General features: G+C 67.3%; 109 protein-coding genes and 3 tRNA genes (1 of these 112 only partly in view). 51 read left to right on the top strand and 61 right to left on the bottom strand.

What is annotated here, in order from left to right; genetic code table 11:
* Window positions 1-65 carry the 5' portion of a 50S ribosomal protein L34 gene (gene rpmH / locus GLO27_RS11405; RefSeq protein WP_013584598.1) on the bottom strand. 73 nt of this gene lie to the left of the window's left edge, so only the first 65 of its 138 coding nucleotides appear in the window; the start codon lies at window positions 63-65; its stop codon lies beyond the left edge, outside the window.
* A 316-nt stretch (window positions 66-381) separates the two neighbouring features.
* Here rpmH and dnaA point away from each other — a divergent pair, with 316 nt between their 5' ends.
* The 7 genes from dnaA (at window position 382) to GLO27_RS11370 (ending at window position 10,412) form a co-directional block, all read left to right on the top strand.
* On the top strand, window positions 382-1,773 hold the full coding sequence (dnaA, locus tag GLO27_RS11400) for a chromosomal replication initiator protein DnaA (protein WP_017829913.1): 1,392 nt from the start codon (window positions 382-384) through the stop codon (window positions 1,771-1,773).
* Window positions 1,774-2,270: 497 nt separating this feature from the next.
* On the top strand, window positions 2,271-3,413 hold the full coding sequence (gene dnaN, locus GLO27_RS11395) for a DNA polymerase III subunit beta (RefSeq protein WP_021201384.1): 1,143 nt from the start codon (window positions 2,271-2,273) through the stop codon (window positions 3,411-3,413).
* A gap of 76 nt (window positions 3,414-3,489) precedes the next feature.
* Window positions 3,490-4,683 carry a DNA replication/repair protein RecF gene (recF, locus tag GLO27_RS11390; protein WP_167254967.1) on the top strand — a complete coding sequence of 398 codons (1,194 nt, stop codon included), beginning with the start codon at window positions 3,490-3,492 and terminating at the stop codon, window positions 4,681-4,683.
* Window positions 4,676-5,224: a DciA family protein gene (locus tag GLO27_RS11385; protein WP_200861077.1), complete on the top strand. Its 549-nt coding sequence runs from the start codon at window positions 4,676-4,678 to the stop codon at window positions 5,222-5,224. The genes recF and GLO27_RS11385 overlap by 8 nt, the downstream gene beginning before the upstream one ends.
* 118 nt (window positions 5,225-5,342) lie before the next feature.
* Complete coding sequence (gene gyrB / locus GLO27_RS11380) at window positions 5,343-7,412, top strand: DNA topoisomerase (ATP-hydrolyzing) subunit B (RefSeq protein ID WP_021201381.1); 2,070 nt, start codon at window positions 5,343-5,345, stop codon at window positions 7,410-7,412.
* 43 nt (window positions 7,413-7,455) lie between these two features.
* Entirely contained in the window at window positions 7,456-10,011 is a 2,556-nt protein-coding gene (gyrA, locus tag GLO27_RS11375) for a DNA gyrase subunit A (protein ID WP_021201380.1), read from the top strand.
* On the top strand, window positions 10,008-10,412 hold the full coding sequence (locus tag GLO27_RS11370; protein WP_017829919.1) for a DUF3566 domain-containing protein: 405 nt from the start codon (window positions 10,008-10,010) through the stop codon (window positions 10,410-10,412). Before gyrA ends, GLO27_RS11370 begins: the two co-directional genes overlap by 4 nt.
* A 69-nt stretch (window positions 10,413-10,481) precedes the next feature.
* Here the strand turns inward: GLO27_RS11370 and GLO27_RS11365 are convergent, their stop codons facing one another.
* Window positions 10,482-11,192, bottom strand: a complete 711-nt coding sequence (locus GLO27_RS11365) for a VIT family protein (protein WP_021201379.1) — start codon at window positions 11,190-11,192, stop codon at window positions 10,482-10,484.
* A gap of 125 nt (window positions 11,193-11,317) precedes the next feature.
* Between GLO27_RS11365 and GLO27_RS11360 the strand changes: the two genes are divergently transcribed.
* From GLO27_RS11360 to GLO27_RS11335, 6 genes are all read left to right on the top strand, one after another.
* On the top strand, window positions 11,318-12,586 hold the full coding sequence (locus GLO27_RS11360) for a histidine kinase (protein ID WP_167254965.1): 1,269 nt from the start codon (window positions 11,318-11,320) through the stop codon (window positions 12,584-12,586).
* Complete coding sequence (locus tag GLO27_RS11355; protein ID WP_029259469.1) at window positions 12,574-13,263, top strand: response regulator transcription factor; 690 nt, start codon at window positions 12,574-12,576, stop codon at window positions 13,261-13,263. The genes GLO27_RS11360 and GLO27_RS11355 overlap by 13 nt, the downstream gene beginning before the upstream one ends.
* Window positions 13,260-14,216, top strand: a complete 957-nt coding sequence (locus GLO27_RS11350; RefSeq protein WP_029259470.1) for a hypothetical protein — start codon at window positions 13,260-13,262, stop codon at window positions 14,214-14,216. The genes GLO27_RS11355 and GLO27_RS11350 overlap by 4 nt, the downstream gene beginning before the upstream one ends.
* Before the next feature lie 85 nt (window positions 14,217-14,301).
* Window positions 14,302-14,375: transfer RNA gene (locus tag GLO27_RS11345), tRNA-Ile, on the top strand.
* A 26-nt stretch (window positions 14,376-14,401) separates the two neighbouring features.
* Window positions 14,402-14,474 (top strand) — tRNA-Ala (locus GLO27_RS11340).
* A gap of 252 nt (window positions 14,475-14,726) precedes the next feature.
* A complete protein-coding gene (locus tag GLO27_RS11335; protein WP_167254963.1) occupies window positions 14,727-15,980 on the top strand; it encodes a CDP-alcohol phosphatidyltransferase family protein in 1,254 nt (417 codons plus the stop codon).
* 6 nt (window positions 15,981-15,986) lie between these two features.
* On the opposite strand, the gene GLO27_RS11330 is transcribed toward GLO27_RS11335, so the two are convergent.
* The 4 genes from GLO27_RS11330 to GLO27_RS11315 all read right to left on the bottom strand — a co-directional run bounded on the left by GLO27_RS11330 (window position 15,987) and on the right by GLO27_RS11315 (window position 18,625).
* Complete coding sequence (locus GLO27_RS11330; RefSeq protein WP_167254961.1) at window positions 15,987-16,448, bottom strand: GNAT family N-acetyltransferase; 462 nt, start codon at window positions 16,446-16,448, stop codon at window positions 15,987-15,989.
* Window positions 16,449-16,478: 30 nt separating this feature from the next.
* Window positions 16,479-16,853 carry an HNH endonuclease signature motif containing protein gene (locus GLO27_RS11325; protein ID WP_021201373.1) on the bottom strand — a complete coding sequence of 125 codons (375 nt, stop codon included), beginning with the start codon at window positions 16,851-16,853 and terminating at the stop codon, window positions 16,479-16,481.
* A gap of 35 nt (window positions 16,854-16,888) precedes the next feature.
* Window positions 16,889-18,013: a Xaa-Pro peptidase family protein gene (locus tag GLO27_RS11320; RefSeq protein ID WP_292775886.1), complete on the bottom strand. Its 1,125-nt coding sequence runs from the start codon at window positions 18,011-18,013 to the stop codon at window positions 16,889-16,891.
* Window positions 18,014-18,178: 165 nt separating this feature from the next.
* Complete coding sequence (locus GLO27_RS11315; RefSeq protein ID WP_021201371.1) at window positions 18,179-18,625, bottom strand: hypothetical protein; 447 nt, start codon at window positions 18,623-18,625, stop codon at window positions 18,179-18,181.
* Between the two features lie 137 nt (window positions 18,626-18,762).
* Here GLO27_RS11315 and GLO27_RS11310 point away from each other — a divergent pair, with 137 nt between their 5' ends.
* Window positions 18,763-19,185 (top strand): NUDIX hydrolase, encoded by a 423-nt coding sequence (locus GLO27_RS11310; RefSeq protein WP_021201370.1) that lies wholly within the window; start codon window positions 18,763-18,765, stop codon window positions 19,183-19,185.
* Between the two features lie 24 nt (window positions 19,186-19,209).
* Here GLO27_RS11310 and GLO27_RS11305 read toward each other — a convergent pair whose 3' ends face one another.
* Both GLO27_RS11305 and GLO27_RS11300 read right to left on the bottom strand, forming a co-directional pair.
* Window positions 19,210-19,665, bottom strand: a complete 456-nt coding sequence (locus GLO27_RS11305) for a YbaK/EbsC family protein (RefSeq protein WP_029259474.1) — start codon at window positions 19,663-19,665, stop codon at window positions 19,210-19,212.
* 56 nt (window positions 19,666-19,721) lie between these two features.
* Entirely contained in the window at window positions 19,722-20,222 is a 501-nt protein-coding gene (locus GLO27_RS11300; RefSeq protein ID WP_029259475.1) for a hypothetical protein, read from the bottom strand.
* Between the two features lie 147 nt (window positions 20,223-20,369).
* Between GLO27_RS11300 and GLO27_RS11295 the strand changes: the two genes are divergently transcribed.
* Entirely contained in the window at window positions 20,370-20,927 is a 558-nt protein-coding gene (locus GLO27_RS11295; protein ID WP_021201367.1) for a peptidylprolyl isomerase, read from the top strand.
* A 21-nt stretch (window positions 20,928-20,948) separates the two neighbouring features.
* Entirely contained in the window at window positions 20,949-21,848 is a 900-nt protein-coding gene (locus GLO27_RS11290) for a rhomboid family intramembrane serine protease (RefSeq protein ID WP_167254959.1), read from the top strand.
* Between the two features lie 210 nt (window positions 21,849-22,058).
* Here the strand turns inward: GLO27_RS11290 and GLO27_RS11285 are convergent, their stop codons facing one another.
* Entirely contained in the window at window positions 22,059-22,298 is a 240-nt protein-coding gene (locus tag GLO27_RS11285) for a cell division protein CrgA (RefSeq protein ID WP_021201365.1), read from the bottom strand.
* Between the two features lie 113 nt (window positions 22,299-22,411).
* Here GLO27_RS11285 and GLO27_RS11280 point away from each other — a divergent pair, with 113 nt between their 5' ends.
* Genes GLO27_RS11280 through GLO27_RS11270 form a run of 3 tightly spaced genes read left to right on the top strand, consistent with a single transcriptional unit; the run spans window position 22,412 to window position 24,019 of the window.
* Complete coding sequence (locus tag GLO27_RS11280; protein WP_029259477.1) at window positions 22,412-23,206, top strand: class E sortase; 795 nt, start codon at window positions 22,412-22,414, stop codon at window positions 23,204-23,206.
* A gap of 28 nt (window positions 23,207-23,234) precedes the next feature.
* Window positions 23,235-23,390: a hypothetical protein gene (locus GLO27_RS11275; RefSeq protein WP_021201363.1), complete on the top strand. Its 156-nt coding sequence runs from the start codon at window positions 23,235-23,237 to the stop codon at window positions 23,388-23,390.
* A complete protein-coding gene (locus GLO27_RS11270; RefSeq protein ID WP_167254957.1) occupies window positions 23,387-24,019 on the top strand; it encodes an aminodeoxychorismate/anthranilate synthase component II in 633 nt (210 codons plus the stop codon). Before GLO27_RS11275 ends, GLO27_RS11270 begins: the two co-directional genes overlap by 4 nt.
* Window positions 24,020-24,052: 33 nt before the next feature.
* Here GLO27_RS11270 and pknB read toward each other — a convergent pair whose 3' ends face one another.
* From pknB to GLO27_RS11235, 7 genes are read right to left on the bottom strand one after another with little or no spacing between them, the layout of a single operon-like run.
* Window positions 24,053-25,741: a Stk1 family PASTA domain-containing Ser/Thr kinase gene (pknB, locus tag GLO27_RS11265; RefSeq protein WP_167254955.1), complete on the bottom strand. Its 1,689-nt coding sequence runs from the start codon at window positions 25,739-25,741 to the stop codon at window positions 24,053-24,055.
* Window positions 25,742-25,786: 45 nt separating this feature from the next.
* A complete protein-coding gene (locus tag GLO27_RS11260; RefSeq protein ID WP_031208170.1) occupies window positions 25,787-27,523 on the bottom strand; it encodes a protein kinase in 1,737 nt (578 codons plus the stop codon).
* Entirely contained in the window at window positions 27,520-28,974 is a 1,455-nt protein-coding gene (locus tag GLO27_RS11255) for a penicillin-binding transpeptidase domain-containing protein (protein WP_029268158.1), read from the bottom strand. Before GLO27_RS11255 ends, GLO27_RS11260 begins: the two co-directional genes overlap by 4 nt.
* A 1-nt stretch (window position 28,975) precedes the next feature.
* Window positions 28,976-30,361: an FtsW/RodA/SpoVE family cell cycle protein gene (locus GLO27_RS11250; protein WP_021201358.1), complete on the bottom strand. Its 1,386-nt coding sequence runs from the start codon at window positions 30,359-30,361 to the stop codon at window positions 28,976-28,978.
* Window positions 30,358-31,659, bottom strand: a complete 1,302-nt coding sequence (locus tag GLO27_RS11245) for a PP2C family serine/threonine-protein phosphatase (protein WP_021201357.1) — start codon at window positions 31,657-31,659, stop codon at window positions 30,358-30,360. Before GLO27_RS11245 ends, GLO27_RS11250 begins: the two co-directional genes overlap by 4 nt.
* Window positions 31,660-31,666: 7 nt before the next feature.
* Window positions 31,667-32,188, bottom strand: a complete 522-nt coding sequence (locus GLO27_RS11240; RefSeq protein WP_167254953.1) for an FHA domain-containing protein — start codon at window positions 32,186-32,188, stop codon at window positions 31,667-31,669.
* Window positions 32,185-32,910 carry a DUF3662 and FHA domain-containing protein gene (locus GLO27_RS11235; RefSeq protein ID WP_031208169.1) on the bottom strand — a complete coding sequence of 242 codons (726 nt, stop codon included), beginning with the start codon at window positions 32,908-32,910 and terminating at the stop codon, window positions 32,185-32,187. Before GLO27_RS11235 ends, GLO27_RS11240 begins: the two co-directional genes overlap by 4 nt.
* 144 nt (window positions 32,911-33,054) lie before the next feature.
* Between GLO27_RS11235 and GLO27_RS11230 the strand changes: the two genes are divergently transcribed.
* Window positions 33,055-33,137: transfer RNA gene (locus GLO27_RS11230), tRNA-Leu, on the top strand.
* A gap of 210 nt (window positions 33,138-33,347) precedes the next feature.
* Here the strand turns inward: GLO27_RS11230 and GLO27_RS11225 are convergent.
* On the bottom strand, window positions 33,348-34,163 hold the full coding sequence (locus GLO27_RS11225; RefSeq protein WP_167254951.1) for a hypothetical protein: 816 nt from the start codon (window positions 34,161-34,163) through the stop codon (window positions 33,348-33,350).
* A gap of 205 nt (window positions 34,164-34,368) precedes the next feature.
* Here GLO27_RS11225 and GLO27_RS11220 point away from each other — a divergent pair, with 205 nt between their 5' ends.
* Both GLO27_RS11220 and GLO27_RS11215 read left to right on the top strand, forming a co-directional pair.
* Window positions 34,369-35,400 (top strand): hypothetical protein, encoded by a 1,032-nt coding sequence (locus GLO27_RS11220; protein WP_021201353.1) that lies wholly within the window; start codon window positions 34,369-34,371, stop codon window positions 35,398-35,400.
* Window positions 35,401-36,506: 1,106 nt separating this feature from the next.
* Complete coding sequence (locus tag GLO27_RS11215) at window positions 36,507-36,686, top strand: hypothetical protein (protein ID WP_167254949.1); 180 nt, start codon at window positions 36,507-36,509, stop codon at window positions 36,684-36,686.
* A gap of 229 nt (window positions 36,687-36,915) precedes the next feature.
* Here GLO27_RS11215 and GLO27_RS11210 read toward each other — a convergent pair whose 3' ends face one another.
* The 5 genes from GLO27_RS11210 to GLO27_RS11190 all read right to left on the bottom strand — a co-directional run bounded on the left by GLO27_RS11210 (window position 36,916) and on the right by GLO27_RS11190 (window position 40,252).
* Window positions 36,916-37,071, bottom strand: a complete 156-nt coding sequence (locus GLO27_RS11210) for a hypothetical protein (protein WP_167254947.1) — start codon at window positions 37,069-37,071, stop codon at window positions 36,916-36,918.
* Window positions 37,072-37,084: 13 nt separating this feature from the next.
* Window positions 37,085-38,032 carry a hypothetical protein gene (locus tag GLO27_RS11205; RefSeq protein WP_167254945.1) on the bottom strand — a complete coding sequence of 316 codons (948 nt, stop codon included), beginning with the start codon at window positions 38,030-38,032 and terminating at the stop codon, window positions 37,085-37,087.
* A gap of 865 nt (window positions 38,033-38,897) precedes the next feature.
* Complete coding sequence (locus tag GLO27_RS20065; RefSeq protein ID WP_208323774.1) at window positions 38,898-39,281, bottom strand: anthrone oxygenase family protein; 384 nt, start codon at window positions 39,279-39,281, stop codon at window positions 38,898-38,900.
* Window positions 39,282-39,606: 325 nt separating this feature from the next.
* On the bottom strand, window positions 39,607-39,843 hold the full coding sequence (locus GLO27_RS11195; protein WP_152525980.1) for a hypothetical protein: 237 nt from the start codon (window positions 39,841-39,843) through the stop codon (window positions 39,607-39,609).
* A 46-nt stretch (window positions 39,844-39,889) separates the two neighbouring features.
* Window positions 39,890-40,252 carry a PfkB family carbohydrate kinase gene (locus GLO27_RS11190; protein WP_167254941.1) on the bottom strand — a complete coding sequence of 121 codons (363 nt, stop codon included), beginning with the start codon at window positions 40,250-40,252 and terminating at the stop codon, window positions 39,890-39,892.
* Window positions 40,253-40,365: 113 nt separating this feature from the next.
* Between GLO27_RS11190 and GLO27_RS11185 the strand changes: the two genes are divergently transcribed.
* Window positions 40,366-41,298 carry a nucleoside hydrolase gene (locus GLO27_RS11185; protein WP_167254939.1) on the top strand — a complete coding sequence of 311 codons (933 nt, stop codon included), beginning with the start codon at window positions 40,366-40,368 and terminating at the stop codon, window positions 41,296-41,298.
* A 3-nt stretch (window positions 41,299-41,301) separates the two neighbouring features.
* On the opposite strand, the gene GLO27_RS11180 is transcribed toward GLO27_RS11185, so the two are convergent.
* A complete protein-coding gene (locus GLO27_RS11180; protein ID WP_029259485.1) occupies window positions 41,302-42,318 on the bottom strand; it encodes a LacI family DNA-binding transcriptional regulator in 1,017 nt (338 codons plus the stop codon).
* A 112-nt stretch (window positions 42,319-42,430) separates the two neighbouring features.
* Between GLO27_RS11180 and GLO27_RS11175 the strand changes: the two genes are divergently transcribed.
* From GLO27_RS11175 to GLO27_RS11165, 3 genes are all read left to right on the top strand, one after another.
* Window positions 42,431-43,849, top strand: a complete 1,419-nt coding sequence (locus tag GLO27_RS11175) for an MFS transporter (protein WP_167254937.1) — start codon at window positions 42,431-42,433, stop codon at window positions 43,847-43,849.
* A 360-nt stretch (window positions 43,850-44,209) separates the two neighbouring features.
* Complete coding sequence (locus GLO27_RS11170; RefSeq protein ID WP_021201342.1) at window positions 44,210-44,914, top strand: GntR family transcriptional regulator; 705 nt, start codon at window positions 44,210-44,212, stop codon at window positions 44,912-44,914.
* Window positions 44,907-45,638, top strand: coding sequence for a GntR family transcriptional regulator (locus GLO27_RS11165; RefSeq protein ID WP_167254935.1), 732 nt, complete (start codon window positions 44,907-44,909; stop codon window positions 45,636-45,638). The genes GLO27_RS11170 and GLO27_RS11165 overlap by 8 nt, the downstream gene beginning before the upstream one ends.
* Window positions 45,639-45,895: 257 nt before the next feature.
* On the opposite strand, the gene GLO27_RS11160 is transcribed toward GLO27_RS11165, so the two are convergent.
* Window positions 45,896-46,864: a GNAT family N-acetyltransferase gene (locus GLO27_RS11160; RefSeq protein WP_031208151.1), complete on the bottom strand. Its 969-nt coding sequence runs from the start codon at window positions 46,862-46,864 to the stop codon at window positions 45,896-45,898.
* A 150-nt stretch (window positions 46,865-47,014) separates the two neighbouring features.
* Here GLO27_RS11160 and GLO27_RS11155 point away from each other — a divergent pair, with 150 nt between their 5' ends.
* Window positions 47,015-47,653 carry a hypothetical protein gene (locus GLO27_RS11155; RefSeq protein ID WP_167254933.1) on the top strand — a complete coding sequence of 213 codons (639 nt, stop codon included), beginning with the start codon at window positions 47,015-47,017 and terminating at the stop codon, window positions 47,651-47,653.
* A gap of 55 nt (window positions 47,654-47,708) precedes the next feature.
* On the opposite strand, the gene GLO27_RS11150 is transcribed toward GLO27_RS11155, so the two are convergent.
* From GLO27_RS11150 to GLO27_RS11130, 5 genes are all read right to left on the bottom strand, one after another.
* On the bottom strand, window positions 47,709-48,011 hold the full coding sequence (locus GLO27_RS11150; protein WP_021201338.1) for a hypothetical protein: 303 nt from the start codon (window positions 48,009-48,011) through the stop codon (window positions 47,709-47,711).
* The gene (locus GLO27_RS11145; RefSeq protein WP_021201337.1) at window positions 48,008-48,274 is read right to left on the bottom strand and encodes a hypothetical protein; all 267 of its coding nucleotides are present in this window, start codon (window positions 48,272-48,274) and stop codon (window positions 48,008-48,010) included. The genes GLO27_RS11150 and GLO27_RS11145 overlap by 4 nt, the downstream gene beginning before the upstream one ends.
* Before the next feature lie 302 nt (window positions 48,275-48,576).
* The gene (locus GLO27_RS11140; protein WP_021201336.1) at window positions 48,577-49,380 is read right to left on the bottom strand and encodes an SDR family oxidoreductase; all 804 of its coding nucleotides are present in this window, start codon (window positions 49,378-49,380) and stop codon (window positions 48,577-48,579) included.
* A complete protein-coding gene (locus GLO27_RS11135; RefSeq protein ID WP_021201335.1) occupies window positions 49,377-49,877 on the bottom strand; it encodes a MarR family winged helix-turn-helix transcriptional regulator in 501 nt (166 codons plus the stop codon). Before GLO27_RS11135 ends, GLO27_RS11140 begins: the two co-directional genes overlap by 4 nt.
* Before the next feature lie 55 nt (window positions 49,878-49,932).
* The gene (locus tag GLO27_RS11130) at window positions 49,933-50,526 is read right to left on the bottom strand and encodes an isochorismatase family protein (RefSeq protein ID WP_029259495.1); all 594 of its coding nucleotides are present in this window, start codon (window positions 50,524-50,526) and stop codon (window positions 49,933-49,935) included.
* Window positions 50,527-50,640: 114 nt separating this feature from the next.
* On the opposite strand from GLO27_RS11130, the gene GLO27_RS11125 reads away from it, so the two are divergent.
* Entirely contained in the window at window positions 50,641-51,594 is a 954-nt protein-coding gene (locus tag GLO27_RS11125) for a helix-turn-helix domain-containing protein (RefSeq protein ID WP_167254931.1), read from the top strand.
* 84 nt (window positions 51,595-51,678) lie between these two features.
* Here GLO27_RS11125 and GLO27_RS11120 read toward each other — a convergent pair whose 3' ends face one another.
* The 5 genes from GLO27_RS11120 to GLO27_RS11100 all read right to left on the bottom strand — a co-directional run bounded on the left by GLO27_RS11120 (window position 51,679) and on the right by GLO27_RS11100 (window position 56,552).
* Entirely contained in the window at window positions 51,679-53,106 is a 1,428-nt protein-coding gene (locus tag GLO27_RS11120) for an MFS transporter (RefSeq protein ID WP_167254929.1), read from the bottom strand.
* A gap of 177 nt (window positions 53,107-53,283) precedes the next feature.
* Entirely contained in the window at window positions 53,284-53,838 is a 555-nt protein-coding gene (locus GLO27_RS11115) for a TlpA disulfide reductase family protein (RefSeq protein WP_292777240.1), read from the bottom strand.
* Entirely contained in the window at window positions 53,831-54,862 is a 1,032-nt protein-coding gene (gene gap / locus GLO27_RS11110; protein ID WP_021201330.1) for a type I glyceraldehyde-3-phosphate dehydrogenase, read from the bottom strand. The genes GLO27_RS11115 and gap overlap by 8 nt, the downstream gene beginning before the upstream one ends.
* Window positions 54,863-54,976: 114 nt before the next feature.
* Window positions 54,977-56,128, bottom strand: coding sequence for a calcium:proton antiporter (locus GLO27_RS11105; protein ID WP_167254927.1), 1,152 nt, complete (start codon window positions 56,126-56,128; stop codon window positions 54,977-54,979).
* 139 nt (window positions 56,129-56,267) lie between these two features.
* Window positions 56,268-56,552 (bottom strand): hypothetical protein, encoded by a 285-nt coding sequence (locus GLO27_RS11100; RefSeq protein ID WP_167254926.1) that lies wholly within the window; start codon window positions 56,550-56,552, stop codon window positions 56,268-56,270.
* A gap of 317 nt (window positions 56,553-56,869) precedes the next feature.
* Here GLO27_RS11100 and GLO27_RS20060 point away from each other — a divergent pair, with 317 nt between their 5' ends.
* Window positions 56,870-57,004, top strand: a complete 135-nt coding sequence (locus tag GLO27_RS20060; RefSeq protein WP_279588000.1) for a hypothetical protein — start codon at window positions 56,870-56,872, stop codon at window positions 57,002-57,004.
* Window positions 57,005-57,239: 235 nt separating this feature from the next.
* Here GLO27_RS20060 and GLO27_RS11095 read toward each other — a convergent pair whose 3' ends face one another.
* The gene (locus GLO27_RS11095) at window positions 57,240-58,064 is read right to left on the bottom strand and encodes a shikimate 5-dehydrogenase (protein WP_292777245.1); all 825 of its coding nucleotides are present in this window, start codon (window positions 58,062-58,064) and stop codon (window positions 57,240-57,242) included.
* A gap of 520 nt (window positions 58,065-58,584) precedes the next feature.
* Between GLO27_RS11095 and GLO27_RS11090 the strand changes: the two genes are divergently transcribed.
* Complete coding sequence (locus GLO27_RS11090) at window positions 58,585-58,791, top strand: cold-shock protein (protein ID WP_017203899.1); 207 nt, start codon at window positions 58,585-58,587, stop codon at window positions 58,789-58,791.
* Between the two features lie 92 nt (window positions 58,792-58,883).
* Here GLO27_RS11090 and GLO27_RS11085 read toward each other — a convergent pair whose 3' ends face one another.
* Complete coding sequence (locus GLO27_RS11085; protein WP_029259501.1) at window positions 58,884-59,549, bottom strand: HAD hydrolase-like protein; 666 nt, start codon at window positions 59,547-59,549, stop codon at window positions 58,884-58,886.
* A gap of 144 nt (window positions 59,550-59,693) precedes the next feature.
* On the opposite strand from GLO27_RS11085, the gene GLO27_RS11080 reads away from it, so the two are divergent.
* A complete protein-coding gene (locus tag GLO27_RS11080) occupies window positions 59,694-60,152 on the top strand; it encodes a response regulator (RefSeq protein ID WP_167254924.1) in 459 nt (152 codons plus the stop codon).
* Window positions 60,153-60,163: 11 nt separating this feature from the next.
* Here the strand turns inward: GLO27_RS11080 and nucS are convergent, their stop codons facing one another.
* Together nucS and GLO27_RS11070 are read right to left on the bottom strand one after the other, a co-directional pair.
* Window positions 60,164-60,859 carry an endonuclease NucS gene (gene nucS / locus GLO27_RS11075; RefSeq protein ID WP_021200066.1) on the bottom strand — a complete coding sequence of 232 codons (696 nt, stop codon included), beginning with the start codon at window positions 60,857-60,859 and terminating at the stop codon, window positions 60,164-60,166.
* A gap of 56 nt (window positions 60,860-60,915) precedes the next feature.
* A complete protein-coding gene (locus GLO27_RS11070) occupies window positions 60,916-61,797 on the bottom strand; it encodes a GAP family protein (RefSeq protein WP_167254921.1) in 882 nt (293 codons plus the stop codon).
* 116 nt (window positions 61,798-61,913) lie between these two features.
* Here GLO27_RS11070 and GLO27_RS11065 point away from each other — a divergent pair, with 116 nt between their 5' ends.
* Both GLO27_RS11065 and GLO27_RS11060 read left to right on the top strand, forming a co-directional pair.
* Window positions 61,914-63,110 carry a histidine kinase gene (locus GLO27_RS11065; RefSeq protein WP_167254920.1) on the top strand — a complete coding sequence of 399 codons (1,197 nt, stop codon included), beginning with the start codon at window positions 61,914-61,916 and terminating at the stop codon, window positions 63,108-63,110.
* Entirely contained in the window at window positions 63,107-63,754 is a 648-nt protein-coding gene (locus tag GLO27_RS11060; RefSeq protein ID WP_136024334.1) for a response regulator transcription factor, read from the top strand. Before GLO27_RS11065 ends, GLO27_RS11060 begins: the two co-directional genes overlap by 4 nt.
* A gap of 71 nt (window positions 63,755-63,825) precedes the next feature.
* Here the strand turns inward: GLO27_RS11060 and GLO27_RS11055 are convergent, their stop codons facing one another.
* Window positions 63,826-65,064 carry an MFS transporter gene (locus tag GLO27_RS11055; protein ID WP_021200070.1) on the bottom strand — a complete coding sequence of 413 codons (1,239 nt, stop codon included), beginning with the start codon at window positions 65,062-65,064 and terminating at the stop codon, window positions 63,826-63,828.
* A 60-nt stretch (window positions 65,065-65,124) separates the two neighbouring features.
* Here GLO27_RS11055 and GLO27_RS11050 point away from each other — a divergent pair, with 60 nt between their 5' ends.
* On the top strand, window positions 65,125-66,186 hold the full coding sequence (locus GLO27_RS11050; RefSeq protein WP_167254916.1) for a LacI family DNA-binding transcriptional regulator: 1,062 nt from the start codon (window positions 65,125-65,127) through the stop codon (window positions 66,184-66,186).
* 11 nt (window positions 66,187-66,197) lie between these two features.
* Here GLO27_RS11050 and GLO27_RS11045 read toward each other — a convergent pair whose 3' ends face one another.
* Window positions 66,198-67,697: a hypothetical protein gene (locus GLO27_RS11045; RefSeq protein WP_167254914.1), complete on the bottom strand. Its 1,500-nt coding sequence runs from the start codon at window positions 67,695-67,697 to the stop codon at window positions 66,198-66,200.
* 120 nt (window positions 67,698-67,817) lie between these two features.
* On the opposite strand from GLO27_RS11045, the gene GLO27_RS11040 reads away from it, so the two are divergent.
* The 6 genes from GLO27_RS11040 to mnhG are packed head-to-tail and all read left to right on the top strand — an operon-like array spanning window position 67,818 to window position 74,202.
* Complete coding sequence (locus tag GLO27_RS11040) at window positions 67,818-70,787, top strand: Na+/H+ antiporter subunit A (RefSeq protein ID WP_167254913.1); 2,970 nt, start codon at window positions 67,818-67,820, stop codon at window positions 70,785-70,787.
* On the top strand, window positions 70,787-71,413 hold the full coding sequence (locus GLO27_RS11035; protein ID WP_167254912.1) for a Na(+)/H(+) antiporter subunit C: 627 nt from the start codon (window positions 70,787-70,789) through the stop codon (window positions 71,411-71,413). Before GLO27_RS11040 ends, GLO27_RS11035 begins: the two co-directional genes overlap by 1 nt.
* Window positions 71,410-72,960: a Na+/H+ antiporter subunit D gene (locus tag GLO27_RS11030; protein WP_021200075.1), complete on the top strand. Its 1,551-nt coding sequence runs from the start codon at window positions 71,410-71,412 to the stop codon at window positions 72,958-72,960. The genes GLO27_RS11035 and GLO27_RS11030 overlap by 4 nt, the downstream gene beginning before the upstream one ends.
* Window positions 72,960-73,550 (top strand): Na+/H+ antiporter subunit E, encoded by a 591-nt coding sequence (locus GLO27_RS11025; protein ID WP_021200076.1) that lies wholly within the window; start codon window positions 72,960-72,962, stop codon window positions 73,548-73,550. The genes GLO27_RS11030 and GLO27_RS11025 overlap by 1 nt, the downstream gene beginning before the upstream one ends.
* Window positions 73,547-73,816 (top strand): monovalent cation/H+ antiporter complex subunit F, encoded by a 270-nt coding sequence (locus tag GLO27_RS11020; RefSeq protein WP_021200077.1) that lies wholly within the window; start codon window positions 73,547-73,549, stop codon window positions 73,814-73,816. The genes GLO27_RS11025 and GLO27_RS11020 overlap by 4 nt, the downstream gene beginning before the upstream one ends.
* Entirely contained in the window at window positions 73,813-74,202 is a 390-nt protein-coding gene (gene mnhG / locus GLO27_RS11015; protein ID WP_021200078.1) for a monovalent cation/H(+) antiporter subunit G, read from the top strand. The genes GLO27_RS11020 and mnhG overlap by 4 nt, the downstream gene beginning before the upstream one ends.
* An 88-nt stretch (window positions 74,203-74,290) precedes the next feature.
* On the opposite strand, the gene GLO27_RS11010 is transcribed toward mnhG, so the two are convergent.
* The 5 genes from GLO27_RS11010 to GLO27_RS10990 all read right to left on the bottom strand — a co-directional run bounded on the left by GLO27_RS11010 (window position 74,291) and on the right by GLO27_RS10990 (window position 81,092).
* On the bottom strand, window positions 74,291-75,052 hold the full coding sequence (locus GLO27_RS11010) for an alpha/beta hydrolase (RefSeq protein ID WP_021200079.1): 762 nt from the start codon (window positions 75,050-75,052) through the stop codon (window positions 74,291-74,293).
* 58 nt (window positions 75,053-75,110) lie between these two features.
* Window positions 75,111-77,768: a penicillin acylase family protein gene (locus GLO27_RS11005; RefSeq protein WP_208323824.1), complete on the bottom strand. Its 2,658-nt coding sequence runs from the start codon at window positions 77,766-77,768 to the stop codon at window positions 75,111-75,113.
* A gap of 137 nt (window positions 77,769-77,905) precedes the next feature.
* Window positions 77,906-79,741: a YhgE/Pip family protein gene (locus tag GLO27_RS11000; protein WP_167254911.1), complete on the bottom strand. Its 1,836-nt coding sequence runs from the start codon at window positions 79,739-79,741 to the stop codon at window positions 77,906-77,908.
* A complete protein-coding gene (locus GLO27_RS10995; RefSeq protein WP_208323773.1) occupies window positions 79,738-80,442 on the bottom strand; it encodes a hypothetical protein in 705 nt (234 codons plus the stop codon). Before GLO27_RS10995 ends, GLO27_RS11000 begins: the two co-directional genes overlap by 4 nt.
* Window positions 80,439-81,092 carry a TetR/AcrR family transcriptional regulator gene (locus GLO27_RS10990; RefSeq protein WP_167254910.1) on the bottom strand — a complete coding sequence of 218 codons (654 nt, stop codon included), beginning with the start codon at window positions 81,090-81,092 and terminating at the stop codon, window positions 80,439-80,441. The genes GLO27_RS10995 and GLO27_RS10990 overlap by 4 nt, the downstream gene beginning before the upstream one ends.
* Before the next feature lie 231 nt (window positions 81,093-81,323).
* Between GLO27_RS10990 and GLO27_RS10985 the strand changes: the two genes are divergently transcribed.
* Complete coding sequence (locus GLO27_RS10985) at window positions 81,324-81,992, top strand: GntR family transcriptional regulator (RefSeq protein WP_021200084.1); 669 nt, start codon at window positions 81,324-81,326, stop codon at window positions 81,990-81,992.
* A 71-nt stretch (window positions 81,993-82,063) separates the two neighbouring features.
* Here the strand turns inward: GLO27_RS10985 and argG are convergent, their stop codons facing one another.
* The 3 genes from argG to GLO27_RS10970 are packed head-to-tail and all read right to left on the bottom strand — an operon-like array spanning window position 82,064 to window position 84,186.
* Window positions 82,064-83,509, bottom strand: coding sequence for an argininosuccinate synthase (gene argG, locus GLO27_RS10980; protein WP_021200085.1), 1,446 nt, complete (start codon window positions 83,507-83,509; stop codon window positions 82,064-82,066).
* Window positions 83,510-83,552: 43 nt separating this feature from the next.
* Window positions 83,553-83,969 carry a PIN domain-containing protein gene (locus GLO27_RS10975; RefSeq protein ID WP_021200086.1) on the bottom strand — a complete coding sequence of 139 codons (417 nt, stop codon included), beginning with the start codon at window positions 83,967-83,969 and terminating at the stop codon, window positions 83,553-83,555.
* Window positions 83,953-84,186 (bottom strand): hypothetical protein, encoded by a 234-nt coding sequence (locus GLO27_RS10970; protein ID WP_029260826.1) that lies wholly within the window; start codon window positions 84,184-84,186, stop codon window positions 83,953-83,955. The genes GLO27_RS10975 and GLO27_RS10970 overlap by 17 nt, the downstream gene beginning before the upstream one ends.
* A gap of 95 nt (window positions 84,187-84,281) precedes the next feature.
* Between GLO27_RS10970 and GLO27_RS10965 the strand changes: the two genes are divergently transcribed.
* Window positions 84,282-84,776, top strand: coding sequence for a hypothetical protein (locus GLO27_RS10965; protein WP_152525896.1), 495 nt, complete (start codon window positions 84,282-84,284; stop codon window positions 84,774-84,776).
* A gap of 312 nt (window positions 84,777-85,088) precedes the next feature.
* The gene (locus GLO27_RS10960) at window positions 85,089-85,796 is read left to right on the top strand and encodes a hypothetical protein (protein ID WP_167254908.1); all 708 of its coding nucleotides are present in this window, start codon (window positions 85,089-85,091) and stop codon (window positions 85,794-85,796) included.
* A 30-nt stretch (window positions 85,797-85,826) separates the two neighbouring features.
* Here GLO27_RS10960 and GLO27_RS10955 read toward each other — a convergent pair whose 3' ends face one another.
* Window positions 85,827-86,234 carry a pyridoxamine 5'-phosphate oxidase family protein gene (locus GLO27_RS10955; protein ID WP_021200091.1) on the bottom strand — a complete coding sequence of 136 codons (408 nt, stop codon included), beginning with the start codon at window positions 86,232-86,234 and terminating at the stop codon, window positions 85,827-85,829.
* 204 nt (window positions 86,235-86,438) lie between these two features.
* On the opposite strand from GLO27_RS10955, the gene GLO27_RS10950 reads away from it, so the two are divergent.
* Window positions 86,439-87,410, top strand: a complete 972-nt coding sequence (locus GLO27_RS10950; protein ID WP_021200092.1) for an alpha/beta hydrolase — start codon at window positions 86,439-86,441, stop codon at window positions 87,408-87,410.
* 69 nt (window positions 87,411-87,479) lie between these two features.
* Entirely contained in the window at window positions 87,480-88,475 is a 996-nt protein-coding gene (locus GLO27_RS10945) for a hypothetical protein (protein ID WP_167254906.1), read from the top strand.
* 38 nt (window positions 88,476-88,513) lie between these two features.
* Here the strand turns inward: GLO27_RS10945 and GLO27_RS10940 are convergent, their stop codons facing one another.
* The 10 genes from GLO27_RS10940 to GLO27_RS10895 form a co-directional block, all read right to left on the bottom strand.
* Window positions 88,514-89,617 (bottom strand): DUF4064 domain-containing protein, encoded by a 1,104-nt coding sequence (locus GLO27_RS10940; protein WP_243844826.1) that lies wholly within the window; start codon window positions 89,615-89,617, stop codon window positions 88,514-88,516.
* Window positions 89,614-90,405 (bottom strand): hypothetical protein, encoded by a 792-nt coding sequence (locus GLO27_RS10935; RefSeq protein ID WP_167254903.1) that lies wholly within the window; start codon window positions 90,403-90,405, stop codon window positions 89,614-89,616. Before GLO27_RS10935 ends, GLO27_RS10940 begins: the two co-directional genes overlap by 4 nt.
* Window positions 90,406-90,576: 171 nt before the next feature.
* Window positions 90,577-94,080: a PKD domain-containing protein gene (locus GLO27_RS10930; RefSeq protein WP_167254901.1), complete on the bottom strand. Its 3,504-nt coding sequence runs from the start codon at window positions 94,078-94,080 to the stop codon at window positions 90,577-90,579.
* 183 nt (window positions 94,081-94,263) lie between these two features.
* Complete coding sequence (locus GLO27_RS10925; protein WP_167254899.1) at window positions 94,264-95,313, bottom strand: VWA domain-containing protein; 1,050 nt, start codon at window positions 95,311-95,313, stop codon at window positions 94,264-94,266.
* Entirely contained in the window at window positions 95,310-96,296 is a 987-nt protein-coding gene (locus GLO27_RS10920; RefSeq protein WP_231479933.1) for a VWA domain-containing protein, read from the bottom strand. Before GLO27_RS10920 ends, GLO27_RS10925 begins: the two co-directional genes overlap by 4 nt.
* The gene (locus GLO27_RS10915; protein WP_021200099.1) at window positions 96,287-96,778 is read right to left on the bottom strand and encodes a hypothetical protein; all 492 of its coding nucleotides are present in this window, start codon (window positions 96,776-96,778) and stop codon (window positions 96,287-96,289) included. Before GLO27_RS10915 ends, GLO27_RS10920 begins: the two co-directional genes overlap by 10 nt.
* Window positions 96,765-97,652 carry a DUF58 domain-containing protein gene (locus tag GLO27_RS10910; RefSeq protein WP_021200100.1) on the bottom strand — a complete coding sequence of 296 codons (888 nt, stop codon included), beginning with the start codon at window positions 97,650-97,652 and terminating at the stop codon, window positions 96,765-96,767. The genes GLO27_RS10915 and GLO27_RS10910 overlap by 14 nt, the downstream gene beginning before the upstream one ends.
* Window positions 97,653-97,659: 7 nt before the next feature.
* Window positions 97,660-98,625 carry a MoxR family ATPase gene (locus GLO27_RS10905; protein WP_046398963.1) on the bottom strand — a complete coding sequence of 322 codons (966 nt, stop codon included), beginning with the start codon at window positions 98,623-98,625 and terminating at the stop codon, window positions 97,660-97,662.
* A gap of 202 nt (window positions 98,626-98,827) precedes the next feature.
* Window positions 98,828-99,136, bottom strand: coding sequence for a DUF4190 domain-containing protein (locus GLO27_RS10900; protein ID WP_036272007.1), 309 nt, complete (start codon window positions 99,134-99,136; stop codon window positions 98,828-98,830).
* Between the two features lie 126 nt (window positions 99,137-99,262).
* Window positions 99,263-99,574, bottom strand: a complete 312-nt coding sequence (locus tag GLO27_RS10895; protein WP_029268225.1) for a putative quinol monooxygenase — start codon at window positions 99,572-99,574, stop codon at window positions 99,263-99,265.
* 115 nt (window positions 99,575-99,689) lie between these two features.
* Here GLO27_RS10895 and GLO27_RS10890 point away from each other — a divergent pair, with 115 nt between their 5' ends.
* Together GLO27_RS10890 and GLO27_RS10885 are read left to right on the top strand one after the other, a co-directional pair.
* Window positions 99,690-100,052 (top strand): helix-turn-helix domain-containing protein, encoded by a 363-nt coding sequence (locus GLO27_RS10890; protein ID WP_167254891.1) that lies wholly within the window; start codon window positions 99,690-99,692, stop codon window positions 100,050-100,052.
* A gap of 80 nt (window positions 100,053-100,132) precedes the next feature.
* Window positions 100,133-100,681, top strand: a complete 549-nt coding sequence (locus GLO27_RS10885) for a YbhB/YbcL family Raf kinase inhibitor-like protein (protein WP_136024318.1) — start codon at window positions 100,133-100,135, stop codon at window positions 100,679-100,681.
* A gap of 195 nt (window positions 100,682-100,876) precedes the next feature.
* On the opposite strand, the gene GLO27_RS10880 is transcribed toward GLO27_RS10885, so the two are convergent.
* On the bottom strand, window positions 100,877-101,596 hold the full coding sequence (locus tag GLO27_RS10880; protein ID WP_167254889.1) for a Pr6Pr family membrane protein: 720 nt from the start codon (window positions 101,594-101,596) through the stop codon (window positions 100,877-100,879).
* A 105-nt stretch (window positions 101,597-101,701) separates the two neighbouring features.
* Between GLO27_RS10880 and GLO27_RS10875 the strand changes: the two genes are divergently transcribed.
* A complete protein-coding gene (locus tag GLO27_RS10875) occupies window positions 101,702-103,876 on the top strand; it encodes an adenylate/guanylate cyclase domain-containing protein (RefSeq protein ID WP_167254887.1) in 2,175 nt (724 codons plus the stop codon).
* Window positions 103,877-103,878: 2 nt separating this feature from the next.
* Entirely contained in the window at window positions 103,879-105,303 is a 1,425-nt protein-coding gene (locus tag GLO27_RS10870) for a mechanosensitive ion channel family protein (RefSeq protein WP_167254885.1), read from the top strand.
* A gap of 6 nt (window positions 105,304-105,309) precedes the next feature.
* Here GLO27_RS10870 and GLO27_RS10865 read toward each other — a convergent pair whose 3' ends face one another.
* The gene (locus GLO27_RS10865; RefSeq protein ID WP_167254883.1) at window positions 105,310-106,260 is read right to left on the bottom strand and encodes a DMT family transporter; all 951 of its coding nucleotides are present in this window, start codon (window positions 106,258-106,260) and stop codon (window positions 105,310-105,312) included.
* Between the two features lie 470 nt (window positions 106,261-106,730).
* On the opposite strand from GLO27_RS10865, the gene GLO27_RS10860 reads away from it, so the two are divergent.
* A complete protein-coding gene (locus GLO27_RS10860; protein ID WP_167254881.1) occupies window positions 106,731-110,507 on the top strand; it encodes a putative toxin in 3,777 nt (1,258 codons plus the stop codon).
* Between the two features lie 6 nt (window positions 110,508-110,513).
* Window positions 110,514-111,722, top strand: a complete 1,209-nt coding sequence (locus GLO27_RS10855) for a hypothetical protein (RefSeq protein ID WP_167254879.1) — start codon at window positions 110,514-110,516, stop codon at window positions 111,720-111,722.
* Window positions 111,723-111,831: the final 109 nt, after the last annotated feature.

Below are 111,831 nucleotides of genomic sequence, written 5' to 3'. Positions count from 1 at the left end.
CGGGCACGGAAGCCGTGCTTCTTGGCGCGACGACGGTTGTTGGGCTGGAAGGTGCGCTTGCTCATGGAATCACTCCGGGAATGCTGCCACCGGGTTCACTTCGACCGGAGACATGGGGTACTGCCAAAAATGGCATAAGTCAACCAAGTAAGGGTACGTCTTACCGGCGCGCAGAGCAAATCTGCGCGCTCCTCTGGGGGTCATCCGGTACGAACCGCACAGCCATTATCCACAACCCCGGGTCGGCCGGCAGCTGCAACACGCACGCGTGTTTTCAAGGGCAGGTTGCCGTTCACAGCCGGGATGACTACCGTGGCATCCTAAGTTATCCACAGGGGACACGGCACGTCGACCCCGCCTCGATCACTCGTCCGGAGCGTCATGTCATCACCTGCCCAGCCCGACGTCCCCATCTGGACCACGGTGCAGGAGCTTCTGGTCGACGACGATCGGGTCACACCTCAGCTGCAGGGCTTCCTCAGTCTCGCCGTCCCGGCAGGAGTGATGTCGGCGACGCTGTATCTGGAAGTGCCGAACGATCTCACCGCGGCGCAGATCAACAAGCGCCTGCGCCTGCCGATCATGGAGGCCCTCTCGCACATCGGCGAAGAGGTCACGTCCTACCGCGTCGTCGTCAACCACGAGCTGGCAGAGCAGCAGACGGCGCCGATCGCGGTCGGCGACTTCGGGCGCCACGAGCAGGTGCGTGTCGAATCCCCGATGGAACAGCCGACCCAGCTGCGCCACGAATCGCGGCTGAATCCGAAGTACACCTTCGACAACTTCGTGATCGGACAGTCCAACCGCTTCGCCCACGCCGCCGCCGTCGCGGTCGCCGAAGCGCCGGCCAAGGCCTACAACCCCCTCTTCATCTACGGAGACTCCGGTCTCGGGAAGACCCACCTCCTTCACGCCATCGGCGACTACGCGCAATCCCTCTACGCAGGGGTCAAGGTCCGCTACGTCTCGAGCGAGGAGTTCACGAACGACTTCATCAACTCGATCGCGAACAACCGCGGCGCCGCGTTCCAGGCGCGCTACCGCGACGTCGACATCCTCCTGATCGACGACATCCAGTTCCTGCAGGGACGCGCCGAGACGCAGGAAGCCTTCTTCCACACCTTCAACACGCTGCACGATCACAACAAGCAGGTCGTGATCACCAGCGACGTGGCCCCGAAGCACCTGACCGGGTTCGAGGACCGTATGCGCAGCCGCTTCGAGTGGGGTCTGATCACCGATGTGCAGGCGCCCGACCTCGAGACGCGTATCGCGATCCTCCGGAAGAAGGCGCAGAGCGAGGCCCTCCATATTCCCGACGAGGTACTCGAGTACATCGCGACCGTGGTGTCATCGAACATCCGGGAACTGGAGGGCGCACTCATCCGGGTGTCGGCCTTCGCGAGCCTGAACCGCTCCGCTCTCGACATCTCCCTGGCGCAGACCGTGCTCCGCGACATCATCGACACGGCCGAGGACAACATCATCTCGCCGACCGACATCATCACGGCGACTGCACAGTACTTCAAGCTCACGGTCGACGACCTCTACGGCTCCAGCCGGTCGCAGCAGATCGCGACCGCCCGCCAGATCGCGATGTACCTGTGTCGCGAGCGGACCAGTCTCTCCCTGCCGAAGATCGGACAGCTGTTCGGCAACCGCGACCACACCACGGTCATGTACGCGTACAAGAAGATCAGCGAGCTCATGAAGGAGCGCCGCTCCATCTACAACCAGGTCACCGAGATCACCACGCAGCTCGGACGACGCTGACACGCCGCGTCTCCGAGAAAAGGGGAGGACAGCACCTGAACCGGTGCCGTCCTCCCCTTTTTTGTGAGCCCGACAGGGATTCTGATCGTCCGATAGATGCCTCTATGCACATGTGGATAACTTGTGGATGACCGTGGATTCGATCGGGACGAATGTGGGCTGATCACCCAAACCTGTGGATAACTCGGGGAGGGCCATCACCGACCGGAAAGCCCGGAACCCGCGGATTCCTCAGGGTTTCCACAACTGACAACTGTGTAGTTCCCTACTCGCCACTGCTATCCACCGAGTTATCCACAGTATCCACAGCTGTTAACACCGTTAAGGAGTTAAGTCATTCAAGGCGCGATCCGATCACCAGACGGTGGGGACAACCGGTCGACCGAATGACAGGAACCTCGGCGTAGGGATACGCCGGACTGTGGGGCTAGCATGGGAAGCCCTGCACCGGCAGGGCCGACGACAACGCGTCACAGTTCGACGACAAGGGAGCACCCGTGAGGTTTCAGGTCAACCGCGATGTCTTCAGCGAGGCTGTCTCGTTCGTCGTCAAGCTTCTGCCGCAGCGCAATCCTCAGCCGATCCTCGCCGGCGTCCTGATCGAAGCCGATGGTTCCGGTCTGACGCTCTCGGCATTCGACTACGAGGCTTCCGCCCGCACCACCATCGAGGCGACGGTCGAGACCCCGGGAACGATCCTGGTGCACGGCCGGCTCCTCTCGGACATCGCCAGCCGACTTCCGAACGCTCCGATCGAGATCGCCGTCGAGGAAGACGGGGGCATCGCGGTCACCTGCGGCTCCGCACGATTCACCCTCGCAGCCATGCCCGTCGAGGAATACCCCTCGATCCCCGAGGTGACCGGTTCGTCCGGTGTGGTCCCGGCCGACGACTTCGGCACGGCGATCGCCCAGGTCGGATTCGCCGCGTCGCGTGACGACGTGACTCCTGTGCTCACGGGTGTGCAGCTCGAGGTCTCGGGACACACGCTGAGCCTCGTCGCGACCGACCGTTACCGCGTCTCGCTGCGGGATGTGCCGTGGGACGGCGAGGCCGTCGAAGCCACCGCCCTGGTCCCTGCCCGCACTCTGCTCGAGGTCGGCAAGACCTTCGGACACGCCGGCACGATCCAGGTGGCGTTCTCCGGAGCGGGCGACCGAGAGATCATCGCCTTCACCGCGGGCAACAAGACCGTCACTTCTCTCCTGATCAAGGGCAACTTCCCGCCTGTACGCCGACTGTTCCCCGAGCAGACCGACCACTACGCGGTCGTGAACACCGCAGACCTCGTCGAGGCTGTTCGCCGAGTCTCACTCGTGCTCGATCGTGCTGCTCCCCTGCGTTTCACGTTCTCGAACGACAGCGTGACGATGGACGCCTCCGGCGGAGACCACGCACGTGCATCCGAGTCGGTCGACGCGATCCTCTCCGGCGGCGATGAGGTCACGCTGGGCCTGAACCCGCAGTACCTGATCGAGGCTCTCGGCGCCGTCAAGAGCGAGTTCGTGCGCGTCACGTTCACGTCGAGCGACAACGCCAACAAGCTGAGCCCCGTGCTCATCACGAGCCAGACCTCGGTCGACCAGGCGGGTCTCGACTCGTTCAAGTACCTGCTTCAGCCGAACCTCCTCCTGCGCTGATCTTCTCCGCTTCCTCCATACCCGGAACGTTCCCCGGGAAATACGGACTGTCAGACCCCGAAGGTAGGCTGACTCCGTGATTGTGGAGCACCTGAGTCTGGTCGATTTCCGCAATTACGCGACCGCTGAACTCACCCTCCACCGCGGACCCAACGTGCTTGTCGGGCGCAACGGTCAGGGAAAGACGAATCTGGCCGAAGCCGTGGTGTTCCTCGCCACGCTCGGTTCGCACCGGGTGTCATCTGATGCGCCGATGGTCCGCGATGGCCAGGAGTTCGCGGTGATCCGTGCCCGACTGTCGCACGGAGAGCGTCGCGTGCTCGCCGAGATCCAGGTGAACAGGCAGGGATCGAACAAGGCTCGCATCAACGGATCGCCGTCGAAGCCGAACGAACTCCCCCGCTACGCGCACGTCGTGCTGTTCGCTCCGGAAGACCTGCAGATCGTGAGGGGGGACCCCTCAGCTCGGCGCCGCTTCACGGATCAGCTCCTCATCCAGCGCACGCCGAGGCTCGCAGCTGTGCTCGCCGACTACGACCGCGTCCTGAAGCAGCGCAATGCGCTGCTGAAGTCGGCGCGTGCTCGCGGCGTTCGCGGCGAAGGTCTGAGCACTCTGGACGTCTGGGACGACAAGCTGGTCTCCCTCGGATCGGAGATCATCACCGCCCGTCAGCGCCTGGCGGCGGATCTGCAGCAGCCCGTGGCCGATGCCTACGAGGCGATCGCCGGTGCAGATCATCGTCCCCAGCTGGAATGGGCGCTCTCGGTGGGCGGCGGAGACCCCGAAGAGGGGGAAGAGGGATCGGAAGGTGCCGAGACGGGGCCGTCCGCAGACAGACTCACCGATCCGATTCGTATCGCCGAGGTGTTCCGCGCATCCCTTGCGGCGAAGCGATCGAAAGAACTCGATCGCGGACTGACCCTCACCGGGCCGCACCGAGACGACCTGGTGCTGCGGGTCCGCGACCTCCCGGTCAAGGGATACGCCTCCCACGGGGAATCGTGGTCGGTGGCTCTCGCCCTGCGGCTCGCGTCGGCCGAGCTGCTCCGCAGCGAATCTCCCGCCGGCGATCCGGTGCTCATCCTCGACGACGTCTTCGCAGAACTCGACGCCGATCGGCGTCAGCGGTTGGCGGCCTTGACCGCCGGTTATGAGCAAGTGGTGGTCACGGCAGCGGTGGAGGAGGATATCCCCGAGGTGCTGCATGCCCACGTGGTACGGATCAGCGCCGGAACCATCAGCGACGAGCGGGAGGCGACGGATGACTGACGCGGCACGCCATCCGTCCGCTTCGAGCCCCTCGGCACCGACTCCGGACACTCCCCCTCCGGTGGCCGATGTTCCCGAGACGATCGGCACCTATCTGCGGCTGCGCGGGCTGCAGCCGAGTTCCAAGAGCTGGAAACGCAAGCGACGCATCGCGACCGACGACGACAACGCACCCTTCACGCCCGGGCGAGACCCCGGCGCGCTCGGTGCGGTGCTCGACAAGCTGAGTCGTGACTCCGGCTGGCAGATCACCCTCGCCCGAGAAGATCTCGTGCGCCAATGGGCTGATCTCGCAGGCGCAGACACCGCGAAGCACTCCGAACCCGTCTCCCTGGAGCGCGGCCTGCTCACCGTGAAGTGCGACTCGACCGCGTGGGCGAAGAACCTGCAGTTCATGCGGGCGACGATTCTCACCGAGATCGGCCGACGGTATCCCGATGCGGGCGTCGAGAACCTCCGCTTCATCGGACCGGACGTTCCCTCGTGGAAATGGGGTCCCAGAGCCGTTCCAGGACGGGGCCCGCGCGATACCTACGGGTAGGGCACCACGCGAGGGGGTCGAAAGGCTCAGAGGCCCACACACGGCCGTTGAGCGGCATTTCCCGATGAAACTCCGCTAGAATGGGAGTTCGTGATATCGATGTGGAGAATGCCCTCTGATGACGCCTGAATCCCCTGCTGACGAGACGGAATCGAACACCGGGGGAACCCCCGCAACCGAGGGCACCATCGCACCCAAGGCGAAGCAGCCGGGTGAGTACGGTGCGGATTCGATCCAGATCCTCGAAGGCCTCGAAGCCGTGCGCAAGCGCCCCGGCATGTACATCGGGTCCACCGGGCCTCGAGGACTCCACCACCTGGTCTACGAGATCGTCGACAACTCCGTCGATGAGGCACTGGCCGGTTACGCCGACACGATCTTCGTGACGATGCTCGCGGATGGCGGTGTGCGCGTCGTCGACAACGGTCGCGGCATCCCGGTCGACCCGCACTCGTCGGACCCCAACAAGTCGACGGTCGAGGTCGTGCTCACCATCCTGCACGCCGGTGGAAAGTTCGGCGGTGGTGCCTACGCCGTCTCCGGTGGTCTGCACGGTGTCGGCTCCTCCGTCGTGAACGCGCTGTCGACGCGCTTCGACGTCGAGGTCAAGCAGAAGGGCTTCGTCTGGCGGCACAGCTTCGCCGACGGCGGTATCCCCCAGCAGAAGCTCGAGAAGGGCGAAGCGACCGAAGAGACCGGAACGAGCATCACGTTCTGGCCGGACGCCTCGATCTTCACCGAGACGATCGAGTTCGAGTACGACACCCTCCGCACGCGGTTCCAGCAGATGGCATTCCTCAACAAGGGCCTTCGCATCGAGCTGCGCGACGAGCGGGAGTCCTCCGCCTACGAGGTGGAGGAAGACGGGGCCACCGTCACCAAGCAGCCCGGCGACGTGTTCTTCTACGAACGGGGTCTCGTCGACTACGTCGAATACCTCAACAAGGTGCGTCACGCCGAAGTCGTCAACGACGAGATCATCGCGTTCGAATCGGAGGACACCGAGCGCAAGATCTCGCTCGAGGTCGCGATGCAGTGGACCACGTCGTACACCGAGAACGTCTTCACCTATGCGAACACGATCAACACCCACGAGGGTGGAACGCATGAGGAGGGCTTCCGCGCGGCGCTGACCACCCTGGTCAACAAGTACGCCCGCGCGAACAACCTGCTCAAGGAGAAGGACGACAACCTCTCCGGCGACGACGTGCGCGAGGGCCTGACGGCGGTCATCTCGATCAAGCTCGGCGAACCGCAGTTCGAGGGCCAGACGAAGACCAAGCTCGGCAACACCGAGGCGAAGGCTTTCGTTCAGAAGGTCGTCGGCGATCAGCTCGGGGACTGGTTCGAGCGCAACCCGAACCAGGCGAAGAACGTCATCCGCAAGGCGATCGACGCCGCGACCGCTCGCCTCGCCGCCCGCAAGGCGCGCGAGACCGCCCGCCGCAAGAGCGTCTTCGAGTCGGCCGCCATGCCGGACAAGCTCAAGGACTGCACGAGCAAGGACCCGTCCATCAGCGAGATCTTCCTGGTGGAGGGTGACTCGGCCGGTGGCTCCGCGGTGCAGGGTCGCGACCCGCACACGCAGGCGATCCTGGCGCTGCGAGGGAAGATCCTCAACGTCGAGCGTGCGCGTCTCGACAAGGCCCTGGGCAACAAGGAAGTCCAGGCGATGATCCAGGCCTTCGGCACGGGCATCGGCGAAGAGTTCGACATCGAGAAGGCGCGCTATCACAAGATCGTGCTGATGGCCGATGCCGACGTCGATGGCCAGCACATCACGACGCTGCTGCTGACGCTGCTCTTCCGCTACATGCGCGGTCTGATCGAGGCCGGCTTTGTGTACCTCGCGATGCCGCCGCTGTACCGCCTGAAGTGGTCCAACTCCGCGCACGAGTACGTGTTCAGCGACGCCGAGCGCGATGCCCTGCTCAAGCACGGCATCGACAACGGCAAGCGGATCCCGAAGGACGCCGGCATCCAGCGGTACAAGGGTCTCGGTGAGATGAACCCGAAGGAGCTGTGGGAGACGACGATGGATCACACCACGCGCACCCTGCAGCAGATCACCATCGAGGATGCGGCCGCGGCCGACGAGATCTTCAGCGTGCTGATGGGCGAGGACGTCGAGTCCCGACGCAGCTTCATCCAGCGCAACGCCAAGGACGTCCGCTTCCTCGACATCTGATGCTCGCGGGCTCAGACCAGATGTGTGACAGAGAGATTGATTCATGACTGACGAAGAACGCACCGAGCCGGAACACGATCACGGCAAGATCGATCAGGTCGACCTGCAGTCGGAGATGCAGCGCAGCTACCTCGACTACGCGATGGCCGTCATCGTGGGGCGCGCGCTCCCCGACGTGCGCGACGGGCTCAAGCCCGTGCACCGCCGCGTGATCTACGGCATGTACGACGGCGGCTTCCGCCCCGACAAGTCGTTCTCGAAGTGCGCCCGTGTGGTGGGCGAGGTCATGGGCCAGTACCACCCGCACGGCGACTCGGCGATCTACGACGCCCTCGTGCGACTGGTGCAGCCGTGGTCGCTGCGGTATCCGCTGGCTCTCGGCCAGGGCAACTTCGGGTCCCCGGGCAACATGGGCGCGGCAGCCCCGCGATACACCGAGACCAAGATGGCCCCGCTCGCGCTCGAGATGGTGCGCGACATCGAAGAAGACACCGTCGACTTCACCGACAACTACGACGGCCAGACGCAGGAGCCGACGGTCCTCCCGGCCCGCTTCCCGAACCTGCTCGTCAACGGCTCGGTCGGTATCGCGGTCGGCATGGCCACGAACATCCCCCCGCACAACCTGCGCGAGGTGTCCGATGCGGCGCTCTGGGCACTCGACAACCCCGGCATCTCCCGTGAGGAGCTGCTCGAAGGTCTTATCCAGCGCGTTCCCGGTCCCGACTTCCCGACCGGTGCGCAGATCCTCGGCACCAAGGGCATCCACGAGGCGTACCGCACGGGTCGCGGCTCGATCACGATGCGCGCGGTCGTCAACGTCGAGGAGATCCAGGGCCGCACCTGCCTCGTCATCACCGAGCTGCCGTACCAGGTGAACCCCGACAACGTGGCGGTGAAGATCGGCGACCTCGCCCGTGACGGCAAGATCACCGGTATCGCCGACATCCGCGATGAGTCCTCGGACCGCACGGGTCAGCGTCTGGTCGTCGTGCTCAAGCGCGACGCGGTCGCGAAGGTCGTGCTGAACAACCTCTACAAGCACACGCAGCTGCAGGAGAACTTCGGCGCGAACATGCTCGCGATCGTCGACGGCGTGCCGCGCACCCTCGCGATCGACGGTTTCATCACGCACTGGATCTCCCACCAGATCGACGTGATCGTCCGCCGCACCGAGTTCCGTCTGCGCGAGGCCGAGAAGCGCATGCACATCCTGCGCGGATATCTGAAGGCGCTCGACGCCCTCGACGAGGTCATCGCGCTCATCCGCCGCTCGCAGACCACGGCGGATGCGAACGAGGGACTCCAGAAGCTCCTCGACATCGACGAGATCCAGGCCGACGCGATCCTGCAGATGCAGCTGCGCCGTCTTGCGGCTCTCGAGCGTCAGAAGATCATCGATCAGGCGAACGAGCTCGAAGCGCAGATCACCGATTACAAGGCGATCCTGGCCGACGAGGGTCGTCAGCGCACGATCATCCGCGAAGAACTGACGGGCATCGTCGACCGCTTCGGCGACGAGCGTCGCACGCACATCCTGCACGGCTTCGACGGTGATGTCTCGATGGAAGACCTCATCGCCGAAGAGGAGATGGTCGTCACCGTCACGCGCGAGGGGTACATCAAGCGCACGCGCAGCGACAACTACCGTTCTCAGCACCGTGGCGGCAAGGGCGTCAAGGGTGCGCAGTTGCGCGCGAACGACATCGTCGAGCACTTCTTCGTGACGACCACGCACCACTGGCTGCTGTTCTTCACCGACAAGGGGCGCGTCTACCGCGCGAAGACCTACGAGGTGCCCGAGGCCGGACGCGACGCGAAGGGCATGCACGTCGCGAACCTGCTCGCCCTGCAGCCGGACGAGAACATCGCCCAGGTGCTCGACATCCGCGACTACCAGGTGGCCGACTACCTGGTGCTGGCGACCCGTGAGGGCCTCGTCAAGAAGACGCGACTCGAGGCGTATGACACCAACCGCCAGGGCGGCGTCATCGCGATCCGTCTGAACGACGAGGACGAGCTCGTCAGCGCATTGCTCGTGAACGCCGAGGACGACATCCTCCTCATCAGCCGCCGCGGCATGTCGGTGCGCTTCGAGGCGACCGATGAGGCCCTGCGGCCGATGGGTCGGGCGACGGCCGGTGTCCGCGGCATGAAGTTCAAGATCGACGAGGACTGCCTGCTCTCGGCATCCGTCGCAGCGCCGGGCAAGTTCGTCTTCGTCGTGACCGACGGAGGCTACGCGAAGCGCACCGCGGTGGAGGAGTATCGGGTGCAGGGACGCGGCGGAACAGGCATCAAGGTCGCCAAGCTCAACGACGATCGGGGCACTCTCGCGGGTGGTCTGATCGTCTCCGAGGACGACGAGGTCTTGGTGGTTCTCTCCAGCGGCAAGGTGGTACGCTCTGCCGTGGCCGAGGTCCCCGCCAAGGGTCGAGACACCATGGGAGTGGTGTTCGCCCGTACGACGGAGGCCGATCGCATCCTCGCCATCGCCCGTAACGGTGAGCGTGGCCTCGCCGAAGACGAGGCGGATGCGGAGGATGCCGAGACCCAGGCCCCCGAGACGACACCGACCCCCGAGGATACAGACGCATGAGCACAGTGGCCGACAAGCTGGCGAAGAAGTCGACCCGCAAGACGAGCGGCAAGCAGGTACGCCTCCGACTGGTCTACGTGGACTTCTGGTCGGCCGTGAAGCTCTCGTTCCTCGGAGCGGTGGCCCTCGCGGTCGTCACGATGGTCTCGTTCTTCCTCATCTTCCTGGTCTTCCAGGCGACGGGGATCATGACCACGGCGGAGAGCTTCCTGCTCGGCATCACCGACAACACGTTCGTGCTCTCCGAGGTCGTCGGACTTCCGCAGGTGATGGCGTTCGCGGCGGTTGTCGCGATCCTGAACCTCATCGTCTTCACGGTGCTCGGCGCCGTCGTCGCGGGAATCTACAACCTCGCAGTGAAGGTCACGGGCGGACTGCTCGTCGGCTTCATGTCGAACTGATCCTCGGAACGTTTCACGAAGGGCGGGTGCTTCGGCATCCGCCCTTCGCTGTTTCTCTTCGCGCTTTCTCTAGACGACGCCCGTCGTGCCGAGAAGCGTGCCGATGAGCCAGGTCGCCGCCAGGGCGAGCCCACCACCGATCACCAGTCGGACCGATGCTCGCACGGGCGCCGAACCTCCGATCTTCGCGGACAGTGTTCCCGTGACGGCCAGGGCGAGGAGGACGGCGACGAAGGTCACCGGAACCCGCCACTCCGGCGGCGGAAGGAGGATGGCGAGCAAGGGCAATAGCGCGCCGAGGGTGAAAGCGATCGCCGACGACATCGCCGCATGCCAGGGATTGACGAGGTCGTCCTGGTCGATGCCGAGTTCGACCTCCAGGTGCGCGGCGAGGGCATCGTGCGCGGTGAGCTCTTCGGCCACCTGTCGCGCCGTCTCGTCCGAGAGCCCCCTCTCGCGATAGAGCTGCGTGAGTTCGTCGAGCTCCACAGCGGGCATCGTGCGCAGTTCCTCGCGCTCTTTCGCGATGAGGGCGCGTTCGCTGTCTCGCTGACTGCTCACCGAGACGTACTCCCCGAGGGCCATGGAGATCGCTCCGCCGACCAGGCCGGCGATACCCGCCGTGAGGAGCGCCGCGTTGTCGGTCGTGGCACCGGCGACCCCGACCACGAGGGAGGCGACCGAGACGATGCCGTCGTTCGCTCCGAGAACTCCCGCACGCAGCCAGTTCAGTCGCTGACCGAGACCGGCACCGTGTGGTTCACCTTCATGCGCTGTCATGCCCCCAGTGAAGCAGACGGTGGCCGGAGAAGGAGGAAGTCCGCGACGGGCATTACGGAAAACCCGAAGTCGAGTGTCCGGTTGACTCGGTATCGAGCCCATCCGGCCCGCCGTACCTTGGAACCATGACCACTCAGACTGCGACTCCGACTCCCGCAACGGCGGTGAAGCCGCCGTTGCGCATCTTCCTCACGATCCTGCATCTGGCAGGTGTCGGCATCCTCGGTGGTGCCATCTTCGGCATGCTCGGCGGGCTCCTCGGCACGGGCCTCGGACTTCTCTTCGCCGCCGGTATCGGGCTCATCATGCTGGTGGGACTGGTCTACGCGCTCTACGGTGTGGGCTGGTTCGAGGTCGCTCGTGTCGGTGCGCTGTACCGCACGCCGATCGCACCGCTGCGTCTGCAGCCGCGCGACCGTCCCGGCTTCGTCGGTTGGTTGCGAGCTCTCGGGCGCCAGGCCATCGACGGGCGCATGTGGCGCGCGGTCGCGAACTTCGCCATCTCTGCGCTTCTCGGCTGGCTGGTGCTCCGCCTGTTCTGGGGTCTGGTGTGGTCGATCATCATCTCGTTCGCTCCCCTCACCGCGGCGGATTCGGTCATAGGACCGTTCGGTGGCGGAGGCATCCCCGTCGCATGGGCGCCGCTGATCGGCATCTTGGGAATCGCGGCCTGCGTCGTCGGGACGATCGGCTTGGCGCTGCTGCACCGCACGCTCTCGCTCGCGATCGTGATCCGCAGCAAGGAGACCGAGCTCACCGAGCGCGTGCGCACCTCGACCGCGCAGCGGGAGGGCGCCGTGCGCGCCGCCGACGTGGAGCGCACCCGCATCGAGCGCGACCTGCACGACGGTGTCCAGCCCCGACTCGTGTCGGTCGGCATGACGCTCGGCCTCGCGCAGCAGAAGATCGACAACGATCCCGAGGCCGCGAAGGAGCTCATCAACGAGGCGCACACCTCGACCAAGGCGGCCATCACCGAGCTGCGTCAGCTGGCTCGGGGCATCCACGCCTCGGTGCTCGATGACAGAGGCCTCGACGCTGCACTGTCGGCACTCGCTGGACGCTCGCACATCCCCGTGCACCTGGATGTGCGCATGGACGGGCGGTGCAGTCGCGAGGCCGAGGCTGCCGTGTACTTCTCGATCGCCGAGTCGCTGACCAACGCGGCGAAGCACTCGAGAGCCAGCGAAGCCCGCGTGATCGTGCGGCTTCGAGAGGGCAACACGCTCTGGGCACGCGTCGAGGACAACGGCATCGGCGGCGCTCAGGTGCAGCCCGGCGGCGGGCTCGACGGCATCGCGAATCGCATCCTGGCCGCAGGGGGAACCTTCCGCCTCGACAGTCCCCAGGGCGGGCCGACGAGCCTGGAGGTGAACGTACCGTGCGCATCCTGATCTGCGAGGACTCGGTCCTCCTGCGCGAGGGCCTGGTCCGTCTGCTCGAAGACGCCGGCCATGAGGTGGTCGCCGCCCTCCCCGACATCGAGGGTCTCGACCAGGCCGTCGCCACCACGACCCCCGACCTGTGCATCCTGGACGTGCGTCTCCCCCCGACGTTCACCGATGAAGGCATCCGGGCCGCTCTCGGTCTGCGCTCGACGCATCCGTCTCTCGCGATCCTGGTGCTCTCGCAGTACGTCGAAGAGCGGTATGCGTCGGATCTGATCGCGGCGCAGGGTGGGCCCCTCGGCTACCTGCTCAAGGATCGGGTCGCCGACGTCTCCGAGTTCCTCGCCTCGGTGCAGCGGATCTCCGAGGGCGCCACCGTGCTCGACCCCGAGGTCGTCGCCCAGCTGCTGACCCGCCGCAACCGCGACGATCGAATGCTGCGGCTCACGGAACGCGAGCGCACCGTGCTCGCACTGATCGCCGAGGGCAAGTCGAACCAGGCGATCGCGGGGCTGCTGTTCCTCTCCGAGGCGAGTGTCGAGAAACACATCACCTCCATCTTCCAGAAGCTGGGCTTCGAGCAGGACGAGGCGGGAAACCGTCGTGTGCTCGCCGCCCTCGCGCACATCGAGAACACCGGCGGCCCGACGCCGCCGACCGGCCAGACAGGAGTGGCACGATGACCACCGACAACAACGGCACCCCGGGCGAGCACGCCCCACTCACCCCGCCGCCGCCCTCCCCGCCCCAAGGAACGGCCCCGCAGGCGGGTCCGTCCTCTCCTGCCGCGCCTTCTACAGGCGCGTCCACTCCTTCCGCGCCGACCAACGGGCGCACCCCAGGGGCGACCGCGGTCATGGTGGTGACCGCGGTGGTCGGGGGGATCGCGCTTCTCGGGGCCGGCGGCACGGCTGCTGCCGCGGCGGCCGGGACCATCGTGTCGTCGAGTCGTCCGGACTCCGTGCAGAGCGTGGACGTCGACGGGCTGGACAGCATCGACCTCGCCGCTGATGCCAGCAGCATGCGGGTCGAGTTCGGCGACGTCGACGAGGCCACACTCGCCATCACGAACGGGCGCGGTACACCGTGGACGTTCGAGCGCGATGGCGACGAGCTGGTCGTCCGGAGTCCACAAGGAGTCTTCGGGTGGTGGCTCGGCGGCTGGTTCGGTGATGAGGAGATCGCCGTGCTCACGCTCCCGGAAAGTCTTCGCGACGCAGGACTCGACGCCGACCTGAACCTCGATGCGGGCAGCCTCGACGTGAACGGCGACTTCGGTGTGCTCGACGTCAGCGTCAACGCCGGAGCGCTCGACGTCGAAGGGGCCGCGAAGGAACTCGATGTGCAGATGAGCGCCGGCCGCGCCGACATCCTCCTCGACGGCGTCTCCCAGGCGGACCTCGGCGTCTCCGCCGGCGATCTCACGGTCGAGCTCACGGGTACTCCCCCGACCCGGACGGCGATCGACGTGAGCGCCGGCACCCTCGATCTGACCGTTCCCGACGTGGAGTACGCGATCTCTCAGGAGATCAGCGCGGGCACGCTGAATGCCGAGGTCGACGAGGCTTCGAGCGCGCGGAGGACGATCGAGGTCTCGCTGTCGGCCGGCACCGCGACCATCCGACCGGGCCGCTGAACACGCTCGAGGGGGAGGACACTCCCGGGTGCTCCCCCTCGATTCGGATTTTCCGTATTTCTCCGGTAAAGTCTTGGAGGTTGACGGGGCTATAGCTCAGGCGGTTAGAGCGCTTCACTGATAATGAAGAGGTCCCAGGTTCAAGTCCTGGTAGCCCCACTCCTTAACTCAAGAAAATCCCTCACGGGGCCTTAGCTCAGTTGGTAGAGCGCCTGCTTTGCAAGCAGGATGTCAGGAGTTCGAATCTCCTAGGCTCCACAGGATCGAGAAGCCCCCGGCCCCCGGCCGGGGGCTTCTTCTGTTGAGGCGGGTGTCGACCCATCGCGTCTGCCTGGTTGTGCATCTCCGCCCACGGGGGGACGCGAATCGTCCCGGTGGACGACGCGAGGGAGTGAATACTTCACGTAGCGTGTTACCCATGTAGAGCTTGCCTCGTGCTGAGCTGCTTCAGATCAATGTCGCCCCCGCACATGGCAGGGCCGGCTCCAGCTCGCAAGACTCAGGAGACACATGGACATCCTCGAATGGGTGAGGACGACCGCATCAGCCCTTCCCGACCCTCTGGTCTGGGCCCTCGGCGGATTGTTCGCCTTCCTCGAGAACGGCTTGGGCCTCGGCTTCTTCCTGCCCGGTGAGACGATCGTCGTCTTCCTCTCCGCTTCGCTCTCCGACGTCTGGGCGGTGGTGGTGATGTTCCTCGTGGTCGTCGTCGCGGGAAGCGCGGGAGACCACGTCGGCTATCTCCTCGGGCGACACTTCGGCGTCGGGATGCGTGACCTCAAACTGGTCAAGCGACTCGGGATCGATCGATGGGATCGGGCCGTCGAGATCCTCCACCGGCGCGGTGCGATCGCCGTCTTCCTCACACGACTCGTCCCTGTCGTTCGCACGTTGACCCCGGCTGCTGCGGGCGTTGCGAAGGTGAGGTACCCGTCGTTCCTGCTCGCCTCGCTCGCCGGAGCAGCGACCTGGGCTGCGATCTACGTCAGCGTCGGGTTCCTGTTGAGGGCATCCCTCGACGCCGTCACCAAGGCGCTGGGACCGATCAGCAACGTGCTGCTCCTCGTCGTGGTCGCCGGCGTCGTCGTCTTCTTCGCGGTGCGATTCATCCGCACCCGGTCGCTCGCACGCGCCGTCGATGCGACCGATGATGCTGCGCCCATCCAGCCCACCGTCGTCGACCGTCTCTTCCGTGAAGACGAATGGCGCACGTGGCCCAACCTCATCACCGGGATCCGCCTGCTCCTGCTGCCGGTGTTCCTCTGGCTGATCACCGCCAGGATGCTGTGGGCCGCGCTGGTCGTCATCGGCCTGGTCTTCCTGACGGATTGGCTCGACGGTTGGCTCGCGCGGCGGACGAACAGCGTCTCCGCCCTCGGCACCTGGCTCGATCCGGTCGCCGACCGGATCACGGTGGTCGTCACGGCCGTCGCCTTCACGCTCGGGCATCTCATCCCGTGGGAGACGCTCGTGCTGCTGCTCATCCCCGACGTCCTGCTCGGATCGGCCGCCCTGCTCTTCTTCCGAGGAAACCCGGCAGTCCCGGTCACGATGGTCGGGAAGGTCCGGACGGCTCTGATCTTCGTCGGACTCCTCGGCGTCCTCCTCGGCAGTGCGCTGAGTGAGTCGGGTCTGGAGTCGCTGAGCTGGATCGTCGGGATGTCGTTCCTGCTGTTCCTGATCGGGATCGTCGGTCACTACATCGCGGCGTCCCAGTACGCCCGTGCCATGATCACGCAGAAACTGAGTGTGCGCGAAGGCTGAGGCTCCTCAGACCTCGGTGCGCGTCTCGAGGTCGATCTCGTAGTGGATCATCCCCGAGCGGGTGGCGAGGCGGTCGTACAGTCCGCGCGCGGTGGTGTTCGTCTCGGCCGTGAGCCAGTAGACCTTCGCCGCGCCCTGCTGCTCAGCCCATGCGCGGACGTGCGCGATCAGAGCCCGGCCGACCCCGCCACCGCGCACGCCGGGTGCGACGAACAGGTCTTCGAGGTAGCAGTAGTCCGTCGTCGCCCACGTCGAGGGGTGCGTCAACCAGTGGACGATCCCCACTGCGGTGCCGCTCTCGTCGCGGGCGAGCGCGCCATGGACGCCGGAATCGGCGTCGATGAGGCGTTCGAAGGTGGCATCGGTGGTCGAGGGGTCGAGGGCTTCCTCATAGAAGGACAGATAGCCGCTCCACAGGTCGTCCCACTCGGCACGGTCCTGGGTCGTGATCGGTGCGATCGTCGTCATGACTTGAGAGTAACGAAGTGGTGCGGAGGTTCACTCGACGGGTCGAAGGCTCCGCAGGATCGTGGCGTGACGAACCAGGAAGGTGCGTTCGTCGAGCTTCTTGCGCCGCAGCCAGCCGGTGACCTCGTCGTTGTGCTTGCTCGCGTTGCACGAGGCGCACGCCGGGACGACGTTCTCGAGCGTGTAGCGGCCGCCGCGCGACACGGGTTGGATGCAGTCGCGTTGCAGGGCGGCACCGTCCCCACCGCAGTACGCGCACCCGCCCCAGGCATCCATCAAGTCGTACCACTGCTCGTCGGTGAGGTCGTTGTCGACGCGGGCGAGCCGGTTCTGTCGGCGCTTGGCATAGCGGGCACGGGTCGCCGGCGACGCGGTGGCGGAAGAGACCTTGCGGCGGCGGCGCATGGGCCGATGCTATCGCGGTGAGCGCTCGACGCGCCTCAGCCCTGGGCCACCGAGGTCAGCTCATGTGGCGCGAGATTCAACCGCTCGCCGCCGACCGCGGTCACGACCACGATGTCCTCGATGCGGGCACCCCAGGAGCCGGCGAAATAGATACCCGGCTCGATGCTGAATGCCATGCCCTCGCGAAGCACCAGGTCGTTGCCCGGAGCGATGTACGGCTCCTCGTGCACCGAGACGCCGATGCCATGGCCGGTGCGGTGCAGGAACGCCTCACCCAGCCCGGCGTCGGCGAGAATGTTTCGCGCCGCAGCATCCACCTCCGCCGCCGTGGCGCCAGGACGCACGGCGTCCACTGCTGCCTGCTGAGCGCGTACGAGCACCGCGATGCGCTCGGCGGCAGCGGGGTCGGGAGTGCCGACGACGTAGGTCCTGGTGCTGTCGGAGTTGTAGCCGCTCGGCACTGCCCCTCCGATGTCGACCACCACGATGTCGCCGTCCTCGATCACGCGGTCCGAGACCTCGTGGTGCGGATCGGCGCCGTTCGGGCCGGATCCTACGATGACGAACTCCACCGTGCGGTGTCCTTCGGCGACGATGGCATCGGCGATGTCGGCGGCGACCGCGCGCTCGGTGCGTCCGGCCCGAAGCCACTCGTGCACGCGGCGGTGCACCGCATCGATCGCCTCTCCGGCGCGGCGAAGCTCGGTGATCTCCTCGGCGTCCTTGACCATGCGGCCCTCGCGGAGCACGGGCGTCGCGAGTTCGAGACGCACACCCAGTCGCTCACCGATCGGGATCACGTGCAGGGCGGGGAGGGCATCGGAGACGCCGACGCGCGATACGGTGCCGACGGATGCGGTGACCAGTGCGTACGGGTCTTCGCCGTCGACCCAGTCCGCGACGGCGAGTGCGAGCTCTCCGACCGCCGTGGTGCGCACCTTCGCGAGCTCCATCCGCGGGACGACGATCGTCGGCGCGACGTCGGGGCCGATGACCAGCGCAGTGAGTCGTTCGATGGTGTCGCCTTCGACGCCCACCAGATACTGCAGATCGGGACCCGGGCCCACGATGATGGCGTCGAGCCCGGCCTCGGCGGCGAGGGATGCGGCACGGCTGAGGCGGGCGGCGTACACGGAAGCGGGGAAGGGCAATGTGCTCACGGGCTCCACGCTACTGCGCGGGTGCTCGCAGGGCATCCGATTCGCGATTCGATCCATTTCGCGCGCACGGTCGGGGCTGTGCGACTCGCCCCGGTCGCAATGCCGCAGATCATCGACGGCTGAACGGAGGGGCGCGGTCGTTCAGCCGCTCCCCCTCCGCGGTGGTCAGCTGATGGCGACGCGGATGCGCTCGGCGAGGAACTCCAGATCGGCCTTCGTGAGGTCGGTCACCGCGTAGGCAGTAGGCCAGACGGTGCCGTCGTCGAGGTTCGAGATGGGCTCGAACCCGAACGTGCCGTAGCGCACCTTGAATTTACTGGCCGGCTGGAAGAAGCAGAGCACCTTGCCGTCGCGGCCCCATGCCGGCATTCCGTAGTAGGTGCGCGGTACGAGCTCCGGGGCGACCTCCGAGACCAGGGCGTGCAGCTTCTTCGACAGCGCCTGGTCTTCGGGAGTGAGCTTCTCGATCGCCTCCTTGATGTCGGCCTCTCCCGCCGCTCGAAGCTCTTCCGGGGACTTCTTCGCGCGGGAGCGCCGGGTGCGGGCCTCCTTCGCGGCGGCCTGCATGGCCTCGCGTTCCTCAGCGCTGAAGTTCTTCTCTTTCTCGGCCATGATCGGTCCTCTCGACGTGCGTCCGGTGTGCAGATCACACTACGGACGCCGTGTGGCGATGCGCTTCTCGATTCATGATCGATCTCGGCAGGACGCACGGTCATCGACTGTCGTCGCCGACGGATAGTGTGTGATCCATGGACCTGCGTGTGGCGGCGTACGCGGTCGTCACCGATGACGACGGGCGGTTGCTGCTGGCGCGCTGGACCGAGGGTCGCCGGGTGGCATGGACGATGCCGGGCGGCGGACTCGAAGCGGGAGAGTCTCCGGAGGATGCCGTGCGTCGTGAGCTGCGCGAGGAGACCGGTTACACGGTCAAGGTCGGTGAACTCCTCGGCATCCACTCGCGGGTGATCCCCGCCGGTCGACGCGTGCAGAAGGCTGCAGATCCGCTGCATACCCTGCGGATCCTGTATCGGGCCGAGGTTACGGGCGGCAAACTGCGCTTCGAGACCGGCGGCTCGACCGACATGGCGGAGTGGTTCCCCCTGAAGGCGGTTGCCGAGCTGCAGCGCGTCAAGCTGGTCGACATCGCCTTGCGGATGGCTGGCATCCTCTGACAGGAGCTGCGCCGCCGCCCGGGATCAGCGCTCTTCGGGGACGGAGATGTCGGCGACGGTGGCGCCGTAGGCCGCGAGCAGGTCGTCGGCGTCGACGAACAGGCTGTATCCGTGGGCTCCTGCGCCCATGGCGATGCGCTGACCGACGATCGACTCGTCGGCGTAGATCGGCCAGTCCGTGGTGCTGCCGATCGGCACGATGGTTCCGCGTTCGTAACCGGTGGCCGCGAGCGCCAATTCGGGCTCCGGCAATCGCAACTTGTTCACCCCGACCAGCGCGCGCAGCTTCGGCCAGGAGATCGAGCGGCCGCCGGGTACCAGGGCGAACAGGAAGGTGTCATCGGACCGCTTCACCACGAGGGTCTTCACGATGCCCGACGGAGGGATGCCGAGGAGCTCGGCCGCCTCGAACAGGCTGCCGGCGGCGGGACGTTCACGGATCTCGATGTCGAGCCCTCGAGCGGCCGCCGCGTCCCGCACCCGTGCATGCTGATCGCCTCCGTCACCGGAGGCGACGGAGGCGGGATCAGACGGGGTCACGCGTCGGGTGCGGCGAGCGGGTCGTCCGCGACCCAGAGCTCATCGTCGGCGCGCAGAGTCTGCCACGCGGCGTAGAGCACACCGACGGCCGCAGCAGCGCCGAGGATGATCGCGATGACGGAGCCGAGGCCCGGTCCCGACTTCTGCGGCTTGGTCGCCTTGCGCACCTGCACGGCGACGCCGTGGCGCTTGGCGTTGGCGACGTCCCACGCGCTGAGTGCCGAACCGACAACTCCGCCCACGATCGGGACGAACTTGTCGTCGACGACGTGCTTGCCGATCTTCACGCCACGGTCGACGACCGGGGCGACACGGCGGTTGTACGTGTCCTGGATGACCGGCACGACCTGCTCACGATTGAGGTTGCCGAGCTGACGGCCGGCCTCACGGGCGACATCGGCGGCGTGACCGACGAGCACCTGCTGGTTCTCCCAGAGCTGGTTCGCGTCGTTCTGAAGACGACGCAGTTCCTTCTTCCGCTTGCGGCTGAGGCTCACGATGCTCTCCTGTCCATTGGAGTACGGGTTCCCCATCTTGCCACGAGAGGCTGGAAGCCGGGCGGGAATCGCCCGGCCCTTGCTTCTTCGCCTCATCAGGGGTAGACACCACGGCCAACTCACCGGAAGCTCTGCGAGAATGAGGACATGGCTCACGCTTCTCATGTCGCAACCCTGCACACCAACCACGGTGACATCGTCATCAACCTCTTCGGTGACCACGCCCCGAAGACGGTCAAGAACTTCGTCGGCCTCGCCGACGGCACCCAGGAGTGGACCGATCCCGCCACCGGCAAGCCCGGCGAGGGACCCCTCTACAAGGACGTCATCTTCCACCGCATCATCCCGAACTTCATGATCCAGGGCGGCGACCCGCTCGGACAGGGTGTCGGAGGCCCCGGCTACAACTTCGACGACGAGATCAACATGGAGCTCAACTTCAACGAGCCCTACATCCTCGCCATGGCCAACGCCGGTCTCCGCCGCAACGCCATCACCGGCAAGCCCGAGGGCACCAACGGTTCGCAGTTCTTCATCACCACCGACCCGACGCCGTGGCTGCAGGGCAAGCACACGATCTTCGGCGAGGTCGCCGATGACGCTTCCAAGGCCGTCGTCGACGCGATCGGCGCCGTGCAGACCGGTGCGGGCGACCGTCCCGTCGAGCCGGTCGTGCTGCAGTCGATCGACATCGTCGCGGCCTGACGACAGCTGCGGCCGATCCGGATGACCACGCCTGAGTTCACGAGCAATCGCGACAACTTCTGCTACCGGCATCCGGATCGGCAGAGCTTCGTGCTCTGCCAACGGTGCATGCGCACCATCTGCCCCGAGTGCCAGACGCAGGCGCCCGTCGGCGTCATCTGCCCGGAGTGCATGAACGCCGACCGCAAGAACCGCACCCCGGCCCAGAAGAAGGCGGCCCGTCGTTGGGGCGGCAGCGGTGGAGCGAGCATGGCGATGGCTCGCAGCGGCAAGCCGGTGGTGACCTACGCGCTGCTCGCGGTCACGTCGTTCATCGGACTGCTGCAGCTGATCCCTGGTATCGGCGAGCAGATCACCGGCCAACTGCTCTTCGCGGCGCCGTATCTGTATCCGAACCTGTCGCCGCTGCCCTTCGAGCCCTGGCGATTGCTGACCGCGATCTTCGCCCATGGCGGCTTCATCCACCTCGCGCTCAACATGCTGGCCCTGTGGATGCTCGGACAGAGCCTCGAGCCCATGCTCGGTCGCGTTCGCTTCCTCGCTCTCTACCTCATCAGTGGTCTCGGCGGCTCGGTCATGGTGGCGGTGCTCGCGCCGCTGACCTCGACCGTCGGTGCCTCCGGCGCGATCTTCGGCATGATGGCCGCTCTACTCATCGTCGGTCGACACCTCGGTGCCAACGTCACGGGTCTTCTCGTGATCCTCGGCATCAACTTCGTCTACGGCCTGGTATTCGGCGGCGGACGGATCTCCTGGCAGGCACATCTCGGCGGCCTGCTCATCGGAGCCCTGGTGGCGTTCATCTACGTCAAGACGAAGCGACGAGACCAGCGCACCCTGCAGATCGTGCTGCTCTCCGCTCTGGTCGTCTTGTTGGTCGTCGTGGTGGCGTTCGTGCCGCCGCTCATCCTTTTGTCCTGATCCAGAGTTGTTAACAGGGTTGTTAACCCCTGTGAATAACAACGGTGTAATTCTCCCCAGGCTGTGGAGAGGGCTGTGGATAACTTTCGCTCTGGGTGGCTTGTGGGGCGGGAACGGGGCCGTTCCCTTACGTGAGTCGTACTTCGCTGCTGACATGAGAAAGGCCCTCTCGCATGGCGAGAGGGCCTTTCTGGAAGAAGGAGTGAGGCGTCAGCGCCAGCGGGTGGTCATCAGGAATCCGATCAGCGCGATACCGAGTCCGATCGCCAGGTTCCAATTGGAGAGACCCGGGATCGGGTACTGCATGCCGGAGATGTAGAACACCAGGATCCAGGCGAGACCCAGGAGCATGAACCCGATCATCACCGGCTTGAACCACACGGCGTTGGGAGCGGCGTCGCCTTCAGCGCGCTCGACGGCGGGTTCTTCAGTCTTGCGGTCACGTGCCATTCCGTCATTGTACCCATGAGACCTGTCTCGGACGAGGTCGAGCAGGCCCTGGGACAGAGGGCGAGACGGTGACGCCACGGCATCCGCCCAGCGTTCCCGGATATGATCACCGCATGACTGCATCCGTCGCGCCTGGGGGGCGACGTCCGCGCCGGCAGCGACCACGCTCCCGTGCGACGTTCGCGAGCGTACTCGGCGAGCTCCTTCTGACGGCAGGCGTGGTCGTTCTCCTCTTCGTGGCCTGGCAGATGTGGATCGGCGACATCATCATCAGTGCACAGAAGAACGACGAGGGTGCCGCCGTCTCCCAAGCCCTCGCGCAGGCGGAGGCACCCGCGCTCCCCCCGGTCGTCGAGGGCGAAGACGGCACCTCCACCTACATACCACCCGTGCCCGCAGCCCCGGCCGACGCGCAGTGGTTCGGCCAGATGCACATCCCCCGTTTCGGAGCCGAGTACAACTTCGGGATCTTCGGGGGTACGAGCCGTGCGCGCACGCTCGATCAGCAGGGCATCGGAATCTACACGAACTCCAAGATGCCCGGCGAGGTCGGAAACTTCTCCCTGGCCGGGCACCGCACGACGTGGGGCAAGCCGTTCAACCAACTCGACAAGCTGCAGCTGAACGACGCGATCGTCGTCGAGACGCCCGACGGCTGGTACACCTACCGCTTCCGTACGCTCGAGTACGTGAAGCCCTCGCAGACCGATGTGCTCGCCGATGTGCCGCAGATGCCGGAGCAGCAGACCGGCGAGCAGTACATCACCCTCACCGCCTGCTCGCCTCTGTACTCGCTGGCGGAGCGCATCGTCGCCTACGGGGTGTTCGAGAGCTTCCAGCCGCGGGCCGAGGGACCGCCGACCGCGCTGACCGACCCGCCGCCCCCGCCGGCCGCACCATCCGTGTGATCGTGGACAGTCATAAGGGAGAAGACTGATGTACGCCGCACTCTGGCGCCTGCTGCCCGGACCGTGGTGGTTGCGTGTGCTCATCCTCGTGGTCGTCATCGCCGCCGTGCTCTATGGCCTTTTCTGGTACGTGTTCCCCTGGGTGAGCCCGATCATCGCCCCCGGTGAGGTCGACGTCGAATGACGCGAGTTCTCGTGGTCGACAACCACGACAGCTTCGTGCACACACTGGTCGGATACCTGAGCGAGCTCGGCGCGCACACGGTGATGATCGAATCCGATGCCACGGATGCGGCTCAGCTGGAGCGGATCCTTCCCGAGTACGACGCGTTGATGCTCTCTCCGGGCCCCGGTGCACCCGTCGACGCGGGGGCATCGCTCGACGCGGTGCGCATCGCCGCTCGCCTGCGGGTACCGACGCTCGGGGTGTGCCTCGGGCATCAGACGATCGGCGAGGCGTTCGGGGCTCCGGTCGCCGCAGCGCCCGAGCTCATGCACGGCATGGTCTCGGCGGTGACGCACGACGGCTCCGCGTTGTTCGCCGGGATCCCTTCGCCGTTCGACGCCGGGCGCTACCACTCCCTCGCGCTGGCGGCCTCCGATCTGCCCTCCGAAGTCGTCGTGACCGCCTGGACCGAGAACGGAACCGTGATGGCTCTGGCTCACCGCGATCAGCCCCTCTGGGGCGTGCAGTTCCATCCGGAGAGCGTGCTGACCGAGGGAGGCTACCGGCTCCTGGCGAACTGGCTGGAGCTGTGCGGCGACGAGAACGCCGTCGGGCGCGCTGAGGAACTTCACCCGCTGGCTCGCTGAACAGCGTCGGGCGGGGGCATACGCCCGAAGGTGCTATCCGGTGCAGAAGAAGATCTGGACCGAGGAGCCCACCGGAACGTCACCCGGTGCCACCGACATCGAGTGGACCGTGGTCGGCTCCGTCGCGGGGCACTCCGCGGTCTCCGTCGGCACAGCGACCAGACCGAGGTCCGTGAGGTTTGTCGTGGCGGCATCGACGGTCCAGCCGACGAGGTCGGTCAGCGTGACCTTGCCGCTGGCCACGACGAGATTGACGACGGTTCCCGGATCCAACTCCGCATCGGCCTTCTCGCTGGCGGAGATGACCGTGTTCGTCGCCAGGGCCTTGTCGTTGCGCTGGATGACGGTCCCGAGTTCGAGGCCGGTCGCCGTGAGGGCCTTCGTGGCATCGTCGAGGGCCATCCCCTCGATCTTCGGCATCACCACGGTCTCCTCGCCCTTGGAGACGTACAGGGTGATCGTGGAACCCTCTTCCACCGACACTCCCGCTTCGGGGTCGGTGCGGATCACGTTCCCCTCCGTCACCTCGGAGCTCGTCTCGATCACGATCTTCGATGAGAGGTCGAGTGCGGCGAGGTCGTCCTGTGCCCGTTCCGAAGACACGTTGACGAGGTTGGGGATGGTGCGCGACGTGCTCGACACCTCAGTGGGCCGCATGCTGATCGTGACGACCCAGAACAGCACGGAGGCCAACAACACGGCGAGCAGCGCCACGCCCGCCCAGATCCAGGCGACCGGAGGACCGGACTGGGTTCTGGTCATGGTCGTGTCCGTGCTCAACTGGCGAAGCGATCGCGCGGTCTCCTGCGCCTGCCGCGGGCTCGCCCCGTACAGCTCGCTGGTCAGCGCACCGAGCTCCTTGCGAGTCGGAGCGTTTCCCGTCATCGCGGAATCGAGCGCCGCGCGGAAGTGCGCGGCATCCGGATAGCGCTGGTACGGGTCCTTGGCGAGCGCGCGGAGCACGATCGGGTCGAGATTCCGCGGGGCGTCCTCGTTGACCTCGGTGGGAGGAACGGGAGTCTCGCTGACGTGCTGATAGGCGACCGCTACCGGCGACTCGCCACGGAACGGCTGCCGCCCCGTGAGCAGCTCGTACAGCACGACACCGGTGGAGTAGAGGTCGGCACGAGCATCGACGGGTTCGCCCTTCGCCTGCTCCGGTGAGAAGTAGGCGGCGGTCCCGATGATCTGGGTGGTCTCGGCGACGGTCGACGACGAGTCGGAGACGGCTCGGGCGATGCCGAAGTCCATCACCTTGACCTGACCCTTGTCGGTGACCATCACGTTGCCGGGCTTGATGTCGCGATGCACGACACCGGCGCGGTGCGAGTAGTCGAGCGCCTCGAGGATTCCGTCGACGTAGCGGACCGCATCGGTGGCCGGCACCGGGCCGGCGGCGATGATGTCCTTGAGGAGGGTGCCCTTGACGAGCTCCATCACGATGTACGGCGGCTCCGTGGAGCCGATCTCGCTCGTCGAAGGGTCGCCGGCGTCGAACACGCGGACGATCGACGGATGCGACATGCGCGACGCGGCCTGGGCCTCGAGGCGGAACCGGTTACGGAAGGTGGTGTCGCGCGCAAGGTCGGCATCGAGGATCTTGATCGCGACCTCGCGCCCGAGCGTCAGGTCGTACCCGCGGTACACCTTCGCCATTCCGCCATGCCCGATGAGCTCGTCGACGCGGTACCGACCCGCGATGACTTGTGGCTCTGTGGACACGGAAGACCCCCCTGGAAACTACGCTTGCTGAACTGGAACTACAGATTACCCGTCGGTGCCGCTGTTCCCATCGCCCGGGTCGGTGGCCGCCGTGATCGTCACCGAGAGCGGCGGAGACGCGGCGGAGGTGCGCTGGTCGCCGCCGGAGCACATGCCCTGGTAGCTGACGATGAGCTGCTGTCCTGCGGCGTCGGCGATCTTCACCTGCGTGTTGCGCTGCGTCGGCTGGAAGTTCGGGCCGCCCGACACGAAGGTGCCGTTCTGGACCGACACGACGTAGCCGGAGAGAGTGGTTCCGCTGGGGCAGGTGAATCCGGTGCCCCAGGAGATGGTCACCGTCGAGCCGGCGACAGGGTTGCCCGTGATGGTCGGGGCGTCGGTCGGGGTCGGCAGACCGGCACGAGCGGCGTAGACCGTGAGTGTCATCGCCTGGGTGGTCTCCACGTTGCCGGTGGGAGCCACGCGGTAGACCTTTCCGACCTCTTCATCGCTGGGTGCCGGGTCTCCGTCGACACAGGTGATCTCGCTGTTGAAGCCGGCGCCCTTGAGCGTGGAGGTGGCCGCGCCGCAGTCCATGCCGTTCAGGTTCAGGGCGGTCACATCCACTCGCGTCACCTCCGGCGTCGGGGTGTTCGGCGGTGGAGTCGTCTGCGTCTGGGTCGGCTTGCTGCTCGGCGACCCCGTGGGGTCGGCGTCGCCGCCCTGGTTCGCGAGCATCGCCCACACCGTGCCGCCGAGCACGATCACCAGCAGCGCGATCAGAGCGATCAGCGGCCAGGTCCAGGGGCTGCGCTTCTTCTTCTTCTCCTCTTCCACGGCTTCCTCCGTGGGAAGCTGAGCGGTGGTGGGAAGGATGCGCGTGGTGCCGTCGTCGCCGGAGGCATTCAGGAGTCGGGTCGCGTCGTCGCCGCCGGCGATACCACCGGTCGCGATCGCCGGCACAGCGATGGCCGCGGAGTTCAGATCGCCCCGGCGAAGGGCCTGGGCCGCTCGTGCCACCGTCGCGGACGACGAGGGACGATCGCTGGGCTTCTTGGCGATCATCGCCATGACCAGGTTCTGCACCGGGATCGGGACGGTCGGAGGCAGGGGCGGCGGCTGCTCGTTGATCTGCGCCATCGCGATGGCCACCTGCGACTCGCCCGTGAAAGGACGCTTGCCCGCCAGGCACTCGTACGCGACGATGCCGAGCGAGTAGGTGTCGGTCGCCGGCGATGCCGGGTGACCTGACGCCTGCTCGGGCGAGAGGTACTGCACCGTGCCCATGACCTGGCCGGTCGCGGTGAGAGGCACCTGGTCGGCGATGCGGGCGATGCCGAAGTCGGTGATCTTGACGCGGCCGTCGGGCGTGATCAGCAGGTTTCCCGGCTTGATGTCGCGGTGCACGAGACCGGCCGCGTGGGCTGCCTGCAGCGCGGAAGCCGTCTGGGCGACGATGTCGAGAGTCTTGTCGGCGCTCAGCGCACCATCGCGCTCGAGCACGGTCGAGAGTGCCTCGCCCGGCACCAGTTCCATGACGAGGTAGGCGCTGCCGTTCTCCTCGCCGTAGTCGAACACGCTGGCGATGCCCTCATGGTTGACGAGAGCAGCGTGCCGCGCCTCGGCACGGAAACGCTCGAGGAACCCGGGGTCCCCCATGTACTCGTCCTTGAGGATCTTGATGGCGACGGTACGTCCGATGACGTGATCCGTCGCCTCCCATACCTCGCCCATGCCACCGATCGCGATACGCGACTGCAGCTCGTAACGACCACCGAACGACACACCCTGCGTCGGCCTCATCTGCCCAGCACCGCCTCTATGACCTTCTTCGCAATCGGAGCCGCGATGGTGTCGCCGCTCCCTGATTGTCCCTGTCCGCCGCCGTCTTCGACGACGACCGCTACTGCGACCGCGGGGTCGTTCGCCGGCGCGAAGCCGGTGAACCACAACGTGTGCGGCCTGTTTCCGTTCTCTGCGGTGCCCGTCTTACCGGCCACGTCGATCCCGTCTATTCTTGCACCCTGGGCCGCGCCCGTTGCGACGCTCGCGACCATCGCCGCGGTCACGTTGTTCGCCACATCGGCCTCCATCGCACGTCCGAACTCACTGTCCTGGAAAGCCTTGATGACCGAGAGGTCGTTGCCGATGACGGCGTCGACCATCCGCGGGTTCATCACGATGCCGTCGTTCGCCAATCCGGACGAGACCATGGCCATCTGCAGCGGGGTCGCCGTGACCTTTCCCTGACCGAATCCGGTCAGCGCGGTCTGGGCGTCGTCGAGGCCGCGCGGGTAGCTCGACGGCGTCGACGTGAGCGGCGTGTCGAACGACTGGTTGAAGCCCAGCTTGTCCGCCATCTCGCGGATGGTGTCGTCACCGAGCTCGACGGCCAGCTCGGCCATCGGGATGTTGCAGCTCAGACGGATCGCCTCGGCGATCGTGACGGTCTCACCCGGACCGCACGTGCCCCCCCAGGCGTTGGAGACGCGGTTGCTCGAACCGGGAAGGGTATACGCGATCGGGTTGGGCAGCGTGGAATCCGGAGTCCATTTGCCGGTCGCATAGGCGGCAGCCGCGACCACGACCTTGAACGTCGAGCCGGGAGGGTTCAGGTCACCGGCGATCGCCCGGTTGGACAACGGCTTGTTCGCGTCGGCGACCAGCTGATCGTAGGTCGCGTTCGCAGCGTTCGCATCATGCGTCGCCATCAGGTTGGTGTCGAAGCCGGGAGTCGAGACCATCGCGAGGATGCGTCCGGTTTTCGGGTCCATGGCCACGACCGCGCCCTTGAGGTCGCCGAGGGCTTCGTAGGCAGCCCGCTGCGCCGCGGTGTTCAGAGAGAGCTCGACGCTGTATCCGCGCTGCGGCTGGCCGGAGAGGATGCGCTCGACCTCGCCGAGGAACGCGTTCGACCCCGTGCCGGAGAGCTCGGCGTTCATGGCCTTCTCGATGCCGGTGCTCGAGCCCAAGGCGGGGTTGAAGTAGCCGGTGACCGGTTCCCACAGCGCCGCATCCGTGTAGACGCGCTGGAACTGGTACCGGTCGTCGCTCGGCACCGAGTTGGCGATCGCGACCCCGTCGACGATTATTGATCCGCGTTGGATCTCGTAGCTGTCGAGGCGCGTGCGCTTGTTGTTGCTGTTCTGGGCCAGCGCATCCGCCTCGACGACCTGGATCCAGCTGGTCGCGGCGAACAGTGCGATGAACATGAACAGCATGATGATGCTGAGGCGACGGAGTTCCTTGGTCATGTCAGCCGATCACCACCCGGGGCTGACGGCGCACACCGTCGGAGATGCGCAGCAACAGCGCCACGATGAGCCAGTTGGCCACGAGGGAGGAGCCACCCGCGGCGAGGAAAGGAGTGGTCAGACCCGTCAGCGGGATGAGGCGGGTCACGCCGCCGACCATGATGAACACCTGCAGAGCGATCGTGAACGAGAGTCCGGTGGCGAGCAGCTTTCCGAAATCGTCCTGACCCGCGAGGCCGATGCGCATGCCGCGGCTGACGAACACCATGTAGAGGCAGAGGATCGCGAACAGCCCGATCAGGCCGAGCTCTTCGCCGAGGCTGGTGATGATGTAGTCGCTGTGGGCCAGCGGGGTGACCTCGGGACGGCCCTGACCCCACCCGGTGCCCATGAGTCCGCCGCGTGCGAGGCCGAAGAGTCCCTGCATGGGCTGGTAGCCGGCGCCGTCGGGATCGACCTGGTCGGCGTCGAAGAGGAAGAGCCAGTTGATGAAGCGTCCCTGCACGTAGCTGAGGATCTGCGTCGCGAGTGCCACGCCGGCGACCACGAGGGCCAGGCCGATGAGCACCCAGCTGGTCTTCCCCGTCGCGACGTAGAGCATCGCGACGAACATCCCGAAGATCAGGGTTCCGGTTCCGAGGTCGCGCTGGAACACGATGATCCCCAGCGAGATGAGCCAGACGACGAGCACAGGTCCGAGCTCGCGCATACGGGGCCAGGTGATGCCCAGCACCCGCTTGCCGACCGATGTCAGACTCTCGCGGGTGCGCACCAGATAGCCGGCGAAGAAGATGGCCAGGCAGATCTTGGCGAGCTCGCCCGGCTGGAAGGCGAAGGCACCGCCGAGCGACACCCAGACCGCCGCATTCGCATCGGGGATGCGCAGCCCGGGGACGAACGGCAGCAGCAGGAGCAGGATTCCGGCGAGGCCGAAGATGTAGGTGTAGCGGAACAGCACGCGGTAGTTGCGCAACAGGATGACGACCGCGATCGCACCCGCGAGCGAGATCGCGGTCCACGCGAGCTGCTTGGTCGAGTAGGCGTTCCAGCCGGTGTTCTCGAAGGCGATGTCGATCCGATAGATCATCGCGATGCCGAGGCCGGTGAGGAGGGTCGCGATGGGCACGACGAACGGGTCGGCGTCGGACGCGACGAAGCGGAGCACGATATGCAGGGCGAATGCGAGGGCGGCGAGACCGCCGCCGATCGCCAGGATCATCGGGTCGATCACGCCGAGTGCGCCCAGCTGCACGAGCGTGAGGGCGGCTCCGCTGATCGCGCAGGCGAACAGCAGCAGCCAGAATTCGCGATTGCGCTGGTTCTGCGGCATCCGGATGCGCTTGAGCGCCTTGATGACGCTGGTGTCGGCGGCGACGTCGGTGCTCATCCCTCACCCCCGGCCGGCGTGTCGACAGGAGTCGGCATGGGGGTGGGCAGCGGGGTCTCGATCGTGTTCGCGTCGGCCCCGGCGCGGAGCCGGTCGACGATCGCCATCGCATCGGACAGAGATCGTGCGGTGATCGTGCGCTCGACCGAGGCGCGCTGATACGGCGGCAGATTCGCGAGGAGGATATCGGTGTCTTCGACCGGAGTCGACAACGTGATCGGCCCGATGTTCTGCTGCACGCCTTGGAAGATCACGACGCTGTCCTCGTCGGCGCCGATGAAGTAGCGCGTCTGGGTCCAGCTGTAGGCGGCGAAGGCGGCGACGCCGAGCATCACGATCACCACGAGGGCACCGGCGATCCAGCCGAGACGACGGCGCTTGGCGCGACGGCGATCCTCCTCGATCAGCTCCTCGAGGTACTCGGGAGCCGGCTCGAAGTGGCTCGGCTCGTTCGCGGCCTGGCGCACCGGGTGCAGCCAGTTGCCGCGCGGAGGTCGGACCGGAGGCACGTAGACGCCGTCGGGGTTCGATGCCGAGCCGACGATCGTGGGCGTGCCCGAGTGGATCGGATGCTGCCCGCCCACGTCGACGAGGACGATCGTGACGTTGTCGGGCGCGCCGCCGTCGAGAGCCTGCTTGAGGAGGTTGTCGGCAGTGCGGCCGGGCGCGAGGCCGAGCTGCATGGCCTTGAGGATGTGCGGTTCGTCGACCACGCCCGAGAGGCCGTCGGAGCAGAGCAGCCACCGGTCGCCTGGTTGCGTGTGCATCACGAACATGTCGAGCTCGGGATCGGAGTCCATGTCGCTGAGCACGCGCATGAGCACGGAACGGCGGGGGTGGTAGCGCGCCTCCTCCGGCGTAATGCGGCCCGAATCGACCAGACGCTGCACGAAGGTGTGGTCGGCGGTGATCTGCGTCAGTGCGTCGTCGCGGTACAGGTAGATGCGCGAGTCGCCGATGTGGCCGATCACCGCGTATTCGTCGACCATGATGATCGCGCTGACCGTGGTGCCGAGGCCGGCGAGTTCCGGGCGGTCCTTCGCGGCGCGGATCAGGTCGCCCGCTGCGGTGGTCGCGGCGGCCTGCAGCGAGGCCTGCGCGTCTTCGGTCGACGCATAGGGCTGGTCGAGGGGCTCCAGACGCTGGATCGCGATGCTGGAGGCGACGTCTCCGCCGGCGTGCCCGCCCATCCCGTCGGCGACGACGAAGAGATTCGCCCCGGAGTATCCGGAATCCTGGTTGTTGGAGCGGACCTTCCCGGTGTGGGAGATCGCGACGCTCGAGCCCTCGAAGACCATGCCGGCGTCAGGCTCGCAGCTCGAAGGTCGTGGCGCCCACCTTGATCGGGGTGCCGAGCGAGAGGGCGACGGGCGAGCCGGAGACGCGCTGGCCCGCGACGAAGGTGCCGTTGGTGGAGTCGAGATCCTGGATCGCCCAGCTGTCGCCGCGCAGCATCAGGCGCGCGTGGTGACTGGACGTGTAGTCGTCGCGAATCACGAGAGCGGACTCGCTGGAGCGGCCGATCGTGAGGGAGTCGGCGCTGAGCGGCAGCTCGAGGCCCGCTTTGGGGCCGGAGGTGATCACGAGCCGCTTGGCTGTCGCGACCGTGGCCGGACCGGTGGAAGGGCGAGCGGATGCCGGTTTCGCCACCGGTGCCGCGGGGGCTGCGACCGGCGCGGCGGCCGCTCCTGCCGCCGCCTCTGCGGGGAGCTTGCGCACCCGCACGCCGAACAGGTCGGCACGCAACGAATACACGACCCCGAACACGAAGAACCACATCAGGATGAGGAACCCGATGCGGAGCAGAAGGAGGATCAGTTCACTCACCCGAGGGCTCCGAACGCTCGGGTGGCGTCGTCGCCGCGGGGTGCAGGACGCGAGGGTGACGCGACCGGGACGACGCGGAACACCAGATCGGTGCGTCCGATCGTGATGGTGGTGTCGCTCGGGAGCGCGGCTTCGCGCAGCTTCTGGCCGTTGACCTTCGTGCCGTTGGTGGAGCCGAGGTCGCGCATCATGGCGCGCTCGCCATCCCACAGGATCTCGGCGTGCTTCCGACTCGAACCGGCGTCGGCGATCGTGATGTCGGCATCCGAGCCGCGGCCGATCACGGTGCGGGCACGGGAGATCGAATGACGACGGCCGTCGACGTCGACCACGGCCTGCCAGGTCACACGACCTTCGACCGTTCCCGAGCTCACACGCACCGTGCCGGTGGCGACCTTCTCATCGGCCTCGAGAGTGATGGCGAGCGGTCCGGAGAAGCTGTATCCCTGGGACTTGGCGTGTGTGGTGAGAAGAGCATGCAGCTCGTCGGTGAGGGCGCCGCCGAGTCCGCGCATCCGCTCCGCATCGTCGGCACTCAGCCGCACGACGAAGCTGTTGGGCGCGATGATGCGGTCGCGGCTCACGACCGCAGCCTTCGTATCGGCTTCACGCCGCAGCGCCGAAGCGATCTCCACTGGCTGGATGCCGCTGCGGAAGGTCTTGGCGAACGCGCTGTTAACTGCGCGTTCGAGACCCTTCTCAAAGCTGTCAAGTAGTCCCACTGGGCTCCTCTGGCATGCCGACTGGTAGACACATCGTAGCCAGGTGTCCTGGGGGAACGCCGCCGATGACCCTCCAAGCATGTGCAACGAGGCCGAAAACGCATGATATCTTTGGGAAGTTGAGTTCTTCGGAACGAGACACTCGCGCGAGTGGCGGAATGGTAGACGCGCTGGCTTCAGGTGCCAGTGTCCGTAAGGACGTGGGGGTTCAAGTCCCCCCTCGCGCACAGGGCGGGTTCATGAAAAGTCCATGAATCAGTTCATGAAATGCGAGTTCGGCGGTTGCCTCGGTGAAGATCGAGGCAACCGCCGCCTCATTTTCCGGCCTCCGCGGCCGATTTGTAGCCTGATCCGCGCTCGTCGCAGTTCCTTCCCACGACGAGTGGCCCCTTGAGGGGCTGCCGGTCTTGCTATTCGGTTCGGGTGAGTCTTTCCGACTACGCGGGTGGGGCGAGTGCCCCTACGGTCTCCGGTCGGACGTTCGGAAGGTCGGCGACAGTGAACTTCTTCCGGGACTTGCGGCGCTTCTTCTCTGCGGGCGTGCATTCCTCGCGGATTGCTCGCACCAGCACCCGCAGGTTGTAGGCGACAGCCATGAGCGCGGTGGCGATGGAGTGGTACGCCTCGCCTCGTCCGGGGCGCTTGGCGGCGGACTCCATGTCGGTGAATCGGGTGTGCTTGATGGACTTGTTGACGGACTCGACCTGGTTGCGCTGCCCGTAAACCGACTTCCACTGTGTTGTGCCCCACGGGTGCCGCTGTAGGTGCCGTACGACCTCCGGGTACGGGTGGATGGTCACGGAACCGCGGAGGCGGTTCTTCGAGGGTTGGATGCGCTTGCCGGTGGCGGGGTCGTAGGCCATGTAGGTTTTCGGGTCGGGATAGGTGAACCGCTGGTCACCTCGGTTGTGCTTCTTGTGAGAGATGTCGCCGTGACGCTTCATGGCATAGGGCTTGCGCGCCTCGATGGCCCACTCGACGTCCGCCTCAGTGACGGGCTTCCCGGTCTCGTCGTTCAGCTCACCCTCGTGGAACCACTTGGTCATGTACCTCAGTTCCGTAGGCATGTACTCCACGTAGAGCGCTCCATCGACGACAACGATGGGGAGACCTGGGACGGTGGCCTGAACACCGAACTGCCTCTTGCCGTAGTCGTACGCGAACTCCCATCTGTCGACGCGGCATGCCTGTGAGAAGTTCTCCGACAGCATGCCGTTGAAGGCGCGGTCCGCGGCCGCGATACCGCGCTGCACGTTGTTCCCGGAGCGTGGCGGATGGCACAGGAGACGACCTTCAAACCCTGTTGGACGCCCAGCGCGGGCGGGCTACCAACCTCGATTCGTGAGGGCCTAGGCGATGATGCTGACCGCGCCCGCGCGCCCGCGCGCTCGTGTGCGGCCCCATAGTCGACGAAGACTGTGGTCGAGGTTTCCCCCAGACCGCTGAGACAATACGTCCATGCCCGCTGATATCAACTGGTTGCTGAGCTCCATCGCTCAGGCGTCCGCAGCCATGATCGCCATCGTCGGCGGTCTCCTCGTGTCCCGGTACGTGGGCTTGCATGCTGAGCAGCAGGCGACTGGTCGGCGCTTGAAGGACTTGACGGCACGGGCGACGGGTGCGCGCAAGCGGGCGGCGCGGTACCTGCGGGAGATGCAGGAGCTAAGTGCAGCCGATCTCGTTGATAATCCTGCTGTGTTCGAGGCAATCGTCCGCTCGGAGTATGACCTGCCCACGAGCGAGGTGTTCCGCATCACCGGAGATTCCGCTCGCGACTACGAGGACGATCTAGTGCTGGGTCAGCTCCGCGCGGTGACCGTCGAGTTGCAGAAAGCGGGCGCGGCCCTTAGCAGCCTTGTGCCCAGTGGCGAGTATCACGAGGACTGGGAGACGTTTCGGATCGCGCATCCTTCTCTAACGTTCCAACACAGGAACGCGTGGGAGTGGATGTACAACACCCTCTGCGACGCGCAGCAGGAGGCGGCGGAGAATAAGCTCGAACCTCTGATGAGGGCCTTGAGGAACGTAAATGCCGTGACGTGGGGGCGTGACGATGCTCCCACGGTCCGGCTTGACACCGTCCGAAAGCGCGAGCGCCTCACGGCCCTCTACGAGGCTGCGAACGAAGAGGGTACGGCCGCGGAGAGCGAGGCGGTGCTCGCCCAGGAGGCTTACGACCTGACGCGGCAGCCGGAGGGTTTTTCGCTTGCTCTGCAGGTACTTGTGACACTGGCGATCTTGGGGATCGTGCCGTCGGTGACGTTGATGGGCTTCGGAGTCGCGACGCTGGACCTTCTACCGCGACTCATCCTCGTCGGGTTCTTCCTCGGGGGCGTCGCATTGCTCCTGCGGTTCCTCTACGTGTACGCGCGTTTCCTGCAGCAGGGCGGGAGAGCCACCCTGCCCACCAAGGTGTGGTTTGAGCTCTTCGAATCTGAGAAGCATGCGAATCACGCGGCCACGAAGGCTGCGGAGGCCGAAACCAACTAGTCAGCGGGCTGTCACCGCACGGTCTCGTGCCGCCAAAGACACGGCTGGAGATGCGAAGCGTGCTGGGACAACATCGCTTGTGCAGACGCCGAAAGGCTTGGTCAGCTATCGGTTGAAGAAGTACGTGGCCTGCACCACCCGGCTTTCGTATGACGGGCCGACTAGGTGCAGCGCATCCGAACCACGAGTCGGCGCCCTCCCCGCGGCTACTTCTGCCAGGCTGGCGCTGTGACGGACTCATTAGACATGAACCTCGGCATGGTGGCAGCGACGTGGAAGTCGGTGGAAGCCGTGGGCATCCCGGATTCTCCTGTACGGCGCATGTTGTTCGATCTGGCTGACCGTTTCCAGAACCATGGACCAAATGACGACATCGCGCTACTTCCCGGGGCGTTCACTGCCCTGATGGATGTTCTGCAGGAGCATCACGCGGACAAAACTCCACTCCAGGTGCAGGCAGAAGCGCGACGTACGACCCGTGACCTGCGAGCGAGAGGGATTAACATCCCGATATCGTCTTCCGCCACACGGTCTTCGAGCTCCCGCCGCAGACACCGAACGAGCTTGTCGTGCAGTTGGGCTACGCGGACGGCGGACGCGCTGTCCGCCGCGTGCTATCTAGCGGGTTCCCGGAGCACGAGAAGCACGCTCGGTGGGAGCCGCTGACGGATGCACAAGTCCATTACGTGCGTGCGCACCTGCCGGCGCGGCCTTAGCGGGAGGTGCGGCTGGGGCCGACTCGTCCGTGAAGCGCACCGGAGACTAGTTCGTTGTCGGTGCGCGATCTGTCAGCTCGTCACCCACGGCGGGGACGATGAGCGTTCCGTCGTGCGCGCGCAGGTACTCGATGCCCGCTCAATAGGCGGTGGGCAGGTTCTCCCACACCCACCCGTACAGGTTCTTTGCACGGCGCGCGGCTGAATAGAGCGGTGCCTTCATGCGTGGTGGATCGCCTTCGACAATGTCAAACGTGCACATGACCGTGCCGTATCCGTTGTTCAGGTGCGATGTCTGTGAGGGATTCTGAAGACCACAGTCTGCCGTGCATCCTCGATCCTCGCCAAAGGTCGCTTGACACAACAATTAGCCTGCACCACAGTGAGGGCATGAGCGCCACGAAGCGATACCTGGATGCACTCACCGAGTACGAGAACGTGAAGCGGCAACAGAATGCGGTGCGGGCCACCCCGGCCCCAGACCTCGACGATGCGATTCGGCAAGTTGATGAGGCTTTGAAAGCAGTCATCCGCGAAGAACTGAATGACCAGGCGAGTAGGGCTTACTGATGTCCGACTTTGCAGACGAGCTCAACAGCTGGGTTGCTCGGCAGGCTCAGGCTTCGGTCGAAGAGCAGGTGATTGCGATGTACGCCGAGGAGAATCCCGCGCCCGAGGGGCAGGGTGGTTCATTGTGTCGCAGGAACGTGATGGGGATGAGGTCGCGTACCGGTTCGAACTGCGGGCAGCGACCGAGTGACCGCGGTTGTCAGGGCATGACCACGATGGCGCTCTCTTCTCACTCGTCGGGCAGTAGATCACGGAGCATCGACAGGAGATCGAACGCGCCGCTGAGATGACCTCCGAAGGCGATGCCAGCGACCGTGATGATGCTGAGCAGTCTCGCCGTGGGTCCCCAGCCGGACTGAACGATGGCGCCCAGCGTGGACCACATGCCGGGCCGGACCTCAGGCTTTCGCTTCTTCCGATTGCTCATCGTTCACCACCTCTCTCGGTTTCTTTGGTTTCTTGTTGGTCTTCTTCTTTTCGGCTTCAGTCGACGTGAGCGCTGCGCTGTTGGCGTCGCGGCGCTCACGAGCCGCCTCTTGGAGGCCTTGCCGGTACTTCATGGAGAAGGGGTCGACTAGCACGTGAAGGGAGGTGAGGCGGCGGCCCTCGGCGGCGTCGGGGTCGGTGACGTAGCGGTCCTTACTAGTGAGGAATCCCTTGTCCCGCAGTTTCCTGAGGCCTTCTTCTGCGGTCGAGCGGGAGATCCCGTAGTACTTCTGCGCGCGGTCGATGGAGAGCTCTGCCCAGGGGCGACCGCTTGACTCCTTGAGCAGGATGAGCAGCACGGCGAGCTCAGGCCAGCTGAGTGTCGCATGCAGTTCCTGGGTCCAGAACTCGTCCGGGAGGACGAAGTAGACGCTGCTGCGGCTGCCGTCAGGACTCGTGTAGCCGCTACCTGAGCCGGATTCCTGAAGGGGCGTGACCTTCTTGAGGCGGTTCTCCAGCTTGCGAGTGACGAGCCTGTTCTCCTCTAGCACCTTCCACGCGTGAGAGAGCGACTGAGTTGTCCAAGTCAGGGCGTTGGGTTTGTCGGACTTCAGAAAGCGGATCCAGGTGTCCGCAGGCAGGGCTTCGTCGCTGCGGGCCAGCCAGGTCCAGTTCCTGAGCACGGCCAGGTAGAGCACAGCGGCTCGGTGATTGCGGGCGAAGGCCGGCAGCATGGCCGGCTTACTGCCGGCCCGTGCGGTCGACGGCGGCACCTGCACGAAGGCGGATCGGATCTTTGTATAGCCGCTCCGGCTACGCTTGAGGTACGTCTTCCGAGTTGAGTTCGAGTCCGCAGCGGGCGCGTCCTCGGGGAAAAGGTCCGAATCGGGCGATGTGAATGTGGGATTCGTCTTGGTCATGGGTCAAACCTAGACCCTGAGTTTCACCCAGCCGGGGGCTTCGGCAATCTTTGATTCGCTCTTCGCGGCACAATTATGACAGAGCGTTACGGTGTTGAGACAGAGTCGATACTGAGTCACGGTGCTAAGTGCTCGATTCGCCACCCGGCGCGTCCAAGGTCTAGTCCAAGTGTCGGTTCGCCGACGTTGTCGCCGCAGGATTCCTGAAAAGCAGTCTTGGCCGCGTACACAGTCATCATGGCTTTGGAGACCGCGCATAGCGGAGGAGTGACCCCTCCAGAACTGCCCGAAGGCTACGAGCATGGCACGACCCGTGCCTACGCTCACTGCCGTCCTGCGTGCGTCCAGTGCAAGGCGGCGAACTCCGCGGCCGCTGCCGCGCGCCGAGCTAAGAAGCTGGCGGAAGGCATGCCGGTTTCCGCCCACGGGGCGCCGAGTGGATACACGTTCTGGGGTTGCCGGTGCAAGCGCTGCAAGATGGTCGCCCGGACATCTTCGAAGACGCGGACACGCGTGCCGCGGGTGAAGCCGGACCTCGAGATCATGCCCGAGCAGGATCACGGAACTCGCCGCGGCTACGTCCACTGGGACTGTCCCTCGCGAACTAGAATCTCGCGCGACCTGGGCGAGGCAGATGAGGTCGTCGTATGGGCGCCACTGAAGATCACTGGACGCAGCTGGCTCGTCTAGGCCAGTCACCCGGACGAGTCCGCGGGGGTTGTCGTGGGTGCTGCGGGCCTTGGCTCTACCGAGATCGAGGATCGATCAGCGCGGGGCACGGAACCCCGGCTTAGAGCGTGCCGGCGAGAACGGCAAGCCCGAGTGCGCCAACGGACTACGCTGATCGCACGCCGTTCAGCAGGTTTCAGCGGCGCTCGAATGCGGTGCGGGCGACAGTCGGGGTCGATGTCGAGCGGTCGAGCGTGTTGTTCAGCGGGACGTTTCCGCCGACAGTCACGACGATGGCCCCAAAGAAAAAGAGAACCCCTGAGGCGATGAGCATCCATCCGCGCACATCCTCGAGGTCGAGCAGCCCTGCCCAGAAGAGCAAGAAGGGCGGTACGAAGATCGGCAGAAGGAACATCGGGTTGATGACGGCACGGTTGATCAATGTCATCGCCGTCACGAATGTCGCGTCGTCCGCGCGGCCCAGGCCAGGCATGACTCCGGTCGAGAACGCCCAGAAGGTTCCTCCGCCGAGCGCGAGGAGAACGAGGCCGATGGTGGCAAGGATGTCGGTGAGCTCCACGTAGGGCAATCTACGGCACGCATCCGACCGCGGGTTCGGATGCGGAACTTCTTGTCGCCATTCTCGAATCTCGCGAAACCCGGGCGCCTCCAGCCGCAGAGTCCGCATGTCGAAAATTCGGGCCCGGGGCTCCACCGGGATCCGGCTGCGCATCGGGCGCCTCCTTTGTGGCCGCTGTCTCCGTGACTGAGTACGCCCAGGAGTTGCTTCATCGCGTCGAGGTTGCCGCGGCTCATTCTTATACTTCGCGGAAGTATAAGAATGAGCCACGGTGGATGCTCGAACAGCCGGCGTGCCGCGGCCATGGTTCAACGTCTTCAGGTGCTCACTGGCTCCACACCCAGGCGTCGTGCCGGGCGTCACGAAGCACATCATCCAGGTGACCTGCGCGCAACTGCTCGATGGCGCTGGGCTCCACGCCGTCGCCCTCCGGTCGGGCGATCAGCCACTGGGACCACGTCCATTTGGAGTTGGTCCCGGTGGCCAGTGTCTGCAGAACTTCGCCGCTGTAGCAGGGGCCGATGATGTCGGCCGACGGGTTCCTCGCCTTGGCCAACATCATCCTTCTGCCGCATCTCGGATCTGCCGCAGGCTCGGGGTCTTCAACGTCAAGGTGCGCACGTCGAGAAACACAGGACTACCTTCTTCTCGGCGTCGGAATCCACCACGATCAGGGCCGTTCCGGTAGGTGCGTCCACGGTCCGCAGATCGGCGACGTCCACTCCGGCCCGGATCATCTCCTCTCGCGTCCAGGTCCCGTCGGCGTCATCGCCGACGGCGCCGACCATGCGCACCCGTCCCCCGAGCTTCGCGGCGGCGACGGCCTGATTCGCACCCTTCCCGCCCAGATCGCGGGAGAGTCGTCCTCCCGCCACGGTCTCACCTGCGGTGGGGAGGCGATCGACGAACGCGGTGACGTCGACGTTCGCACTGCCGACGACGACGAGAGACGGAAGAGCGGGAGTGACCATGGCAGCAGCTTTCGGATCGAGGATGCGGGATCGGAACGCCGGCATCGCAGTCGACTTGACGTTCCCGTGAGAAAGTGTAAACGTTTACGCACGCACATCTGCAAAGGAGCACCATGACCACTCCCGTCCTTCTCGACTGCGATCCGGGCCACGACGACGTCTTCGCGATCTGGCTCGCGGCCGGAAACGACGCCATCGATCTGCGCGGTGTGACGACCGTCGGCGGCAACGGCTACCTCGAGCACACGACCCGGAACGCGCGGATCGCCCTCACCGTCGCCGGGGTCGAGAACGTGCCGGTCGCCGCGGGTGCCGACAAGCCGCTCACCCGTGAGCTCACCCCGGGAGCGTGGATCCATGGGGAGAACGCCCTGGGTGGGCCCGTCCTGCCCGAGCCCACGGTGCCGCTGGACCCCCGTCACGCGGTCGAGTTCCTCGCCGACACCCTCGCCGCCTCGCCGGAGCCGATCACACTGATCCCCACCGGCCCCCTCACCAACATCGCCCTTCTGCTGCAGCAGCATCCGGAGGTCGCGCCCCAGATCAAGGAGATCATCTGGATGGGCGGCTCGACCGGCCGCGGCAACGTCGGCGCGTACCCGGAGTTCAACGCCTGGGCCGACCCGGAAGCCGCAGCGGTCGTGTTCGCCTCCGGGCTGCCGCTGACGATGGTCGGGCTCAACATCTCCCATCAGGCACTGATCACCGAAGAGGTGATCCAACGGATCGGTGCGGTCGGCAGCGAGACATCGGCCTTCGGCGTGGAGCTGCTCCGCTTCTTCTGCAGCACCTACGAGAAGGCGGAGGGGATGCCGGAAGGCCCCCTGCACGATCCCATCACGGTGGCGATCGCGATCGACCGCGCCGTCGCGTCGATCCAGCGCTGCCACGTCGACATCGAGACCACGGGCGAGTTCACGGCGGGCGCGACCTGCGTCGACCTGCACGACATGCTGGGCAAGGAGCCGAACACCGACGTCGCGATCACCCTCGACGTGCCGAAGTTCTGGAACCTGGTGACGGATGCTGTCGCGGCACTGGCCTGACGTTCAGCGCGGCGCGACGAGCGTCGTCGACTCGGCCACACGCAGACTCGGCGCGAGGCGGCTGAGCACGTACGGGGCCTCGGGATCGTCCATTCGACGCACCAGCGCCTCGGTCGCCTCCCGGGCGAGCTCGTCGAACGGCTGCACCACGGTCGTCAACCGCGGTTCGCATACGTCGGCGAGCATCGTGCCGTCGAAGCCGGTGACCTGCACATCGGAGGGCACGCTCTTTCCGGCGCGCTTCAGCGCGGCGATGGCCCCGGCTGCGACGAGGTCGTCGCCGGCGATGATCGCATCGGGAAGCGGGCCGCGCGCCAGCAGCTCCTCCGCAGCCCTCTCGCCGAAGGCGAGCAGGTACTCGCCGAAGATGTTCTGTTCGCGGGGCATCGATCGGCTGCGCACCGTGGCCTCGAACGCCGCTCGTCGTTCACGGCCCACGGAGGTGACGTCGTTGCCCGAGACGAGCACCACACGGTGTGCGCCCCGGGCGGTGACGTGCTCGACGGCGAGATCGATGCCGGCGTCGTTGTCGACACCCACGAAGTCGGCAGGAAGATCGAGCACGCGACGGTCGAGCTGCACGAGCGGAACCCTTCGCGCGGTGTCTGCGACGGCGTCGAACGAGAGCTCGGCGTCGGAGGGGACCACGAAGATGCCCTCGACGCGACGTTCGACCAGCATGCGGAGGCGGTCGCGTTCGCGGTCGACCTCGCCGTGGGAGTCCGCGATGACGAGATCGAAGCCGCGGCGCTGCAGATGGTCCTCGAGGCGGTGGATGAGCTCTCCGTAGAAGGGGTTGCTGATGACCGGGACCACGACGCCGATGGTGGCGCCGGTGCCGGCGCGCAGGCCGCGGCCGATGAGGTTCACCCGATAGCCGAGTCGCTCGGCCACCTCGGCCACATGCTCCGCGGTGCGACCGGACACCCGGTCCTTGCCGTTGAGGGCTCGCGAGACGGTCGCGATGGACACACCGGCGGCGGCTGCCACCTCGTGCAGCGTGACGGACGCCTTCTTCACCACGACTTCCCACCCTGACCGGTGCCGCCGTCGACACCATCAGTCCAAGATAGGGCGTGCGTAAAGGATTACGCACGCGAACAGCCAACGATTCGACACGAAGAAGTGAGCAATGACCAATCAAGTAGATGCGGTTCGCACCCGGACCAGCGTGGTGTCGCTGATGATCGCCCTCCTCGCCGCGTGCCTGGCCTTCCAGCTCAACGCCAGCATGCTGAGCCCCGCGCTGGTGACGATGGAGCGCGAGCTCGATGCGACGTCGACCGAGATCGCCGCGACGCAGACCGTCTTCTTCACGGCCGCCGCGCTGTTCACCCTGTTCCTCCCCCGCCTGGGTGACCTGATCGGGCGCCGACGCGTCCTGGTCGGAATGCTCGTGGTGATGGCGATCGGCTGCGTCGTCGCGGCGCTGGCCACCAACGTCCCGATGCTCTTCATCGGTCGCCTCATCCAAGGCGTCTCGGGGCCGGTCGTGCCTCTCTGCCTCATCATGCTGCGGGCGGCCGTCAAGGATCCGAAGGCGTACGGGACCCTCCTCGGTGTCGTCACGGCGGTCAACGGAGGGATCGCCGGTGGAGATGCTCTGCTCGGCGGATACCTGGCGACGAACCACGGCTTCGCCTCCGTCTTCTGGACGATGGCGGGTGTGGCGATCATCGCTGCGCTCACCGTGCGATACCTCGCCCCGGAGACGATGGCCGACGACCGCCCGCGTATGGACTGGTGGGGATCACTGCTGCTGGTCATCTCGGTGGGGTCGATGCTCGTCGCTCTCAACGAACTGGGCGCGCTCGCCGAGGCGAACCTGGTGCTCGTGATCGTTCTCGCGGTCGTCGCCGTCGTGGCGTTCACCTCTTTCTGGAAGCTCGAGGGCAGGATCGACGATCCGCTCGTCTCGACGGCCCAACTCAAGCAACGAGCCACCTGGGCGCTCAGCGCCACCTCGCTGCTCACCCTGTCGGGGATCTTCGCGATCATGAACGGAGTGGTCCCCGCCCTCGCGCAGGACACGGCGATGAACCTCGCGATGACTGCCGAGGAGGTCTCATTGTGGATCCTGATGCCCTACGCGCTCGCCGGCCTCCTGATGGGACCGCTCAGCGGCAGGCTCGCCGCCACCGTCGGGTACCGCACGATGCTGCGCATCGGGCTGGGCGGCACCGTCGCGGTGCTCGCGATCATGGTCGCCAATGTCGAGACCTCATCCCGGTTCGGCCTGCGCCTCCTCTCCATCGCGGTCGGCGTCACCTATGCCGGGATCGGCAACATCATGCTCAACGGCCTGGGTGTCGTGCTGTCGCCGAAGGACCGCCCTGGCTCGCTTCCCGGCCTGAACACGGGCGCCATCAACCTCGGGGCGGGACTGAGCTTCGTCGTCATCTACGCGGCGCAGACCTCGTTCGCCTCCGGAGCAGGCGATGCGACGGCGGGATACGTCGCGGCACTGATCACCGGGGCGGTGGTGCTGGTCGGCGCCCTCGTCTTCTCGATGTTCATCCCCAAGCCCGTGACCGCCGAGCTGTCGCGCTAGTCCGCGTCACAGAGGGCCCCTCGCCCGCCCCGGGCGGGGATCCTCGTCATCGAACACTCGGGAAACATCCGTCCGTAGTACGACGCCGCCGCTACCTTCGGCCGATGCTTCCCCGTGCCGTCCCGGCGACGATGGAAGTCCACCCTCCCCAGAGAAGACGTTCTGTGACCGCACGCACCCCAGACCCCCGTTTCGCTCTCGCTTTGGCCGCCGTCGGGCTCAGCACCTCGGCGCTCGCGCTCGCCGCGTGCGCTTCGGCTGCCTCCTCCGCGTCCCCCTCCACCGCCCCCGCCACGGGAGAAGATGCGCCAGCCCACCACGGCGGAGACAAATCGAAGGCTGCTGGTTAGTCTGGCCGGTATGACGGACGAGCCGAAGCCCTCGACGAAGGCCCGTCCTCGTACTCTGATCCGAGATCAGGTGTACGCGCGGTTGGCTCAGGAGATCGTGACCGGACGCCTGGCTCCGCTCGAGGAGATCCGCGATCAGGACCTGCAGGCCGAATACGGCGTCTCCCGCACACCGATCAGGGAGGCCCTCATCCGGCTCGCCGACGTGGGCCTGGTCGAGATGAGCTCGAACCGCTTCACGCGGGTGGCCCCCATCGATCTGCGGGCACAGGCGGATCGCGCCGAGGCCGCTGGCGCGCTGATCGCCTACGCAGCCGCGAAGGTGGTGCCCGCCCTCACCGACGCCCAGCTCGACTCCCTCGATGCCCGCGTGCAGGCGATCCTGGACTCCGACCTCACTCGCGGAGGGATGCCGGACGGGCTGCGGCTCTGGTTCGCCCTGTGGGTCGAGGTGATCGAACTCGCCGACAACGCGATCGTGACCGAGATCCTCGATCGCAACCTCGTGCTGCACCTGAGCCGCTCGGTACAGGATCGCCCTCTCCCCGAATGGCTCGGACAGCAGCAGCGCGTACTCGTGGAGCCGCTGCGGGTGGCGTTTCGAGCGCGAGACGGCGCGGCCGCACGGGATGCCGTCTTCGAGCTCTTCCGCGTCACCACGGTCGAGCCACTGCGGGCGGCGCTGACCGGCGAATGGCGGCATCCCGGTGAGTAGCCCGGAGTCGGAAAGGCGCGCGGGTGCTCCCTCGTTCCTGTCGGTCGAGATCCTCGACCTCGTCGATCGGAAGGAGCTGGACGCGCCGAGACCTGTGGCCACACGGCTGGAGTCGGTCGTCGAGGCACTGACCCGCAAGATGGAGACCGGCGAGCTGCCCCCGGGAGCCGCGTTGACGGTCTCGACGCTCGCGAAGGAGCTCGACGTCGCCACGAACACCGTGCGCGAGGCGATATCGATCCTGACGGTGCAGCATCTGGTCGAGGCTCGTGCGCACAAGTCGTCGGTGGTGGCGACCCCCACACGCGCGTGGCTCGCGGCCGTCGTCGCGGAATGCTCCGGGCTGTCGACTCTGGCCGCGACCCTGGGCATCGCGCGGGCGACCCCGAGCGAGCGCCGGGCGTTCCGGGTGGCCGCCGAGCAGGCGATCACGGCATGGCGGGCGCAATCCGTCGATCACCGGGTCGCGTCCGGCTTGACCTGGAACCTCTTCCAGATACTGGCGTCCTACTCGCGAAGCCAGTACCTCGAAGCGATGCACGCCGCCAAGCGTCCCGCCCTCGTGCTCGGGTTCACGCACCTCGGGCGCGAGCGCAACGCCGCGATGGTGACGGGCGCGGTCGCGGAGCTTCTCGAAGCGGTCGACGACGGGGCCGCGCACGAAGGGGCGGAGATCGTCGGCGACCTCTACGTCTACGTGCTCGATGACCTCATCCTGAACTGACCGCGCACCGATATTTCACTGGGCCGGTCGGAGAGTGGATACCGTTCAGTAGTCGCCTTCTGAGGGCGACCGCCCAGCATCCCTGGCTTCCCCGCCGTCACGGTGATCGTCCCCAAGATCACCATCGAGGGGTGCTGCGCCTCGTTCGTTGGCCGCCGTTCCCCACGGCGGCCGGCGGACGTCCATCCGGTGATGAAGAGTGTGAGCCGACCGCTGCCGGATCGTGAGGAGAGCGCGGCCGGCGATCGGGACGGCCGTCAGCCCAGCGGCCCCTCGAGAACGGTGAGCACGTCGACCTCCTCGAACCCGACCGACCTGTTGAGGGCGAGCATCGGCTCGTTCGTCAGCGCCGTGTACGTCTGCAGGAAACGCGAGCCGGCACTCTCCGGAACGCTCAGGAGTCGGCGGAGGTTGGCGACCTTCAGCGCACGCCCGATGCCGCGAGCTCGAACCCGCTCCTCGACGAAGGTGTCGTCCTGAAGGGCGATCGTCGGATCGGGCCGAGAGAGCAGGATCTCGGTGTAGCCGACGGAGTGCCCGTCGATGCGAGCGACGCTCCGCACCAGGGCATACCCCTGTTCGGACATGCGCTCCTCGTTCCGGCGGACGGCCGCGACATCGACGGGCGCGGCAGTGCGTGTCAGGTCGCCCATCGGCACGTCGTCCGACATGTGCGCGCGCAGCCGAGCCCAGTCGTCGAGAAGCTCCTCCGGACAGGCGTCCACCCACGAGATGACCTCGACGTTCGACGGCGGGCCGGGGAAGCTGTCGAGGATGCCCTGCGGCAGCGGGAGATCGACCACCTGCCGGCTCTCGCGGACGCCGATCCGCATGCCCTCGGAACGTGCGAACGAGACGCCGGCATCGGAGTACGTCTCGGTGCGCATCACCGTGGCGGTGCCGCGCAGGGTGTTCCGCACGGCGTGGAGCAGCGCACGGGCGACTCCGCGTCGACGGAACGCATCGAGAACGGCGATCTCGACGTCTGCCGGCTCGCCAGGGTGCGCGTGCGCCTCGGCCGCGCCGACCGGCACTCCGTCGATCTCCGCGAGCAGCAGCACCGAGCTGCGGGTGGGATGCGGGTTCTGGAACTGCAGGCGCGTGGCCTCGTCGCTGCGGGACCACGCCTTCTGACGGCCGAAGGCGCACCCGTCGCGGAGGATGCCGTTCCACCGCAGCAAGAGGGTGACGTTCTGCGGATCGACGGGTTCGACGCGGATGCTCATCGCGGTCACGACGCTTTCGGGGGTTCGACGACGGGCGGGTGCATGACCAGGGTGCCATGCCAGGGAGGCGTTCATCCCTTTTCGCGCTGTCGCGGAGCCTCTGAGAGAGTGGAGGCAGGACCTGCCCTGAACGATGACGAGCGGTGAGCGATGAGTGGACCTGAATCCCCGATGGTCGCGGTCGAGGGCGCATCGACGCGGTGGTCGCCATGGTGGCTGGCCTCCGGAGTGCTCTTCATCGTCTCGGCGCTGCTGGCCGCGTTCCGCAGTCTCCCCGGGTCGCTCGAGGGGAATGCTCTCGTCGGCATCTCGACGGCGGCGACCGTCGCCTTCAGCCTCGCGCTCGCCGCGGCCGGGGTCGGAGCTGAACGTCGTGACGGCACCCTGCGGCTGCCGAGGTCCGCGGTCATCTCCCTCTTTCTCCTGGCGGTCTGGCTGCCCGTCGGTCCCCCGTCGCTGGCGGCGTCGTTCGACATCACGTCGGCTGCACCGATCTACGTGAACGCCCTCGTGGAGTTGGGGCTCAGCGGAACGATCGTGGCAGGTGTCCTCCGCAGTCCACTCGCGAAGCCCTGGAACGCGGTCCCCGCGGGCGCGCTCGCCGCGGTGATCCTGGGGTCGTTGATCGAGGTCGCCGTGATGTCCGGCAGCGTGACCGATCAGAATGCGATGATCCTCATCTCCCACGTGCTGACGCTGACACGAATCCTCGCCACCGGAGCGATGGGAGCCGTGGCCATCCAGGCCGCGCGCTCGCGGAGGCGATCGGTGGTCGTGTTCGGGGATTGACCCTCGTTCTGCGCATGTCGGTCGCCCCGCTCCCGCCGGGCGACCGACGCTCCCGTCAGGCGGCCGACACGTATCCGTTCGAGGAGTCGTCCTCGACGAGGACGTACGCGAGCAGGCCGTCCGTCTGCGGTCGTGTCCGCCGCCACACTCGCTCGTGTCCACCGGTGGCGTAGTCGAGCACGATCCATTCGGGAGCGTGCGGATCGCGCCGTCCGACCACGTATGACGTGCTACCGAGGCCGACGGATCCGAGCTGGGCGACGAACTGATCGTCGTCGAGGGAGGCGGGCGGTGTACGGCAGAGCTCGGTCGAGCGGATGTGCATGGTCTGCGCGGCCTGCGCGGCTCGCCGTCTCATGCGAGGTCACCGGCTCGGACGCCCAGCTCGCTGGTGTCGCGGAGACCGTGCGCGTCGAGGTAGGCGCGGATGGTGTCGTGGACGATGCGGATCTGCGCCTCGTTGCCCATGGCGGCCTGCATCGTCCCCATCGTGGGTGCCGGCTTGCCGTTCACGCGGTCGAGCGCCTCCCAGACGATGTCCTCGCGGGAGCCGCGGCCCATCGAATGCGGCATCGAACTGAACACCGGGTTCGGTTTCCAACCGGTTCGGTTCTCCTCCATCAGTGATTCCTCTCCTGTGTCTCCTGGCGCCGTCGAACGCGGGTGCATCCGTTCTTGCGCGTGGGCGCGCCGAACACCCCCTGGGGCCAGAGACCCCCGACGGACGGCGCGCTGCCCTGCGGCCAGGAGCCTTCCCGCAGAGCTGTCGGATGCCGACGGAGGGAAGGACGATCTGGCCGTCCGGTTCCCTACGACAGTAACACTTATTTTTAGTCATTCAAAATAAGGAGGTGGTCCGAGTGGGTCGGAAGCGCCGAGAAGGCCCGATCCACGGGGGACCGGGCCTTCTCGCGGGGTGGGTGTCAGGCGCGCGGAGCGTCGTTCCAGGACCAGATGTCGTCGCCGCGCAGCACGGCGTCGGCACCGCCGTCGCAATAGATGGTCTGACCTGCCATATGGGTGTTGGCCGGGCTGGTCAGCCACACCAGCAGCTCGGCGATCGACGATGCGGGCTGGTGGTAGTTGAGGGGCATCGGCACGGCGGCGTCGACCTGTGCCAGGCCCTCAGGGCTCGCCAGCAATCCGGCGGTCATGGCCGTGGTGACCGTGCCGGGCGCGACGGCGTTGAGGGGGATCCCCGCACCGGCCCAGGCGTCGGAGACCGACGCGCGTCGCACCCAGCGCGAGAGGGCGCGCTTGCTCGAGGAGTAGTTGAGGAACCCTCCCTCAGCCGTGGCGGCGAGCTGATCGCCGATCTCGAGGGCGAGGGGCTCGTCGCCGCTCAGTGCCGCGTCGACGAGCTCGGCCGAGACGGGCTGCAGCGATGCCATCGACGACACCACGGCGGCGCGCGGCTGGTCCGCCAGGCTCAGGTTCGGCAGCAGCGCGGTGAGGAACTCGGTCACACCGAAGTAGTTGATCGCCATGGTCTTGGCGATCGGCGCCGCGATCCCCGCGCACGCGATGATCGCGTCGATGCCTCCGTCGGCGGTGGCGAGCACGGCGTCAGCGGCGGCCGCGCGGCCTTCGGGAGTCGAGAGGTCGCCTGTGACCTCCACGCCGGCGAGGTCGACACCGATCACGGTGTGTCCGTGCGCGCGAAGCAGCTCGGCGGTCGCGGCGCCGATGCCGGATGCGGCGCCGGTGACGACATAGGTGCGGGTCATGATTCCTCCTGGGGTGATGAGACGGCATCGGACGGCGACCGCGATACGGTCGCCTGCGTCGCCCCTGGTAGGGCGGCGACGAAACGGCTGAGGTGAGCCTGGAACTGGGCGATCTCCTGTGTCGACCAGCCGGCGAGGGCGCCGCCGACCATCTGCTGCCCGGCGGCGACGAGTCGTCCGTAGGCTTCGCGGCCCGCGTCCGTCAGGCGCACATCGACCGTGCGGCCGGAGCGGACCCGGTCGAAGAAGCCCTGCGCCGACATCCGCGAGACCAGCTTCGACGTCGTCGGGCGCGACAACGCGGCTCGATCGGCCAGCTGACTGAACCCCAGGGAGCCGCCGCTCATGCCGACCAGGTACAGGCTGCGCACCTCTGCGGCATCGAGGGATCTGTCGACGCTCTCGGCGACCTCTACCTGCAGCTCGCTCTGCGTCCACTCCGCGACGACGCCGACCAGCGCCTCACGGATGTCTTCGATCCTGCCCTCGATCGCCACAAGCTCATCATATCAGCTCAGTTGCGTGAGGCAACTGTAAAAGGAGGGTTGTCCGTCAAGAGAGGTCGGCCGCCGTCGCGACGACCGTGGCGTACAGATCGGCGATGCCGGCGAGGGCTGCGCGGTGCAGCTGCGCGGCCGACACGTCGCCGACGACCGAGGGGAGGCTTCGCGTCGCGGTGGCGGCAGCGACCACCGTCGGACGGTTTCCGCGGAGGAAGGCGCCCTCGGTCGTGTAGGTGACGCACATGTGCGTCATGAACCCGGCGATCACGACATCGTCGTGGCCCGCGGCGTCGATGAGGTCTCCGAGCTCGGTGCCGACGAAGGAGTTCGGAGCGGTCTTCACGACGACCGCCTCCCCGTCGGTCGGAGCGACACGTTCGTGGATCGCGCCGATGTCCTCGCGGATGTCGTACGCCGAGCCGACCCCGCCGTCGTGCTGCACGTGGATCACGGTCGCACCGGCGCTGCGGGCCCGCATGAGGAGGTCGGCCGCGGCGTCGAGGGCGGCGTCCCACCCGTCGAGCTCCATCTCTCCGCGGGTGTAGGTGTTCTGGAAGTCGACGAGGATGACGGTCGAGGCCGCGAGGGCGGCAGGGGCGTCGACGATGCCGCTCAGGGCGCGGAGTGTGGATGACGTGGTCATGAGGTGTCCTCTCTCGGGTCGTCTGTAGTCTTGTTGACCCGAACGACTCTGAACAGCCGGATTCGGGTCAGCCGTCGCCGTGATCGGCTCGCCCTAAGGATGGAGGGACGCGCAATGAGCGCACCGCGTGTGACCGTGATCGCCGTCGACGGCATCAGCCCCTTCCACCTGTCCGTTCCGTCCCTCGTGTGGGGAGGCGAGACGCCCGTCGGCGAGATCGATCCATGGCCCATCCGCGTCGCGGCGCTGCGCGCGGGCACGCTCCGCACCTCCGCCGACTTCGACATCGACGTGCGACACGGGCTCGAAGCGGTTCGCGGTGCCGACGTCGTCGTGGTGCCGTGGTGGGGCGAGCCCGACCGGGCGGCGTCGGATGAGCTGTCGAACGCGCTGCGGGACGCGCACGACGAGGGAGCCGAACTGGTCGGACTCTGCCTCGGCGCTTTTCCCCTCGCCGACAGCGGCGTGTTGGAGGGTCGCACCGCGACCACGCACTGGAAGTGGGCCGACGTGTTCCGGCACAGGTTCCCCCGCGTCGCGCTCGAACCGGACGAGCTGTACATCGACGAGGGGCAGATCGTCACGGGAGCAGGCGCCACGGCCGGGATCGACGCCTGCTTGCACCTCCTCGCCCGCCGAGAGGGCCAGCTCGTCGCGAACCGGGTCGCCCGGAGGATCGTCGCACCGCCCCATCGCTCCGGTGGACAGGCGCAGTTCATCGAGCGGCCGGTTCCGGACGCGGGAGGAGCCCCGATCGCCGAGGCGATGCGATGGAGTGCCGCGAACCTCGATGCCGATCTGTCCATCGACGTCCTCGCCGCTCGAGCCCATCTCAGCCGGAGTTCGTTCACCCGGGCATTTCGGGCGCAGACGGGGTCGACGGTGGCGAAGTGGGTGCTCGCGCAGCGGCTGGCGGCGGCTCGGGAGCTGCTCGAGGCCACGTCGCTCCCGGTCGACACGGTCGCATCGACGACCGGGTTCGGCGGGGCCGCGCTCTTCCGCCAGCACTTCGGTCGTGCATTCGGTGCGACTCCGAGCCAGTATCGGTCGGCGTTCCGAACCACCTGAGTGGATGCACGCCGCCCCGCGGAGGCAGGGGGCGGATCATCCTCCCCCTGCGCCCGCGGGGCGCTGTCGGTGTCGGGGCCGATGTCACACGGAGACGGACTCCTCGGACGCCTCGCTCCGTGCCCGCGGCTTCGTCATCCAGATCGCGGTGACGATCGCGCCGACAAGGGCGAGGATCGCCGCGCCCAGGAAGGCGGCGGAGTACCCGCGCGTCAGGTCGGCCGCCGTCGGAGCGGTGCCCGAGATGCCGTAGACGATCGCGGTGAGGACGGCGAGCCCGAGGGCCGATCCGATCTGGTAGCTCGTGCTCACGAGTCCGGAGGCGACGCCCGTCTCCATCGGAGGTGCGGCGTTGATCGCGGTGCCCAGCGACGGGACGAAGGCGAGCGACATCCCGAGCGCGGCGAGGAGCGACGCCGGCAGCACGTCCGCGGCGTAGTCGCCGTCCGGGCGGACGAACGACAGCCAGAGCAGGCCGCCGGCGAGGATCAGCAGGCCGCTGACGATCATCGACCTGGCTCCGAACCGCGCAAGGAGGCGAGGGGCGAGGGCGACCATCACCAGGACGACCAGGCCCGTCATCGGCAGCAGTGCGGCACCCGCGGCGAATGCGCTCGCCCCGAGGACCTGCTGCAGGTAGAGGTTCAGGAAGAACCACATCGACACCCAAGCCGCTCCGAGGAGCAGCTGGGCGCTGTTGGCCGCGGCCAACAGCGGTGCACGCAGCAGCCCGAGGCGCAGCAGGGGGTTCCGGCTGCGTGCTTGGATCACGAAGAAGATCGCGAGCAGGACGATTCCGGCGCCCGCGAAGGTCAGGGTCGACCAGGTGAGCCATCCGACCTCGGGGGCATTGACGACGCCGTAGACGACGGCAGCGAGACCGAGGGTGACGGTGAGAGCACCGGCCACGTCGATCGATCCGGCGGCTGTGCGGACGGTGCGAGGGAGGGTGGATGCCGTGAAGGCGAGCACGAACAGCGCGATCGGCACCGTCACGTAGAACACCCACGGCCAGCTCGCGTACTCGGTCAGCACTCCGCCGAGGAAGACACCAGCCGTGCCGCCGATGGGGGCGGCGGCGCCGTACACCGCGAACGCCTTGGGAAGGTCGGAGGTGCCGCCGAACAGCATCATGAGCAGGGTGAGCGCGGCGGGAGCGATCAGAGCGGACCCGGCACCCTGAATGGCACGACCGGCGATCTCAAGCCCGACGTCGGTGGCGGCGCCGGCGAGGAGCGAGCCGATGATGAGGACGATCCACCCGCTCACGAAGATCTTCCTCGCGCCGAACGCGTCGGCCAGGCGTCCGCCGAGCAGCAGCAGACCGCCGAACGCCACGACGTAGGCGTTGAACACCCACGACAGTGATTCCGGAGTGAAGCCCAGGTCGCGCTGGATATCGGGCAGAGCCACTCCGATGATCGAGGTGTCCATGATGACGACGAACTGCGCCGTGGCGATGAGGACGAGCCCGAGCCAGCGCTGGGCTCGGGAGATGGGCGGGCGGGACATGGGTTCCTCCTGAGGGTGCGTGCCGGTGGGTCCGGTCAGAGATCACCATATACCTATAGGGGGTATGGGTATTCAAAATGTCGAAAAGAGGTCCGTTCGCGTCGAGACCTGACGAAAGGCCCGGCCTCCAGGGGCCGGGCCTTCACAGAGTCCTGCGTGCCGGTCGTCCGTCGAGACTCAGGTGCACACGCCGTCGATGCTGCACGCCTCGCCGGCCTCCGACATCGAGGCGGAGACCGACGTCATCGACGGTGTGGTCGGTTCGGCGAGAAGACGCCCGAGGTAAGTGCCGAGGGCCAGTTCATCGACCGCGCCGAATGCGATCTGACGTACGCGCCCCTCCCGGTCGACGATGATCGTCGACGGCGTTCCCCGGAGTCCGTATCTGTGCATGGTCGCCGGAATCGCCTGACCGTCGAGCGGCCGATCGATCGCCACCGGGAACTCGATCCGGTATTCCGACAGGAAGGCCTCGAGCGCCTCGCGGCCCATCACGGCGTGATGCTCGAACACCGTGTGCAACCCGAGCACGACGAGCTCGCGGGAGTCGAACATGCCGTGGAGACGCTGGGCAAGCGGGAGGCCGTGGCTCACGCATCCGGGGCAGAGCATCTGGAACGCTTCGACGACCACGACGCGTCCGCGGAGCGATTCCGGGCTGATCGGGGCACTGTTCACCCAATCCGAGACGTCGAGCGCGAAGGCGTCGGCCCCGAGCAGCGGCTCAGGCACGGGCTTCCTCCTCACGCTCGGGCAGCCGCGCTGCGACGTACTCGGTGAGGTCTGCCAGGCGGTTCGAGTAGCCCCACTCGTTGTCGTACCAGGCCGAGACCTTCACCTGGTCGCCGATCACACGGATCAATCCCGCGTCGAGGATCGAGGAGTGCGGATCGGCGACGATGTCGGCGGAGACGATCTCGTCCTCGGTGTAGCGGAGGATCCCCTTGAGCGGCCCTTCCGCCGCGGCGCGGTAGGCGGCCTTCACCTCTTCCACGGTCACGGGGCGCGATGCGGTGACGGTGAGGTCGGTGATGGATCCGGTGAGCACCGGCACGCGCAGCGCGAATCCGTCGAGCTTCCCGTCGAGTTCGGGGATGACGCGTCCGATAGCCTTGGCCGCACCCGTGCTCGTGGGGACGATGTTGACCCCCGCCGCCCGTGCGCGCCGGAGGTCGGAGTGCGGGCCGTCCTGCAGGTTCTGGTCGGCCGTGTACGCGTGCACCGTCGTCATCAGGCCGGCCTCGATCCCGAAGGCTTCGTGGAACACCTTGGCCACCGGGGCGAGGCAGTTCGTCGTGCAGGAGGCGTTCGAGATGATGTGGTGTCGCTCGGGGTCGTAGGTGTGCTCGTTCACGCCGAGCACGAACGTTCCGTCGTCTCCGGTCGCGGGCGCCGAGATGATCACCTTCCGCGCCCCGGCCTCGACGTGCTTCGCGGCGAGCTCCGCCTTGGTGAACAGCCCGGTCGACTCGATCACGATGTCGACGCCGAGGTCTGTCCAGGGAAGGCGGAGTGGATCGCGCTCCGAGAACACGCGGATCGCCTGACCGTTGACGAACAGGTGCGCGTCGTCGTGCTTCACGGGCCCCGGCAGGGTGCCGTTCGCCGCGTCGTACTTGAGCAGATGGGCGAGCGTGCGCGTGTCGGTGAGGTCGTTGACCGCGACCACCTCGAGATCCGAGTGCTTCGCGAGCAGGGCTCGGAAGTAGTTGCGCCCGATGCGCCCGAAGCCGTTGATGGCGATCTTCGTGGACATGATGCTCCCTCCTGTGCCGGATTCCGGCGGTGATTGACTTTGGCCTATGCCAAAAATATCACGCGAGAAGAGGGGTGGGGTCGGTGGGGGGTTCATCGCCCCACCGACCCAGGATCAGCTGAAGAGCACCACCAGGTAGGCCGCGAACGTCACCAGGTGCGCGGCGCCGTGCATGGCGGTCACCCGCTTCGCGGCGAACGTCGTCACCGACAGCAGCAGTGTCACGCCCAGCATCAGCAGGTTCGCCGGCGACTCCGCCAGAACGACGGTCTGACCGGTGAACATGCCGATGATCAGCACCGCAGGAATGGTCAGCCCCACGGTCGACACGAGGGCGCCGTGGCACAGGTTGTTCACGCGCTGGGCCTCGCCGCCGAGAGCAGCACGCACTGCGGTGATCGACTCCGGCAGGAAGACGATCCCCGCGATGAGCACGCCGGCGAGGGCGACCGGCGCTCCGAGGCGGCCCAGGCCGTCGTCGAGCAGCGCAGCCATGTCGTGCGACAGGAGAACGATGGGGATGACGGTGATCACGAGCAGCGCGAGGCGGACGAGGATCTCGGTGCGGTGCTCGGCCAGCACCTGGCGGATCCCCCCTGCGGCTTCCGTCTTTTCCTGATGCTGCGCGGTCTGGAGCAGGCGCGGGTCGACCTCGGTGAAGTCGCTCGCCTGCGCACCCATCTGCCGGTAGAGGAAGAAGGCGTAGAGCACGAGGGTGAGCACGATGATCGGGATCTCCTGCGCCGCCGTGTACGAGCCGTCCGTGCCGATGAGGGCGGGGAGGCCGAATGCGAGTGCGACGAGCACGACCAGCATCGACAGGTACGCCGAGGTGCCGGTGCGGTTGTGGGCCATGCCGCGATGGCGGAGGCCGCCGAGGAGGAGAGCGAGGCCGATGACGAGGTTGAGGATGATCATCGAGACGGCCATGACCGAGTCGCGGGCGATGGTCGCGTGCTCTCCCGGACCGAGCATGACCGCGGAGATCAGGATGACCTCGATCAGCACGATCGACAGGGTCAGGACGAGCGAGCCGTAGGGATCGCCGAGCCGGTGCGCGAGGGCCTCGGCCTGCTTCACGACACCGAACGCGCAGACGAGGATCACTGCGATGATCGCCCCGAGCGCGATGATGAGTACCGGGGTGGGCACGGGGGGTTCCAGCACCGGGTGGAGGAGGAGGAGAGCTGCGAAGGCCCCCCATCCCAGGATGACGCGGACGATGTCCGTGACGCTGATCAACTGCTTACGTTCCGTGCGTGACATCGCCGGACTCCTTCGAGCTGGGGCCGTCCCCGAGTGGTGACCACGACCGGGTCGTCCCGGTCGCAGCGCTTTCTCAGCGCACTGCATCTGATGGTACGCGGCGTTCGCGGCGGATGGCCGGCGATCGACGGCGGTGGCGTCACTCCGGAGCGGAGGAGCGGGAGAGCGCGTGAATGTACCGCTCGACGTCGCGGCGGAACGCCGATTCTCGATGTCGACGACGCTCGACGCAGACCCACTGCGCAGTAGCCCAGACGAGGAATCCCGCCGAGAGGAGGAGTTCCAGCCAGATCCCGCGCACGCCGACGGACAGTGCTGCCGCGCTGACCATGGAGAACGAGACGAAGCACAGCACGAGCGTGGCGCGTGCGGCCCGAGGTTCGCGGGATACGACCCAGAGGGGCCAGATGGACGAGTGATTCACGGGAGACTCCTGTCGGGGTCGTCCCCGGTCTGTCTCTCCGTCGGAGGTCGTCCTCCGTCGTTGTTCCGCTCCCAGAGTAGCAAACCCGTTCGCCTCGCCGCCTGCTCGGGTTCCTCCTCGGCGGATTCCCGGGGGGCGCCAGGGCTTGTCGCGGGCACCGTCGCAATGTGTCGCGCATGAGATATTTCACTGAATATTCCGAAAACGGCATGAGCCTGGCGACGAAGATTTTTCCCGTTCAGCGGGAAATTTGACTTCCCCTGGTTCCGGGCTATGGTCGGAGGTTACGCCAGCCACCGAAGGGGAAGCGAGTAACCATGTCCGGAAAGTCCATCCAGGGTCGCGACAGCAAGAAGGCGCCGCAGCTCTCGCTCAAGGAGAAGCGAGCTGCCAAGCGGGAGAAGAACACACCGGCCGAGTTCATCAAGCCCCGCAAGGGCGCGAAGGGCTGAGTCGGTTCGACCCGTGGGCGGGCACATCCGCGCTGCGCGAGATGCCCGCCCACCGGCCGAACGCGATCTGCCGAGCGTTCGAGCGTGGCATCGATCGTGCCCACGGCTCGGCCCCCACTCGGGAATGCGGCCTGCCGATGTGACAAGCTCCCACACATCGCTGATCGGCGCCGGAACGAAGATGGAGCGTGTGCCCGACAGCTCGTCGCTCCGGCTGCGTGCGGGAGGGCAGTCGTCAGGCGTTTCCGGCTCGCATGAACTCCTCCGCCGCGCGCACCTGCTCCGCCGACGGACGGATGCCCGTGTAGAGCATGAACTGCTCCAGTGCCTGCAGGGTCGCGACCTCGGCCCCCGTGATCACCGTCTTGCCAGCCCTGCGAGCCGCAGCGATGAGAGGTGTCTCCGCGGGGAGGGCCACCACGTCGAAGACGACGGATGCCGCCCCGATCGCCTCTTCCGAAAACGAGAGCGTGTGCTCTTCCGCGCCCCCGGCCATGCCGATCGGCGTGACATTGACCAGGATGTCGGCCCTGGCGTCGTCGAGCCCAGCGGTCCAGGCGAAGTCGTACAAGTCGGCAAGGGGGCGCCCGTTCGCCTCATTCCTCGCGACGATCGTCACCCGCGTGAAGCCGGCGTCGCGGAACGCGGCGGCCGTGGCCTTCGCCATGCCTCCCGATCCGCGCAGCAGCACCGAGGCCGTGCGATCGAGGGCTCCGCGTGCGATGAGCTGCGCGATCGCGGAGTAGTCGGTGTTGTAGGCCGTGAGCACGCCGTCGTTGTTGACGATCGTGTTGACGGAGTCGATGGCGCTCGCCGAGGGATCCATCCGGTCGACGAGCGCGATGACCTCTTCCTTGTACGGCATGGAGATCGCGCACCCACGGATGCCGAGACCCCGGACACCTGCGATGGCCTGCGCGAGGTCGGTCGGCGCGAACGCCTTGTAGATCCAGTTCAGGCCGAGCGCCTCGTAGAGATGATTGTGGAAGCGTGTTCCGTTGTTGCTCGGGCGCGCGGACAGCGAGATGCAGAGCGTCATGTCTTTGTTGAGCAGAGTCACCGGATCAGGCTACTCGCGCGCCGATGAAGGTCCGTGGCGAGAACGTGGATCCTCCCCTATGGTGAAGGTGCGTGCACATGGGGATCGATCGTCTACGTCTCTCCCCAGGAGACGGTGGCCCACCCCAGGGGCAGATGATCCGTGCATGCGATTGGGCCCTCTCGAGTAGTTCAGTCCCCAATGGGCTACTCGAGGGGGCCGCTGTCGTTCGTCTCGCAGAGAAGTTCAGATTTGTCCCCCAAAAGGGGGACAAGAACATCGAAAAGGGGCTAAGCTGTCTCTGACGCACCCTCCGGTCGTCTTCGGCCCTCATCGCTCCCCCCGCGGTGAGGGCCACACCATTTTCTGGGCGTTCTCGTGCGTCCGCTCCCGCGCTCGCGCCGATGACGGCCGGATGCCGCTCGTGCAACATTTGGATTACCTTCTTGCGGCGGCTATTCCGCTCAGGGCCTCCTCCACTAGCGTTAGCGATGTCGGGGCATCCCTGCGTCGGCTTCTTCACCAGCAGAACAGGCAGTACATGAGCACCCAGGGCACGGTTAAGTGGTTCAACTCGGAGAAGGGCTTCGGCTTCATCTCCCCCGACGACGGAGGCGCTGACGTCTTCGCGCACTACTCCGCCATCCAGTCATCCGGCTACCGGTCTCTCGAAGAGAACCAGCGAGTCGAGTTCGATGTGGCGCAGGGTCCGAAGGGCCTGCAGGCAGAGAACATTCGCCCCGTCTGAGACGGGCGAGACACCGAACTCCCCACCGGATCGCGTCCCCGATGCGTCATCCGGAGGGGAGTTCTGTGCTTTCTGAGCGATGATGAGGGCGATCAGGAGATCAGCAGCGCACGCAGCTCTTCGACCGAGGAGACACGGAACGCGGCCTCGTCGCCCTCGTGCGAATCACTGAACCCCCACTCGACGAAGATCACGGGAACGCCGTTGGCGTTGCCACCCTCGACGTCGTGGTGCCGGTCTCCGACCAGGACGGGACGCGAGGTGTCGGCGCCGAGCTCGCGCAGCCGACGAAGAGCCTCTGCCACGATGTCGGTCTTCGAGGCGAGGGTCGACTCGTCCGGGGTCGCCCCGACGGTCGTCAGGAATGCAGGGCGCAGACCGAAGTGGTCGACCAGTGCGTCGACCTGGTTCTCGGGCTTCGAGCTGGCCGTCGCCTGGGGCACTCCGGCGGCGTGCAGCTCGTGGATGAGGTCGACCACTCCCGGGTAGGTCGCGACGTCTGTGGTGTAGCCGTCGGCCTTGCCGAGGGTGCGGTAGAAGGCGACCGCCTCGGCGGACTGCTCCGGCGTCATGCCGGCCTGATCCTGGAAGGACTGGAACATGGGGGGACCGATCCAGTGCACCAGCTCTTCGCGGGTCGGCGCCGGTCGGCCGAAGTGGGTCAGCGCGACATTGAGCCGGCGGAGGATGCCGACGGACGCGTCGACGATGGTGCCGTCGACGTCCCACAGCACGCAGGAGTAGGGGGAGTGAGGCATCTCTCCAGCCTATGGGCCGGACGGAGGGTGTCCGCTCTTCCTGCACAGGTGTGCAACGCAAAAGCTTGTGCACACCTCATGTGGGCACCGTGTGTCCCCATATAAGGTCGTGACATCGGCGGATACGCGGGCGAGAATGGGGGCATGTACGTGTCGGTGGAAGTCATCACGATGCTGGCGACAGCAGTGACGCTCCTGGTGGCGATCATCAGCGGTTTCGGCTGGATGATCAACCGGATGGACGCGCGATTCGCGGCGCAGGATGCAAGGTTCGACGCGCGGTGCGATGCGATGGAGACGAAGTTCGATGCGCGGTGCGATGCGATGGAGACGAAGTTCGATGTCCGGTGCGATGCCCTGGACGCGAAAATCGATGTCCGGTGCGATGCGATGGAGACGAAGTTCGATGCCCGGTGCGATGCCCTGGACGCGAAAATCGATGTCCGGTGCGATGCCCAGGATGCGAGGTTCGATACCCGGTTCGACACGATGGAGACGAAGTCCGATGCGCGTTTCGATCGCGTCGAGCAGCAGATCTTCGAGGTGAAGATCGCGATCGCGCGCCTGGAGGGGCCGACACCCCGGCTCATCGCCGCGCGCTGAGAGGTGACGCCTCAGAACAGTCGGGGAATGCCCGACTCGATGCCCTTCATGTCGTCGTAGTCGAGCACCAGGCAGCGGATACCGCGATCCTCGGCGAGCACACGTGCCTGAGGCTTGATCTCCTGCGCGGCGAAGACGCCCTGCACGGGGGAGAGGTGCGGGTCGCGGCCCAGCAGTTCGAGATAGCGGGTCAGCTGCTCCACGCCGTCGATGTCGCCGCGGCGTTTGATCTCGACCGCGATCGCGGCGCCGTCGGCATCGCGCACCAGCAGATCGACGGGCCCGATGGCCGTCGGGTACTCGCGGCGTACGAGCGTCGCGCCCTCGGAGATGCGGTCCACCTGTTCGGCGAGCAGCCGCTGCAGGTCGGCCTCGACGCCGTCCTTCTGCAGCCCGGGGTCGATACCCAGCTCGTGGGAGGTGTCGTGGATGATCTCGTAGATCTGCACGCGCAGCGCATCACCGGTCTTCTTGTGGGTGACGCGCCAGACCTCGACGACGCCGGCGCTGGCTTCTTCCTCGCCGGGGGTCTCGCTCGAGAGCGAGCACGGCGGGCTCATCCAGTTCAGCGGCTTGTAGCTGCCGCCGTCGGAGTGCACGAGCAGACTCCCGTCTCCCTTGTGCACGAGCAGACGCGTGGCAAGCGGGAGATGGGCGTTGAGCCGACCGGTGTAGTCGACCGAGCAGCGGGCGATGACGAGACGCACCCGTCGAGCCTACTTCGTCGGGAGTGCTGCGCGGTCGCAGGCGGTGGGCGCGGCGGTCATCGGTCGAGGAACGACCCGAACGCCTGAAAGAGACCGAGTTCGGTAGCGGCGGAGCGGGCGATGAGGAATCCGATGATGCCGATGATCCAGGCGGTGTTCTCCGCGCCGGTGCGCTCCATCCAAGCCGCGAAGCGTTCGAGCGGCCGCTGCACCAGGGGAGCGGCGACCAGGCGCAGGACGAGCAGCACGACAGCGGGCAGGATCATCAGCGCGCAGTACCCGACGAGCGACAGCACACGCAGCGGAGTGTCGATCCCCGCATCCGCCAGCATCGTCATCGCGACGATGTACGGGAGCATGGTGGCGATCTCGACAAGCCCGGCGGCGATCGCGACGGCCATCACGGCGGTTCCGCGAGTGCGCGGGTCGAGCAGTCGCTCACGCCACCGGGTGATGCGACCGGGGCGCGGCGCGGCGTCTGTCGTCATTGCGGGAGTCGGAGGGGGTGGCGTCGTCATCGACGAGCTGTGCGCAGCCGACCTCGTCGGCATCCCCGTCCGCGCCGAGACCTGAGGGGTCGTGGGTCCCGACGTGGGGGTCGTCGACGTGGGCTTGGCGCGCTTGTCACCGGTCGGCATCACGAAGGCCGTGATGAGGAGCGCTCCTCCGACGAGCAGGCGGATGACCAGGCCGGCGGGCGAGGCCAGGAAGTCGGACGCCACGTCGACGAGATTCACCAGCCCCCAGAGGAAGAGGAGCCCGACGAGCAGGTAGAACGCGGCGATCGTCACCAGATACAGCAGGATGCGTCCGGCGCGCACCCGCCCCGGATGCAGGAGCAGGAAGACGGGGATGAGGAGAGTGCCGACGCTCAGCCCATCGATCAGCGCCAGGAGGGCGAGGGAGAGGGGAAGCGGCAGTCCGCCGAAGAGTTCCATGTCTCCACGTTCACGGAACGGGGGACGGCTGCGGATCGGGCGAAAGTAGCGTCTCCTTCGGCTCCCTCATCCCTTCGTCGGATGCGCGAGCGCGCGCGCCGTGGTTGCATGAAGGCATGCACGAGCAGGTCGAAGGCGGGTTCGGAGCCTGGTACCGCCGGCACCGCTGGTGGGCGGATCCGCTCGGGATGGCGATCCTCGCGGTCGTCATGGCGGGCTTCGGGTTCCGCGGCATCTGGGGTCCGTTCTCGATCCTCGAGACCTCCGTCTCGCCTTGGTGGGCACTGGCCCTCGCGCTTCCCGCGTGCGCGCTCGCCCTCGTCAAGCGGCGTATGCCCGTGACGGTCCTCGCGTTGGTCACGCTCCTCTTCGTGGTCGATCTGCTCACCGTCGGCGGCATCGGCACGCTCGTGGTGCTGCTGGATGTGTTGTGGACGGCGGCGTTCCTGGCGGGGCCGCAGGGGAGGCGGGTGCTGCTCTTCCTGCTGGGCGCTTCGACGATCATCTTCTTCCTCGCCGCCTGGTTCTTCACCGACGTGCCGTTCGCCGTGGCCTTCCTCATCGGCGTGCAGTTCGGCGCGATCTTCGGCACCGACTACTGGTGGGCGGTGGCGGTCTCCCAGGCCCACGAACTCGCCGAGCTGCATCGTCAGCGAGCGGAAGAGGCCGCCGCCGCCGCCGAGCGGGACCGCGTCGAAGCGGTGCAGCGTGAGCGCGAGACGATGGCGAGAGAGCTGCACGATGTCGTCGCCGGTCACGTGATGGCGATGGCGATCCGTGCCGAAGCGGCTTTGTCGTCCGCACCCGACCGTGCCAGGGATCGAGAAGCCCTGCAGGCTGTGCGCGACGCGGGACTCGATGCTCATGGTGCGCTGCGATCCATGATCTCGGTGCTCCGTCGCGGCGACGGGACTCTGGCTCCTGCACCCCGCTGGGCGGATCTCGGCGGAATCGTGCAGGAGGCGGAGCGGGCAGGGCTCGTCGTGCACCTCGTCGTCGATGACATCGAGGACATCGGTGCGGCACGCGAGCAGGCCGTCATCCGCATCGTGCGCGAGGCGCTGAACAACTGCATCCGCCATGCGAGCGGCGCCGTCGTCGACATCACGGTTCAGGAGCAGGACTCCGAGGTGCGGGTCGAGGTGCGCTCGCGTGGCGGTGCGCCCAGCCGCGCGGCTGCACACGGCGACGAAGGCTGGGGGCTGCAGATGCTCCGGGAACGCGTCGGCGCATTGGACGGCGTCTTCTCCGCGGGGCCGACCCCGGGCGGATGGGCGGTCGAGGGGCGCATCCCGATGGAGGTGCGGGCGTGACGGCGCCGACCGTGCTGCTGGCCGACGATCACAGCGCGATCAGGGCGGGCCTGCGCATCATGCTCGAGACACAGGGCATCACGGTGGTCGGAGAGGCCGCGGATGGTGAGGTCGCTGTCCGCAACGCCGCGGCACTGCGCCCCGACGTCGTGCTCATGGATGTGCGGATGCCGGGGCGCGACGGGATCTCGGCCACCAGAGAGATCGTCGAGCGCGGTCTCGGCGACGTCCTGGTCCTGACGAGCTTCGACGAGGACGACCTCGTGTTCGGGGCCATCCGCGCCGGGGCCGTCGGATTCCTGCTCAAGACGGTCGACGCCCCTACCCTCGGGCAGGCTGTCCGCGCGGTCGCCGCGGGCGACGGCGCTCTGGATCCGCGGGTGACGAGACGTGCGCTCGCCGCCGTCGCCGAGAACGCCGCGCTTCCCGTGCCGATGCCGGATGCGGGGAGGCTCGCGAATCTGACCGGCCGGGAGCAGGAGGTGCTCGAGGGGATCCTGCAGGGGTGGTCGAACGCTCAACTCGCCGCACGGCTGTGCATCTCGGTGCCGACGGTCAAGACTCATGTCTCGAATGTGCTCACCAAGCTCGGCGCGCGCAGCCGTTCACACGCGGCAGCGCTCGTCCGTGGTGGCGAGGACTGAACCTCACTCCGCCGCCGTGATCACTCCGCCGCCGTGATCACTCCGCCGCCGTGATCACCCCGCCGCCGTGATCAGCCCTGTGACGTCGTCGCGGCCGGCGTCTTCTCGTCGTCGCGGAGCGGGCGCGCGGCGCCGGAGAACAGCCCGGACATCACGACCAGTGCGACCAGGATGAACAGCGTGTTGAGCAGACCGATGTGCTCGCTGATGACGCCGAGCACGGGAGGTCCACCCAGGAACGCGATGTAGCCGATCGTGGCCGCAGCGCTCACCCGGGCCGCTGCCTTTGCCGGATCGTCGGCCGCCGCCGACATGCCGAGCGGGAAGCCGAGGGAAGCGCCGACGCCCCAGAGCGCCGCCCCGACGAGCACGAGCGGGAAGGTGGGCGCGAGGATGAAGAGCAGGATGCCCGATGCCGCCGCGACCGCGAGGATGCGCAGCACCAGCACGCGGCCGAAGCGGTCGACGAGCGGACCTCCGAACAGACGCACGACGGTCATGCCCACCGAGAACACGGCGAGCGACACGGCGCCGGTACCCTCGGCGAAGCCGTGCCCCTGCTCGGTGCCCAGGGCGATCCAGTCGTTGGCGCCGCCCTCGGCGAACGACATGCCGAGCATTACTACGCCGATCAGATAGGTGCGCGGTTCGCGCCATGCCTCGAGCGCGGTGTGCATGCGTGCACGGAAGGCCGGCTTCTCGTGCGCCGCGGGATCGAGGGCGGCCTCGCGCACCGGCACCTGGAAGAAGCAGACGATCGCTATCACGGCGATCAGTGCACCCATGACCGCGGCGTGGGTGGCGACGTTGATGGAGAGCTGCGCCGCGAGGGCGCCGATTCCCGCGCCGATGACCGTGCCGAAGCTGAAGAATGCGTGGAAGACCGGCAGGATCGTGCGGCCCATCTGCTGCTCGATCGCCGTGGCCTCGACGTTCATCATCACGTCGACCGATCCGTTGCCGAAGCCGAACAGCACCATGCCGATGATGACGACGGGAACGGAGCCGAACACATTGGCCCCGAGGCCCACGAGGACGATCCCGGATGCGAACATCAGCATCGTCAGGAGCATGCCCCGCCGGGCACCGAGGCGCGCCATCACGGCGGGACCTGTCGAGATGCCGATGATCGATGACACGCCCATGCCGAGCAGGATGAGGCCGACCTGCGCGTTGTCGAGCCCCAGCGCCTCCTTGATACCGGGCACGCGCGACGCCCAGGTGGCGATCGACAGCCCGCTCGCGAGGAAGATGGCGAAGATCGCCGCGCGCCAGCGCACGAACTGCGAACGGGAGAGGGCTGTTTCCATGCCGGACAGCCTATCGAATCGATTCGACCGAAGGGAACCGTGGGGAGCTATCCTCGAAGTATGAGCAGTCAGGAGACGCCGCGTCGGCCCACGATCGCCGACGTCGCACGTGAGGCGGGCGTGGCGACGTCCACCGCCTCGGTCGTCTTCAGCGGCAAGGCGAATGTGGCGGCCGCCACGCGGGAGCGTGTGCTCACCGCGGCGTCGGACCTCGGATACGCGGGTCCGGATCCCCGCGCGGCGTCGCTGCGTCGCGGACGCAGCGGCATCGTCGCCGTCGTTCTCGAGGGGCATCTGCGCGCGGCATTCCTCGATCCGGTGACGACGGCCATGATGGACGGCCTCACCGACGGTCTCGCCGACCTCAGTGCGGGCATCCTCCTGATGCGCGACGAACCGGGGGAGGAGGGGGCCGCCATCACGAACGCCCCCGTCGATGCCTTCGTCCTGATCGGATGCTCGGGGCGCACGAAGGCCTCGCTCGAGGTGGTCGTCGGCCGTGGTCTGCCGGTGGTCGTGATCGAAGGAGATGCCGGTGAGGATATCCCCCGCATCACGCTCGACAACGTCGCAGCGTCCGCCGACGTCGCGCGGCACGTCCACGACCTCGGTCACCGCGACGTGGCGCTGGTCACGCTCTCGCTCGACAGCGAACGGGAACGGGCACTGGTGACCCCCGAACGGATCGCGAACGCGACCGTCGACGTCTCGGTGCATCGCCTCGAGGGGATGCGTCAGGTGTTCCCCGATGCGCCGGCGATCTCGGCGTCCGGCAGCCTCATCGACGAGGGCGTGCTGGTCGGACGGATGCTTCTGACCGACCCCGCCACCCGCCCGACGGCCGTGCTCGCCCAGAGCGACCTGCTCGCGGTCGGGGTGATCCGAGCGGCCGAGGAACTGGGGCTCCGCGTGCCCGAAGACCTCTCGGTCGCCGGTTTCGACGGGATCCCGCTCGACGGCTTCGGGGATCTCACCCTCACCACCAGCGTGCAACCGGCGGTCGAGAAGGGTCGCGCGGCGGGGGAGCAGGTCGCCCGCATGCTCCGCGGAGAACCGGGCGAGACGCAGCATCTCACCTGTGTGTTCCGCGCCGGCACGACCACCGGCCCCGTTCCGCACTGAGCGGCGCCCGCTCAGCTGCGCTGCGGACCGAGCGGCAGGCCGTTCTCCCCGAAATCGAGGATGCGGTAGCGCCCGCAGTCGATCACCTCGTCAGGGATGACCGGTGACGAGAGGCGCCAGGGGACCGTCTGGGCGTCCTCCACGAGGAATGACACCTCACCGACATCGAAATCCGCTCGGTTCACGAGCCACGCGTAGCCGTTGAGCTCATGATCGACCTGCACGAGACGGGCGGGATCCTCCAGATGCAGCTTCGGCAGGCGTACCGTCCAGAACTGGCCGGCCCCGACCCGGCCCGACGCATCGACCCAGTCGGTCACACAGGCGAGATCGGCATCGGGGGCGGCGCTCGCAGCGGCGAGCCGGGGAACGCTGAACGTGCCGCCGATCACGAGCACCACGGTGGCGGCCGCCGCGAGGAGAGCACCGACACGCCGCGGCACCCGCCAGGCACGGGGAGCCGCCACCACGGCGAGCACCGGCGCGAAGACGAGGGGCTGCAGGTACCGGGCGGCGTGGGTGCCGAGAGCGATCGCGCCGATCGCGACGAGCACGGGGGTGACCCACGCGACGGTCGCGACGAACCGCGTGCCGGGATCGCCCGCTCGCGCCGTGCGCGCGATGGCCGACGCGATGAGGGCGAGCACGATCAGGGCGCCGATGATGCCGGCGGGCGTCGCCGTGCGGTCGAGGAGAAGGCTTCCGTAGTAGCCCGCCGACTCCGGCCAGAGTTCGGGCTGGGCGTAGCCGGCTCCGGTGTTGGCGATCCATGCCCGAAGAGGAATGCGACCGAGGAAGCCCATCGCGGTGCCCAGGACCAGCACGACGAGCATCGTCGCCGTGCGGGTGCGTCGAGGCGACCGGATGAGCATCACGGCGAGGAGAAGAGCGATCGGAACCGTCGCCCAGGCGGCGAACAACGGGTTGGAGAGGGTGGAGACGGCGGCCGTCGCGCCCAGAGCGACCAACGACCCGGTCCCGCCCTCGTCGCGGTCGATCACCCGACGCACCAGACCGACGGACAGCACGACGGCGATCACCGTCGAGCAGTAATACGTGGTGGTGAGCAGCAGGGAGGCGAGTTCGAGCGCGTCCCGAGAACCCGAGACATCGGTCATCGCCAAGATGCCGAAGACCGCGAGCCCGAGGAGCGCCCAGCTGACCGGGGCGGTGTCGTCGCGTCGACGGCCCGAGACCAGCCGGAGGGCCCCGTAGAGAGCGAGCATGTTGATGACGGCATCGATCGTGAGCAATCCGTTCACGTCGACGGGCAGCACCGCATCGAGGCCGGCGAACACAGCAGACTCGGGCAGGAACAGCACGCTGGACATCGCCCAATCCAGCGGAGCGCCGGACAGGACGGATCGTGCGAACATCGCCACGACCAGGGAATCTCCATCGCGGAACAGCAGGTCGGCGCGAGCAGATGAAGCGACCTGCGCCACCGTGATCATCGCCACGGCCAGTGCCCCCACCCAGCCCGCGAGCTCTCGAACCCAGACCCGCCGCATGGGGCTACTCTCGCACGATCGTGCAAACGTGGACCGCAGGAACCTCTCGCGCCGGTAAACTGGTCTGACACCCGCCCGCCTGTGCCGAAATGGCCGACGAGCCCTGAGGGAGCCGCGTATATGCTGATGCTCCTCGCTGTGTTCCTCCTCGGGTCGCTGTTGATGCCCGTTCTGGTGCGCTGGCTCGGAGCTCAGGCTTTCGCCATCGCCGCCCTCGTCCCGGCCGCCGCCTTCGTGCATGCACTCGTCATGACGCCGCAGGTGCTCGACGGGCCGGTACCGTTCGAGTCGGTCGAGTGGATCCCCCAACTGGGTCTGAACCTCTCCATGAACATGGACGTGCTCGGCTGGGTGCTCACCCTGATCGTCACGGGCGTCGGAGCACTGGTTCTCCTCTACTGCCGTTGGTACTTCTACGAGGACTCGGCGGGCGTCGGACAGTTCGCCGGCGTGCTGTTGGGCTTCGCGGGCGCGATGTACGGACTGGTCCTGACCGATGACCTCGTGATCCTCGTCATGTTCTGGGAAGTCACGAGCATCCTCTCGTACCTCCTCATCGGTCACTACCGCCGCCGTGCCGCCAGCCGTCGTGCGGCGCTGCAGGCTCTGCTGGTGACGACGCTCGGTGGCCTCGTGATGTTCGTGGGCGTCGTGCTGCTCGTGGTCGACACCGGCACCTCGAGCATCCGCGAGATCCTCGTCATCGCGCCCAGCGGACCTCTCGTCGATGCTGCGATCGTCATGCTCCTGATCGGGGCGATCAGCAAGTCGGCACTGTTCCCCTTCCACTTCTGGCTCCCCGGTGCGATGGCCGCGCCCACGCCGGTGAGCGCGTATCTGCACGCCGCCGCGATGGTGAAGGCCGGCATCTATCTGATCGCCCGGTTCGCGCCGATCTTCGCGTTCAGCACCACCTGGCGGCCGATCGTCATCACCCTGGGCATCATCACGATGCTGCTCGGGGGCATCCAGGCGTTGCGTGAGACCGACCTCAAGCGCATTCTCGCCTTCGGCACGGTCAGCCAGCTCGGCTTCTTCGCGATCGTCGTCGGCTACGGCACGCAGGCGGCGGCGCTCGCCGGTCTCGCCCTGGTCATCGGCCACGCGCTGTTCAAGTCGGCGCTCTTCCTGATCGTCGGCGTCATCGACCGTCAACTGTCCACCCGAGACATCAACGAGCTCTCCGGCGTCGGTCGGCAGGCACCCGTCATGGCGACCGCGGCATTCATCTCCGTGGCATCGATGGCGGGCATAGCGCCGACCATCGGCTTCGTCGCCAAGGAATCCACGCTCACCGCCCTCCTCGACGACGCACAAGGCGGATCCCCGTGGGGACTCGTCGCCCTCATCGGTATCGTCCTCGGATCCATGCTGACTGCGGCATATGGGGTGCGTTTCCTCTGGGGCGCGTTCTGGAAGAAGCGCGATGAGCAGGGCCAGCAACTCCCCGACACAGCCTGGCCCGACCCGCCGGTCGGCTTCCTCTCGGCCCCGATCATCCTCGCCGGCGTCACGCTCGCGGCGGGTATCGGCGCCCCCGCTCTCGACACGGCTCTGCAGGGGTACGCCCTCACCGCGACCCCGGGGCTCGACCATGCGGGCGAGGCCGTCGAGGGCCCCGGCCATCTCGCGCTGTGGCACGGCTTCGAGCCCGCACTGGGCATCTCGATCCTGTCGATCCTGCTCGGCATCGGGCTGTTCCTGGTCACCCGCAGGACCGGATGGGATCGCAAGCCGCGTATCCTGCGATTCACCGCGGCCGACGTCTACTACTTCGTCATGCGCGGCGTCGACCGGCTCTCGGTGCTCAGCACCACGCTCACCCAGCGGGGCTCGCTGCCGGTGTACGTCGGCACCATCTTCGTGGTGTTCGTCGCCGCCGAGGTCACGGCCCTCATCGCGAGCGACATCGATCGGTACAACCTGTCCCTCTGGCACACCCCGGCGCAGATCGTGGTCGCGCCGATCATGGCGATCGCCGGCATCTTCGCCGTCCGTGCGCAGAAGCGCTACACCGGCGTGGTGCTCGTCTCGGTCACCGGACTCGGCATGGTCGTGCTGTTCGCGACGAGCGGTGCACCCGACCTCGCGCTGACGCAGATCCTGGTCGAGACGGTCACGATGGTCACGTTCGCGCTGGTACTCCGTCGCCTCCCCGCGCGGATGGGCGAGCACAACGCCTCGGTCGGGCGCATCCCCCGCGCGCTGCTGGCGATCGGCGTGGGCGTCACGATGGCCTTCGTCGCCGTCGTCGCCACCCAGTCGCGCATCGCCGACCCGATCTCGGAGGCGTTCCCGAAGCTCGCGTACGAGATCGGACACGGCAAGAACGTCGTCAATGTGGCGCTGGTCGACCTGCGCGGCTGGGACACCATGGGCGAGCTCTCGGTGCTCGTGCTCGCCGCGACCGGTGTGGCCTCCCTGGTGTTCGTCACGCACCGCGCCGACCTGCTCGCCGCCACCAAGAATCTCCCCCGGGCGACGCGCAAGGCCGCACGCAGCCGCCCGCTCGTCGAGACCACCGAGGGCATCCGATTCCAGACCTCCGAGAACGAGAGCAGCCCGCGGGCGTGGCTCGTCGGCGGTCAGAAGATGAAGCCCGAGAACAGGTCGATCCTGCTCGAGGTGATCGTCCGCATCCTGTTCCACACCATCATCGTGGTGTCGATCTTCCTGCTGTTCTCCGGCCACAATCTGCCGGGCGGCGGCTTCGCCGGCGGTCTCGTCGCGGGCATGGCACTCGTGATGCGCTACATCGCCGGCGGACGCTGGGAGCTGGGCGCCGCGGCCCCCACGGATGCGGGACGACTGCTCGGCACCGGCCTGATCCTCGCCGTCGGCACGGCGGTCGTTCCCCTGTTCTTCGGTCTCGCGCCCCTGACCAGCACCTTCTGGGAGTGGGAGATCCCCGGCATCGGACACATGGAGTTCGTCACCTCGACCATCTTCGACATCGGCGTGTACCTCGTCGTGATCGGGCTCGTCCTCGACGTGCTGCGCAGTCTGGGCGCCGAGGTCGACCGTCAGGCGGCGCTGCGCACCACACCGGGTCCTGAAGGATTCCTCTCCCGGGGCGGGAGGAGCAGCTGATGGACGTCTCCCTCACCCTGATCGTCATCATGGCCATCCTCTTCGCGTGCGGCGTGTACGCGATGCTGGAGCGCAGCCTGACCCGTGTGCTGATCGGCTTCCTGCTGCTCGGCAACGCCACGAACCTGCTGCTCCTGATCGTGATGGGCGTTCCCGGCAACGCGCCGTTCTTCGGGACGGAAGGGGAGATGAGCGACCCGCTCCCGCAGGCGCTCACCCTCACCGCCATCGTCATCACGTTCGCGGTCTCGGCTTTCCTGCTCGCCCTGATCTACCGCTCCTGGCAACTGGGTCAGGCCGACACGGTCGAGGACGACGAGGCCGACATCGCGCTCCGCGAGCGCACAGATGCCGACGAAGACCTCATGGACGACGAGTCCGAGACCGACGACGACGAGGCGACCACCGACTTCGTCGGCGTGCAGACCGCGCCGATCACGGTGCTGCATATGCGCGATCACCCCTCGATCCACGACGATGCTCCGTTCGACGCCCCGACCGGGTGGGGGAGCGAGCCCTCCGAACCGTCAGAACCCTCCGAACCGTCAGAATCCCCCGACGACGGCCGTGAACCGCGCCCGGACCAACCCCATGACCGCGACGAGAACGAGGAGGGCAAGCCATGACCGCCCTCGTCCCGCTCCTCGTCGCACTGCCTCTGCTGGGCGCCGCGGTCACCCTCGTCTTCGGTCGCAATGCACGCCTGCAGGTCGTCGTCACGGTGGCCACTCTGGCCGCGGTCTCGGTCATCGCCGCCGTGCTCCTGGTCGTGGTCGATTCCGGTGCTCCGCTGGCGGTATCGGTCGGCGGCTGGCCCGTGCCGTTCGGCATCGTGCTCTACGTCGACAGGCTCGCCGCCCTCCTCGTGCTCATCTCCAGCATCGTGCTGCTCGCGGTCCTGCTCTTCTCCATCGGCCAGGGTGCCGCAGACGGCACCGACGAGACGCCGATCTCGATCTTCAACCCGTCGTACCTGATCCTCGCGGCCGGCATCTTCAACGCCTTCATCGCGGGCGACCTGTTCAACCTCTACGTCGGCTTCGAGATCCTGCTCGTCGCGTCGTACGTGTTGATCACCCTCGGCAGCACCGAGTCCCGCATCCGTACCGGCGCGGTCTACATCGTGGTGTCGCTGGTCTCGTCGATCCTGTTCCTCGCGTCGATCGCGATGATCTACGGCGCACTCGGCACGGTCAACATGGCCCAGATCGCCGAGCGCATGTCGGAGCTCCCGCAGGAGACGCAGCTGGTGCTGCACCTGATGCTCGTGGTCGCCTTCGGCATCAAGGCCGCCATCTTCCCGGTGTCGTTCTGGCTGCCGGACTCGTACCCGACCGCACCGGCCCCGGTCACCGCCGTGTTCGCCGGCCTGCTCACGAAGGTCGGCGTGTACGCGCTGATCCGCACCGAGACCCAGCTCTTCGCCTCGAACAGCATCGACACGCTGCTCTTGATCATCGCGCTCGCGACCATGATCGTCGGAGTGCTCGGTGCCGTCGCACAGGCCGAGCTCAAGCGAATCCTGTCGTTCACACTGGTCAGCCACGTCGGCTACATGATCTTCGGCCTCGCGATAGCGACCCCCGCCGCGATCGGCGCCACGGTGTACTACATCGTGCACCACATCGTCGTGCAGACCACCCTGTTCCTCGCCGTCGGGCTCGTGGAACGTCGAGCCGGAAGCACCTCGATCCTGCGGGTCAAGGGGCTGCTGAAGGTCGCCCCCCTGATCGCCGTTCTCTATTTCGTCCCCGCGATCAACCTCGGCGGACTGCCGCCCTTCTCCGGCTTCATCGGCAAGTTCGCCCTCTTCGAGGCGGCGGCCTCGGTCGGTACACCGATCATGATCGTGCTGATCTTCGGCGGCATCGTCACGTCACTGCTGACCCTCTACGCCCTGATGCGCGCCTGGAACCTCGCCTTCTGGCGCGAAGAGGAGGACTCCACCGAGACCGAGGGACGCATCTCGTACCTCGGCAACGCGCCGGCGGCCGATGAACAGCAGGAGCGCCGTCGCATCCCGAAGATCATGACCGTGGCGACCGGCGGCATGGTCGCGGTCACGCTCGCGTTGACGATCTTCGCTGGTCCTCTCTACGCCCTCTGCGACCGCATCGGCGCCGCACTGCTGCAGCCGGTGAGCCTCGTGCAACTGGAAGAGGAGGTGGGCTGATGGCGCGCGACACCCGACGTCACCTCTGGCGCGACATTCGCGTGCAGCTGCCCTTCCTCGCCTGGCTCGTGGTGCTCTGGATGCTGCTGTGGGCGCAGTTCACGGTGCTGTCGTTCCTCACCGGACTCGTCGTCGCGATCTTCGTCACCCGCGTGTTCCGCCTGCCGACCGTCGCGCTCTCCGGCCGCATCAACCTCTGGTACGCCGCACTGTTCGTGGTGCAATTCCTGTTCGCGGTGCTGAGCGGTGCTCTCTCGGTCACGGTGCAGGTGTTCGACTTCCGTCGCCAGCCCGGCACGGCCATCATCGCGGTGCCGCTGCGGTATGCCGACGACCTGGTGATGACGCACGTCGCCGTCGTGTCGTCGCTGATCCCCGGGTCTCTCGTCGTGGAGACCGACCGCGACCGGCGGATCCTGTACCTGCACGTGATCGGGGTCCGGAATCTCGACGACGTGGAGAAGCAGCGCGCCGGCGTGCTCCGGTGGGAGCGACGCGTGGTGCGTGCGCTCGGCGACCCCGATCAATATCGTGCCCTCAAGGCCGACGAGCGCGCGGGCCTCGGAACGATGAAGGGCGGTGCCCGATGAACATCCTCCTGCTGCTGATCATGGTGGTGTTCGGCATCGCCGCTGTGCTCGCGCTGATCCGCATCGTGCGCGGACCGTCGATCCTCGACCGCGCCGTCGCCTCCGACGTGCTGCTCACCGAGGTGATGTGCGTGATCGGCGCCGAGATGGCGATCAACGGTCACACTCGCAACATCCCCGTGCTCTTGATCATCGCGGCGATCGGAGTGTTCGGGTCGATCGCCGTCGCCCGGTTCGTCGCGAGAAGGGACAACACGACACCATGAACGTGTTCGGTCTCATGATCCCGGATGCCGTCATCGACGTGGCGGTCCTGGTGCTCATCCTGCTCGGAGCGCTGCTGTGCCTGTCGGCGGCGGTCGGTCTGCTGCACTTCCGCGATGTGCCGTCGCGACTGCACGCGGCGACCAAGCCTCAGGTGCTCGGACTGCTGCTCATCTGCATCGCGATCGCGCTGTCGCAGCGGTCGGTCGGCGGCATCCTGATCGGGTTCGTGCTGGTCGCCCCGGTCGTGCTCATGCAGTTCGCCACCGCTCCGCTCTCGGCGCACATGGTCGGGCGGCAGGCGTATCGCAACGGCACCATCGAGCAGCGCGGCCTCGTCGTCGACGAGCTCTCCGAGTCGAAGCAGACCCCGCCCGCTGCGGGCTGACATCGAGCTCTGATCCTGCCGGCTGCGCCGGGCGCTCGATGCCGGCACGCCTGATCCCGTGGGCCGCTCATGAGGAGGGCCCGGGGCGTCAGAGGCGAGCGGTGAACTCGTGGATCAGGCGCGCCGCGGGTTCGGAGTCGCTGATCAGCGTGCCGTGACCGTGGTCGGGGATGACTTCGAGGTCGGCGCCGGGGATGGCGTCGATGATCTCGCGGCACCAGCTCATCGGAGCCAGCGGATCGCTCTCCCCGCGCAGCACGAGCACGGGGCACTGGATGCGCACGAAGGCGTCTTCGGGCTCGTGCACGATGGTCGCACGCATCTTCCGGAACAGGTGGGGGCCGCCGCGGAGGTACTCCCGGGCCCCGCGCCAGATGACCAGGGGGCGTTCGCCGATGAGGTCGGTGAGCAGATACCGCGCCTGCGCGCCGATGTTGCGCGCGGCCTTGTTCACGGTGGGGCCGGCGAGCACCACTCCCTCGACGAGGGACGGATGCCGCGCGGCGAGCTCGGCGGCGATCTGACTGCCCATCGAGTGCCCGATCACGACGACGGGGCCCGAGTCGACGTGCTGCAGGTAGGCCGCGACGAGGTCGGCATGCCGTTCCATGGTGAGCGTGCGGGTGGGCTCGGGCGCCTCGCCGAATCCGGGCAGATCGAGGGCGATGACCCTTCCCTCGAGACGTTGCACGATATCGAGATAGACGCTCCGCCCCATGCCGATGCCGTGCAGGAGCAGATACGTGTGCGGGCCCTCACCGAACGTCTCGGCGATGAGGGTCGCACCTGCATGCTCGAACTCCAGGAGCGTGACGGGGGTGCCCTTGGGGGCGAGATAGGCGGATGGCACCCGTCAACGCTAGCCGAGCATCCTGGGGCGCTGCTTAAGATGCCCCGAGAGCCGTCGTTCAGCCGGCCGGGGTGAGCACCAGGGTGTTGACGGCCGCTGCCTTCACGGCCTTCGTCGAGTACGCCCACGGCTTCTGGATGCCCGCTGCCCAGTCCGCCGTCTGATCCGTGTAGTGCTCGTTGTACGCGTGACCCGAGGCGCCGGTGAGATGATTCCAGGTCGAGGCGTCGAAGTCGGAGAGGTCGACGACCATGCGCATCGACGGCACGGTCGTGGTGGCGTACGAGACCCCGAGCTCCCATCCGGTCGCGTTCACCACCGAGGCCCCTCCGCTGACCGGGAAAGGTCCACGGTTGAAGAGTGCTTCGATCGGCGCGATGCCCGAGGAGCCGAGTGTCTCGCTGGTGAGGGTGATCGCGTGCAGGTCGCCCCAGTTCCAGCGTGAGACGGTCGTGCCCTGCAGAGCCGCGAGCTCGTCGTAGGCCTCTTCCGCCGACAGTGCCAGCATCTGCTCCATCCCGTCGACGTCGATCTGCGCGTTGACCCAGAGCGGGTCGGAAGGATCGGCCAGCATGTCGGAGACGACGGTGAAGAGCCGACCTTGGCCGTCGATGGGGAGCGGCTGAGCGCGCTCGGCGAAGATGTTCTGCACCAGGTTCGACCACAGCACGTTCGCGTAGGCCGCAGCCGCCGACGATGCGGAGTTCTGCCCGTCCCACCCCTGCAGCAGTTCCACGGCCCCGGTCGGGCCTGCACCGGACACGTCGACGTCGGCCATGGCGGTCGCCAGCTGGGTGCCGATCCACATCTCGTTGTCCATCTGGATCTCGCGCATGTCGTCGGCGGTCAGCGGTGCGACGGCCGCGCGTCGCTCGATGAGGTGTGCGATCCGGGCGGCGCGGTAGCCGTAGTCCCAGTCGCGGGAGAGGAAGTAGGCGTAGTCGTCGGTGACGATCGCGTTGTTCGCGGTCACGATGTAACCCGAGGTCGGGTTGTACGAGACCGGCAGCTCCTCGAACGGGATGAACCCCGTCCAGTCGTAGCTGCTGTCCCACCCGGGCTGCGGCATCCATCCGTCGCCCGCGCCGCGGATCGGAAGACGGCCCGGGGTCTGGTAGCCGATGTTGCCCTCGGTGTCGGCGTAGATGAGGTTCTGTGCCGGCACGTCGAAGAGCGAGGCCGCGTAGCGGAAGTCGTCGAAGTCCTGCGCGGTGGAGAGCGCGAAGATGGCCGTCGCCGCCGTGCCGGGATCGAGCGCGGTCCACCGCAGACTCACGGCGTACTCGGCATCGTCGGAACCGGGGGGTGCGGGCGTCGGAGCGATGGCTTCGGCGCCGAGGGCGGGTTCCGGGGCCCCCGCGATCGCCGTGAAGTCGTCGGTGAGTCCGGAGATGAGGGGCCCGTGGACGGTCGAGCGGATGGTCAGCTCGATGTCGTCGCCGCCCGCGACCTTGATCGTCTCGGTGCTCTCCTCGAGAGGCACCAGTGCTCCGTCGCGCCAGTACTGGTCGCCCTCGACGCGCTCGATGTACAGGTCGGTGACATCGGTGGTGAGGTTCGTGAACCCCCAGGCGACCTTCTGGTTGTGGCCGATGACGATGCCGGGAAGGCCGGAGAACGAGAAGCCTCCCACGTCGAACGGGCACTCCTCGCTCACCGTCGAGCACTTCAACTGCACCTGGTACCAGACCGAGGGCAGCGAGGCCCCGAGGTGCGGATCGTTCGCGAGCAGGGGCATCCCGGTTTCGGTGAGGTCTCCGGAGACGACCCAGGAGTTCGAGCCGATGCCCTCGCCGACATCGCCGACCAGCACACTCGCCGCTTCGATCACGCTCGAGGTCTCCTCCCACTCGACGGTCGTCGATGCCTGCTGCGCCTCGCCGTCGGTCTCGGAGGTGGTGTAGGCCGCAGGCTCCGCATCGGTGCCGAGTGCGGGAACGGTCGAGATCTTGGGCACGATCACGGGGTTCTCGTCGAACGGGTAGTCGGGATAGAGCTTCGCCAGCAGGTCACCGGTGGCCGCGTCCTCTGCCCCGTCCGCGCCTGTGCTCAGCTCTGCGGCCAGCAGCGAGCGTTCGGTCTCGTCCTCGATGTTGCCGCGCAGGTCCCAGGCCATGGCCTTGAGCCAGGCGACGGAATCCGCGGGTTCCCACGGCTCGGGAGCGTAGTCGGGGTTCTGCAGTCCGATCACGGCGTACTCGAGCGACAGTTCGGCGCCGGAGCGCGAAGCCAGGTAGGCGTTCACGCCATCCGCATAGGCCTCGTAGTAGCCGCGCGTGGTGTCGTCCATCGCCTCGACCTCGGCCTCCGCGACCGTGCGCCATCCGAGCGTGCGGAGGAAGGCGTCGGTGCCGGCCTGCGACTCCCCGAACATCTCGGCGACGCGGCCGGCGGTCACATGGCGGCGGAAGTCCATCTCGAAGAACCGGTCCTGCGCGTGCACGAAGCCCTGCGCGTAGAACAGGTCGTCGGTCGAGTCGGCGGTGATCGTCGGGATACCGCGGTCGTCGCGCTGCACGGTGACCGCGGCCGCGAGCCCGTCGAGCTCGATCGATCCCTCGGTCTGCGGGAAGGAACGCTGGATGGTCCAGGTCACGAAGAACGCCGCAGCCACGGCGATCACCACGACGGCGGCCACGACGAGGAACGCGATGCGCCCGATGCGAACGCCCAGCGGGAGGCGGGAAGGGGCAGCGGACTCCTGCGAATCGGTCATCATCGTCGAGAACACTTTCGGGTAGAAAGGTGGAACTCAGTTCCACCGAGCCCCAGCGCGCGTTTCAGGGCCGCGCCTTCGCATCATATCCGCACCGGCGCTCGCCACGAGGCGTTCCACGACGAGCACCGGGTCGATCATCCGATCAGGCTCGGCTGCAGATCGCGCAGGGTGCGCCGATGTGTCATCCGCGTCACCCCGATCATCGCGAACAGCAGCGCGCCGACGAGCCACACGCCGAGCACGGCCAGATCCCCGCCGGCACGCGCGAAGTCGCCGCCGTACATCAGCTGTCGCATCGCATCGACGACGTAACCCAGCGGCAGCACGTGATGCAGGGCGGCGAGGGGAGCGGGCAGCGTCTGCCACGGGAACGTGCCGCCCGCGGTGACCAGTTGCAGCACCATCAGAACCAGGCCGAGGAACTGCCCGACCGATCCGAGCCAGACGTTCAGGGCGAGGATGATCGCCGCGAAGGTCGCCGACGCGAAGACCATGATGCCGAGCGTGCCGAGCGGATGGTCGAAGGTGAAGCCGAGCGTGATGGCGAGGATGCCCATCAACCCGAGCATCTGCACGGCACCGAGCATCGCCGGGGTCAGCCAGCCGGCCAGCGTGATGCGGATGGGGGAGTGCAGTGCGGTGATGGCGCGCCGGGAGATGGGCTTCACGATCAGGAAGAGGGCGTAGATGCCGATCCAGGCGGAGAGCGCGGCGAAGAAGGGGGCGAGTCCGGCACCGTAGTCCTCGGCGGAGGCGACCTTGTCGCTCGACACCTTGACCGGGTCGGCGATCGTGTCGGCCTGAAGCGAGCGCAGGTCGGGGGTGGAGGCGGGAATCGCGTCGACGCCCTGGGACAGCCCGTCGCGCAGCTCGGCCGTGCCGGAGGCGAGCGTGGCGAGTCCATCGCGCAGCTGAGAGGCACCGTCGTTCGCGGCGGAGGCACCCGTGGCGACCGCGCCGGCACCGGTGGCGAGTTCCGAGGCGCCCGAGGCGAGGGAGGCGGCACCGGCGGCGAGCTGGTCGACCTTGCCGACCGCGGCCTGCACCTGAGTGTTCCCCTCCTGCAGGCGAGCGCCGAGCGGATCGAGCGTGGCGAGCACCTGGTCGATCTCGTCGGGCGTGAGGCCCTGCTGCGTCAGGGTGTTCGCGATGTCGGTGCGCACCTGCGGCAGGGCGTTCGCGGCCTGCTGCACCGCGGATCCTGCACGGTCGGCGACATCGGCGAGCTGACGGTTGCCCGCGCTCACCTGTTGTGCGCCGTTCGCGAGGCTCTGCGCCCCCGTGGCCAGTTGCGCCGTTCCGTCGGCGAGCTTCGCGGTGCCTTCGGCGAGCGTGGAGCTGCCGGAAGCGGCGGTGCCGGCGCCGTCGGTGAGCTGCGTGGCGCCGTCCGTCGCCGTGATCAGCCTGTCGCGCACGTCGCTGAGGCCGGTGAGCAGGCGCTCTGCGGCCTGGCTGCCGACCATCTGGGCGACCGAGCTGCGGATCTTCTCCACGGCCTGCGTGCCCATCGATGAAGCGAGGTAGTTGTTCGCGTCGTTGGTCTCGAGGTCGATGCGCGCCTGGTGCGGGTCGCTTCCCGCGGCTGAGGTGAGGGCGGAGGAGAAGTCGGCCGGGATCGTCACGGTGAAGTCCACAGTGCCGTGTTTCAGGGCTTCGGAGGCTTCGTCGGCCGACATCAGCTGCCAGTCGAAGGCGTTGCCCTTGATGAGGTTCTCGGCCACGTCCTCGCCGTAGTTCACGGTCTCGCCGGTCGCGGGTTCGGTGCCGGTGGTGGGCGCGGGGGCGCCTTCGTCGTCGACCACGAGCGCGACAGGGACCTCGGGGAACTTCGCGTACGGATCCTGGTTCGCCCAGAGGTAGAGACCGCCGTAGAGGATCGGGACGCAGATCAACGCGACCAGGGCGATGATGCCCATACGGCTCGCGGTGAGTCGCCGCAGCTCGGCGGCGATCATGGCGGGAACCTTCATCGCGCATCTCCGTTCTCACTCGTGGCGGGCGTCTCGTCGGCGGCGGGAGATGCGGGCTCGTCGATCGCGAGCGGGTCGACAGGCCCGGAGGCGTTGATCGCGTCGAACTCCTGCATCCGCTCCAGGGCGATGGCTGCTGAGCCTCCGATGATCACGAGCATCGCGTAGCCGCGGTCCGCGAACTCGCTCGCGATGCGCCACCAGCCGTCGGGGCTTCCTCCGTGGCGGTCGGGCGACACGAGCACGATGCCCTCGACGCCGGATCGGAGCACCGCGAGTTCACACAGGATGCGCACGCGTGCGGCGGGATCGATGGAGCCGAACGGCACGCCGGCCAGCTCGGTATAGCCGAGCCGCGCGAGCCAGCGTCGTGCGTGCAGCGGAGTGGCGCCGAGTCCGGCGAACATGAGCTCTTCCTCCACGACACCGACGAGGGCGACGTCGGGGTGCGGGTCGCTGACGGCGGGGGCGTCGACCAGAGCCACGCGACGACGCAGTGCCTTCGGATCGTCGGCGGCGTCGATGCTCACGTGGCCGGTGTCGGGGCGCATGCGACCGCTCGCGATGAGTCCGAGCACCGTCGGTCGCTGCTCCGTCTCGGCCAGGGCGAAGCGCACCGAGCCGGTGTGGAACTCGAGCGAGATCGCCGGGAGTGCTTGGCCGTTGCGGCCCTTGCTCACGTCGTGCAGAGAGATTCTCATGCCCGGTCCTCCGGGGTGTTCGGGGGTTCCGTCGGGGCTGCCGCGGATGCGGCGAGGTCGGGGTGCGATGCGAGCAGCTCGTCCGCTTCGCGCCAGGAGAGTCCGGCCATGCTCAGCACCGTCCGCACGGCGAGGTCGGCGGCCCCCGTGCTGGCCGCATCCGTGCGGGAGATGACCGTGCGCGCCATCTCTTCGATGAGGCGAGCGAGGGTGGGGGCGGCGAGGTCGGTGCGGAAGCTGCCGTCGTCCTGTCCCCGGCGCACGAGCGCTGCCACAGTGCGGCGCAGGGGAGCGAGCGCGGTGGCGGTGTGTTCGACGTGCGTCTCATCGAGGGCGAGGGCGGCGGCCACCTGCACGTGCGCGGCTTCGTGCCAGAGGTGGGCGGCGAGGCGGGCGAGGGCGAGGCGGGCGTCAGCGTCGTCGATCGAGGCGGCGATGGCGTTGAACCGCTGCGCGCCGGTGGAGATGAGTTCGCGGATGAGGGCATCGCGATCGTCGAAGTGTCCGTACAGGGTGCGTCGCGAGAGCCCGGCGCTGCGCGCGATGACGTCGACGGAGGCGTGCGGGTGTAGCGCCAGGGTCGCGCGGGCGGCGGAGAGGATGCCGGCGCGATTCTCGACGGCGTCGCGACGAGGTGCACGGGTGGTCATGAGTTCACGATAGGGATCATGCACATGAATGTGCAAGGTATGGCGTGCGGATTCGTGGAGAGCGCCCAGGCAGGCGTACAGCGCTGATCGAGGACTGCTGTGTTATGTTACGCGTTGCGCGCTGGCGCGCACGGGGGATCGCACCGGTTCCGGACACGGGGGTTGTTCGGTTCGCGCGTGCCGACCGTTTCGAGTGGTGGGGGACCCGCTGTGGTCGAGGGAGGGTGTGATTTGGCAGGCATCGATGTGGCGCTCGAGCGCAGGACGATGAGCGAGGACGTCTATCGGCGGTTGCGAGATGCGATCGTGGACGGTGAGTTGCGACCGGGGGAACGCCTTCGCGATACCGACCTGGCGGAAGATCTGGGCACCTCCAAGACGCCCGTGCGTCATGCGCTGGCGCGCCTGGCGGAACAGGGGCTCGTCGAGATGCAGCGAAATCGCTTCACGCGCGTGGCGCCGCTCGACCTGGACCGGATCCGCGACGCGATCGCGCTGTTCGGCGACATCTGGATCGGATCGGTGCGGCATGCGATGCCGCTCGTCCGACAGGATGACGTCAGCTACCTCGTCGACCTGACGGAGGACATGTCCGACGCGGCGGTCGAGCGCGACGTCCTGGCCTACGGCGTGGCTCTGCGTGCCATCGCCATCGGCTTCGCTCGTCTCGAGGGCAATGCCACGCGGGCGTCCGTGATCGAGCTGCTCGGGCCGCAGATCCGGCGCTTCACGCAGCATGCCGCCGGCTGGTTCGATTGGGCCGCGAGCGAGCGATCCACCCTCGAGATCAGGGACGCCATCGTCTGCCGAGATGCGACGCAGGTGCGCGCGGCCCTCGTGACCCTGTTCGACGAGGTGCTTCCCGGCATCATCGACCGGACGGAGGTCGGAGACCGCTGAGGCAGGACGGGGTCCGAATACACGATGCGCCGACACCCGAGGGTGCCGGCGCATCGGTGTCGGTCGATATGTCAGTCCGTGCCGGAGTCGAAGGCCGCGCCTTCGGACGCCGAGTCGACGGCGTCGGCCAGTGTCTCGTCGGCTTCGGAGATCGACCCGTGGACGGACTCGGTGATCTCGCTCGACTCGCCGGCGGTGACGCGGCCGACGAGCTCGCCGGTCGCACCGCCCACGAGACCGAGACCCGCGTACTGCTCGAGGCGTGCGCGGGAGTCGGCGATGTCGAGGTTGCGCATGGTGAGCTGGCCGATGCGGTCGACCGGGCCGAAGGCCGCATCGCCGACGCGCTCCATCGACAGCTTCTCGGGGCCGTAGGAGAGGTTCGGCGAGACGGTGTCGAGGATCGTCCAGTCGTCGCCGCGGCGCAGGCGGATCGTGACCGTGCCCGAGATGGTGAGCCCGACCCAGCGCTGGATCGACTCGCGCAGCATGAGCGACTGCGGCTCGAGCCAGCGGCCCTCGTACATCAGACGGCCGAGGCGGCGACCCTGTTCGTGGTAGGTCGCGAGGGTGTCTTCGTTCAGGATGCCGTTGACCAGGCGCTCGTAGGCGATGAACAACAGCGACATGGCCGGAGCTTCGTAGATGCCGCGCGACTTCGCCTCGATGATGCGGTTCTCGATCTGGTCGCTCATGCCGAGGCCGTGGCGACCGCCGATCGTGTTCGCCTCCATGACGAGGGCGACCGGGTCGGAGTACTCGACACCGTTGATGGCGACGGGGCGGCCGGCCTCGAACGTGACGGTGACGTCTTCGGTCTCGATCGCGACGGACGGGTCCCAGAACTTCACGCCCATGATCGGGTCGACGGTCTCGAGCGAGACGTCGAGGTGCTCGAGCGTCTTGGCCTCGTGCGTCGCGCCCCAGATGTTGGCGTCGGTCGAGTAGGCCTTCTCGGCGGAGTCGCGGTACGGGAAATCGCGGGCGACGAGCCAGTCGCTCATCTCCTTGCGGCCGCCCAGCTCGGTGACGAAGTCGGCGTCGAGCCACGGCTTGTAGATGCGCAGGCGCGGGTTGGCGAGCAGGCCGTAGCGGTAGAACCGCTCGATGTCGTTGCCCTTGTAGGTGGAGCCGTCGCCCCAGATGTCGACGCCGTCCTCCTTCATGGCGCGTACCAGCATGGTGCCGGTGACCGCGCGGCCGAGGGGCGTCGTGTTGAAGTAGGTCTTGCCGCCGGAGCGGATGTGGAAGGCGCCGCAGGAGAGGGCGACGAAGCCCTCTTCGACCAGGGCGGTCTTGCAGTCGATCAGGCGCGAGGCCTCGGCGCCGTACTCGAGCGCGCGGCCGGGGATCGAGGCGATGTCGTCTTCGTCGTACTGGCCGAGGTCGCCGGTATACGTGAAGGGAACCGCGCCCTTCTCGCGCATCCACGCGACGGCGACGGAGGTGTCGAGTCCTCCGGAGAAGGCGATGCCGACGCGCTCGCCGACGGGCAGGGACTGGAGGACCTTGGACATGCTTCCCAGTCTATCGGCGGGCGGCGTGTCGCCCCGTGCTGCGTCAGATCACGCGCACATCGACGCCTAGCGCCGCATACGTTCCTATCGCGCGGCGATCGCATGTGACGAGCGTCACCCCGGCGGCCCTGGCGCACAACGCGACCAGGCCGTCGTAGACCGCTCCGCCGGCGATTCCAGCATCGGCGAGAACGTCGACGGCGGTGCGCGCGTCCTCTTCCGAGAGTGAGATCGATCGGGGGAATGCAGCCCGGATCGCGTTCGCCGCTGCCAGAGGGGTCAGGCGATTGGGGCCCGGCAGGCGCGTCAGCACGGAGTATGTCTCTGCTGAGGCGTGGCCGGCAAGGCCGAGGATTGCACCGGTGCAGGCGCTCTGGACCGCGATGTGCGCGGTGTTGTCTTCCACGAGGAGCGCGAGCGCCGCGCTCGTATCGAGGAGCAAGTCAGCGCTGGTCGGCAAGGCGCAACTCGCGGATGTCGTCGGGTGTGATCGCCATGCCGGACGACGCGACGACGAGACGCCCGTCCTTCTCGATGAGGTTGTCCGGGGCATCGATCTCGATGCGGATGCCGTTGCCGTCGAGGATGAGATCGATAGGACCAGGGATCAATCCGACGCGCTCGCGGAGCGCAGCGGGGATGACGATCCGTCCTGCCTTGTCCATGGTTGCCTTCATGCCATGAGAATACCATTCGAATGGCACAGAACGGGGGGCGAGGCGGGTGCTTCATATCGGTGTCCTCGTTCAGGATCCGCCGCTACATTGTGGCCATGCAGAGAGCAAGGTCGCGTGGATGGTGGTTGATTGCGGGAGGTGCGCTTCTCGCCGCGATACTGGTCGTGCTTCTCGTCCTGGCGGTCCAAGCCTTCCGCAGGTCGACGCTCGCGCGGCAGGACATGGCGGCGCACCTGTCGTTCCCCGCGACGTATCACGGCTTCGAAGAGGCCTCGGAACTCGCAGGTTTCACACTCAAGGAAGACGGATCAGCGGAGGTCTCGGCGCTGATGCTCGGCACCGAGGAACGGGAACTCGACGACGGGCGGGTGTGCCTCGATGGCGACGTGACCCCGGTCGTCGGGAAGGCCAGCTGGCGGACGGACGATGCGGGGTGGGTCGTCATCGAGGCGGGTGAACGGCAGACGCGCCTGAGCCAGGACGATCCGATGCTCATGGGCTGGGGTTGGGGCAAGGTTTATGTCCTGACGCCCTGCACCGAGGAGTACACGGCGACGTTCGTCACCCCGAACGCCGACTACTCCGACTGAACGACATCTTCATGGCGTGCCAGGCGCAGTGGGGAGAAGAGCACGATCAGTGCAGCCACGACGAACACCACCACGCCGACCGAACGCGAAGGCGGTCACGGCGCCCGTGAACGCGCCGAGCGTCGACGATGACCAGAAGAGTGCGAAAGCAGGGATGCGCAGAACCTCGACCGGCCTGTCGCTCATCGCCGCCTCGCTGGGTCGCCCGCCGCTCCCGCTGTGGTCATCCTATTAGCGCCCCTTTCTGGAGACGGGTGGGTCGACCCGGATGGCGGGCTCGGAGGTGGGAGAGTAGGCGCACGGAGGTCGGACATGGGCGAAGCAGTCCTGTGGGGTGTGGTCGCGGCGGCGCCGCTGTTCATCGGTGCGGTGCTCGCACTGCTGCGCACGTGGCCGCCGCGCTGGTTCGGCATCGTGCTGGGCTTCGGCGCCGGCGCGCTCATGGCGTCGATCGCCTTCGAGCTGTGGGAGGAGGGGCTCGATCTCGCCGGTCCTGTCCCCCTCGTGGTCGGTGTCGCGGCGGGAGCGATCAGCTACTACATCGCCGACCGCATCCTCGACGCCAGGGCCGCGAAGACCAAGGAGCAGGCGGGCGGGGGGCAGCTCGCCGTCGGCGCTCTGCTCGACGGCATCCCGGAGCAGCTGGTGCTCGGCATCGGTCTCGCCTCCGGGGAACCGGTCAGCATCGCGCTCGTGGTCGCCATCCTGGTCTCGAACCTGCCCGAATCGATCGGCTCGGCTGCCGACCTGCTCGAAGGCGGCATGGCGAAATCGCGGGTGCTGCTGCTCTGGGCGGGTGTCGCGGTGCTCTGCGCGGCCGCGACTGTCGCGGGCTTCGGTCTCGCGAGCATCACCGGCGATGAGTTCCGTTCGGCGGCGAGTGGTTTCGCCGCCGGCGCCCTGCTCGTGATGCTGGTCGATTCGATGATCCCCGAGGCGCAGTCCAAAGCCAAGGAATCGACGGGACTCGCGACCGTCTTGGGCTTCGCGCTCGCCGCCGGCCTGGCCCTCGCATCCTGAGCGACGACGGAGATCACCCGGAGACGGCGCTCAGTCCGCGCCGCGGAACTGGTCCCGTCGCACGGTACGGCCGGTGATGCTCTCGATGCGGAACGACAGCGGAAGGCTCCGATCCTCCCCCGCCCACGGATGCACGCGCGCGGCATCACCGGCCGCTTCGTCGTCGGGGACCCGCGAGAGGGGACCATGCAGCAGCACGCTCCATGCCGTGTTGCCGAGGGGGTCGTGGTAGTCCACCTCGAACGCGACCGGGAGCGGCTCGGAGGTCAGGGCGGCCAACACGCCGTCCGGCGCGGTGCGAAGAAGCAGGTCGTGACCGGAGACCGCGAAGTTCACGGGAAGGATCTGCACCCGGTCCTCATGGACGAAGCCGATCCGGCCGATCGTGGTGGTGGACAGCAGTTCGTAGGACTGCTGCTCGTCGAGTGCTCGAATCATGCGCGCATCCCTTCCTTTTGGCGCCAGGCTATCCAGCGCGACACGCGCCATCAAGGGAGTCGTGCGACGCCGGAGCGGAACAGCCCGCCATCCGGCGGATCGGAGGCGTCGGATCCGCCCGCGCTGGCGGGTTACTCTCGGGAGCGGCGTGCGGGAGGCTGGCGGAACACCGCCGCGATGGTGGCCGAGGACAAAGGAGTTCCGATGACTGACACGACCCTGGCGCGACCGCCGTTCGATCCCGAGCTCGAGGCTGCTCTCGCTCTCGTCGGCGACCAGCTGCCGTCGACCCTGACGCCCGAGATGATCCCGCTGATGCGCCAGTCGCCGGTGAGCGGCGACCAGGAGATCTTCACCGTGCTCGACGACCGCGGCTTCACACGCCGTGACGTCACGATCGCCGGATACGACGGAGGCGAGATCGTCCTGTCCGTGATCGAGAAGGAGGGCCGGACCGGCACCGGTCCGGGCTTCTTCCACACCCACGGTGGCGGCATGATCATCGGCAACCGCTGGCTCGGTGTGGTCGGCTTCCTCGACTGGGCGGAGCGCTACGACGGCGTGATCGTCACGGTCGAGTATCGGCTCGCCCCCGAGTTCCCCGACCCTTATCCGGTGGAGGATTGCTACGCGGGTCTGCTGTGGACCGCCGAGCATGCCGAGGAGCTCGGGATCGACCTGTCGCGCCTGCTGATCGGCGGCGGCAGCGCCGGGGGAGGCCTGGCTGCGGGCACCGCGCTGCTCGCCCGTGACCGGAAGGGCCCCGAGCTGATCGGCCAGCTGCTCATCTACCCGATGCTCGACGACCGAGACGAGTCGGTGTCCACCCGGCAGATCGACGGGATCGGGGTCTGGGATCGCGGGTCGAACGTGACCGGATGGACGGCGTTGCTCGGCGACCGCAAGGGTACCGACGACGTCTCGATCTATGCCGCTCCCGCGCGGGCGACCGATCTGAGCGGACTGCCCCCGGCGTTCATCGATTGCGGCAGCGCAGAGGTGTTCCGCGACGAGGATGTCGCCTATGCCACGAAGCTCTGGGAAGCCGGGGTCCAGGCCGAGCTGCACGTGTGGGCCGGCGGCTTCCACGGCTTCGACATGTTCGCCCCGCACGCCGCCGTCGCTCAGGCCATGCTCGCCGCGCGGGACAACTGGGTGAACCGCCTGCTCTCCTGAGTCCGGATTCCACCCTCCGGGGCCGCGCGCCGACCCCGTAGGGTGGAATCCCCGCGCGATGGAGCCGACATGCAAGATCTGCTGGGGCGTCTCACCGCCCTCGACCCGGATGCCAGCGAGACGCTCAAAGTCGTCAGCTACTTCGATGCCCTCGTCGCCCGCTCCGTGGGTGTGGAGAGCATGCTGCGGGGTGCGGCGGTGCTGAGCGGTGCGACCGTCGGCCAGCGCGACGGCCGGCACATCGTGCGCGTGCGGGCAGATGGGGTGCGCATCGATCCCGTCGAGCCGTCCCCGTCCTGGCCCGTCCGGGAGAGCGGGCCGGATGCCGTCGCCTGGATCGAGCGGGAGGGCGATGCGCATTCGAACGACGCGATGATCCTGGAGCGGCTCAGCCTCGCCCTCGGCATCATCCGGGCGCGACGCACGGTCGGCCCCGAGAGCGCGGTCGAACTCGCCATCAGTTCCTACGCCGGTGCCGAGGAGCGGGCGGCTGCGCTGCCGCGGCTCCGGCTCTCCGCGAGCATGCTGCGACTGGTCGCGTCACCCCCGGAGCCCGCACCGTTGCCGACGCACCCCTCGGCTGTGGTCGCCACCCGGCACGGACTCACGCGCGCGACGATCATCGACACGCAGACGGACGTGCGAGAAGTCTGGCCCGAGACCGCTGCTCTGCGGTTGGGCGTCGGTCTCGCCGGAGAGGGAGACCAGCTTCCCCAGTCGTGGGCATCGGCTCTCGTCGCCGTGCGTCTGACGAGTCCGGGCGAGCCGGTGGTCGATGCGGCCGACCTCGGAGCGCTGCTTCTCATCGCCGACGCCGCCGAGTCGAGCCCGTTGCACCCGGATGCCGCCGCGCTCGCGGCCCTCGACGCCCGTAGTCGGGAGGTCCTCGACGCGGTCGCCGAAGAGCAGAGCGTGCGCGCCGCCGCCACGCGTCTCGGCCGCCACCATTCCAGTGTGCAGGAGCGTCTGACGGTGCTGGTGGAGACTCTGGGCTACGACCCGCGCACCTCCCGCGGCCACGCCCGCTACGTGCTGGCCCGGATGCTGCTGACGCTCGGCCCCTGACGCGCGGCCCACGGCACCGGCACCGCTCCGGCGCCGTCTCACTCGAAGCCGGGGTACTCCTGCAGCTTCGTCTGGAACTCCTCGCGATCGGCTTCGCTCAGTACTCCGCTGGCGATCACGGTCAGCTGCAGGCCTTCGAGGGGTTCGCCGGTGCGGGCGTTCTGTGCCTCGCGGGCGGCCAGGAATCCGCCGTCCCGATCGTTCGAGAGGTCGTTGATGGTGGCGTAGAAACGCAGCGGATCGGGGAAGTTCTCGGTGTAGTACTCCCACGTCGTCTGCGTGCGCGGGTCGTCGCTGCCGTAGAGCTTCGCGATCATCGCGGGGTCGATTCCCGAGACCGAGGGATCGTTGAAGGAGTAGAGGTCCCACAGTCCGTGCTCGACGACGACCTCGTTGATGACACGCATCACGTCGAGCTTGCGCTCGTCATCCTGGATCGGTTCGTTCGTCGCCCACGCCGCGGAGGTGAATTCGACGAGCATCGACTCGCCGCCGTAGCCGTTGCGCTCCGGACGCAGGTCGTCGTCGCCCACCTGCACCCAGGTGTAGCCGAACTCGTCGGTGAGTCGCGTGCGGATGTCGGCGAACATGGTCTCGGCCTGCGCACGCACCTCTTCGAGCGACTGCTGCGAGAGGGTCTGCTGGGGGTCGGTGCCCTTGATCGCGGGATAGGCCTCCGCGTGCTTCTGCGCGGCCGTCTTCGTACCCTCGTAGTTGCCGGAGGCTGAGGTCTGCAGGGCACTCATGCCGCCCACGGTGGCGACGTTGAACAGGATCGCCACGACGAGCGCGATCGCCCCCAGCTTCCGTCCGCGTGCCGAGAACAGGGCGGCCGCGATGACCGCGACCACGACGAGCTGCAGGGCGAGCATCGTGACGCCGTAGAGCAGGTCGGTGCCGCCGGCGATCAGCGTCCCGAGCAGGATCAGCGCGAAGAGGATGGAGGTGGTGAGGGCGATCCATCCGAGGGCGTTCGCCGGCTTCCTCGGCTCTTCCGCCGGGGCGATCGTCGCGACGTTCGGGCGCGGTGCGGATCCGAACGCATCGCGCCGCGCTCCTCGGTAGCCGCCGGGTGGGGGCACGGGTGGAGCGCCCTCGGTGCCCGCGATGTAGCGCGCACGCTGCCTCTCGTGATCGCTCACCACGGCTTGTCCGTCTCCGAACCGCCCTGGTCGTCGCCCTGTTGCTGATCGCGTTCCTGCGTCCCCTGCTCGAGCTTGTCCTGCAGGCCCTTCAGCTTGTCCTCCGACGGCTGCTCCTTCTCCCCCGGTTGCGGCTGGGGTGACGGCTGCTGCTCCTCCTGCTGCTTCTGCTTGAGACGATCGGCGGTGCCGTCGAGAGAATCGGCCATGTCGCGCTGCGGGTCGGACGACTGCTGCCGGGCCTCTTCGCTGCGGCACTCCTCCGGCGTCTCGACCGTGATCGTGAGCGCCTCGCCGTAGAGCGCAGCAGCGCCCGCGCCGTCGCCGTCCGCGCGTGCGGCGTCACCCATGCGCTCGACCACCAGGGCGAGATTGATCCGTACCCCGCATACCTCCAGTCCGGTGGCGAGGTCGAGTGCCCTTTCGAGCTCGGCCCGCGCCTCCGGCAGCTGCTCCGCCGCACCGAGCGCGGTGCCGATGTTGAACGGTGCCTTGTACGGCTCGAACCAGTTCAGGAGGTCTTGTCCGCGTGCGGATGCCTCCGACCCGGCGAAGTCGTCCACCACGTAGGCGGTGATGGCCTGATGTGCGAAGGCGTACATGCTCAGCAGCTTGCCCACGAACAGGAGCGCGGCGAGGGTGAGCGGAATCGTCCCGATCGCGACCCAGCGGCGGACGCTGCGACGACGGCGGTTGGACCGGAGGAGGGCGGCGGCGCTGTCGGCCGTGCTGGCGGTGGTGGTCGAGGACCCGAGCTCGGTCGCCGCGGGTGCCGACGGATGTGTCACGTCCAACCCCCTTACCGATCGACCACTGCTCAGCGCGGGGAATTCTGGTCCCCGAAGCGGCAGGACGAAGCGCTGAACATCCTATCCGGGGATCCTCCGGATACGATTCAGCGGACCTCGAGTGCCGAGGTCGGCTGAATCATGGTGAGGGACGATGCCCGTCCCCGGGCGCTACTCGGCTGCGGTGACGCGGAACGTGTCGAAGGCCACGCCGAGTGCCGCGGTCGAGCTGCCGGAGCGGTTGCCGCTCAGGCCCACCCCGCCCGCGGGCTGCAGGGGCGTCGCATCCGACGCCTTGAGCTGCCAATCGGCCGGTTCCGTCGCCCCGGTCGCCCAGATCTTCGCGTTGATGGACGCCTGCGCGGTGCCCGTCACCGTGACCTTGAGGGTGTACGAGGTGTTCGCCGCGAAGGCGAGACCCGAGACGGCTCGGGTGGCCAGGACGGTTCCGTCACGGTGGGCGACGAGCCAGATGGTTCCGTCGGGACGGAGCCATGCGCGGACGAGATAGCGTCCGGCGGCGGAGTCGCGTGCGATGACTCCGATGTACGCACCACCGGTGGTGGCCCCCTGATCGACGCGGAAGGTCGTCTCCAGAGTCGGGCTCGGGACCGACGTCGCGTTCAGCGTGGCGTGTCGGGTGTCGCCCGCGGCCAGGTTCAACCGTCCGAAGCCGTCGGCGACCGTGGCCGCCGCCTGCGAACCGCCCGCGATCGTCCAGGCGCCGCCCGCGACCGCGTTCCCCCAGCCTCGGCTGGATGCCTGCTCGAAGTCGTCACCCGCGAGCGGCGCGGGTTCCGCCACGACGGATTCGCGGGTCGTGGTCGCCGAGCCGCCCACGTCGTCGGTCACGGTGAGGGTGACCGTACGTGTCCCCGCCGTCGAGTAGGCGTGGCTGGCGACCGCACCCGCACTGGTCGTGCCATCGCCCCAGTTCCAGCTGTAGCTGCTGATGGTGCCGTCGGTGTCGGTCGATGCCGCTGCGTCAGCCGAGGAGGTGAGACCCGATGAGGAGAGGGTGAAAGACGCGGTGGGCAGCGCATTGGCTCCCTGCACGACCACCGGCTTCTTGACCGACCCCACGAGCCCTTGGCTGTCGGTGATCGTGAGCTTGACCTGGTACGTGCCGGGCGCCGCATACGTGTGCGAGGGCGTCTTGCCCGTACCCGTCGTCCCGTCGCCGAAGTCCCAGCGGTACGCCGCGACAGTAGCGGATGCCGGCGGGACCGACGTGCTCGCGTCGAATGCCACAGCGAGCCCGACCGGGGTCGCCGTGTACGCCGCGACGGGCGCCGTGGAGCCCTTGGCGACCCAGAAGTGCGTCTTCACCTGCCCGGCGCTCAGCCCGTACGGGTAGATGGCGAACTGGTTGACGTTGCCGGTGAGGGACACCGACGTCGGGATGTTCGGCCAGTTGACCAGCTTGCCGCTGCCGATCTTCCAGAAGCCCTCGTAGGCCTGACCCTTGGTCACACCGGTGATCTGATCGTTGAGTTGGCCGTCGACGAAGAGCTTCATCCCCTCGGGGCTGACGGACGCCACGACCTGGTGCCACTGGTTGTCGTTGTACGCAGCCTTGGTCGTGATGACTCTCGTGCCGTCGCTGTACACCCCGAAGTTCAGGCGTCCGTCGTTCGACATGTAGACGTTGCGGTCGTAGTTCTTCGAGAAGCCCGCTGCTGAGCTCTCGAAATCGAACAGCAGTCCGCCGCTTGTCGTCGACGTCTGGAACCACATCTCGGCGGAGTACGCGGAAGGTGCGGGCATCTTCGTGGTGGTGTCGACGCGTCCGGTCTCGGTGCCGTCGAGGGCCGTCGCGCCCGTGCCCTTCGACGTTCCCGACGGCAAGAGCTTCGCCCCTGCACGGAAGATCGGGCTGTTCGCGCCGGCAACGTCCTGGCCGATGGTTCCCAGCGGGTAGTAGAGCTGGGGTTCATCGGCGAGCACCGCGTTGGAATACGGTGGCGTCGGGTCGGCCACCGTCACGGTCGCCGTCTTGCTCGAGACGGTGTTGCCGTTGCCGTCTGTGGCGGTGAAGGTGTACTGCTGCTGCGAGCCGGCCGGAGCCGTCGTGTCCTCGAAGCTGACGGCGGGCAGGTTCCACCAGGTGGAGTCCACCTTCGTGGTGAGCAGAGGAGTGGTCGAACCGGCGCGGCGCAGCTCATAGGTGAGCGTGAGGTCGTCACGGTCCCAGTTGGCCGGGATCGACACCTTCACCCGACCGGGGGTGAGAGACGTCGCGGTCGGCTGCCACTTGTCTCCGGAGAGGCGGGGGCCGTCTTTGGGGCCGGCGGGAGGAGCGGTCGAGAATCGCACGAGTCCCTCGAACTGGCCGTTGTTGACGGAGCGGAACTCGCCTCCGATGGAGATCATGTTGCCCGTGCCGGTGATCGACAACCCGGCCTGACCGAGTCCGGTGGTGACACCGACCGCCCAGTCGGGAGACCACGCATACGGCGAAGGCGCGGGAGTTCCGCCCCAGTCCTTTCGGCCCGGTGCCGCCGGCTGAGGTGCGAGGGTCCCCCGGGCATCGGCCGTGTATGCCTCGGAATAACGGTGCACGCGCGGGGCCTGTTCCGGGTGGAGACCCAACGTCTCGCAGGTATGGGTGTGGCTCGTGGTGTAGACGACCTTGCCGGTCGAGTAGACGCCGTAGTGGTCGCCGATGCAGTCCGCGATCCAGCGGACCTTGCCGGTGCCGGCCTCGGCCGCGAAGGTGCCTTCGAGGTTGCCGGTGGCAGCGTCGGCATAGCCCCACCCGGTGCCGTAGACGCCGGTGGCATCGGTGGTGAGGCTGAAGGTTCCGGCTTTACCGGCGTAGATGCCGCTACCGGCGCCGTTCCTCACCGTCTTGGCCAGCTCCCACGCGGTGTTCAGCGTGCCGGTGGTCTTGTCGACGGCTCCGCTGCCACGCATCTCGGTGTTGCCGTTGATCTGCGAGAACCGTCCGCCGATGATGGTGTCCTTGCCGGCGGGGTCCATCACCATCGCATCCACCTGCAGGTCGGTCTGCGGGGCCCAGGGCAGGAGCGCGCCGTTCGCGGTGTTGAACGCGGCGAGGTTCTTCCGTGCGGTGCCGTTGGCCTGGCCGAACAGGCCGCCAGCGTAGACCGCGGTTCCGGATGTCGTGAGAGCGTAGACGCCCGATCCGCCGATCGACGGGACGAACCCGGCGACCAGCTCGCCGGTCTTCGCGTCGATCGCGGCGATGTTCCAACGGTCCTTCCCGTTGACACTGTTGAACGAACCGCCGATGTAGATGCGGCTGCCGTCGGGAGATGCGGCGACGGCCTTGATGACGCCGTTGACCTTCGGTGCGAACGGCAGCAGCGCCCCGGTGTTGATGTCGTAGGCGAGAACGTTCGACCGCGCGGTGAGGGCAGTGCCCGGAGCGGCTTTGGGCTCGCGGGCGTTGTCGAACTTGCCCACGGCGTAGACGGTGGAGCCGATGGTGGTCTGTGCCCAGACGTAGCCGTTGTCGATCTGCACCGTTGGAATCGGGTCGGATGTGACGACGTCACCGTCGCGTTGCAGCAGTGGCGGCAACGTCGGCGCAGCGTCGGCCGCCACGGCGGCTCCACCCCCGAACGACACCAGCCCCGCCACGACCAAGATGCCGACGACGACACCAGCGGCCGCGGAGCGGGCGCGCTCAAGAACGTGATTGTTCCCCATGATTTTGTTTTCCCCAGTGATCTGATGCCGACGCGAGCGCCGACACGACATCGCAGTCACGCGCCGCGGAGGCTTCCCCAAGCCATGTGTTCCGCGATCGTCATGCATCTGCGAACCCTGCCGGGACCAAGACAGTCCTCGACCGGTAAAACATTAGCAGCTGATATCGACGAAGCCTGAGTGTTAGATCTGGGTGCGTGAGCGGACGCGCTGTCGTGGCGCGCGCAGCTGCCGAAGTCGCGCGATCAGCAGGGCGGCACGCGTGAGCTCGACGCCGAGGATGGCCAGGGCGACGAGCGCTGCGATCCAGTAGAGCTCGATGACGTTGCCGACCTCGCCCGAATCGGCGTAGTCGGTGGTGGTCGACGGGGCCTCGGGAAGGGAGGGGGCGGCATCCGCCGTCCGAGTCGCGTACGTGACCCCGAGCTGGTCGGCGATCGTCTCGAGGTTCGACTCGTCGATCACCGAGAGAGCGTCGGCGCCCTGGTACTGGATGTAGCCGCCGCCCTGATCCGAGACGCCGCCCGTGGTGATGCGCATCGGCCCGCCCTCGGCGGTGCCGTAGCCGAACACGGCTCCCGAATCGGTGTACTTCTCGCTCGCGCTGAACGACTCCGGCGCGGTGTCGACCGTCTGCTCCCCGTCGCCGAAATAGAACACCATGCGCGAGCGGTCGGGAGACGATTCGGCTGCCGAGGCGAGCGTTTCCGACAGCAGGGGGGCGGCGATGCCGATCGAGCTGCCGCGTGACTGGCTGGTGACCTCGGGGCGCAGCACCCCGAGTGAACCCAGGAGTGCCGTGGTGTCCGTGGTCAGCGGCATCCTCAGCTCGGCCGCGGCATCCGAGGTGATGAGGGCGAAGCGCGCTCCCGGATACTCCTCCACCAGAGCGCGCACGTCTGCACGGATGCCGTCGAGCCGCGGTTCGCCGTCATCCCAGTCCTCAGCCACGATGCTCGCCGTCGTGTCGACCACGAGCACGATGTCGGTATCCGTCGCGAGGGTCTGGGTCGCTCCCCCGGGGATGCCCGGGCGCATGAGCATCGCGAAGCAGGCGAGCACCAGAAGCAGCCGCATGGCCCACAGGGCACGATGCCCGGCCAGCGCGCGACGATCGGTGACCGGCACCCCGGCGGACTTCGGCGGACGCACCAGCACCCAGACGGCGGCGACGGCGACGGGGGCGCACAGCAGAGCGACGAGCAGCGGGTTGAGCACGGGTTGGAGGATCACAGTCGCACCCTCCACAGCACCACGACGAAGCCGAGCAGGCAGATCGAGAGCAGCACGATCCACAGGTTCGGGGTGTCGGTCCAGACCACCTGCGCCTCCCCGCGCAACTCGGTCGCCTCCTGTTCCTGCACCTGGGTGACGATGTCGGAGACGGTGGTCGTGTCGCGCAGGCCGAATGCGGCGCCGCCCGTCGCCTCGGCCGCAGCGCTCAGCTCGGCGCTGACGTCGGCATCCTTGCCCTGGACCGGGTTCAGCGCGAAGACTCGCACGTCCTTCGAGGCGGCGTAGGCGGCGGCCTCGTCGAGCGTGACGATCGAGGCGCCGTTGACCTCGTTGTCGGTGGCGAAGATGACGGAGCGTGAGCGCTCGGCGTCCGGGTTGTCGAAACCCATCGTGCAGGCGGCGAGACCGTCGCCGATCAGGGAGGCGCCGTCTCCATTGAGGGTGCCGACCCAGTGCTCCGGGACCTGATCGACATAGTCGAAGCTCTGCGTCATGCTCTCGATGTGCTCGCGCACGAAGTCGTAGTCGTCGGTCAGGGGGAAGATCTGCACGGGCGAGCTGTTGAAGATCGTCAGCCCGATGCGTTCGCCCTCGAAGCTGTCCAGAAGCTCGTCGAAGACGTTCAGCACCTCCACGTCGACCTCGGTCATGGAACCGGAGACGTCGAGGCACAGCATGATGTCTCGGCTGGTGTTGACGGGCTGGATCGTCTGCGCCGACATCGGCCGCGCAGCCACCACGCCCGCGACGATGGCGGCGGTCGCGCCGAGGGCGAGGATGCCGGACAGCGCGAGTGCTCTCCGCGTCAGTGCGCGGCGGAAGGAGGGCAGCGCGCGCACGCGCTCGGCACGGGCGACGCGCGCTGCGTCGATGCCTCGGCTCGGGCCGCCCCGCCGGAGGCCGACGACGAGACCGATCGTGATCGCGAGCACCACGACCGCGACCGCGGCCGCGAGCATCCAGACGTTCGCTAGTGCCACGTGCGCACCACCGTCCTGGCGGCTTCGGCGCCGGCCACAGGATCGATCACCGGTCCCTGGCGGAAGATGCTCGGGTAGTAGTGCCTGCCGAGCGCATCGATGAGGGCGGGATGCACTCCGCGGGCCACGAGATCGTCGAGCGCGAGCACCGGTGCCTCCAGGCCGCTGTACTCGTTCACGAAGGTGCGCACGGTGCGGCTCAGCTCGAGATTCGCCTGCCGGGCGGACATGCGGCGTTCGACGTACTCGGTCTCGATCTGCTGGATGCGCGCCAGGTACTCGGTGCGCAGCTGCGAGAGCACGTCGATGACCAGCGGCGCCTGCCCGGCGTTCGGGTCGGCGACCGCCAGGGTGCGCCGCGGTCGGGTGAGGACGATCAGCAACCACGCCCCCAGCACCAGTAGAGCCAGGATGCCGATTGCGAGCAGCATCCATCCCCAGCCGTACTGCGCCGGCGGATAGAGGTCGTCAGAGCCGGGCATTCGACCTCCGATTCAGCAGCGTCAGCAGCTGAGCGACGGCATCGTCCTGCCCGTCCAGCGTGGAGTGGCTGATCTCCATCCGGGTGAGCAGCTCGGCGAGGTGTGCGGCGTCGGCCTCGCGTTGCGCGGTCAGCTCCTGCACGATCTCGCGGTCGCCCTGCACGAATCCCGGCACCTGCCAGCGACTGTCGACGTCACTGCGGATGTGTCCGGTGGCGTGGTCCAGCACGGGCTCGGCGTCGCGCAGCGTGAGCCAGAGCACGTCGTGCTGCACGCGCAGTCGCCGCAGCATCCGTTCGGTCTCGCCGGTGACGGGGGCCTCGTCGGTGATCACGACCACGATCATGCGACGCGCGATCGTGCGGGTGACGAACGACAGCAGGCCATCACGGTCGCTCGGTGCGTCGCTCTGGTCGACGGCCCGATCGATCGTGCGCAGCGCGTGCTCGAGCGCCCCTTCGCTGCGGCCCGGCGCGAGGCGGCGCACCTTGGCGGCATCGCCGTACACCGTGGTGAAGTCGTCGCCGTGGCGCAGCGTCAGCACACCGAGCACTCCGGTCGCCAGGATCGCCAGGTGCTTCTTCGACTGCTCGTCTGCGGCGAGTGCTGACATCGAGCGCCCGGTGTCGACCACGAACAGCACGGTGTGCATGCGGGTCGCGCGCGAGCGCTTCACCAGGGGCGTTCCCAGCCGGGCGGTCGCCCGCCAGTCGATGTCGCGCACCTGATCGCCGTACTCGTACTTGCGCAGGTCTTCGAAGTCGAGGCTCCGCCCGCGCAGCAGCGACGCGTAGGCGCCGTCGAGCGCGTGCAACGACTTGCGCGTCGAGTGGATGAAGAGCTTGCTCTTCACCTGCGTGATCAGGCTGGCCATGGAGATGTCAGGGTGTGGGGACCGACGCGAAGATCTGGTCGATGATCTCCTCGCTGCGGATTCCTTCGGCGTCGGCCTCGAACGTCAGCAGCACCCGGTGGCGCAGCACGAGGTGCCGGAGCTCGCGGATGTCTTCGGGCAGCACGTGCGTGCGTCCCTTGAGCAGAGCCAGCGCTCTAGAAGCCTGGAGGAACGCGATGCTCGCACGCGGACTCGCGCCGTACTTGATGAAGCGGGCGCGTTCTTCGCCGATGTACGGCGCCGGGTTGCGGGTGACGTAGGCGATCGACACGATGTAGTTGCGGATCGCGGGGTCGACGTAGATGCGGCTCGCGACGTCCTGCAGCAGATGCACGTCGTCGAGGCTGACGGCGCTGGCGACGTGCCGGTCGGGGTCGAGCACACCCGAATCGATGCGGCTGAGCACCTCGAGCTCTTCGGCCGGGCTCGGGTATTCGACGATCTCTTTGAGCAGGAAGCGGTCCATCTGCGCCTCGGGCAGCTCGTACGTGCCCTCCTGCTCGATGGGGTTCTGCGTCGCGATCACGAGGAACGGCTTCGGCAGGTGGTGGATCTCCCCGCCGATCGTGGTCTGATGCTCCTGCATCGCCTCGAGCATGGCGCTCTGGGTCTTGGCGCTGGAGCGGTTGATCTCGTCGAGCAGCACGAAGTTCGCGTGCACCGGGCCGAGCACCGTCCGGAACGATCCCGTCGCCGCGTCGTAGATCTGGTTGCCCGTGATGTCGCTCGGCAGCAGGTCGGGCGTGCACTGGATGCGCTTGAACTGCGCCTTCACGGTGTCGGCGAGGGTGCTGGCCGCGGTGGTCTTCGCCAGTCCCGGCACGCTCTCGAGCAGAATGTGGCCGCCGGCGATGAGCGAGATGAGCAGGCTCGTGCGCAGCCGGTCCTGACCGACCATCTTGGCGGAGTAGGAGGCGGAGATGACCCGCAGCACCTCGGACGCTCTGGCCATCTCGGCGTCGATGGGTGCGCCGTTCGCCGTGGCGGGTGAGGCTGCGGGGGCAGGGGCCTGCGCGGGAGCGGGCGGAGGCGGAGGTGCCACCGACTGCGGGGATGCGGCGTTCAGGTCGTGCATGCTCTCTCCTCCTGGGGAGCGCGGCGCTTCTCCCCCCAGCCAGGGTAGCCGCCGCACCGAGGAGGAGAGCTGAGCGCCGTCACTGGCCGAACATGGACGAGGTCGCCGCGATCCATCCGAACGTGAGGGCGAGGATCGTCACGATGATCCAGATGCTCATGGCGATCGCGTTGAGGGCGATCCCCCATCCCGCCTGCGTGCGTGCGCGCGGCTCGCCTCGCAGCGAGACGATCCCGAGGATGAGTCCGATGGCGGGCGCGAAGAACGTCCAGCCGGCGAACACGGAGCAGATCCCGAGAACGAGACTGGCGGTGCCTTTGGCGGTCGACGTCGCAGCGACGGACGGCGCGGTGGTGGAAGGGGCGGGTGCAGAAGCAGTTGTTGACATGACATCCACGCTATGACGGGGTCTGTCGGCGGTCATCGGACTGGAGTACCCACGTCGTACGTCCAGCGGATGATTGCGCCGGTTCTCAGGTACGGGCGTCGGAGCGTGTTCCGGCAGCGTGGGCCGCTACGCCGACCGCCGGTCGAGGAACAGCAACTCGAGCGGTGAGGCCAGCAGCGCATCCACTCCCTGCGCGAATGCCTGGAAGTGCGGTGTGGCGAAGTGGGTGTCGAGCGCAGCCTGGTCGTCGAACGCCTCGCGCATGTAGAACGTTCCTGGCTCGCTGCGCGATTCGAACAGCACGTAATCCTGGTTGCCGGGCTCCGCGCGGGTCGGCTCGATCAGGCGCTGCAGGGCGGTGAGCAGTGCGTCTCGGCGACCGGGGAGGGCGCGCAGGATGGCGAGGCTGTACAGAGGGTCGGGCAGGGGTGAAGACATGATGTGGTCTTTCTTTCGTGGGATCGAGCACGGCATGCTGCCGCGAGATCATTACTACTCGAAGGGGAGCAGTTACCCGCAAGGACCGCTGGTAACTTTCGGATACCATGAACGGATGACTTTCCTCAGCACCTGCGCCGCCGGCAGACCCCATGATGTCTACGACGCCCAGTGCCCGTGCCGGGGCATCCTCGATCTGCTCGCCGACAAATGGAGCGCGCTCATCCTCGGCGCACTCGAGGGCGGCCCGATGCGGTTCGGTGAGCTCAAGCGCAAGCTCGAGGGCATCAGCCCGAAGGTGCTCACGTCGTGCCTTCGGCGACTCGAAGACCGCGACCTCGTCGCCCGCGAGATCTTCGCCGAGGTGCCGGCTCGCGTCGAGTACTCGCTCACCGCCCTCGGCGCCGACGCGGCGAAGCCCCTGCAGAGCCTCCGTGATTGGGTCGAGTCGAACATCCAGCGCTTCCCCGATCTCTGAGATTCCGAGAGTGGGGTGGTTACCCGGAGGTGACTTGCACCCCTTGCGGGAAACCAGGTGCTCGTCGATACCGTCCTCGCATGACAGATCAGACACAGGCAACGAACGACCCGTACTACGCGCTTCCCGAGGTGCCGAGCTTCGAGCTCCGCAGCTCCACCGTCGCTGACGGAACGCCCTTCGCCGAGGCGCAGTACTCCGGAGTCTTCGGCGTCCCGGGCGGACGCGACATCTCTCCCGAACTCACCTGGTCGGGGTTTCCCGACGACACCCGGAGCTTCATCGTCACGGTCTTCGATCCGGACGCTCCCACCGGATCGGGATTCTGGCATTGGGCCGTCGGCAATATCCCCGCGACCACGACCCACCTCGTCGAGGACGCTGGCTCCGAGAGCCGGGAGCTGCTTCCCGCCGGTGCCGTGGCTTTCCCGAACGACGCCGGGCTCGCGCGCTACATCGGCGCCGCTCCGCCTGCCGGATCGGGCGTGCACCGGTACCACATCACCGTGACCGCGCTGGATGTGGCGCGGCTCGATCTGGACTCCGGTGCATCCCCGGCGCTCCTCGGCTTTACGGCGGGCCCGCACACGATCGCGCGAGCCACGCTCGTCGCGTACGCCGGGGAGTAGACCTCGGGCTGACCACCCCCGTCCCGGGCGGGATTCTCCCTGTCGGGCGGAGCACCCCCGTCCCGGGCGGGATTCTCCCTGTCGGGCGGAGCTTTCGTCTCGAGATCTCCGCCCGACGGCGAGAACTCCGCCCGTCGCGGGGCGTCCATGCGTGAGCAGGAGTGGGCGGAAGCAGCTGCGGGGTCAGGCTGGGCGTCAGGCTGCGGCGATGGTGGCGTCGGCGGTCGAATCCGAGACGACCGCCCGGCGACGGCCCACCCACACGACGAGGGCGGCGGCGCCGATGATGATCGCGGCGATCAGTAGCACGTAGAGGGCGACGCCTCCATAGCCGCCGGGCTGGGCAGGGTTGAGGAACGGGTACGGATACCATGACGGCTCACCCGATGCCGGCGCGATCACGAGGTTCGCTCGGATCAGCGTGTAGATCACCCAGACGATCGGGAAGATGGCGGCGATGCCCACGGCGCTCCAGCCGAGAGCCCGCCGTCTCGGGGCGAACAGCACATCGGCCAGCATGATGATCGGCACCACCACGTGGAGCACCTCGTTCGACCAGCCGACCGTCGAGCCCTGGGGCAGCTCGATGCCGCGAAGCAGCAGGTTGTAGACCACGCCGGTGACGATCATGTAGGTGCTGGCGCACATCAGCAGGATCGCGAGCCACCGCGGTTCCGCCGTCGTGTCGCGATGGGCGAGCGCCCAGAACCCGCCACACGCCAACGCGACCACGGCGAGGACGTTCGACTCGATCGTGAAGAAGCTGAAGAAGTTCGAGATGACGGTCGGCAGATGCGCGCCCCACTCGGTCGTGGCCGCAGCGGCGATCTCGAGGGTGCGGATGAGCTGCGCGATGATCGCTGCCGCGGAGAGCACGGCTGCGGCGATGCGCACGTAGGGCCACCAGATCGTCATGTTCGCCTCCGGTCGCAACTGTAGTGGCAGATTTCCGTAGACCGCGGCACCGATATATCGATATCGTCGGACCGTTCACGCAGCACGCGCATGGCGGAGGGGCAGATGAGCGACAGCGGAGACGGCGGTAACACGGTCGGAGCGGGCGGCACGGGCGGAACCAAGAAGCGGCGATTCTCGCGTGCGGGTCTCAGCATCCAATCCAAACTCCTCATCATGCTGCTCGGGGTGAGCCTGGTCTCGTCGGTGATCGTCGGCGCGATCGGCTTCGTGAACGGGCGGCAGTCCCTGCACGACTCGGCGGTCGATCAGCTCATCACCATCCGGTCGATGCGAGCGGCCGAGATCACGACCTACATGGAGAGCGTGCGGCGCGACGCCTCGCTCAACAGCCGCAACCTCAGTGCGCAGTCGATGTCGACGGCGGTGAATGCGGGATTCGCCGACCTCGTCGATGTGGAGCTCGACGAGAGCCAGCGCGGCGAGGTCGAGGCGTACTACAAGGATGTCTTCATCCCCGAGCTCGAGGCGCGCTCGGGTGAGGAGTACGGCGACACCGCCTTCATCCCCGACCCCGCGGCCGGGCAGTATGTGCAGCTGCAGTACGCCCTCGGCAACAAGGACTTCGACGCCGATTACGACGCGCAGCTGGAGCTCAACGACAGCGGTGACGGCACGAGCTATTCGGCTGCGACCGAACGTTACGGCGACTACTTCACCCGGCTCGTCCAAGAGGCGGGCTACGAAGACGCGCTTCTGCTCAACCTCGACGGTGATGTCACTTACTCCGCGTACAAGGGGGTCGAGCTCGGCACGAACCTTCTGACCGGCCCCTATCGCGACTCGGCATTGTCGAAGGCGTACGCGGAGGCGATCGCGACCAACTCCGTCAACACCGTCGTGCTCACCGACTTCGACCGATGGATCCCATCGTTGAACGTTCCCTCGATGTGGGTCGTCTCACCCGTGGGCAACGACCGAGGAGTCACCGGCGCGATGGCGTTCCAGATCTCGATCGACACGATCAACGACGTGATGACGGGGCACGAGGGGTGGAAGGCGCAGGGGCTCGGCGACACCGGCGAGGTCTATCTCGTCGGACGCGACGACCTCATGCGCAGCACCGCGCGCCGACTCGTGGAAGATCCGGACGACTACGTGGAGCGCCTCATCAGCGGGGGCATGGCGCCGACGATCATCGACCGCATCGCCGCGATCAAGGGCACCGTGCTGCTGCAGCCGGTCGACACCAAGGCGGTGCAGGAAGCGCAGGCCGGCAGGAGTGGAACGGTCGTCGGACGCGACTTCATCGGCGGCGAGAGCGTCACCGCCTACGCGCCGCTCGACATCGAAGGCCTCGACTGGGTCGTGATCGCCCGCATCGACACTGCAGAGGCATTCGAGCCGGTCAACGTTTTCACCCGCAACGTGCTGCTGTCGCTGCTCGGCATCCTGCTCGGTGTCTCGTTGCTCTCGCTTCTGCTCGCGCAGGTGTTCACCCGTCCTATCCACCGTCTCGTCGGAGCTGTGCACCGGGTGGCGGAGGGCGATCTCGACGTGCAGGTGCCGCAGGGCTCACGCGACGAGTTCGGCGACCTCGGCAGTGCCTTCAACGACATGGCCTCGAGTCTGCGGATCAAGCAGGACCTGATCGAGGAGCAGCAGAAGGAGAACGAGAAGCTGCTGCACACCCTCATGCCCGAGAGCGTCGCGACGAAGTACAAGCAGGGTGAGGAGGCGATCACCGAGGCCCATGAGAACGTCTCGGTCGTGTTCGCCGAACTCGTCGGATTCGACGACCTCGCCCGCGGCATGAGTGCGGAGGAGGAGATCGGCCTGCTGAACACGCTGATGCGCGGGTTCGACGAGGCAGCCGAGAAGGCGGGCGTCGAGAAGGTGCGCACCCTGCGCGGCGGTTACCTGGCCTCGTCGGGTCTGATCGTCCCGCGGGTCGACAACATCCGCCGCACCGTCGAATTCGCGCGGAGTCTGCTGGGCGTGCTGGAACGGTTCAACGCGCAGAACGGCACCCAGATCTCGCTGCGGGCGGGCGTCGACACCGGCACCGTCACGAGTGGTCTGGTGGCCCGGACGAGCCTGGCGTACGACCTCTGGGGCGATGCCGTGAGTCTCGCCTACCGGGTGCGTTCGGTCACGGGTGAGCCCGGTATCTACGTGAGCCAGACCGTGCGCGACCGCACGCAGGAGATCGTGAGCTACGTCGAGGCGGGCACGGTGGAGACCCAGGGCCGGACCGAGACCGTGTGGAAGGTGGTCTGAGCATGGGCGACGTGTTCACGGGTGGCTGGGGCTGGTGGATCATCGGCCTCGCGGTCGGCGTGCCCGTCGTCCTCGTCGTGCTCACCGAGCTCATCGGCACGCTGACCCGGCGGAACAACCCCGTCGCGAAGCCGTTGCGCATGCTGCGGAACTGGGTCATCCCGGTCGGAGCCTTGTTCGCGCTGCTGGTGTTCGCGATCCAGTCCCCCGCCGACCAGGTGTGGACCCGCGTCGTGGCGACCGTGTTCGGGTTCCTCATCATCCTGCTCGTGCTGTCGGCGTTCAACGTCGCGCTGTTCGCCAATGCGAAGCCCGGGTCGTGGCGGGAGCGCATCCCGTCGATCTTCGTGGAGATCGGGCGGCTGGTCCTGGTGGGCGTCGGGCTCGCGCTGCTGTTCTCGTGGGTGTGGGATGCCGACGTCGGTGGACTGTTCACTGCGCTCGGTGTCGGATCGATCGTGATCGGTCTCGCCCTGCAGAACGCGGTGGGCGGGGTGATCTCCGGTCTGCTGCTACTGTTCGAGCAGCCGTTCAAGATCGGCGACTGGCTCGATGCCGCCGGCGTGAAGGGCCGGGTCGTCGAGGTGAATTGGCGCGCGGTGCACATCGACACCGGCTCCGGCATCCAGATCGTGCCGAACTCGTCGCTCTCCGGCGCCTCGTTCACGAACATGAGCGAGCCCGAGGGGCCGTACTACGCCGCGACGGACGTGAAGTTCTCGACCGACGATCCTCCGCACGAGGTGATCGCGCTCCTCGTCGAGGTGGCCGACTCGCTTCCGATGCGACTGCAGCGCGAGCGAGCGACCGTCGACTACTCGGGTGCGGGCGCGTACTCCGTGTCGATCCCGGTGGCGGGTCCGGCCGATGCGTCCCGGGCCCTTTCGATGTACCTCTCCTGGCTCTGGTACGCGGCACGGCGTCGCGGATTCGCGCTCGACGGCGACTCCACCGATCCGCTCGCCGAGCCGCAGCGCCTGGTCGAGGCGATGCACCAGATCGCACCGACCTTGCATCTGCGCGACGATGACATCGAGGCCGTGCTCACGCAGGCCCGGCTGGAGCGCTACGGCGTCGGCGAGATCGTGCTGCCCAGCGGCGTCGTGCCCGACGAAGTGCGCGTCGTCTTGTCGGGCCGTGCGGCGCTCGCCCTCGAGGTGGAAGGCGGGCGGGTCGAGTTCGCCGCCGCCGAGAAGGGCGATCTCATCGGGCAGACCGCTCTCACCCGCGAGCGGACGCAGGCCGTGACCGTCGCGGGCGAGATCCTCACCGTGGTGGTGCTGCCTCTCGACACGATCGACGCCCTCATCCGCACACGACCCCGCCTGGCGGCCGAGATCGGCGAGTCGCTCGAACTCAAGCGCACGCTCGCCGCCTCCCGGCTCGCTGAGCTGGGGATCGCGCGCGGGGTGATCACCGGGCGCTGAACGGCTTCAGGTGCGGCGACGCCACCGCAGGCGGGTGATGAGCACGCCGAGCAGGCACAGTGCCCCGCCGAGGAACATCAATGGCGTCGGCACCTCGCCGAGGATCGCCCACGACATCAGGATCGCGATCGCCGGCACCACGTAGGTGGTCGCCGAGGTCTGTCCCGCGGTGCTGCGCTGCAGCACGTAGGCCCAGGTCGTGAAGGCGATCGCGGTGGGGAAGACGCCGAGGTAGACGACCCACAGTGTCGCATCCAGAGGTGCCGTTTCGAGCGAGCCGATGAGGTTGCCGATCCAGGGCAGCAGCGCGATGGTGCCGACACCCGCTCCGAGCCAGGTGAGGGTGGTCGGGTCGACGCCCGAGGTGAGCAGGCGCTTCTGCACGAGCGTGCACCCGGCGTACATGACCGCGGCGAGGAGGGCGAGGAGCAGACCCGTGATGTCGGGGCCGGCGCTGGTGGACGAGTTCATGCCGATGAGCACGACGCCGAGGAACGCGATGGGTGCGCCGATCACGAGCGGCTTCGGGAACCCCTCGCGCAGGAAGAGTCCGCTGAAGACGACGACCATGAGGGGCGCGAGGTTCACGACCATCGCCGCGGTGCCGGCGTCGAGCGTGAGCTCGGCGCTGTTGAGGGCGAGGTTGTAGACGCAGAACCAGCCGACGCCCCACACCGCGATCAGCAGCCAGTGCCGACGCTCCGGCATGCGGATGCCGTGGCGCACGGCGATGATCGTCAGCACGACGGTGCCGACGGCCATCCGCAGCAGGGCCAGTGCGCCGGGGTCGTAGTGCGGGCCTGCACCGCGGATGCCGATGAAGGCCGAAGCCCAGAGCACCACGGTGACGAGCGCCGCGACGAGCACGAGCGCGCCCTGCTTCTTCGGCGCATCGGTGCTGTTGGTCGCGCTGGTTCGCGTGTGGATTCCGGGGTCCCCGGATGCGGCTTCTGCCATCTTTCGATCCTGGCAGGGGCGTCCGACATCGGGCGAGCCGTCGAAGCGACATCCGCCGTTGCATTTCGGACGATCCGAGACGGTGGCCCATGAGGGGTGATTCACGAGACCTTCCCGACAGGTTCACCTTTCTCTCCCGAGTGGAGAAAAAGTTCCGTTCGATTACGTTCCTTATCCGTGGAGATTGTGGCGTCATATGAACACGGAAATCCGCACTTCACAGGAAAAGTCCAGCGTCAAGTAGGCCATTCGGGGGACAGACAAGACTCACAGCTGACGGATAGAGTCCCGAGCGAGTACCGCCGCAAGCCCACGGTCGAAGCGTGACGGTCCTGTTTCGAGGTCGTGGTCTGCGTGCATTCCGACGTGCGTGTGCGCGCACGCGCCGTGACTCGTTCTGGGGCTCCATCGCAGTCGTGATCTTCACGCGGTCCGATCCCAATCGTGTCCCCCTGGAGAAGAGTCCTGCGATGAAGACCAGATCTCACCGTCGGCGCCTGCGTTTCGCACCGGCGCGGCGGCTCCCGTTCGCGTTCGCCGCCATGCTGATGACGACCGTCGTCGCGGTCGGTCTCTTCCAGCCGCTCGAAGCGTCAGCGGCGACCGCCGCATCGGCCGCGCGGACGCAGGTGTCCGCGCCGGCGGGTCTCTTCACCCCGTCGACGGATGCCGCCGGTGTGGTCACGCAGTTCACCGATGGGGGTCCGGCTGTCCAGGAGGCGGCGAGGCAGGCGCTGCTCAAGGGCGGGCAGAGCATCGAGAGCTTCATCACCACGGGGCAGCACGAGGCGATCGCACAGGACTACCGCCTCATCGCGCTGCGACTGAGCCTCGCGGGCGGGCGCGCCGTCCGTCAGCAGGCGGAGGCGGTGCTGACGGCGAACAATCCGGACCAGCTTCGTGCCTTCGTCACAGAAGGGTGGAAGGACGCCTGGGAGGTCGACGACCGCTCGGCGGCGTATGTGCTTGCGGACACCGGAACGCCGACGGTCCAGCGCGAGGCGAACAAGGCTCTGGACTCGGATGACTCGAGCGCGGTGTCGCAGTTCCTGCTGATCGGTCAGTACGACGCGAAGATCATCGACGACCGCGCGGCGGCCTACGTGCTCGCCTCCACGGGATCGCCGAGTGTGATCGCCGCCGCGGAGGCAGCGCTCGATGCGACGCTCCCGGACGGGTCCGAAGACGCACAGGCCGTGGCGGATTTCCTGCGTTACGGGCAGTTCGTCGCCGGGGCGCGCGACGCCGAGGCGGCGACCATCGCCCAGCTGACGAACCAGGTGATCGCGGCGAATATGGTCGCTCAGCAAGAGCGTCGCAACGCCGACAACGCCTCCGCGCAGGCGGTCCTCGCGGCCAAGCTCGCGAAGGAGGCCACGCAGCGCGCCGCCCAGCAGGCCGCCGCCGCGCAGGGCAACGCCGAACAGGCCAGCGCCGCCGCGAGCAGGGCAGCCGGTCTCGCCCGTCAAGCCGCCGACGCGGCAGATCTCGCCGTGCAGGCGGCTGCGGCAGCGCACCAGGCGATGAACGCGTCGATGAGCGCGGCGGGAACAGCCGCATCCGCGGCTGCGCGCGCCAACCGGGCGGCGGCGAACGCTGATGGTGCGGCGGCGAATGCGGCGGGCCAGGAGGGCATGGCGGCTGCGGCACGGGCAGAGGCGGAGAAGGCGCGCGACGCCGCAGACAAGGCGGCGAAGGCCAAGCGTGCAGCGGCCGAGGCGGAGACGGCGACGAATGCGGCGAACCGCGCTGCGCAGGCTGCGGGCGCCGCGGCCGGCTACTCGGGCGAGGCGGCCGGATATGCGATGGAAGCCTCTCAGGCGTCGGGAGTGTCATCGGCCGCTGCCGCGCAGGCGCGGGCTGCTGCGGCCAAGGCGAACGCGGCCAAGAACCGCGCGGCATCCGCCACGGCGCGGACGGACCGCCTTGCCGCCGAGACCTCGGCTGTCGCTCAGCAGGCCCGTGATGCGGCCGGGCGTGCGGCCGACAACGCCAACGCCGCGGCGATCGAGGCAGACACGGCCGCGGCCCAGGCCGGTGTTGCGCAGGGGGCTGCTGCTCGGGCGACCGCTTCTTCGGCGAAGGCGGCGGCCGCTGCTGAGGCCGCGACGAAGGACGTCGAGCTGGCGAAGACCATCTTCGACCTGGCGCGGAAGGCCGATGCGGAGCGTCTGGCCGCAGAAGAGGAATTCGGGCTGGCGCAGGCGGAGATCGCCGCAGCAGAGGAAGCCGAGGAGAAGGAGCTCAAGGACGAGGCCAAGAAGGAGGGCGCAGCCGCCGTTGCGGAGAGCAGCGCGTTCCTGAAGAAGATCACCGCTCCGGATGCGAACCTGCAGGAGCTGCTGCCAGAAGCGCGCTCGGCCATGCTCGCCCTGATCACGTCGGGAACCCCGTGGATTGCCGCTGCGGCCGAGCAGGCTGTCGTCGGCAATGACGAGGCCGTCGTCGAGTTCTTCAAGAACGGGTACGGCGTCGCGCTCGAGCAGGATCAGTGGGACGAGGCGAAGGCCCTGCTGTATGACGGTGACCACACGATGCTGCAGGACGAGGCCTATGACGTCCTCGAGAACGGCGAGGAGTACGTCGCGGCGTTCCTCAACGAGCGGCTTCCTGAGATCCGCGACCTCGAGAACCGCCAGATCGCATTCGTGCTCGCCACCGAGGGGGGACCGGCCATGCAGCGCGCGGCGAACCTCGCGCTCGATGCCGACGACCCCGCGGTCCTCGCCAAGTTCATCGCGGAAGGACAGTACGACGCGCTCGAGGTCGACCAGCGGGCGGCAGCCTTCGCGCTCAGCACGTCGGGCGGCCCCGAGGTGCAGGCGGCCGCGAACATCGCGCTCGAAGGTTCCCAGACGGCGCTGAAGAGGTTCCTCGAGCAGGGCCAGTACGAAGCTGCCAAGCGCGACAACGACACCGCGGCTCACGTGGCGCAGATGCAGAGCATGTTGCACCTGGCCGACCAGCAGGCCGCGGCCGCGCGGGAGGCGGCTGCGCTCGCGGAGAAGGCGGCGGCGACCGCGCGGCAGGCGGCGGCCGAGGCCCAGGCCAGCGCCGACCTGGCCCGGAAGTATGCGCAGGAGGCGCAGGGATGGGCTGCGCAGGCGGCCACGTCGGCCAACCAGGCGACTGCTTCGGAGAACGAAGCGCGCCAGTCGTCGCAGCGAGCGCATCAGGCGCTGACGGCCGCGACCGCCGATGCGAAGAAGGCCAACGGGTTCGCCGCGCAGGCGACGTCGTCGGCGCAGTCAGCCAGCGCTGCGGCGTCGCGGGCCAACGATGCCGCGAGCCGTGCGGCCACGTCGGCGACGAACGCAGGGCTGGACGCGGAAGCTGCCGTGAAGGCCGCGACGGAGGCTCGCGAGATCGCGGCATCGAAGCAACGCGCGGAAGATGGGGCCGACAACTACCCGCCGCCTGCCGGCAAAGAAGGGGAGCTCACCCAGGCGCAGATCGATGCCGCGTACGCGCTCGGTGGAGACGCAGAGGTGCAGCGGCTGAAGGACGCCCACGCGTTGACACAGCCTGATGCCCTGCTGAACTTCATCATCCAGGAGGGCGGCAAGGTTCTCCTCGACCTCATCGGTGTGACCGACATCATGGACTGCGTCACCAAGGGCGACATCGGTGCGTGCTTCATGACGCTTATCGGGTTCGCGCCCTGGGGCAAGCTTGCCAAGCTCGTCGAGTCGATCCCGCTGATCATGAAGCTCGCCGACAAGGTTGTGGGCTTCGTCAATAAGGTCGGCGACGCGTTCAGCCTCCTCAAGAAGAACAAGACCAAGACCGACGAAGTCGCCGGTGAGTGCATGGTTCGACCCGGTTGCGATCCCATCGACGCCTACCGGTTGACTAATCCGCCAGGTGCAACAGCGAACGAAAAGGGTCAGCTGGGTGAGTATGCCGCCGGTATCGTCATCGGGTCCCCGAAAGAGGTATTTGACAAGGCTTTGTATGGCACCACGCGAACGCGAATCACCGACTACGCGAACGAAACCATGATCATGGAGGTGAAGAACGTCGCGACGCAGCACTACAGCACCCAGATCAAGGATCTACTTAAGATCACCGGCGCTACGAACAGGTCAGAGTTCGTGCTGGTGACGAGGCCCGATACTCATCTGACTGCTCCCCTTATCAAAGCACTGTGTCGAGCCGACCTCGGATTCGAGGTGATGGTCAAGCACCTCCCGATCGTTGTCGGTGGGGAGTTGTCCACCAACAAGCTGGTGTGCCCAGGGGGTTGAGCGCGAATGTCCTACGATCTTCACATCTACGGCCGGGAATCGCTTCCGCCGGACGAGCTGTCCGGGGTGGTCGCCCAGGTCGACGGCCTGAAAGCAGAACTCGATCAACCCTCAGGAGTCGTGACAGCGACGGTCAAGAGGCGATCCGGGCTTTGGTCTTCCCGCGAGCAGTGTTTCACCGTCGATGGACCGTTTGACCTCGATGCCGAAGACGTCCCCGGGCTGGGACCTTCGACCGGGGCCGGCGTGATGTACTCAGTCTCCGTGGATGGCGGCCGTCCCGATGACATTTCCCTCGCGCTGTCTTTCGCCGAGGTTCTTGCTCGTCGACTTGGAGGATCAGTAGTTGATCCCCAGAGGGCGGAGGTGCCACCTGCATCTGTGGCTTCGCAGTCTGCAGCGGGAGAGGCCTCCACACGAAAGCTCTGGATGCACTTCAGCTGGTTCCGTCTCCGGGATGGACGTGCGGACCTTGCCGGCGAGTACCTGCAGGCGGCTCGGCGTTCTTTTGAGCTGGGTGTTCCTGTTCGCTTCGGATCATACGAGCCGATGCAGGGTCGCTTCCCGCGGGACCCGGACGAGAAATTCACCGAGACGTATGAAGTGGAGTGCGACGCAACGCCTCTCTACTTTGCGAACAAGTCGATCTCGGAAGGAAGCATCGCCGGATGGTCGCTCGATGGACGGATGCGCTACCAGAGTGCTCAGCTCTCCGTTAGCTTCGAATCAGTGCAAAAGGCGAGTCTTGTCGCGGCCTCGCGCGACTTCTTCGTCGACCTCGCGCGGCGGTCTCAGAGCTTCTTCGGCTTCGTAGAGTTGAACGACCGTCAGGACGCAGACGCAGGGGTCGGGCACTTCGAGGGGGGATGGGGAGGGCTACCAGCTGACCCGCAATGGATGACGTGGTACGGGTCGGAATACGGCGAGATGGTGCGCCCTTACCTGGACGAGCGTGGGACTTTAGAGGAGTTCGAAGGCGGCACGCTCCATCGTTGGACCGAGCATCCTTGCGAGGCGAAGGACATTCGTGCGCGACTGGGACGTCCCGGCTGGTTGCACCCCGACTTCTTCGCGGTCGTGGAGGGGAGGACAGTGCGAGCGCCGGCAAAGAGGATGCCTCCGTCACTGCGCCCGCCCGAGCCCGGATCTGCGGAAGCCCTGCGTCTTGAAGCACTGTTTGCTCACAAGAGGGCACACAGGCGTTGGACGTCATGAGACGACCGAACTTCTTGAAAGGTATTGCATGTTCTCGTTGAAGTCTCGCCGTCGCGCGCGCATCGGCGCGGTCGGCATTTCCGCCGTGTTGGTGTCGGCGTTGCTCGTG

It is taken from the genome of Microbacterium sp. Be9 (assembly GCF_011754135.1).
In the GTDB taxonomy this organism is placed as follows: domain Bacteria; phylum Actinomycetota; class Actinomycetes; order Actinomycetales; family Microbacteriaceae; genus Microbacterium; species Microbacterium maritypicum_A.
The sequence above is the reverse complement of the archived record's forward strand: the minus strand, read 5'-3'. Positions and strand labels throughout refer to the sequence as shown.

Excerpts from the sequence above, each read along its gene's own strand:
- GLO27_RS10950 (WP_021200092.1), top strand. The coding sequence starts at position 86,439 with ATGACTGACACGACCCTGGCGCGACCGCCGTTCGATCCCGAGCTCGAG.
- GLO27_RS11270 (WP_167254957.1), top strand. The coding sequence starts at position 23,387 with ATGACGCGAGTTCTCGTGGTCGACAACCACGACAGCTTCGTGCACACA.
- GLO27_RS10910 (WP_021200100.1), bottom strand. The coding sequence starts at position 97,652 with ATGGCCAGCCTGATCACGCAGGTGAAGAGCAAGCTCTTCATCCACTCG.
- GLO27_RS11195 (WP_152525980.1), bottom strand. The coding sequence starts at position 39,843 with ATGATGTTGGCCAAGGCGAGGAACCCGTCGGCCGACATCATCGGCCCC.
- GLO27_RS11170 (WP_021201342.1), top strand. The coding sequence starts at position 44,210 with ATGACGGACGAGCCGAAGCCCTCGACGAAGGCCCGTCCTCGTACTCTG.
- GLO27_RS11155 (WP_167254933.1), top strand. The coding sequence starts at position 47,015 with ATGAGTGGACCTGAATCCCCGATGGTCGCGGTCGAGGGCGCATCGACG.
- GLO27_RS11260 (WP_031208170.1), bottom strand. The coding sequence starts at position 27,523 with ATGAGGCCGACGCAGGGTGTGTCGTTCGGTGGTCGTTACGAGCTGCAG.
- GLO27_RS11245 (WP_021201357.1), bottom strand. The coding sequence starts at position 31,659 with ATGGTCTTCGAGGGCTCGAGCGTCGCGATCTCCCACACCGGGAAGGTC.
- GLO27_RS10885 (WP_136024318.1), top strand. The coding sequence starts at position 100,133 with ATGACAGATCAGACACAGGCAACGAACGACCCGTACTACGCGCTTCCC.
- GLO27_RS11025 (WP_021200076.1), top strand. The coding sequence starts at position 72,960 with ATGGCGCGCGACACCCGACGTCACCTCTGGCGCGACATTCGCGTGCAG.
- GLO27_RS11210 (WP_167254947.1), bottom strand. The coding sequence starts at position 37,071 with ATGTGGTCCACGCTGGGCGCCATCGTTCAGTCCGGCTGGGGACCCACG.
- GLO27_RS11335 (WP_167254963.1), top strand. The coding sequence starts at position 14,727 with ATGGACATCCTCGAATGGGTGAGGACGACCGCATCAGCCCTTCCCGAC.
- GLO27_RS11105 (WP_167254927.1), bottom strand. The coding sequence starts at position 56,128 with ATGTCACGCACGGAACGTAAGCAGTTGATCAGCGTCACGGACATCGTC.
- GLO27_RS11120 (WP_167254929.1), bottom strand. The coding sequence starts at position 53,106 with ATGTCCCGCCCGCCCATCTCCCGAGCCCAGCGCTGGCTCGGGCTCGTC.
- GLO27_RS10930 (WP_167254901.1), bottom strand. The coding sequence starts at position 94,080 with ATGGGGAACAATCACGTTCTTGAGCGCGCCCGCTCCGCGGCCGCTGGT.
- GLO27_RS11255 (WP_029268158.1), bottom strand. The coding sequence starts at position 28,974 with ATGACCAAGGAACTCCGTCGCCTCAGCATCATCATGCTGTTCATGTTC.
- GLO27_RS11275 (WP_021201363.1), top strand. The coding sequence starts at position 23,235 with ATGTACGCCGCACTCTGGCGCCTGCTGCCCGGACCGTGGTGGTTGCGT.
- GLO27_RS11065 (WP_167254920.1), top strand. The coding sequence starts at position 61,914 with ATGCACGAGCAGGTCGAAGGCGGGTTCGGAGCCTGGTACCGCCGGCAC.
- GLO27_RS10865 (WP_167254883.1), bottom strand. The coding sequence starts at position 106,260 with ATGGCAGAAGCCGCATCCGGGGACCCCGGAATCCACACGCGAACCAGC.
- GLO27_RS11040 (WP_167254913.1), top strand. The coding sequence starts at position 67,818 with ATGCTGATGCTCCTCGCTGTGTTCCTCCTCGGGTCGCTGTTGATGCCC.
- GLO27_RS10870 (WP_167254885.1), top strand. The coding sequence starts at position 103,879 with ATGGGCGACGTGTTCACGGGTGGCTGGGGCTGGTGGATCATCGGCCTC.
- GLO27_RS11325 (WP_021201373.1), bottom strand. The coding sequence starts at position 16,853 with ATGCGCCGCCGCCGCAAGGTCTCTTCCGCCACCGCGTCGCCGGCGACC.
- GLO27_RS10955 (WP_021200091.1), bottom strand. The coding sequence starts at position 86,234 with ATGATTCGAGCACTCGACGAGCAGCAGTCCTACGAACTGCTGTCCACC.
- GLO27_RS11385 (WP_200861077.1), top strand. The coding sequence starts at position 4,676 with ATGACTGACGCGGCACGCCATCCGTCCGCTTCGAGCCCCTCGGCACCG.
- GLO27_RS10855 (WP_167254879.1), top strand. The coding sequence starts at position 110,514 with ATGTCCTACGATCTTCACATCTACGGCCGGGAATCGCTTCCGCCGGAC.
- GLO27_RS11050 (WP_167254916.1), top strand. The coding sequence starts at position 65,125 with ATGAGCAGTCAGGAGACGCCGCGTCGGCCCACGATCGCCGACGTCGCA.
- GLO27_RS10990 (WP_167254910.1), bottom strand. The coding sequence starts at position 81,092 with ATGACCACCCGTGCACCTCGTCGCGACGCCGTCGAGAATCGCGCCGGC.
- GLO27_RS11350 (WP_029259470.1), top strand. The coding sequence starts at position 13,260 with ATGACCACCGACAACAACGGCACCCCGGGCGAGCACGCCCCACTCACC.
- GLO27_RS11370 (WP_017829919.1), top strand. The coding sequence starts at position 10,008 with ATGAGCACAGTGGCCGACAAGCTGGCGAAGAAGTCGACCCGCAAGACG.
- GLO27_RS11070 (WP_167254921.1), bottom strand. The coding sequence starts at position 61,797 with ATGGAACTCTTCGGCGGACTGCCGCTTCCCCTCTCCCTCGCCCTCCTG.
- GLO27_RS11360 (WP_167254965.1), top strand. The coding sequence starts at position 11,318 with ATGACCACTCAGACTGCGACTCCGACTCCCGCAACGGCGGTGAAGCCG.
- GLO27_RS11220 (WP_021201353.1), top strand. The coding sequence starts at position 34,369 with ATGCCCGCTGATATCAACTGGTTGCTGAGCTCCATCGCTCAGGCGTCC.
- GLO27_RS10875 (WP_167254887.1), top strand. The coding sequence starts at position 101,702 with ATGAGCGACAGCGGAGACGGCGGTAACACGGTCGGAGCGGGCGGCACG.
- GLO27_RS10860 (WP_167254881.1), top strand. The coding sequence starts at position 106,731 with ATGAAGACCAGATCTCACCGTCGGCGCCTGCGTTTCGCACCGGCGCGG.
- GLO27_RS10915 (WP_021200099.1), bottom strand. The coding sequence starts at position 96,778 with ATGCCCGGCTCTGACGACCTCTATCCGCCGGCGCAGTACGGCTGGGGA.
- GLO27_RS11295 (WP_021201367.1), top strand. The coding sequence starts at position 20,370 with ATGGCTCACGCTTCTCATGTCGCAACCCTGCACACCAACCACGGTGAC.
- GLO27_RS10900 (WP_036272007.1), bottom strand. The coding sequence starts at position 99,136 with ATGTCAACAACTGCTTCTGCACCCGCCCCTTCCACCACCGCGCCGTCC.
- GLO27_RS11000 (WP_167254911.1), bottom strand. The coding sequence starts at position 79,741 with ATGAAGGTTCCCGCCATGATCGCCGCCGAGCTGCGGCGACTCACCGCG.
- GLO27_RS11280 (WP_029259477.1), top strand. The coding sequence starts at position 22,412 with ATGACTGCATCCGTCGCGCCTGGGGGGCGACGTCCGCGCCGGCAGCGA.
- mnhG (WP_021200078.1), top strand. The coding sequence starts at position 73,813 with ATGAACGTGTTCGGTCTCATGATCCCGGATGCCGTCATCGACGTGGCG.
- GLO27_RS11130 (WP_029259495.1), bottom strand. The coding sequence starts at position 50,526 with ATGACCACGTCATCCACACTCCGCGCCCTGAGCGGCATCGTCGACGCC.
- GLO27_RS10905 (WP_046398963.1), bottom strand. The coding sequence starts at position 98,625 with ATGGCCAGAGCGTCCGAGGTGCTGCGGGTCATCTCCGCCTCCTACTCC.
- GLO27_RS11215 (WP_167254949.1), top strand. The coding sequence starts at position 36,507 with ATGAGCGCCACGAAGCGATACCTGGATGCACTCACCGAGTACGAGAAC.
- GLO27_RS11285 (WP_021201365.1), bottom strand. The coding sequence starts at position 22,298 with ATGGCACGTGACCGCAAGACTGAAGAACCCGCCGTCGAGCGCGCTGAA.
- GLO27_RS10880 (WP_167254889.1), bottom strand. The coding sequence starts at position 101,596 with ATGACGATCTGGTGGCCCTACGTGCGCATCGCCGCAGCCGTGCTCTCC.
- GLO27_RS11290 (WP_167254959.1), top strand. The coding sequence starts at position 20,949 with ATGACCACGCCTGAGTTCACGAGCAATCGCGACAACTTCTGCTACCGG.
- GLO27_RS11005 (WP_208323824.1), bottom strand. The coding sequence starts at position 77,768 with ATGACCGATTCGCAGGAGTCCGCTGCCCCTTCCCGCCTCCCGCTGGGC.
- GLO27_RS11185 (WP_167254939.1), top strand. The coding sequence starts at position 40,366 with ATGACCACTCCCGTCCTTCTCGACTGCGATCCGGGCCACGACGACGTC.
- gyrB (WP_021201381.1), top strand. The coding sequence starts at position 5,343 with ATGACGCCTGAATCCCCTGCTGACGAGACGGAATCGAACACCGGGGGA.
- gyrA (WP_021201380.1), top strand. The coding sequence starts at position 7,456 with ATGACTGACGAAGAACGCACCGAGCCGGAACACGATCACGGCAAGATC.
- GLO27_RS10945 (WP_167254906.1), top strand. The coding sequence starts at position 87,480 with ATGCAAGATCTGCTGGGGCGTCTCACCGCCCTCGACCCGGATGCCAGC.
- GLO27_RS11090 (WP_017203899.1), top strand. The coding sequence starts at position 58,585 with ATGAGCACCCAGGGCACGGTTAAGTGGTTCAACTCGGAGAAGGGCTTC.
- GLO27_RS10970 (WP_029260826.1), bottom strand. The coding sequence starts at position 84,186 with ATGAAGGCAACCATGGACAAGGCAGGACGGATCGTCATCCCCGCTGCG.
- GLO27_RS11080 (WP_167254924.1), top strand. The coding sequence starts at position 59,694 with ATGTACGTGTCGGTGGAAGTCATCACGATGCTGGCGACAGCAGTGACG.
- GLO27_RS11045 (WP_167254914.1), bottom strand. The coding sequence starts at position 67,697 with ATGCGGCGGGTCTGGGTTCGAGAGCTCGCGGGCTGGGTGGGGGCACTG.
- GLO27_RS11330 (WP_167254961.1), bottom strand. The coding sequence starts at position 16,448 with ATGACGACGATCGCACCGATCACGACCCAGGACCGTGCCGAGTGGGAC.
- argG (WP_021200085.1), bottom strand. The coding sequence starts at position 83,509 with ATGTCCAAGGTCCTCCAGTCCCTGCCCGTCGGCGAGCGCGTCGGCATC.
- GLO27_RS11365 (WP_021201379.1), bottom strand. The coding sequence starts at position 11,192 with ATGACAGCGCATGAAGGTGAACCACACGGTGCCGGTCTCGGTCAGCGA.
- gap (WP_021201330.1), bottom strand. The coding sequence starts at position 54,862 with ATGTCCACGAAGATCGCCATCAACGGCTTCGGGCGCATCGGGCGCAAC.
- GLO27_RS10890 (WP_167254891.1), top strand. The coding sequence starts at position 99,690 with ATGACTTTCCTCAGCACCTGCGCCGCCGGCAGACCCCATGATGTCTAC.
- GLO27_RS11310 (WP_021201370.1), top strand. The coding sequence starts at position 18,763 with ATGGACCTGCGTGTGGCGGCGTACGCGGTCGTCACCGATGACGACGGG.
- GLO27_RS11145 (WP_021201337.1), bottom strand. The coding sequence starts at position 48,274 with ATGGAGGAGAACCGAACCGGTTGGAAACCGAACCCGGTGTTCAGTTCG.
- GLO27_RS11055 (WP_021200070.1), bottom strand. The coding sequence starts at position 65,064 with ATGGAAACAGCCCTCTCCCGTTCGCAGTTCGTGCGCTGGCGCGCGGCG.
- GLO27_RS10895 (WP_029268225.1), bottom strand. The coding sequence starts at position 99,574 with ATGTCTTCACCCCTGCCCGACCCTCTGTACAGCCTCGCCATCCTGCGC.
- GLO27_RS11030 (WP_021200075.1), top strand. The coding sequence starts at position 71,410 with ATGACCGCCCTCGTCCCGCTCCTCGTCGCACTGCCTCTGCTGGGCGCC.
- GLO27_RS11035 (WP_167254912.1), top strand. The coding sequence starts at position 70,787 with ATGGACGTCTCCCTCACCCTGATCGTCATCATGGCCATCCTCTTCGCG.
- GLO27_RS11250 (WP_021201358.1), bottom strand. The coding sequence starts at position 30,361 with ATGAGCACCGACGTCGCCGCCGACACCAGCGTCATCAAGGCGCTCAAG.
- GLO27_RS11140 (WP_021201336.1), bottom strand. The coding sequence starts at position 49,380 with ATGACCCGCACCTATGTCGTCACCGGCGCCGCATCCGGCATCGGCGCC.
- GLO27_RS11020 (WP_021200077.1), top strand. The coding sequence starts at position 73,547 with ATGAACATCCTCCTGCTGCTGATCATGGTGGTGTTCGGCATCGCCGCT.
- GLO27_RS11175 (WP_167254937.1), top strand. The coding sequence starts at position 42,431 with ATGACCAATCAAGTAGATGCGGTTCGCACCCGGACCAGCGTGGTGTCG.
- GLO27_RS11085 (WP_029259501.1), bottom strand. The coding sequence starts at position 59,549 with ATGCCTCACTCCCCCTACTCCTGCGTGCTGTGGGACGTCGACGGCACC.
- GLO27_RS10995 (WP_208323773.1), bottom strand. The coding sequence starts at position 80,442 with ATGAGAATCTCTCTGCACGACGTGAGCAAGGGCCGCAACGGCCAAGCA.
- GLO27_RS11205 (WP_167254945.1), bottom strand. The coding sequence starts at position 38,032 with ATGACCAAGACGAATCCCACATTCACATCGCCCGATTCGGACCTTTTC.
- GLO27_RS10960 (WP_167254908.1), top strand. The coding sequence starts at position 85,089 with ATGGGCGAAGCAGTCCTGTGGGGTGTGGTCGCGGCGGCGCCGCTGTTC.
- dnaA (WP_017829913.1), top strand. The coding sequence starts at position 382 with ATGTCATCACCTGCCCAGCCCGACGTCCCCATCTGGACCACGGTGCAG.
- GLO27_RS11190 (WP_167254941.1), bottom strand. The coding sequence starts at position 40,252 with ATGGTCACTCCCGCTCTTCCGTCTCTCGTCGTCGTCGGCAGTGCGAAC.
- GLO27_RS11160 (WP_031208151.1), bottom strand. The coding sequence starts at position 46,864 with ATGAGCATCCGCGTCGAACCCGTCGATCCGCAGAACGTCACCCTCTTG.
- GLO27_RS11150 (WP_021201338.1), bottom strand. The coding sequence starts at position 48,011 with ATGAGACGGCGAGCCGCGCAGGCCGCGCAGACCATGCACATCCGCTCG.
- GLO27_RS20060 (WP_279588000.1), top strand. The coding sequence starts at position 56,870 with ATGTCCGGAAAGTCCATCCAGGGTCGCGACAGCAAGAAGGCGCCGCAG.
- GLO27_RS11315 (WP_021201371.1), bottom strand. The coding sequence starts at position 18,625 with ATGGCCGAGAAAGAGAAGAACTTCAGCGCTGAGGAACGCGAGGCCATG.
- GLO27_RS10965 (WP_152525896.1), top strand. The coding sequence starts at position 84,282 with ATGCAGAGAGCAAGGTCGCGTGGATGGTGGTTGATTGCGGGAGGTGCG.
- GLO27_RS11125 (WP_167254931.1), top strand. The coding sequence starts at position 50,641 with ATGAGCGCACCGCGTGTGACCGTGATCGCCGTCGACGGCATCAGCCCC.